Annotated in this window: 115 protein-coding genes and 4 tRNA genes (1 of these 119 running past the window's edge); 58 read left to right on the top strand and 61 right to left on the bottom strand. The window is 63.0% G+C overall.

What is annotated here, in order from left to right; translation table 11 throughout:
- Together HY556_04410 and HY556_04405 are read left to right on the top strand one after the other, a co-directional pair.
- A protein-coding gene (locus tag HY556_04410) for an MASE1 domain-containing protein (protein MBI4393028.1) crosses the window boundary here: on the top strand, window positions 1-1217 show its 3' portion. It extends 1291 nt beyond the left edge of the window; 1217 of the gene's 2508 nt are visible here — the last part of the coding sequence; its start codon lies off the left edge, out of view; it ends in the stop codon at window positions 1215-1217.
- 63 nt (window positions 1218-1280) lie between these two features.
- Window positions 1281-2444 carry an acyl-CoA dehydrogenase family protein gene (locus HY556_04405; protein ID MBI4393027.1) on the top strand — a complete coding sequence of 388 codons (1164 nt, stop codon included), beginning with the start codon at window positions 1281-1283 and terminating at the stop codon, window positions 2442-2444.
- 20 nt (window positions 2445-2464) lie between these two features.
- On the opposite strand, the gene HY556_04400 is transcribed toward HY556_04405, so the two are convergent.
- Window positions 2465-3925 carry a hypothetical protein gene (locus HY556_04400; protein MBI4393026.1) on the bottom strand — a complete coding sequence of 487 codons (1461 nt, stop codon included), beginning with the start codon at window positions 3923-3925 and terminating at the stop codon, window positions 2465-2467.
- A 294-nt stretch (window positions 3926-4219) separates the two neighbouring features.
- Between HY556_04400 and HY556_04395 the strand changes: the two genes are divergently transcribed.
- The 4 genes from HY556_04395 to HY556_04380 all read left to right on the top strand — a co-directional run bounded on the left by HY556_04395 (window position 4220) and on the right by HY556_04380 (window position 6722).
- Window positions 4220-4450: a hypothetical protein gene (locus tag HY556_04395; protein ID MBI4393025.1), complete on the top strand. Its 231-nt coding sequence runs from the start codon at window positions 4220-4222 to the stop codon at window positions 4448-4450.
- A gap of 322 nt (window positions 4451-4772) precedes the next feature.
- Window positions 4773-5315 carry an AAA family ATPase gene (locus tag HY556_04390; GenBank protein MBI4393024.1) on the top strand — a complete coding sequence of 181 codons (543 nt, stop codon included), beginning with the start codon at window positions 4773-4775 and terminating at the stop codon, window positions 5313-5315.
- A gap of 73 nt (window positions 5316-5388) precedes the next feature.
- Window positions 5389-5961 (top strand): hypothetical protein, encoded by a 573-nt coding sequence (locus HY556_04385; GenBank protein MBI4393023.1) that lies wholly within the window; start codon window positions 5389-5391, stop codon window positions 5959-5961.
- Window positions 5958-6722 carry a sugar phosphate isomerase/epimerase gene (locus HY556_04380; protein ID MBI4393022.1) on the top strand — a complete coding sequence of 255 codons (765 nt, stop codon included), beginning with the start codon at window positions 5958-5960 and terminating at the stop codon, window positions 6720-6722. The genes HY556_04385 and HY556_04380 overlap by 4 nt, the downstream gene beginning before the upstream one ends.
- Before the next feature lie 49 nt (window positions 6723-6771).
- On the opposite strand, the gene HY556_04375 is transcribed toward HY556_04380, so the two are convergent.
- The 4 genes from HY556_04375 to HY556_04360 form a co-directional block, all read right to left on the bottom strand.
- Window positions 6772-7089 (bottom strand): hypothetical protein, encoded by a 318-nt coding sequence (locus HY556_04375; protein MBI4393021.1) that lies wholly within the window; start codon window positions 7087-7089, stop codon window positions 6772-6774.
- A 45-nt stretch (window positions 7090-7134) separates the two neighbouring features.
- A complete protein-coding gene (locus HY556_04370; GenBank protein MBI4393020.1) occupies window positions 7135-9744 on the bottom strand; it encodes a S8 family serine peptidase in 2610 nt (869 codons plus the stop codon).
- A 99-nt stretch (window positions 9745-9843) separates the two neighbouring features.
- The gene (rnz, locus tag HY556_04365) at window positions 9844-10755 is read right to left on the bottom strand and encodes a ribonuclease Z (protein MBI4393019.1); all 912 of its coding nucleotides are present in this window, start codon (window positions 10753-10755) and stop codon (window positions 9844-9846) included.
- A gap of 168 nt (window positions 10756-10923) precedes the next feature.
- Window positions 10924-11916 (bottom strand): methyltransferase domain-containing protein, encoded by a 993-nt coding sequence (locus HY556_04360; GenBank protein ID MBI4393018.1) that lies wholly within the window; start codon window positions 11914-11916, stop codon window positions 10924-10926.
- Between the two features lie 210 nt (window positions 11917-12126).
- Here HY556_04360 and HY556_04355 point away from each other — a divergent pair, with 210 nt between their 5' ends.
- Together HY556_04355 and HY556_04350 are read left to right on the top strand one after the other, a co-directional pair.
- The gene (locus HY556_04355) at window positions 12127-12525 is read left to right on the top strand and encodes a hypothetical protein (GenBank protein MBI4393017.1); all 399 of its coding nucleotides are present in this window, start codon (window positions 12127-12129) and stop codon (window positions 12523-12525) included.
- A 128-nt stretch (window positions 12526-12653) separates the two neighbouring features.
- Window positions 12654-13817 carry a glycosyltransferase family 4 protein gene (locus tag HY556_04350; GenBank protein MBI4393016.1) on the top strand — a complete coding sequence of 388 codons (1164 nt, stop codon included), beginning with the start codon at window positions 12654-12656 and terminating at the stop codon, window positions 13815-13817.
- A 179-nt stretch (window positions 13818-13996) separates the two neighbouring features.
- Here the strand turns inward: HY556_04350 and HY556_04345 are convergent, their stop codons facing one another.
- From HY556_04345 to HY556_04310, 8 genes are all read right to left on the bottom strand, one after another.
- Entirely contained in the window at window positions 13997-14143 is a 147-nt protein-coding gene (locus HY556_04345) for a DUF5320 domain-containing protein (protein ID MBI4393015.1), read from the bottom strand.
- 111 nt (window positions 14144-14254) lie between these two features.
- Window positions 14255-14818, bottom strand: coding sequence for a MarR family transcriptional regulator (locus HY556_04340; GenBank protein MBI4393014.1), 564 nt, complete (start codon window positions 14816-14818; stop codon window positions 14255-14257).
- A gap of 169 nt (window positions 14819-14987) precedes the next feature.
- On the bottom strand, window positions 14988-15716 hold the full coding sequence (locus tag HY556_04335; protein ID MBI4393013.1) for a hypothetical protein: 729 nt from the start codon (window positions 15714-15716) through the stop codon (window positions 14988-14990).
- 169 nt (window positions 15717-15885) lie between these two features.
- On the bottom strand, window positions 15886-17739 hold the full coding sequence (locus tag HY556_04330) for a hypothetical protein (protein ID MBI4393012.1): 1854 nt from the start codon (window positions 17737-17739) through the stop codon (window positions 15886-15888).
- 124 nt (window positions 17740-17863) lie between these two features.
- A complete protein-coding gene (locus tag HY556_04325) occupies window positions 17864-18535 on the bottom strand; it encodes a fumarylacetoacetate hydrolase family protein (protein MBI4393011.1) in 672 nt (223 codons plus the stop codon).
- 399 nt (window positions 18536-18934) lie between these two features.
- The gene (priS, locus tag HY556_04320) at window positions 18935-20218 is read right to left on the bottom strand and encodes a DNA primase catalytic subunit PriS (GenBank protein ID MBI4393010.1); all 1284 of its coding nucleotides are present in this window, start codon (window positions 20216-20218) and stop codon (window positions 18935-18937) included.
- 363 nt (window positions 20219-20581) lie between these two features.
- Complete coding sequence (locus HY556_04315; GenBank protein ID MBI4393009.1) at window positions 20582-21043, bottom strand: arsenate reductase ArsC; 462 nt, start codon at window positions 21041-21043, stop codon at window positions 20582-20584.
- A gap of 4 nt (window positions 21044-21047) precedes the next feature.
- Window positions 21048-22076 (bottom strand): AbrB/MazE/SpoVT family DNA-binding domain-containing protein, encoded by a 1029-nt coding sequence (locus HY556_04310; protein MBI4393008.1) that lies wholly within the window; start codon window positions 22074-22076, stop codon window positions 21048-21050.
- 99 nt (window positions 22077-22175) lie between these two features.
- Between HY556_04310 and HY556_04305 the strand changes: the two genes are divergently transcribed.
- Genes HY556_04305 through HY556_04295 form a run of 3 tightly spaced genes read left to right on the top strand, consistent with a single transcriptional unit; the run spans window position 22176 to window position 25007 of the window.
- Window positions 22176-22805 (top strand): DUF47 domain-containing protein, encoded by a 630-nt coding sequence (locus HY556_04305; GenBank protein ID MBI4393007.1) that lies wholly within the window; start codon window positions 22176-22178, stop codon window positions 22803-22805.
- A 6-nt stretch (window positions 22806-22811) separates the two neighbouring features.
- A complete protein-coding gene (locus HY556_04300; protein ID MBI4393006.1) occupies window positions 22812-23993 on the top strand; it encodes an inorganic phosphate transporter in 1182 nt (393 codons plus the stop codon).
- A gap of 36 nt (window positions 23994-24029) precedes the next feature.
- Window positions 24030-25007, top strand: a complete 978-nt coding sequence (locus HY556_04295) for a DNA cytosine methyltransferase (protein ID MBI4393005.1) — start codon at window positions 24030-24032, stop codon at window positions 25005-25007.
- Between the two features lie 3 nt (window positions 25008-25010).
- Here the strand turns inward: HY556_04295 and HY556_04290 are convergent, their stop codons facing one another.
- From HY556_04290 to HY556_04265, 6 genes are all read right to left on the bottom strand, one after another.
- On the bottom strand, window positions 25011-26117 hold the full coding sequence (locus HY556_04290) for a DNA primase large subunit PriL (GenBank protein ID MBI4393004.1): 1107 nt from the start codon (window positions 26115-26117) through the stop codon (window positions 25011-25013).
- A 97-nt stretch (window positions 26118-26214) separates the two neighbouring features.
- The gene (gene pcn / locus HY556_04285) at window positions 26215-26952 is read right to left on the bottom strand and encodes a proliferating cell nuclear antigen (pcna) (protein MBI4393003.1); all 738 of its coding nucleotides are present in this window, start codon (window positions 26950-26952) and stop codon (window positions 26215-26217) included.
- Between the two features lie 850 nt (window positions 26953-27802).
- Entirely contained in the window at window positions 27803-28102 is a 300-nt protein-coding gene (locus tag HY556_04280; GenBank protein ID MBI4393002.1) for a transcription factor S, read from the bottom strand.
- A 33-nt stretch (window positions 28103-28135) separates the two neighbouring features.
- Window positions 28136-28594 carry an NUDIX hydrolase gene (locus HY556_04275; protein MBI4393001.1) on the bottom strand — a complete coding sequence of 153 codons (459 nt, stop codon included), beginning with the start codon at window positions 28592-28594 and terminating at the stop codon, window positions 28136-28138.
- A complete protein-coding gene (locus HY556_04270) occupies window positions 28591-29169 on the bottom strand; it encodes a DUF531 family protein (GenBank protein MBI4393000.1) in 579 nt (192 codons plus the stop codon). Before HY556_04270 ends, HY556_04275 begins: the two co-directional genes overlap by 4 nt.
- Window positions 29169-29780, bottom strand: coding sequence for a helix-turn-helix transcriptional regulator (locus HY556_04265; protein ID MBI4392999.1), 612 nt, complete (start codon window positions 29778-29780; stop codon window positions 29169-29171). The genes HY556_04270 and HY556_04265 overlap by 1 nt, the downstream gene beginning before the upstream one ends.
- Before the next feature lie 232 nt (window positions 29781-30012).
- Here HY556_04265 and HY556_04260 point away from each other — a divergent pair, with 232 nt between their 5' ends.
- Complete coding sequence (locus tag HY556_04260) at window positions 30013-31083, top strand: bifunctional phosphoglucose/phosphomannose isomerase (protein ID MBI4392998.1); 1071 nt, start codon at window positions 30013-30015, stop codon at window positions 31081-31083.
- Here HY556_04260 and HY556_04255 read toward each other — a convergent pair.
- From HY556_04255 to HY556_04245, 3 genes are all read right to left on the bottom strand, one after another.
- On the bottom strand, window positions 31080-31652 hold the full coding sequence (locus HY556_04255) for a DUF99 family protein (GenBank protein MBI4392997.1): 573 nt from the start codon (window positions 31650-31652) through the stop codon (window positions 31080-31082). The two genes, HY556_04260 and HY556_04255, sit on opposite strands and share 4 nt — an antisense overlap.
- 283 nt (window positions 31653-31935) lie before the next feature.
- Entirely contained in the window at window positions 31936-32091 is a 156-nt protein-coding gene (locus HY556_04250) for a hypothetical protein (protein MBI4392996.1), read from the bottom strand.
- On the bottom strand, window positions 32088-32411 hold the full coding sequence (locus HY556_04245; GenBank protein MBI4392995.1) for a cupin domain-containing protein: 324 nt from the start codon (window positions 32409-32411) through the stop codon (window positions 32088-32090). The genes HY556_04250 and HY556_04245 overlap by 4 nt, the downstream gene beginning before the upstream one ends.
- Before the next feature lie 105 nt (window positions 32412-32516).
- Here HY556_04245 and HY556_04240 point away from each other — a divergent pair, with 105 nt between their 5' ends.
- The 3 genes from HY556_04240 (at window position 32517) to HY556_04230 (ending at window position 40251) form a co-directional block, all read left to right on the top strand.
- Window positions 32517-33902, top strand: a complete 1386-nt coding sequence (locus HY556_04240; GenBank protein MBI4392994.1) for a hypothetical protein — start codon at window positions 32517-32519, stop codon at window positions 33900-33902.
- Window positions 33903-34211: 309 nt separating this feature from the next.
- A complete protein-coding gene (locus tag HY556_04235; protein MBI4392993.1) occupies window positions 34212-40004 on the top strand; it encodes a DUF1697 domain-containing protein in 5793 nt (1930 codons plus the stop codon).
- 139 nt (window positions 40005-40143) lie between these two features.
- Window positions 40144-40251, top strand: a tRNA-Trp gene (locus HY556_04230).
- Window positions 40252-40291: 40 nt separating this feature from the next.
- Here HY556_04230 and HY556_04225 read toward each other — a convergent pair.
- Complete coding sequence (locus tag HY556_04225; protein MBI4392992.1) at window positions 40292-40699, bottom strand: hypothetical protein; 408 nt, start codon at window positions 40697-40699, stop codon at window positions 40292-40294.
- On the opposite strand from HY556_04225, the gene HY556_04220 reads away from it, so the two are divergent.
- Complete coding sequence (locus tag HY556_04220; GenBank protein ID MBI4392991.1) at window positions 40689-41009, top strand: hypothetical protein; 321 nt, start codon at window positions 40689-40691, stop codon at window positions 41007-41009. The two genes, HY556_04225 and HY556_04220, sit on opposite strands and share 11 nt — an antisense overlap.
- Window position 41010: 1 nt before the next feature.
- Window positions 41011-41370, top strand: coding sequence for a hypothetical protein (locus tag HY556_04215; protein MBI4392990.1), 360 nt, complete (start codon window positions 41011-41013; stop codon window positions 41368-41370).
- 22 nt (window positions 41371-41392) lie between these two features.
- On the opposite strand, the gene HY556_04210 is transcribed toward HY556_04215, so the two are convergent.
- The 3 genes from HY556_04210 to HY556_04200 form a co-directional block, all read right to left on the bottom strand.
- Entirely contained in the window at window positions 41393-41629 is a 237-nt protein-coding gene (locus HY556_04210; protein MBI4392989.1) for a hypothetical protein, read from the bottom strand.
- Window positions 41630-42035: 406 nt separating this feature from the next.
- Complete coding sequence (locus HY556_04205) at window positions 42036-43424, bottom strand: tyrosine--tRNA ligase (protein MBI4392988.1); 1389 nt, start codon at window positions 43422-43424, stop codon at window positions 42036-42038.
- A 36-nt stretch (window positions 43425-43460) separates the two neighbouring features.
- Entirely contained in the window at window positions 43461-43679 is a 219-nt protein-coding gene (locus HY556_04200; GenBank protein MBI4392987.1) for a YdeI/OmpD-associated family protein, read from the bottom strand.
- 215 nt (window positions 43680-43894) lie between these two features.
- On the opposite strand from HY556_04200, the gene HY556_04195 reads away from it, so the two are divergent.
- The 6 genes from HY556_04195 (at window position 43895) to HY556_04170 (ending at window position 48714) form a co-directional block, all read left to right on the top strand.
- Entirely contained in the window at window positions 43895-45148 is a 1254-nt protein-coding gene (locus HY556_04195) for a S8 family serine peptidase (GenBank protein MBI4392986.1), read from the top strand.
- Between the two features lie 70 nt (window positions 45149-45218).
- On the top strand, window positions 45219-46181 hold the full coding sequence (locus tag HY556_04190) for a DMT family transporter (GenBank protein ID MBI4392985.1): 963 nt from the start codon (window positions 45219-45221) through the stop codon (window positions 46179-46181).
- Window positions 46182-46225: 44 nt separating this feature from the next.
- A complete protein-coding gene (locus HY556_04185) occupies window positions 46226-46912 on the top strand; it encodes an NUDIX hydrolase (GenBank protein MBI4392984.1) in 687 nt (228 codons plus the stop codon).
- On the top strand, window positions 46909-47487 hold the full coding sequence (locus HY556_04180; GenBank protein MBI4392983.1) for an HAD family hydrolase: 579 nt from the start codon (window positions 46909-46911) through the stop codon (window positions 47485-47487). The genes HY556_04185 and HY556_04180 overlap by 4 nt, the downstream gene beginning before the upstream one ends.
- Window positions 47488-47835: 348 nt before the next feature.
- A tRNA-Pro gene (locus tag HY556_04175) sits at window positions 47836-47908 on the top strand.
- Between the two features lie 218 nt (window positions 47909-48126).
- Entirely contained in the window at window positions 48127-48714 is a 588-nt protein-coding gene (locus tag HY556_04170) for an NADP oxidoreductase (GenBank protein MBI4392982.1), read from the top strand.
- Window positions 48715-48889: 175 nt separating this feature from the next.
- Here the strand turns inward: HY556_04170 and HY556_04165 are convergent, their stop codons facing one another.
- A complete protein-coding gene (locus HY556_04165) occupies window positions 48890-49165 on the bottom strand; it encodes a hypothetical protein (protein MBI4392981.1) in 276 nt (91 codons plus the stop codon).
- 454 nt (window positions 49166-49619) lie between these two features.
- Between HY556_04165 and HY556_04160 the strand changes: the two genes are divergently transcribed.
- Window positions 49620-49692, top strand: a tRNA-Asp gene (locus HY556_04160).
- 220 nt (window positions 49693-49912) lie between these two features.
- On the opposite strand, the gene HY556_04155 is transcribed toward HY556_04160, so the two are convergent.
- The 3 genes from HY556_04155 to HY556_04145 form a co-directional block, all read right to left on the bottom strand.
- Entirely contained in the window at window positions 49913-50887 is a 975-nt protein-coding gene (locus HY556_04155) for an SDR family NAD(P)-dependent oxidoreductase (GenBank protein ID MBI4392980.1), read from the bottom strand.
- A gap of 108 nt (window positions 50888-50995) precedes the next feature.
- Window positions 50996-51652: a fibrillarin-like rRNA/tRNA 2'-O-methyltransferase gene (locus tag HY556_04150; protein MBI4392979.1), complete on the bottom strand. Its 657-nt coding sequence runs from the start codon at window positions 51650-51652 to the stop codon at window positions 50996-50998.
- A gap of 46 nt (window positions 51653-51698) precedes the next feature.
- On the bottom strand, window positions 51699-52790 hold the full coding sequence (locus HY556_04145; GenBank protein MBI4392978.1) for a hypothetical protein: 1092 nt from the start codon (window positions 52788-52790) through the stop codon (window positions 51699-51701).
- Window positions 52791-53005: 215 nt separating this feature from the next.
- Between HY556_04145 and HY556_04140 the strand changes: the two genes are divergently transcribed.
- The 3 genes from HY556_04140 (at window position 53006) to HY556_04130 (ending at window position 56329) form a co-directional block, all read left to right on the top strand.
- The gene (locus HY556_04140; GenBank protein ID MBI4392977.1) at window positions 53006-54508 is read left to right on the top strand and encodes an amino acid permease; all 1503 of its coding nucleotides are present in this window, start codon (window positions 53006-53008) and stop codon (window positions 54506-54508) included.
- A 193-nt stretch (window positions 54509-54701) separates the two neighbouring features.
- On the top strand, window positions 54702-55874 hold the full coding sequence (locus HY556_04135; protein ID MBI4392976.1) for a methionine adenosyltransferase: 1173 nt from the start codon (window positions 54702-54704) through the stop codon (window positions 55872-55874).
- 14 nt (window positions 55875-55888) lie between these two features.
- Window positions 55889-56329: a hypothetical protein gene (locus HY556_04130; protein MBI4392975.1), complete on the top strand. Its 441-nt coding sequence runs from the start codon at window positions 55889-55891 to the stop codon at window positions 56327-56329.
- Between the two features lie 72 nt (window positions 56330-56401).
- Here HY556_04130 and HY556_04125 read toward each other — a convergent pair.
- Together HY556_04125 and HY556_04120 are read right to left on the bottom strand one after the other, a co-directional pair.
- Window positions 56402-56486 (bottom strand) — tRNA-Phe (locus HY556_04125).
- A 131-nt stretch (window positions 56487-56617) separates the two neighbouring features.
- A complete protein-coding gene (locus HY556_04120) occupies window positions 56618-58267 on the bottom strand; it encodes a DUF3179 domain-containing protein (GenBank protein ID MBI4392974.1) in 1650 nt (549 codons plus the stop codon).
- Between the two features lie 105 nt (window positions 58268-58372).
- On the opposite strand from HY556_04120, the gene HY556_04115 reads away from it, so the two are divergent.
- From HY556_04115 to HY556_04100, 4 genes are all read left to right on the top strand, one after another.
- Window positions 58373-58564, top strand: coding sequence for a methytransferase partner Trm112 (locus tag HY556_04115; protein MBI4392973.1), 192 nt, complete (start codon window positions 58373-58375; stop codon window positions 58562-58564).
- A gap of 9 nt (window positions 58565-58573) precedes the next feature.
- A complete protein-coding gene (gene crcB, locus HY556_04110) occupies window positions 58574-58960 on the top strand; it encodes a fluoride efflux transporter CrcB (protein MBI4392972.1) in 387 nt (128 codons plus the stop codon).
- A 1-nt stretch (window position 58961) separates the two neighbouring features.
- Entirely contained in the window at window positions 58962-59291 is a 330-nt protein-coding gene (locus HY556_04105) for a DUF190 domain-containing protein (GenBank protein ID MBI4392971.1), read from the top strand.
- A 166-nt stretch (window positions 59292-59457) separates the two neighbouring features.
- The gene (locus tag HY556_04100) at window positions 59458-60051 is read left to right on the top strand and encodes a hypothetical protein (GenBank protein ID MBI4392970.1); all 594 of its coding nucleotides are present in this window, start codon (window positions 59458-59460) and stop codon (window positions 60049-60051) included.
- Window positions 60052-60108: 57 nt separating this feature from the next.
- Here the strand turns inward: HY556_04100 and HY556_04095 are convergent, their stop codons facing one another.
- Window positions 60109-61191 (bottom strand): hypothetical protein, encoded by a 1083-nt coding sequence (locus HY556_04095; protein MBI4392969.1) that lies wholly within the window; start codon window positions 61189-61191, stop codon window positions 60109-60111.
- Between the two features lie 104 nt (window positions 61192-61295).
- Between HY556_04095 and HY556_04090 the strand changes: the two genes are divergently transcribed.
- From HY556_04090 to HY556_04075, 4 genes are all read left to right on the top strand, one after another.
- Window positions 61296-62633, top strand: coding sequence for an adenosylhomocysteinase (locus HY556_04090; protein ID MBI4392968.1), 1338 nt, complete (start codon window positions 61296-61298; stop codon window positions 62631-62633).
- A 202-nt stretch (window positions 62634-62835) separates the two neighbouring features.
- Entirely contained in the window at window positions 62836-63906 is a 1071-nt protein-coding gene (locus HY556_04085) for an ABC transporter permease (GenBank protein ID MBI4392967.1), read from the top strand.
- Window position 63907: 1 nt separating this feature from the next.
- Window positions 63908-64648 (top strand): ABC transporter ATP-binding protein, encoded by a 741-nt coding sequence (locus HY556_04080; protein MBI4392966.1) that lies wholly within the window; start codon window positions 63908-63910, stop codon window positions 64646-64648.
- Window positions 64649-64746: 98 nt separating this feature from the next.
- Window positions 64747-65064, top strand: coding sequence for a hypothetical protein (locus tag HY556_04075; protein ID MBI4392965.1), 318 nt, complete (start codon window positions 64747-64749; stop codon window positions 65062-65064).
- On the opposite strand, the gene nirK is transcribed toward HY556_04075, so the two are convergent.
- From nirK to HY556_04015, 12 genes are all read right to left on the bottom strand, one after another.
- A complete protein-coding gene (gene nirK, locus HY556_04070) occupies window positions 65061-66476 on the bottom strand; it encodes a nitrite reductase, copper-containing (GenBank protein ID MBI4392964.1) in 1416 nt (471 codons plus the stop codon). The two genes, HY556_04075 and nirK, sit on opposite strands and share 4 nt — an antisense overlap.
- Before the next feature lie 103 nt (window positions 66477-66579).
- Window positions 66580-67002: a hypothetical protein gene (locus HY556_04065; GenBank protein MBI4392963.1), complete on the bottom strand. Its 423-nt coding sequence runs from the start codon at window positions 67000-67002 to the stop codon at window positions 66580-66582.
- A gap of 214 nt (window positions 67003-67216) precedes the next feature.
- Window positions 67217-67996 carry a PAC2 family protein gene (locus HY556_04060; protein MBI4392962.1) on the bottom strand — a complete coding sequence of 260 codons (780 nt, stop codon included), beginning with the start codon at window positions 67994-67996 and terminating at the stop codon, window positions 67217-67219.
- Window positions 67993-68160, bottom strand: coding sequence for a YHS domain-containing protein (locus HY556_04055; protein MBI4392961.1), 168 nt, complete (start codon window positions 68158-68160; stop codon window positions 67993-67995). The genes HY556_04060 and HY556_04055 overlap by 4 nt, the downstream gene beginning before the upstream one ends.
- Window positions 68157-68690, bottom strand: coding sequence for a hypothetical protein (locus HY556_04050; GenBank protein ID MBI4392960.1), 534 nt, complete (start codon window positions 68688-68690; stop codon window positions 68157-68159). Before HY556_04050 ends, HY556_04055 begins: the two co-directional genes overlap by 4 nt.
- The gene (locus HY556_04045; GenBank protein MBI4392959.1) at window positions 68687-69637 is read right to left on the bottom strand and encodes a universal stress protein; all 951 of its coding nucleotides are present in this window, start codon (window positions 69635-69637) and stop codon (window positions 68687-68689) included. The genes HY556_04050 and HY556_04045 overlap by 4 nt, the downstream gene beginning before the upstream one ends.
- Window positions 69618-70139 (bottom strand): hypothetical protein, encoded by a 522-nt coding sequence (locus HY556_04040; GenBank protein MBI4392958.1) that lies wholly within the window; start codon window positions 70137-70139, stop codon window positions 69618-69620. The genes HY556_04045 and HY556_04040 overlap by 20 nt, the downstream gene beginning before the upstream one ends.
- Window positions 70136-70438 carry a hypothetical protein gene (locus HY556_04035; protein MBI4392957.1) on the bottom strand — a complete coding sequence of 101 codons (303 nt, stop codon included), beginning with the start codon at window positions 70436-70438 and terminating at the stop codon, window positions 70136-70138. Before HY556_04035 ends, HY556_04040 begins: the two co-directional genes overlap by 4 nt.
- Entirely contained in the window at window positions 70435-70887 is a 453-nt protein-coding gene (locus HY556_04030) for a hypothetical protein (protein MBI4392956.1), read from the bottom strand. The genes HY556_04035 and HY556_04030 overlap by 4 nt, the downstream gene beginning before the upstream one ends.
- The gene (locus HY556_04025) at window positions 70884-71096 is read right to left on the bottom strand and encodes a hypothetical protein (protein MBI4392955.1); all 213 of its coding nucleotides are present in this window, start codon (window positions 71094-71096) and stop codon (window positions 70884-70886) included. Before HY556_04025 ends, HY556_04030 begins: the two co-directional genes overlap by 4 nt.
- A 182-nt stretch (window positions 71097-71278) precedes the next feature.
- Window positions 71279-72238, bottom strand: a complete 960-nt coding sequence (locus HY556_04020; GenBank protein ID MBI4392954.1) for a multicopper oxidase domain-containing protein — start codon at window positions 72236-72238, stop codon at window positions 71279-71281.
- Between the two features lie 309 nt (window positions 72239-72547).
- The gene (locus tag HY556_04015; GenBank protein ID MBI4392953.1) at window positions 72548-73045 is read right to left on the bottom strand and encodes a hypothetical protein; all 498 of its coding nucleotides are present in this window, start codon (window positions 73043-73045) and stop codon (window positions 72548-72550) included.
- A gap of 293 nt (window positions 73046-73338) precedes the next feature.
- On the opposite strand from HY556_04015, the gene HY556_04010 reads away from it, so the two are divergent.
- The 15 genes from HY556_04010 to HY556_03940 all read left to right on the top strand — a co-directional run bounded on the left by HY556_04010 (window position 73339) and on the right by HY556_03940 (window position 86964).
- Window positions 73339-73992: a helix-turn-helix domain-containing protein gene (locus HY556_04010; GenBank protein MBI4392952.1), complete on the top strand. Its 654-nt coding sequence runs from the start codon at window positions 73339-73341 to the stop codon at window positions 73990-73992.
- 107 nt (window positions 73993-74099) lie between these two features.
- Window positions 74100-74447 (top strand): hypothetical protein, encoded by a 348-nt coding sequence (locus HY556_04005; GenBank protein ID MBI4392951.1) that lies wholly within the window; start codon window positions 74100-74102, stop codon window positions 74445-74447.
- Between the two features lie 191 nt (window positions 74448-74638).
- Window positions 74639-75241 (top strand): 2-oxoacid:acceptor oxidoreductase family protein, encoded by a 603-nt coding sequence (locus HY556_04000; GenBank protein ID MBI4392950.1) that lies wholly within the window; start codon window positions 74639-74641, stop codon window positions 75239-75241.
- Window positions 75238-75516, top strand: a complete 279-nt coding sequence (locus tag HY556_03995; GenBank protein MBI4392949.1) for a 4Fe-4S binding protein — start codon at window positions 75238-75240, stop codon at window positions 75514-75516. Before HY556_04000 ends, HY556_03995 begins: the two co-directional genes overlap by 4 nt.
- A complete protein-coding gene (porA, locus tag HY556_03990; GenBank protein ID MBI4392948.1) occupies window positions 75516-76685 on the top strand; it encodes a pyruvate ferredoxin oxidoreductase in 1170 nt (389 codons plus the stop codon). The genes HY556_03995 and porA overlap by 1 nt, the downstream gene beginning before the upstream one ends.
- Before the next feature lie 8 nt (window positions 76686-76693).
- On the top strand, window positions 76694-77608 hold the full coding sequence (locus HY556_03985; protein MBI4392947.1) for a pyruvate synthase subunit beta: 915 nt from the start codon (window positions 76694-76696) through the stop codon (window positions 77606-77608).
- Between the two features lie 539 nt (window positions 77609-78147).
- Window positions 78148-79215: an FTR1 family protein gene (locus tag HY556_03980; GenBank protein ID MBI4392946.1), complete on the top strand. Its 1068-nt coding sequence runs from the start codon at window positions 78148-78150 to the stop codon at window positions 79213-79215.
- A 45-nt stretch (window positions 79216-79260) separates the two neighbouring features.
- Window positions 79261-80352 carry an enoyl-CoA hydratase/isomerase family protein gene (locus tag HY556_03975; GenBank protein ID MBI4392945.1) on the top strand — a complete coding sequence of 364 codons (1092 nt, stop codon included), beginning with the start codon at window positions 79261-79263 and terminating at the stop codon, window positions 80350-80352.
- Window positions 80349-81620 carry a 2-hydroxyacyl-CoA dehydratase gene (locus HY556_03970; protein ID MBI4392944.1) on the top strand — a complete coding sequence of 424 codons (1272 nt, stop codon included), beginning with the start codon at window positions 80349-80351 and terminating at the stop codon, window positions 81618-81620. The genes HY556_03975 and HY556_03970 overlap by 4 nt, the downstream gene beginning before the upstream one ends.
- A 55-nt stretch (window positions 81621-81675) precedes the next feature.
- The gene (locus HY556_03965; GenBank protein ID MBI4392943.1) at window positions 81676-82410 is read left to right on the top strand and encodes a 2-hydroxyglutaryl-CoA dehydratase; all 735 of its coding nucleotides are present in this window, start codon (window positions 81676-81678) and stop codon (window positions 82408-82410) included.
- Entirely contained in the window at window positions 82407-83267 is an 861-nt protein-coding gene (locus tag HY556_03960; GenBank protein ID MBI4392942.1) for a hypothetical protein, read from the top strand. Before HY556_03965 ends, HY556_03960 begins: the two co-directional genes overlap by 4 nt.
- A complete protein-coding gene (locus tag HY556_03955; GenBank protein ID MBI4392941.1) occupies window positions 83264-84583 on the top strand; it encodes a 2-hydroxyacyl-CoA dehydratase in 1320 nt (439 codons plus the stop codon). The genes HY556_03960 and HY556_03955 overlap by 4 nt, the downstream gene beginning before the upstream one ends.
- 12 nt (window positions 84584-84595) lie before the next feature.
- Window positions 84596-85363: an enoyl-CoA hydratase/isomerase family protein gene (locus tag HY556_03950; GenBank protein ID MBI4392940.1), complete on the top strand. Its 768-nt coding sequence runs from the start codon at window positions 84596-84598 to the stop codon at window positions 85361-85363.
- Window positions 85364-85366: 3 nt separating this feature from the next.
- Window positions 85367-86392 carry a zinc-binding dehydrogenase gene (locus HY556_03945; protein MBI4392939.1) on the top strand — a complete coding sequence of 342 codons (1026 nt, stop codon included), beginning with the start codon at window positions 85367-85369 and terminating at the stop codon, window positions 86390-86392.
- Window positions 86389-86964: a hemerythrin domain-containing protein gene (locus tag HY556_03940; GenBank protein ID MBI4392938.1), complete on the top strand. Its 576-nt coding sequence runs from the start codon at window positions 86389-86391 to the stop codon at window positions 86962-86964. The genes HY556_03945 and HY556_03940 overlap by 4 nt, the downstream gene beginning before the upstream one ends.
- Window positions 86965-87127: 163 nt before the next feature.
- On the opposite strand, the gene HY556_03935 is transcribed toward HY556_03940, so the two are convergent.
- The 5 genes from HY556_03935 to HY556_03915 form a co-directional block, all read right to left on the bottom strand.
- Complete coding sequence (locus HY556_03935) at window positions 87128-88249, bottom strand: hypothetical protein (GenBank protein ID MBI4392937.1); 1122 nt, start codon at window positions 88247-88249, stop codon at window positions 87128-87130.
- A 144-nt stretch (window positions 88250-88393) separates the two neighbouring features.
- Entirely contained in the window at window positions 88394-89572 is a 1179-nt protein-coding gene (locus HY556_03930; GenBank protein ID MBI4392936.1) for a hypothetical protein, read from the bottom strand.
- A 184-nt stretch (window positions 89573-89756) separates the two neighbouring features.
- A complete protein-coding gene (locus HY556_03925) occupies window positions 89757-90374 on the bottom strand; it encodes a hypothetical protein (GenBank protein ID MBI4392935.1) in 618 nt (205 codons plus the stop codon).
- Window positions 90371-91015: a hypothetical protein gene (locus tag HY556_03920; GenBank protein MBI4392934.1), complete on the bottom strand. Its 645-nt coding sequence runs from the start codon at window positions 91013-91015 to the stop codon at window positions 90371-90373. Before HY556_03920 ends, HY556_03925 begins: the two co-directional genes overlap by 4 nt.
- Window positions 91012-92967, bottom strand: a complete 1956-nt coding sequence (locus HY556_03915) for a hypothetical protein (GenBank protein MBI4392933.1) — start codon at window positions 92965-92967, stop codon at window positions 91012-91014. Before HY556_03915 ends, HY556_03920 begins: the two co-directional genes overlap by 4 nt.
- 180 nt (window positions 92968-93147) lie before the next feature.
- Here HY556_03915 and HY556_03910 point away from each other — a divergent pair, with 180 nt between their 5' ends.
- Genes HY556_03910 through HY556_03895 form a run of 4 tightly spaced genes read left to right on the top strand, consistent with a single transcriptional unit; the run spans window position 93148 to window position 98432 of the window.
- Window positions 93148-94167, top strand: coding sequence for a hypothetical protein (locus HY556_03910; protein ID MBI4392932.1), 1020 nt, complete (start codon window positions 93148-93150; stop codon window positions 94165-94167).
- Entirely contained in the window at window positions 94164-96779 is a 2616-nt protein-coding gene (gene ccsA, locus HY556_03905) for a cytochrome c biogenesis protein CcsA (protein ID MBI4392931.1), read from the top strand. Before HY556_03910 ends, ccsA (HY556_03905) begins: the two co-directional genes overlap by 4 nt.
- Window positions 96776-97438 carry a hypothetical protein gene (locus tag HY556_03900; GenBank protein MBI4392930.1) on the top strand — a complete coding sequence of 221 codons (663 nt, stop codon included), beginning with the start codon at window positions 96776-96778 and terminating at the stop codon, window positions 97436-97438. Before ccsA (HY556_03905) ends, HY556_03900 begins: the two co-directional genes overlap by 4 nt.
- Before the next feature lie 25 nt (window positions 97439-97463).
- Entirely contained in the window at window positions 97464-98432 is a 969-nt protein-coding gene (locus tag HY556_03895) for a hypothetical protein (protein MBI4392929.1), read from the top strand.
- Between the two features lie 46 nt (window positions 98433-98478).
- Here HY556_03895 and HY556_03890 read toward each other — a convergent pair whose 3' ends face one another.
- The 10 genes from HY556_03890 to HY556_03845 all read right to left on the bottom strand — a co-directional run bounded on the left by HY556_03890 (window position 98479) and on the right by HY556_03845 (window position 108490).
- Window positions 98479-98625, bottom strand: a complete 147-nt coding sequence (locus HY556_03890; protein MBI4392928.1) for a CcmD family protein — start codon at window positions 98623-98625, stop codon at window positions 98479-98481.
- Complete coding sequence (gene ccsA, locus HY556_03885; GenBank protein MBI4392927.1) at window positions 98622-99392, bottom strand: cytochrome c biogenesis protein CcsA; 771 nt, start codon at window positions 99390-99392, stop codon at window positions 98622-98624. Before ccsA (HY556_03885) ends, HY556_03890 begins: the two co-directional genes overlap by 4 nt.
- Entirely contained in the window at window positions 99393-100046 is a 654-nt protein-coding gene (locus tag HY556_03880) for a heme exporter protein CcmB (GenBank protein MBI4392926.1), read from the bottom strand.
- Entirely contained in the window at window positions 100043-100801 is a 759-nt protein-coding gene (locus HY556_03875) for an ABC transporter ATP-binding protein (protein MBI4392925.1), read from the bottom strand. The genes HY556_03880 and HY556_03875 overlap by 4 nt, the downstream gene beginning before the upstream one ends.
- 400 nt (window positions 100802-101201) lie before the next feature.
- Window positions 101202-102758: a hypothetical protein gene (locus HY556_03870; protein ID MBI4392924.1), complete on the bottom strand. Its 1557-nt coding sequence runs from the start codon at window positions 102756-102758 to the stop codon at window positions 101202-101204.
- Window positions 102759-102831: 73 nt separating this feature from the next.
- Complete coding sequence (locus tag HY556_03865; protein ID MBI4392923.1) at window positions 102832-104295, bottom strand: hypothetical protein; 1464 nt, start codon at window positions 104293-104295, stop codon at window positions 102832-102834.
- Window positions 104292-105356: a hypothetical protein gene (locus HY556_03860; protein ID MBI4392922.1), complete on the bottom strand. Its 1065-nt coding sequence runs from the start codon at window positions 105354-105356 to the stop codon at window positions 104292-104294. Before HY556_03860 ends, HY556_03865 begins: the two co-directional genes overlap by 4 nt.
- Window positions 105353-106735, bottom strand: coding sequence for a polysulfide reductase NrfD (gene nrfD, locus HY556_03855; GenBank protein ID MBI4392921.1), 1383 nt, complete (start codon window positions 106733-106735; stop codon window positions 105353-105355). Before nrfD ends, HY556_03860 begins: the two co-directional genes overlap by 4 nt.
- A complete protein-coding gene (locus tag HY556_03850) occupies window positions 106732-107559 on the bottom strand; it encodes a 4Fe-4S dicluster domain-containing protein (GenBank protein MBI4392920.1) in 828 nt (275 codons plus the stop codon). The genes nrfD and HY556_03850 overlap by 4 nt, the downstream gene beginning before the upstream one ends.
- Window positions 107560-107563: 4 nt before the next feature.
- Window positions 107564-108490, bottom strand: coding sequence for an ArsR family transcriptional regulator (locus tag HY556_03845; protein ID MBI4392919.1), 927 nt, complete (start codon window positions 108488-108490; stop codon window positions 107564-107566).
- A 610-nt stretch (window positions 108491-109100) separates the two neighbouring features.
- Here HY556_03845 and HY556_03840 point away from each other — a divergent pair.
- On the top strand, window positions 109101-110546 hold the full coding sequence (locus HY556_03840; protein ID MBI4392918.1) for a DUF2867 domain-containing protein: 1446 nt from the start codon (window positions 109101-109103) through the stop codon (window positions 110544-110546).
- A gap of 192 nt (window positions 110547-110738) precedes the next feature.
- On the opposite strand, the gene HY556_03835 is transcribed toward HY556_03840, so the two are convergent.
- On the bottom strand, window positions 110739-111782 hold the full coding sequence (locus HY556_03835; protein MBI4392917.1) for a hypothetical protein: 1044 nt from the start codon (window positions 111780-111782) through the stop codon (window positions 110739-110741).
- A 171-nt stretch (window positions 111783-111953) separates the two neighbouring features.
- Between HY556_03835 and HY556_03830 the strand changes: the two genes are divergently transcribed.
- The 3 genes from HY556_03830 to HY556_03820 are packed head-to-tail and all read left to right on the top strand — an operon-like array spanning window position 111954 to window position 115137.
- On the top strand, window positions 111954-113744 hold the full coding sequence (locus HY556_03830) for a multicopper oxidase domain-containing protein (protein MBI4392916.1): 1791 nt from the start codon (window positions 111954-111956) through the stop codon (window positions 113742-113744).
- Window positions 113741-114739, top strand: coding sequence for a fibronectin type III domain-containing protein (locus tag HY556_03825; GenBank protein ID MBI4392915.1), 999 nt, complete (start codon window positions 113741-113743; stop codon window positions 114737-114739). Before HY556_03830 ends, HY556_03825 begins: the two co-directional genes overlap by 4 nt.
- Window positions 114736-115137 (top strand): cupredoxin domain-containing protein, encoded by a 402-nt coding sequence (locus HY556_03820; GenBank protein ID MBI4392914.1) that lies wholly within the window; start codon window positions 114736-114738, stop codon window positions 115135-115137. The genes HY556_03825 and HY556_03820 overlap by 4 nt, the downstream gene beginning before the upstream one ends.
- Window positions 115138-115343 lie beyond the last annotated feature (206 nt).

Genomic DNA, 115343 nt, shown 5'->3' with positions numbered 1-115343 from the left:
GCACCACGCTTTCCGGGAGCGAGATCCGTTGGATCCGTTCGCGTGGAACGGTGGAGGTCGACGGCGCCGGAAAGACCGTTCGCATGTTCGGCACCGCCCAGGACATCACCGCGACGAGGCTTGCCGAAGAGCGGTTCAAAGTCGTCCTCGAATCCGCCCCCGACGGCATGCTCCTTGTCGGGACAGAAGGGAACATCGCCTACGCGAGTCCCGAGGTCGAGAAGATATTCGGATTCACGAACGAAGAGGTGGTGGGAAGACCGGTCGAGATCCTTCTTCCGAAACGGTTCCGCGAGGCCTACGAGGGCCATCTGGATTCCTTCAACCAGGTCCCGCAGTCGCGGCCCATGGACCGCGGGCTCGAACTAAGGGCGCAGCGAAAAGACGGGAGCGAAGTCCCCGTCGAGGTAAGGCTGAACCCGATAGAGACGGAGGGGGGGATGCAGGTGATAGCAGCCGTGCGCGACGTCACCGAGCGGGAGAATGCCGATGCGGCGCGCGCGGACGCCCGAAGACTCGATGAGATGAACAGGTACAAGTCGCAGTTCATCAACATGGCAGCGCACGAACTCGCCACCCCGCTGACACCGATCAAGGTGCAGTTGCACCTGTTGCAGAACGGCGACCGCGGAGAGCTCACGCCGGAACAGAAAAGGGCCGTGGACATGGTCGTGCGGAACAACGACCGGCTTGCGACCCTCGTCGGCGAGATGCTCGACGTCGCACGACTCGAAGGGGGACGGATGAAACTCGAACCCAAACCACTCGATCTCGGAGGTGCCGTCACTGAGGCGGTGGATTCGTTCGGGCCCCTCGCCGTGGCATCGGGCGTCAAGTTGGAGACGCACGTCGCGGCGGGCCTCACGGTGACAGCGGACCCGCTGCGGCTTACACAGGTGCTCGGAAACCTTCTAAGCAACGCGATAAAGTTCACGCCGGCCGGCGGCGAGGTCGTGGTCGATGCCGAAGCGCACGGGCAAGAAGTGGTCGTCCACGTCTCGGATACGGGTGTCGGGCTCACGCAGGGGCAGATGAGGCAACTCTTCCAGCCCTTCAGCCAGGTCCATGAGGGCGCTGGAAGACCAAAGGGGGGGACCGGCCTCGGCCTCTACATCTCCAAGGGCCTTGTGGGCCTCCACGGCGGCCGCCTCTGGGTCGAAAGCGAAGGGCCAGGGCATGGGACGAGTTTCACCTTCTCGCTACCCACGAAGGCTTGACCCCCTGCCCAAGGGCAAAACCTTCATCCGTCGCGGCCCTATCTTTCCCGGATAGAGGATATCATGCTCATCAAGGCGACCCCGGAACACGAGTTGATGCGCAAGACCGCCCGCGAATTCATAGAAAAGGAGGTCAAGCCTTTTGTGAACCAATGGGAGGAGGCCGGCGAGATCCCGCATGAGGTGTTTCGCAAGATGGGAAAACTCGGGATACTAGGAGCACCCATCCCCCCAGAGTACGGGGGCGCCGGGCTCGATTCACTCGGTTATGCGATGCTCACCGAGGAGGTCGCACGCGGCTGCTCGTCTCTGCGAACGACGGTTTCAGTGAACACGAGCCTCGCCGGGATGACGTTATTGCACTTCGCAAGCGAGGCGCAGAAGCAGAAGTGGCTCACACCGATTGCGACGGGCGAGCGGCGCGGCGCTTGGGCATTGTCCGAGCCGGAAGCCGGTTCGGACGCCGCGAACCAACAGACCACCGCCGTGAGAAAGGGGGACAAGTGGATCGTGAACGGTCGAAAGATCTGGATATCCGACGGCGACATCGCCGATTATGTCGTGTTCTTCGCGCGCACGAGCCCCGTCGAGAAGGACGATCGGCACAAGGGGATCTCGGTCTTCATGGTCGAGAAAGGGACGCCGGGATTCCAGCCTGGCACGGTCTGGACCACGAACAAGCTCGGGCTTAGGGCAAGTCACACGGCCGAGCTGGTGTTCGAGGATTGCGAGATCCCGGCGGACCACATGATCGGGAAGGAAGGAGACGGTTGGAAAGTGGCGATGACCATCCTGAACTTCGGGCGCCTCTCGGTGGCGGCCGGCGCCGTGGGCATCATGTCCGCGGCACTTGACGCGTCGATCGAATACGTCAAGAACCGGAAGACCTTCGGCCGCGCCATAGGTCGCTTCCAACTCGTCCAGGAACTAATCGCCGAGATGACCGTCGACCTCGAGGCGTCGCGCCATCTCGTCTATCACGCGGCCGCGATGAAGGACGCAGGGCTGGACAACCGGCAGGCCGTTTCGATCGCGAAGCTCTTCACCGCAGAGGCCGCGATGCGGGTGACCGAGAACGCAGTACAGCTCCACGGCGGCGTCGGCTACACGCAGGACATGCCCGTGGAACGATACTTCCGGGACGCCAAGATATGCGGCATCTACGAGGGGACGAACGAGATCCAGAAGTTGATCATCGCCGAGCACGCGCTATCCTTGGAAAAGTAGCCTCATCGCCGTCTGCTTTTCTATTGGGCGTGCACCGGTTCGATGAGGCCGACGTGCATGTCGCCCTTGACGGTCAGAGCGATGAGGGCCCTCTCGCCGCCCCATGAGAGACCGAGGAAGTCCCCCACGGCGCGGTGGCCGCTCACGAACATGTCATGCGGTGAATCCTGATCCTTCCAAGCCATCAGTTGGATCGCGGATGACTTGGTGACACCCGGTCCGATGACGAGATGCTGGATCCCGTAATCGACCGTCCGCGTGCTGGTCAGCGGTACTTCCGTCCCGGTCCTTGTGGTCCACACCAACAGGTGCGTGGAACCGGATCCGTCCGCCTCCGCCCACATCACCCGGATCCATCCCGGCCACTCGCCGTCGATGAGCGTCCGCAGGCTCACCGGGTTCGTCCACGAGCGGCCCCCGTCCCGGCTTTCGACGAGCAGTGTCTCCAGGTTGCAGTCGGGTGCCGCCCAGAAACAGGTATCGAACGTCATCAGGAGACGTGTGTCCGACGAGCGCGTGAGGATGGGGAGTTGGCCGCCCATCCTCAACTCCGAGAGCAGCACCGGCGGACCGGCCGAGGGTTCGAACCGGTAGACGCGTAACGTCGCGGAGCCCGTCGGCTCTTCGTGCCTGCATGGGACGAGGAGAGCGCCCGACTCGACGGTGCCGCGGCCCCCGCGGGCGCAGTCGGGCCAGACGTTCTTGTCGAGCTTCGTCCAGGTGTCTCCGTTGTCGCGGCTCCACACGATCGCGGTGCGTCGCTCGTGGACCGCTTTGGAGGTGTCCACCTGCCACGTGGCGTAGAGGGTGCCCGTTTCGGGGTCGCGGATGAGCCAGTTCCTATCCTCGAAGCCGGAGGTGCCGTCGAGGACTTGGGGTTTCGACCACGACCTTCCGAGGTCGTCGGAGTGTTGGTAGATGGTCTTGTAGTCCAACGGGCCGCCAAGGACCATGCCGCTTACCTCGTCCTCGACGGTCCCGGGATTCCATAGAGCCGTGACGTGCAGTCTGGCGTCGGGCCCGAACAGTATCGCCGGATCCTGCCCCTCGGGGGCAAACGTCGAATCGATACCGGTCCCTTGGCCCGTCGGTAGCGGGAGCTGTGTGACGCGCCAGGACTTTCCACCGTCTTCGGTGATGTACAGTGCTTGAGTAACGTACCTGGCGTCGGTCGTCTCGAGCCTCGCCGCGGGGTCGCCGACAGATGGGTACTCGGTCGCCTGGACAGCCATCACATTGGGGTTTGTGGGGTGTACTGCGGCGTATGGTTCGAGTACACGCGCCCCCGGTCGGGCCACCGTCGTGAGGCATGGAGTCGCGGAGGCCTGGCCGGAAGGGCAGGAGTACAGGAAGTCGGTCGCTGGGGATGCCAACGTCGATGCCGTCTCCATCTCAAGTCCGATGCCGGATTCTTGGGCTGGAGGAGCGACACAGCCGCCGAGTAGGCTGCCGACGAGTGTGAGGAGCAGGAGCCGTTTCACGCCGATCGTTACGCGTGGGGCCCGATAAGGGTTGTGGACTCCATGTTGAATCTTCATCTCGGCGCCGAGAGGAGAGAGAAACAGTTCAGTCGGTCAGTCACGCGCTCCGAGCGACCCGCCGCTTGGCTTGAAGGCTGTGTCGGGGTAAGGTTTCCATGTCCACCATCGCCCCTTGGAAGACTGTCGGAGCGCGCTCTTGTCGTATTTCAATGAGTGGCGCCGGTACCTAGCGGCCCAAGTGACCGGCCGACTGTTATATTTACTCATTGAACCTGAGACGATGCCGGTGGCATCATGTCGGAACCGAAGTGGTTGGGGTTGGTTGCGAGCGTCGTGCTCGGTTTCTCGGCGGTGAACACTCTGCTCGCTACGGTCAGGGCGGGCACGATCGACGATTGGACGACGATCTGGACGATCCTCGTCGGTTCGATGGGCTTGGCCTTGTCGTTCGTGGTCGGTTGGGTGTCGGCCTCGGGGCTTGACCTTCGCGCGTGGTGGGCGGGCGACGGGGAAGAATCGGCTTAGGGCCGGGCGACGGCAGCAGCGACTCTTTGACAGACCAAAGGTGATCTTTCGTTTCCCGACTCAGTCTGACGCGTTTGGTCGGGACTGCATCCGTCCCGACCGAAGGGGTTCCTCTTTCGTGCCCGCAGCAGCGTTCCCTCTATCCCCGTCCGGTTCTTTGTCTTCGTTTCTTCTCACGAGCGTGAGGGATCCCTCATGGAGAGACGAAGAGCGAGACCTTCGAGGCCCTAACTCCGTTCCCATCCGTTCCGGTGTCTTAGCGTACATGTCTAGGTAAGGCCACAAGGGCAACGTTTTTCCCCGGAAGCGCCTAGCGCATCGCGTGCGCGTCATCGGCATCACCGGTCTTCCAGGCGCCGGGAAATCCATCGCGGCCGAGGTTGCGAAGGAAGCCGGCGTCCCTGTCGAGCGCATGGGGGATGCCGTATGGGAAGAAGTGCGAAGGCGCGGCCTCCCCGTGACCGACGAGAACGTGTCAAGCGTCTCCGACGCGATGAGGAAAGAGCGTCACGCGGCCATATGGGCCGAGAGGACGAGCGAACGCCTGGCCGCGTCCCCGGCCCCTGTCGTCGTGATCGACGGGATCCGGTCGATGGCAGAGGTGGAATACTTCCGGGCCACCCTGGGAACGGACTTCACGCTCGTGGCGATAACGGCGCCCGACGACCAACGCATGAAACGCGTCCTCGCCCGCAGGAGGGCGGACGAGGCGCAGGACAGGGACCGTTTCGAGGCACGCGACCGACGCGAGCTCCAGTGGGGCCTCGCGGACGTCGTCGCCGGCGCGGAGGTGACGTTGGAGAACGCCGGCGACATCTCTTCGATCAAGCGAAGGTTCAAGGCGATACTCGAAGGACGGCGTTGACTCGGTCGCCGCGCCAAGGGGGCGGGTCCGCCACGGCCTCGTGTTTTAATAACCGGTCAAACCTTGCGACAGCGTGGTCAGTGTCCGCATCCTCGTCGAGATCCGCGCGACGGAAGAGCCGGCGCGCGTCATCAAGGCGGTAACAAACGTCTTCCCGAAAGTCAAAGAAGCCTCGACGCAAGGGGGAACGCACGTCTTCGAGACCACGGACCTCGCGAAGTTCGCCGAGCTCTTGAAAACGCTACGGATCCGCGACCCCGCGCGTTCCGTGATGCTACGCGGGAGGGAAGGAGACGGGCGCGTGACGAGGTTCGCATTGAACAAGCAGGCCGCATTCATGGGCCGCGTCAACTTCGTGGACGCCCCCGGGCCGCTTGGCGACATCGTGGTGGAGATCGAGGCAAGAAGCGCGGAGGAACTGGAACTCCTGATAATGGACATGGCGCCCGACACGGCGGCGACGAGTTTCGTGGGCGACGAGGAGGACGAGCGACTTCGGGCAGAGCACAAGGCCTTCCTCGAAGGTATCGTCGCGAAGGACAGCGAGGACCATGCTTCCACCGGCGAGGCGCGCCGCCTCCCGAACCGAAGCGGCGGCACGCACGAAGAAAAGGAACGCAAAAGGATGCGGAGGCGCGGCGAATGAGGATCTCGATGAGCAGCCCGATATTCTGCAACGTGCCGTTGGGAGATTTCGTCCCGAAGGTCGCCTCGGCCTTCGATCAATGGGAGGTGGTCGCGGACGGCCTCCACTACATCCCCGCGCATCTTGACGAGTTCAGGCAAGCCGTAAGGTCGACGGACCTCGACGTGACGGTCCACGCCCCCCTCTCCGACATAAACATCGCCTCCCTCATCGACGATACCCGCGCGTTCTCCGTGGGCCGCATACTGGAAGTCGTGAAATCGATGCGCGCGGCCGACCTCGACTCCATCGTAATCCACCCGGGCCATGCAAGCCCCATCGGGGTCGGGGACTGGGACGCTGTGCGGGCGAGGAACAAGGATTCGTTGAAGATGATCGCCGCCGCGTGCAGGGAACATGGTGTCAAGGCGCATCTCGAGAACATGCCGAACTTCGATTGGCCGACTTGCAAGACGCCGGAAGAGGTCCTGCCGCTTGCTTCCGAGGTCGGGATGGGCTTCTGCCTCGACACGGGCCATTCGAACACGAACGGCAACACGGACGCGTTTCTGGAGCACAAGTCGTCGATAACGCACCTCCACTTCCACGACAATGGCGGCAAGAAGGACGAGCACCTGCCGGTCGGCGAGGGGACGCTCGACGCGAAGGCGGTCGCGCACCAACTGGGCGCCTACACCGGTTACACGGTATTGGAGAACCGGGGGATAGGTCAATCAGAAAAGAGCCGTGACGCGGTGGCGAGGTTGGGTTGGAAACAGTGAATCCACGCGCGTGCCTCGTGGGCGATGCCGCCACCTGCATCCCTGGGCCTTAGGGACCGGGCTTCTCGCCCCGCCTTTCCGTGCGGGCCTTGCGCATCTGTTCCTTCGTGTTGAGCCGGGCTTCAGGGGCGACTTTTTCCTTTGGCCGCTTGGCAAGCCATAGGAGCAGGCCGAAGACATTCAGGAAAATCCCGGCGAGCACCCATTTGGCCGCGCTACGGCCCCTGAGGTTGGCATCGATCGCTATCCAGAAGCCGATCGCCAACGACGAGAAAAAGAACAGGAGACCTGGGCCAATGTACTCAAGAAGCGGCGGCGGGCCGGGGTCGGTCGGCGAGAGCGCCGGAAGGATGCCTGTCAGGTCCACGGCCGTCGCTATGGCGCCTTCGCCGCTTGAGCCTTGCTAGCGGCCTCAATCCGCCGTGAGCGCTACGATCTCCGACGCATGCGCCGCCGAGTCGAAGTATATGCGCCAAACCGTGTTGACGTTCTGCCACGCCTCGACCTTGACCCTCAGTTCTGCACCGGCAGGCACCGCGAAACCTCCGGAAAGGCTCAACTCCACCGTTCGCAGCGTCGCATCCGTCGGGAGGACGAAGGCGCCTTGCGTGATCTTGAAGCCGATCTGGGTGTCGACTCCGTCCGCTGTCGAATACCAGCTCACGTTGAAGAGCGCGTTCGTCAATCGGACGCCAGGGTTCTCTCCGGACGTGGACAGGTAGATCCTTCCATGCAACGAGGCGAGGGTCTGCCCGCCGAATCCACTGCTGATGAACGCCACGGATTCGCCGAACGCGTGCGTCTCCACGGTGTCCTCGCCCGCGGTCGGCATCGTCGGGTCCATCGCGTTGCCCGCGTGCAGGAAGAGGTCGTGGCGCTCCAAGACCTTGACGTCGATCGCCTCCGATCCGAAGAGGCTTCCGTCGTCCGTCACCGTGAGCGTCACGGAGTATGTGCCCGGCGCGGTGAAGGCGTGGCTTGCGACGGGCCCGGCGGCCGTGCCGCCGTCACCGAAGTCCCACGCGTACGAAACGATGCTCCTTCCTGGATCGGCAGTCGAGAGGCTCCCGTCGAAACCCACCGACGTCCCTGCAATGGCCGGGCCCGTCGGACCCATGAGGACAGGGGTCGGGGGATCGATCCCATTGTTGATGATGACGTTCACCGAGTCGGCAAAGGAGTAGACCGAACCATCGAAAGCGCGGGCAGCGATGGCGTGGACCCCGTCCGAGTAAGACGTGGTATCCAGCGTGAACGACCACGAACCGGTGCCGGTCGCCGCCGACCATGGCCCCGAATCCACGGAGACCTCCACGAGCGTCACGGGGTCGCCGTAGGTCGTCGCGGTCCCGGCGACGCTCGCTGCCGTCCCTGCAAGGATCGAGCCGCTGGAGGGCGACGTCACGTCGGCTATTGGGCGAGGTGGGTTGAGGACCCACGGTGACACGGAGCTGTCCACGTCAGCGAGGCGTATCGCGGTCGAGCGCCCATGGCCATCGGCCATCCTCAACGCCGCGGCCACCGCGGCGGATGCGTCGGAGAGCCCCTTCCCCATCGCGTACCCATGGGTCGCGTACGACGTCACGATGGAGACACCGGTCGCGTTCAGGTACGTCACGGGCTTCGATGTGTCGCGCAGTATCTCCTTCACGTCGGCCGCGGTGAGTGCAGGGTTTGCTTCGAGCATGAGCGCCACGACGCCCGCCACGAAGGGAGTGGCCATCGAAGTGCCCGTGAAGGTCGTGTAGGGGTCGACGACGGGTGTCGGTGGGCTTTCGTCCGAGGAATAGGCGAGTGGGGCAAGGATCGCGGCTGTGGAACGCACGCGCGTCCCCGTGGCCATGAGATCGGGCCACGTCCTTTCGAGGTCGATCTTGCCTCTTGAGGAACCGTTGTTTGCGAAACCCCACGCCTCGTTGTAGTTCGCGACCGAAAGCGTCACTTCCGGGATGTTCGCCCAGAGGTTCGTCCTGATGAGGCTGCCATCGCCGCCGTCGTTGCCGGCCGCGAAAAGGATGATGGTCCCCTTGTCCTGCGCTAGCTTCTGTATCGCCTTCGTCAGCGCGGAGTCGGGGTTCCAGTCGCCAGCACCTCCCCACGAGTTGCTGACAATGCGGATGTTCTCGGCGTCGGCGTTCGCGTAGACCCAATCGAATCCCGCGAGGCCGAGGTGTATCACGATCGTCTCGCCGCAACCAAGGCCCACGATGTTCGCGCCAGGGGCCGCTCCCTTGTAGACTCCTCCGCTCGCGGCACCGGAACCACCGGCGATCCCTGCCACATGCGTGCCGTGGGAACCCGTGTTGTCGCTGTTCGGGGTGGGAACCGCCAGGGCATTCGCCTTGACGATCTCATGGGTGTCCTCCACGGCGCCGTCGAGGATCATGCCGTTGGGGTCATTGGGGTTGAAGACGTCGCCGCTCACAGAGTCGCGGCCCAAGAGCTTCAGGTTGATCGAGGTCTTGCCCGGAAGCCCGGCGGCGGTCGCCAGCGGCGCATAGAGCAGGTCCTGATGCGTCGCGTCGACGCCGGTGTCTATTATAGCGATGTTCACGCCAGACCCTGTGAACCCGCCTTCGTGGGCTTCCCGCACGCCCCCGAGGTAGGTGTTGAAAGCGGCGTCCCAGACTTGTTTGGCGCGGCCTGTCGTCGTCGCTGTGTCGAGGTAGTATTCGAGTTCGGTGTCGTACTCGATGTATTCGACGCGCGGGCTTTGACGGAGCGTCTCGATCGCCCCGACATCGCCAACGCCATACACCGCCGGGATCATCTCGTACTGGATGAGGCCCGTGAACCCAAGATCCTGAAGGAGAAGGGCGTCCGAGGGGCGCACCGAGTCCTTGAACTGGATGACGATCGGAAGGCGGTCGGCCTGCGATGAGCTCGATAGCTTTTCGGCAAGTTCGGGCGAGACGCCCGCCGGCGCCTGTGGCTCCAAGAGCGTCGCAAGGACGCCCGTGGCGCTGGCTGTCAACAATGCAGACGCGATGACGATGGCCTGGGTCCGGCTGTTCAACTCCATGCCCCCGTCCGCTTCATCCGTCTCGGGCTATTTCAAACTTGAGTGGACGTCCGGTGAGTGGTCCCCTCCGAATGTACATGAATCTGCAATCGAGGCGTTTCAGCCGTCCCGGAACTCCACATTGACCTTGTAGAAATCGTGCGCCGCCTCGGTCCCGGGGAATACCTTCCGCGCGTCCTCTACTAGCGGCCTCACGTCCTTGTAGCGCGCACTGAAATGCGTCAGGATGAGCTTACGCACTTGGGCCTTCTTCGCGATGAATGCTGCCTGCGCTGAGGTCGAGTGCCCGTACTCGTTGGCCTCCTTGTAGTCGGAATGGAAGGTGGAATCGTGGATCAAGACGTCTGCGCCATGGGCGAGTTCCACCATGGATTCGGACGGGAGGGCGTCGCCCGAGTACGCGACTTTCCTTCCCGGCCTCGAGGGTCCAAGCACCTGTTCCGGCTTGATGATCTTTCCAGCCGGCGTCTCGACCTGTTCGCCCGCTTGGAGTTTGCTGAAAGACGGCCCCTCGGGGACGCCGAGTTCCAACGCCCGCTCCTTGTTGAAGCGACCGGGGCGCGGTCTTTCGACGAGCGCGTATCCGAGGTTGTGGACGTTGTGCTTGACTGCGCGCGCGGCGACCGAGTAGGACCCGAAGTCCACGACGTCCTTGTCCTCAAGCTCCTCGATCACGATGTTGTAATCGGGTTTGAAATAGCCGAGTGAAAGCAGGTTCATGACGTTGTCGCGGATGCCGTCGGGGCCGTAGATGTGAAGCGGCGCCTGGCGTTCGTTGAGGTACATCGTCTGGATGAGGCCGATGAGACCGAGGAAATGGTCGCCGTGAAGATGCGTGATGAAGATCTTCGAGACGTCCATGTAAGAGAGGCCGGAGCGCTGGAACTGGCGCTGGGTGCCCTCGCCGCAGTCGAAGAGGATGACCTCGCCGCCCCGGTGTAGCGCTATCGAGGCGACGTTACGATCCGCCGATGGCCAGCTGGCGCTTGTCCCTAGGAACACGATGTCCATCTGCTCGTGGATGCCCGGCCGTGGTTGGGCTGCCGGTCCTTTGGGCCGTGGCATATGTTGCGCGTCATGCCGACCCTCATTCTTAGGCTTTCGCTGGGGCTCGCCGAGAATGTATGCATAAGTACGTACTTCCGTCGTTGGCCGGACCCTTCCCGCCGTGGGCCGAAATCAGGCCTTTTCGAAAACGTGGACGTGCCGGGTGAGGGACCGGTGCACAAAGATCGCATGCCGCTCGCGTAACGTGAAGAGACCGGCCGCGAGGTCTGCGTGTCTTGGGTCCGGGAACGCGATCACCAAGCGACCACCGTCGCGTAGAAGGCCGCGCGCGGTCTCGAGGGCCCGCTTGTAGAGGCTGCGGACCTCTTCCCCGGTCGTCGTCGCCGCTCGCCCATAAGGCGGGTCCGTCACGACGCAATCGACGTCCGACACGTGCTTTCCGATGTCGCCGACATCGCCGACGTGGAATTCGTACGCCGAAGGGCCGACATAGTGATGGAGCACGGCCTTCGTGCCTTCCACTTTCGAGCCGTCGATGTCGCCGCCGATGACGTGGAGACCGCAAAGCGCGGCCTCGAGGAGAATGCCGCCCGTCCCGCAGAAGGGGTCCAGGAGACGCTCCCCGGCGCGCGGCGCCGCGAGGTTCACGAACGCGCGGGCAAGGCGGGGATGAAGACTTATCGGAGAGAAGAACGGGCGGTGCTGGACTTTCCGTGCGTCGAACGGCGCCCGGTCGATCTCTTCGAGCTTTATTCCTACATGTATCCGCCCCGATAACACGACGCGCACCTCGGTCTTTGGCGTCCGAAGATTGACTCCAGCGCGCTTGATGGAAGCGCCGAGCCTCTTTTCCAACGCGGCGGAATCGTAGCGCGCCCACCTCTCGCCCTTCGCCCTCACGCGCACGGCCCACGTCTCGCCGAGAAGCGGCTCGACTTGGCGAAAGCGGGCGATGAGAGATTCCGGGTCGCCGTCCTCCGAGAACGCGTAAGCGTCGATGGCGTGGCTCATCCCGAGGCGTGACGCTAAGGTCTCGGCGGAAGCGTCGGAATCCAGGACCACGACCCCGTCATCGGAGAACGTCTCCGCCCCGTGCGACGCGGCGAGCGCTTCCGAGCGGGGGATCGTCGGGTGTTCCATCGACAGTTCGATGAGGAACCTCACGAGGCGCCAACCGGCCCGGCCGTAAAAGGCTTGGCGCCCGCCTTGGGGCCGCCGACGCGTCGCCGACCGGTGACCCTTTTCCCTCCTGTGGCGAGGTGGAAGGGCGGGCCGCGCCACCTATGTCGACTTGCCCTTAAAGTTTTCGAGTGCAGCGGCGCGCATAACAGCAAAACCATTAAAGGTAGCCGCCCACAATGGGTAACGGGACGCATGGATTTGTCCGGCCACACACTTGATTGGAACCCTGATTTTGAGGGCGAACCGCGGATCAAGCGGGAGGTCCAGAAAGCGCTTCGCGACAAGACGGTGATGAAGATCATCCGTCAGTTCGCCGAGCAGTCGACCTACGAGGCGGAGGAGAAAGGCCTCGAGACGGAACACATAGTGTGGCTTGAGACCCCCGGCTCTAAGTACATGTACTTCGTGCGCGTCTGGTTCGAGGCGGGCGAGGAGAAGCTCTTCGTCATCGTCGAAGAGAACGAACTCGGCGACGTCTGCTTCATGGGCATCGAGGGCCACACCTGCGCTACGTACGCCGACGAGGGCGTTGCGAGGGTGGAGTTCGACCCGCGCTTCAAGGACCCGGGTAAGCTCGGCGTGAGCAGGTAGCGCCTTCACGGTGACGGCGGGCTTGGGACGCGTGCGTGATCCCGAATACGATTATACGTGAGCGCGCGGCTTCGAGACCGTGGGACCGGACAATTGATTCGGGCCTATCCATCTTACGGGGCGTCACTTTGAAGATCGCGCAAGCCTGCATCCGTTTCAACGCGCCCGGGGGCGCCGAGGCCCACGTGAAGGCCATCAGCCTCGGCCTCGCGCGCCGCGGGCACGCGGTCACAGTCTTCTCAACGGATCTTGAGACGGAGATCCCATGGAAGAAATTCTCCGCCCGGCCCTTGGAACCTGCGGGCCTTGATGTCCGCCGTTTCGAGGTGTTACGCGACACTATGCCTTTCCGTCGTTATCCCGTCATCCCGGGCCTCGTCGACGCGCTCGTGACGGCCGATGCAGACCTCTACCACGCCCATTCCCATCGGTACTATCAAGTGTGGGCAGCAGCGCGCGCGGCGGAGCGCACCGGCAGGCCGTTGGTCGTGACGCCGCATTTCCACCCTCCGGAGGCGAGCCTTCCCGGTTGGAGCAAGTCACTGATGTGGCTCTCCGACAAGCGCCAGGCGGAAAGCATCTACAAGCACGCGGCTAAAGTCATCACGGTCACGGAATCGGAGAAGGACTTCATCTCGCACTTCGTCCCGCGCGAGAAATGCGTCACCATCCCCAACGGTATCGACGCAAAATGGTGGGGGGAGGACGCGGACGGTCGGCTCTTCCGTGACAGGTTCCACGTCGAGGGCGAGTACGTGCTTTACAGCGGACGCCTCGCGGACAACAAAGGACTAGAGGTCCTCTTACGCGCCTTCTCCCGCATCAAGGCCACTGATCTCACGCTCGTCCTTGCGGGCGGGGATTGGGGCGTGAAGGCTGCGCTCGAAGCCGAGGTCAAGCGACTTGGACTCGGGGCCCGTGTGAGGTTCGTCGGCTTCATCGAGGACGCCGCGACCTACAGAAGCGCCATGGCGGGCGCGCGGATGTTCGTCCTGCCAAGCCAGTACGAGGCGTTCGGGATAGTGCTCCTCGAAGCGATGGCGCGTGGAAAGCCGGTCGTCGCCACACGAGTAGGCGGGGTTCCCGATGTGGTCTCGGATGGAGTGGACGGTTTTCTCGTGCCGTTCGGCGACCACGAGGCGATGGCAGCACGGATAGACCGATTGGTCTTGGATCCAAACCTTTCGGCACAAATGGGAGACGCCGGGAAGAAGAAGGCCCTCGCCGACTATTCGTGGGATACAATCGTGGAAAGGATCGAAAGCGTCTACCGCGAAGTGATGCGCCGGTAGAGGCGTCCGCCGCTCACCGAGAGACCCGGCCACATCTTCCTAGGGCGAGAACGGTCCGCCTGGTCCGCCGCCTGGCGGTTCCAATGGATGATTCGGTTGGGGCGGCTCGCGTGGACTGGCAACGCTCGTCCACTTGATCCCCCGCCCCTGTGGAGCCGGGGGATGTCCTGGCCCCTCCATCATTCCGCTTTCAGTTCCTCGATCCGTTCCTTCACCGCCTTGAGTTCGTTCTCCAGGTTGTCCGCGTATTCTCGGAGCCATTCGCTCTTCTCTTCCTTCGTGTAGTATCTTCGTCCGGAGAAACCGGAGCCGCTTCCATAGCACATCTTTTTCTTTCCTGCGGCAAGAGAGCCGCAAGAACACGATGGCCGCACGACATGATATTGAGAAAGAGGGGATGTGACCGGGTCACCGCGCGGCCGCGTCACGCGAAGTATTCAGGCGGCGAAGACCTTGGAAGTCGTGTACGCGAGTCCAGCGTCTTCGGGCCCGTCGGGGACAAGGCCGTAGACCTCGGCGAGCGCTTCAAGGACCGATTTCGCGGCCGAGAAGCTTCGCCTCTCTTCGCCGGGCCTGACTTCGACCTCGAGGAGGACGACGTCGCCCGTAAGCCGGAGCCGCACCATCGAGTTCCCCGGCTCGGCAAGCCACGTCAGGACACTCTCGCCGGGGCCGCTCGATTGGCCGTACCATCGTAGTCCCCTGAACCATCGCCGGCCGAGTTGCGCTGCGAGCGCCTCCGGGTCGGCGTGAGGCGGAAGGAGCGCTTGCATGAGCGTGAGGATCTCGCGCTGCGGGCCTTGCACGGTGCGGCCGGTGAGCTTCGTTGACCCGGATTCGGTGAGCCGATACCCGGAATCGTCGCGCTCCACAAGCCCTGCGGCCTCGAGGCGGCGCAGCGTCCGGCTCAACGCTTCGGGGTGGAGTTCGAGGCGGCGCCTCAGTCCTTGGAACGCGATCTTGGCGTCGCTCTCCCTCGCAAGTTCGCTAAGGACTGCCACGGCCCGGTCTTCCAATGGTTCTTCGTGGTGCAGTTGCGCGTCAAGTTTCGCTGAATCGCTCGCCATCTCGCGTACATGATGGCCCGTGCTACATTATGAAGCCCCTCGTTACGGGCTGGAAACCCAGGCCGCGTGACCGGATGGTCATGCACCGGCTCACACAGATGGATCAAGCCGTCGCAGCGCCGGACACGAACTGCACAAGGCCCCGCATCGACAAGGCGCGCGCGGCGTCTCGGGGAAGCGACACGACGTCCTCCTTTGCGAGCTTGTAGGTCCGCATGTCCGACGCGGTGAACCGCGGGACGTCGGCGAGGACGCGGACGACGATCCGGTTGTCGATGCCCGGTGACGAGTTCGCACGGGCGTCTTGGACGGGCTGTGGCTGGGCGCTTACCGCCGGCGGTTTGGGAGACGCGGCGGGTGCGGCCTCCGGCACGGGACGCGGCGGCACTGCTACGGGTTGGACCGGCGCAGTTTCCTTCACCGGTGCCGCGGGTCGGGCGATAGGCTCGCCCTTGATTACCGACCGCTTCGCGTCGCGCAGGATCTGCACTTGCAGGTCAAAGAATTCCTTCTCGCGGGACAACATGTTCGAGACGTCCGGCGACGTCCCGCGTGCGGCGGACAACGCCGCCGAAACGATCTTACGTTCTCGCCTTTCGTAGATGTCTTCGAAGAGGGCGCGCGTCGAATTGATGTCGTCGAGGAGAAGGGCCGACTTGGAGGAGCCGGGGTTTGCCGCCTGTTCCGACTGGAACTCCTCCTGAAGACGCCGCATGTAGCGTTCCACGTCCTGGTAGAACGAGGGCTCGAGCTTCGTGAGCTTGCCGCTTGTGGACTCGAGCTTACAACGGTTCCCGACGAAGTCGCGGTTCACCTCCGAAGGCGGCGCCATTCGCGCGCCTGATGGCGGTGAGCGTTCATTACCTTTGTCTTACCTGCGGCCGGTCGCTAATGACAAAGGCGATATCCGCGCAAGGGAGATCCGGCGACCATGTTAGGCCCGCCATGAAGGGTCCGACAAATCTCGTCCGTCGTAGAGACTTACCCGGCGATCGCCTTTGTCATTGAGCCGGGGCCGGCGAGTCCGCGGCGTATTGCAGCAGGTATTGGCCTTGCCCCGAGAGACGTTCCACGTAGACGTAGTAGTTCCCGGGCGGGAGGATCGGCATCTCGATGGTCTCGGAGTCTCCTCCGCTTGATTGAAGGCTCGCGAACGGGCCGCCGCCGAGGAACCACCACTCGACGTACACGCGGGCGTCAAGGCCGTCGAATGTGGTGAGCGTCAGCGTCCGTGTCCGCGCGTCTCCGTTCGGCACGGTGAAGTTGTAGGTGTCCTTCGAGTCGACGCTGCCGCTTGGGAGGTTGAATCCCAGGTCGCCAACGCAGCTGTCGGGGATCGTCTTCAGGCCCGGGCCGGCCTTTGAACTCGGGGCGTCGTACCCGATCGTCGAGAATCCACAATCGTGGTGCCAAACGACGGGGACAGGGGTCAACAAGACCTCGAAGAGCCCTTCGTCGTTCGTGCTCCGGATCTTCAGTTCCGGATCGAGCACAGGCGTGTTGTAGACGTGCGTGCGCGTCACCGAGGAACCATTGGAGATCGTGCCTATCGCCGGATACCGTTCCTCGACGCCGTCTCCCCAATAGATCTCGAAGAACGATTGCAGGCCGTTCGGGTCGCTCGCGGTGAGAGAAAGGGTCACGGTCTCGCCCTGGTGCGGCGAGGCCGGGGAAAGCGCGGACACGACCTGCGGCGGCGCTGCGGCGCCGATCCCGTGTACATCCAGGTCATAGGAACCCGAGCCCACGAGCCGATCCACGTCGAGGCGCCAACTCCCCTCTTGCGGGCCGGGAACGAAAAGGCTCGCGTCGACGCCCTCTGAGACACCTCCATCGGGTGCCGTCAGTTTGACGCGCGCGTCGGAGTATGCGAAGCTCACGAACGGCGAGAACCCGGCGTAGAGGCGCTCGGTCCCCGCTGCCACGTCGAACGTGTACGCGTCCCCGTGATCGGCGATGGGCGCCCAAAGGGTCGCGTGGCAGGAGAACGGCATCGGCCGCGCTTCCACCGTCACGTCCCGCATGAGGCCGCAGTCGTTCTCACCGACCGTCAGGTTGTGGGAGACTTTGTCCTGTGCGCCTATGGCGTCCTTGGCGTAGATGTCGACGCGCGCACTCGACGTGAAGTTGCGGCTGAAGGTGTGGGCCGCGTAGCCCCAGACGGGTTTTGTGACCCAATCGATGGACGTTCCGCGGTCCGTGAAGCTCGCCCCGACCTTCTGGCCGTTCGAGTCGCTGTCGGTCGCGTACATCGGGAACGGCGTGGGTTCGCCGTAGATGGCGAAGGACGGGAGGGTCCCGATGAAGTAGGGGTACGGCCGGGTGTTCGCCGTGACGTCGACGCGGATGTCGTAATCGTATACCTGCTCGATGTCGTAGCAGTAGCCGGACCAATCGTCGCATTGGGTGCAGGCGTCGTTGTAGTAGTAGGAGTTCCCCGTGTACCCGACTTCCACCGTGTAGGTGACGGTGTTCCCGTAGCCCGACGCCGGCACCACGAAAGACCACCCGTCTGGACCGTAGCCGGGGACGCGGTAGTAGTAATAGCCGCCGCCCGAGATCCAGATGCCGTTGGCCCCGTTGTAGCTCACGGTGAGCTTCACGCCGTCGTCCGGGGTGGCGGTGAACCTGTAATAGTCGTACTTGTCGTCGCAATTGTTGTGGGCCGCGAAGCAAGTGCGCCCGGGCGTCAACGTCTGTGGCTGCCACTCTTTCGAATCGGTCCCGTCGCAGTCCGCCTGCGGCGCGGCGCCGGCAGGCAAGAACCCGGCGGTGAGCACGGCAACGATGAAGATCGCCAGTGAGGTTTGACCCAGCTTCGCCACGAGGAGCCCGCCTTTCGCCCGCTCGACCATCGGGGCCTGGCCCCTTAAGGATTGTCTGCAACCGGGAGGTTAACTCCCAGGCCACCGAGTGGACGCGTGCACATCACCGAAGACGGGACATCCCCCTCCGACGTTGTGCCGTCTCCCCGTTCGCTTACTTTCTCTCCGGGCGCGTCTTCACCTTGCAAGTGAGGCTCGCAAGGCCGACGAGTTCCGCGACCACCGTGTCGCCTGGCTTTAGCGGGCCCACGCCGCCCGGTGTTCCCGTCGAGACGATGTCGCCCCGCTCAAGCGTCATGACGCTGCTTATCTTCGAGATCAACTCGGGGACCGCGCGAGTCATGTCGGCCGCGTGTGCGTGCTGGCGCACCTGTCCGTTGACGCGTAAGCGCAGTTCAAGGGTCGAAAGGTCGGGGACGTTTTCCCTTGGGACGCAGTCGCTCACGGGGAAGAACGTGTCGTAACCCTTGGAGATCGTCCAAGGCCTCCCGTCGAGTTTGGCCTTACGCTGCAAGTCCCGCGCGGTGACATCTACGGCGACGCAGTACCCAAGCACGTGTCCCAAGCTTGCGTCCACATGGACGTCCCTCGAACGGCGGCCGATGACCACCGCGAGTTCGACCTCGTGGTGCACTTCGCCGATGCCTTTCGCGATCTTGATCACGCCGCCGTCGTGGAGGATCGACGTGGACGGTTTCAGGAAATAGGTGAGTTCCTGCCCTGGCGAGGACCCCATCTCGCGGGCATGGTCGGCGTAGTTCTGGCCCACGGCCACGATCTTCCCCACGCGGACGCGCGCCCCGTCGGTGGTCTTGACGCTTGCCACGAGCCGCCAAACCCGGTTCTCCCCTTATCCGTTGCTAGAAAGAGCTGGCGTGGGCGCCTTTGGGCGTCCGTGGCACCGGAACCAGATCGCGGGCGGCCGGCGTTTGGAAGCGCTTGCCTCCATGGGCCGTCTCGGCGCCGGCGCAAACGTCCGCTATTTGAACAGGATTTCGTGAAAAAGTATATAGAGAGACGAGCGCCCCACAACTTGCCCGAAGGCCTCGGCCGATCGTATCCGGCAACGAAGCCCCCACGGGCGATGAAGTATCCCAGGACCATCCGGGTCCGACTCTCGTTGGAGGCGAAAAGAGGGGAGGCGGGCCGGTTGGGTTGAACCCGACCGGTCACCCATTCTTCGCACGGGCTCGCTTCGGCCAACGCCGCTAGGGGGCGCACCCCACTAGGCCGGTTTCTTTGCAAGCGGGCCGTTCTCAAGGCTGATGAGAGCCTTCCGTCGGAGCATGAGGAACGCTGCGGCGTAAAGGGGAAGAGACGTTTCGCCCGGTTTCACGTCCCACTTCTTTCCTTGCAACGGGAAACTCATCTCGCCGCTCACTTTCACGTGCACCTCGTCGTCCGGTAGATGCGCCGCGTCGCGAAGGGGCTCGAACCTGCGAAGCTCGTCGATCGTGAGCGGCGTCACCGTCAACCCGGATTTTCCATGGAGCGATCCTGGAAGCCTGATGAGCCTCTTGATGTCGGACGTCACGGGCTCGTCCGTCTCGCCGGCTGCAAAGACGGCCGCACGATCCTTGATGAACGCGACGAAATCTTTGGTCGCCAACGCCTCGAACTGGTCGTACACACCGCTCCGGAGCCTTTCCATCTTGGTGGTGCCCGCCCTGTCCGCGATGTCGTTTCGGAGCCGGTCGTAGATCTCGCCGGCCTTCTTCTTCCCGATGCCTTCTACTGCTGTGAGGAGCTTCACGGCATCCTCCCGTTCCATGCCTCGCAGGCGTTCAAGGAAGGCCGCGACGTTACGCGCGAGCCGCCCTCGCCATGCCGGTTCGTCGACCGACGGCATGCGAAGGGTCTTCTTCGTCCCTCCAAAATCGTCCTTTGCGTAGGCAGTTTTCCGTATGACGCCTTCGACATCCACGCCATTTCCCGTCACGTAGTCCACGATCTCGCGCCTCTCGCCGCTTTTCAATTGCCACACCTTCGGGTCGGCGACGTGGATGTGGTAGCCGCGTCCGCCCGAGAACACGATGTGGATCGATCCGGGGTCGAATCCGAAGTCGGGGAGGAAATCCTCGACGAGCTTCAAGGTCTCGACCTTCACCTGTGCGAGCATCTTCTCGTAAGTCATCTCCTTGGCGCCTTCCAGGTGGTCGGCGTCAAGGTCGAAGATGAGGTCGGCGCCGAGCCAGCCCTTCTCGTTCATCGTCGGCGCGTCGGGCTTCTCATAGTAAGCGGTCGAGTAATAGGCGTGCGAAGGGGCGCTTTCGACGAGGAAGCGCCTGAGTTCGTCTTGCGACTTGAAGCCGATGTGGCGCACGACGAAATCCTTCGCAAGGAACATGAACCCGAACTCGCGCCGGCCGAAGCGGGACGGCATGTGGATCTCTGCCGTCTCGTAGTACTCCGAGAACACGCGGTTGATGAAGTCCACGGTGGCCTCGACCTGCTCTTTCGGCGGGCCCGCCTTGGGAGGTGCCTCGGAGGGGCTTTGATCGGCGGCCACGGCATCGTATGGGGCGGACGGGAAAAGGGTTTGCGCGGCCTCCGTGCGACCAAATCGCCAAAAAATCGGCATTGACGGCGGGTGCAGGAGCCGTGTCCTCAAAACCGAGGAACCGGGTCTTGCCGGTGAGTCGCCAACAATGAAGGCCGCGCTTGCCCCCGTTCTCGCCGCTCTCGTCGCGTCCGCCGGGTGCTCGACCCCGGTCCACGTGATCTCAGACGGCGATGGCGGCATCCAGCGAACGGTCCTTCTTGGCCCAAACTGTCCCGTGGAACGCGAACCACCCGATCCGGAGCAAGAGGCCGCGCTAAGAGAGGCGCAGGTCACGACCCGGCATCACCCGGTTTCTTCGCGAGGGGGTTCTCAAAGGATGTTTTCGACCTTTAGAAGATGGACCAAGCGTTTTTCGATCTCATCGCGCACCCTTCGGTAAGTCTCCAAAGGTCCACCGATAGGGTCTTCAAGGCCCCAATCCACTATCCGCTTTCCTGCGAAAGCGGGACAGGCGTCCTCGCCGCCGGAGGCCGCTGGGGCGGCCGAGGACGAAGTGGACGAGCCGAACGAGTCCGCGCCGCACCCCATGGTGACGATGATGTTCGCGCGCCTAGCGAAGGGCTCATCAATCGCCTTGGGTCGGGCTCCCACCAGGGCGACTCCACGCTCCCGGAGGACCTCGACCGAATGCGGCGCGACGCTTTGGGCGGGGGCACTTCCGCCGCTCTTACAATCCACATTGTCCCCCGCAAGGGAGCGACAGAGGGCCTCGGCCATCTGGCTCCGGCAACGGTTCCCGACGCAAGCGAAGAGTATCCTCGGCCGCTCCAACGGTCTAGCCTTCCGCGACGATGCCCGGTGTCGTCCTTCCCTCAATGAGGTTTATCGCAAACTCCGAGATGTCGGTGGCATAGAATCCGGTGCGCGCGATGGATTCGACCACGGTCGCGAAGGTGACGGCGCGCGTTCCCCGCATCGCCTGGATGCTGTGCATCAGGGAATCGTGGGCCTTGGAAAGTTTGTCGCGCATGTCGATGGCCCCGTTCGCACCGGCAAGGTCTTCGGAGAAAAGGGCGGCCAACGACCGGTCGAAGATGGCGAGGGCCGTGGCGCTTTCGCTCAAGATGCGGTTTCGGATGTCGATGGGGGCTTTGTCCCGTGGCAGCGTCTTGATCGTGAGCGAGATTCGTTCCGCGTGGTCGCCGATCCGTTCCACCATCCTTGCCGCGAGAAGGAACGCAAGCGCCTTTTCGGGCGTTACTCCCAGTTTCTCCGCGAGGCGTGGGTCTGCCGCCATCATATTGTATTGTTTCATCATGAGCCAACAGAGCCGGTCGATCTCGGAGTCGCGTCTCGTCACGTCCTCTGCCAACTCTTCATCAGACTCGAGGAGCGCTTTGATCGCGTCCTCGTGCATGGAGCGCACGATGAGCGACATCCTGCGAAGGCACTTCTCCGGGCTCAGCTCGGTCGGGTCGGATAGATCCTGGAGCACGACCTTATTGGTGGTCTCCTCCACGATCTCGGGTCCGATGGCCGTCTTCGCAAAGTCGCGCGTCACCCGTTTCAGGCCGGGATCCATCTTCCCTTTGAAGCGCACCTCGATCGTCCCGTGGCCAGCGACGTATGCGCCGATGAGCCTTCTCAACAGGTGCGCTCCCGGCTCGCCGGCCGATTCGATCACCTTCGGCGTTCGTGCGGTCCGTGTCTGCGAGTCCGCGCGTAGGACCAGCGACCCGTCCGGTTGCCTTGAGATCACTATGCGATCGCCCTTGCCGAGTCCGCTGCCTGTGACCCAATCCTTCGGCAATGACAAGGCGTAAGTCGCGCCTCCAGTGAATTGCAACGCTCTCGATTCCACCATGTGGGCGCCACCCATCATGAACTATATAGTTCTCTGGTCACTCTATAACTAAAGACAGAAACAATATAGGACATCTCGGCCATCCAGCGGCGGTGTGAGATGGGGATAAAGGAATTCTTGGTGCCGCAGGACAGGGCGTTTTTCGATCTCCTGTCGGCCGAGGCGGACAACGCCGTCGTCGGCGCTGATGCGTTGGTGGCGCTTCTCCACGATTACAAGGACGTCGGCGAAGCGAGACGAAGCCTCAAGGATATCGAACACAAGGGCGATCAGATCGTCCACGACATCTACGAGGAACTGAACCGGACGTTCATCACGCCTATCGACCGGGAGGACATCACACGCATCGCGTCGTCCGTCGACGATGTGCTTGACTTCACGTACGCGACGGCGAACCACCTCTATCTCTTCGAGATCAAGGAATCGAACCCGAGGCTCGTGAAGCTCGCCGAGATCCTGGCCGCGCAAAGCCGTCACCTGGCGACCGCCGTCAAAGAGATCAGGAACATCAAAAACCGCGGGACCATCAGGAAGGCGCTCATTGAGATCAATCGGCTGGAAAACGACGCCGATGAGGTGACCAATGAGGCCATCGCCGACCTTTTCCGCCACGACGACGTGAAACACATAATCAAGATGCGTACGATCTACGAGTACCTCGAGCAGGCCACGGACAAGTGCGAGGACGCGGCCGACGTGATAAGCGACCTTCTCGTGAAGAACGCGTGAACCGCCATGGAACCATTGATAATCGGCGTGATAATCGCCGCGCTCGTCTTCGATTTCGTGAACGGTTTCCACGATTCTGCGAACGCGATCGCGACCGTTGTGGGGACGAGGGTCCTGTCTCCCGTGCAGGCCGTGTCCATGGCCGCGTTTTTCAACCTCATCGGTCCGTTCGTCCTCGGCGTCGCGGTCGCGACGACGGTGGGAAAAGGGATCGTCGATACGAACGCCGTGACGGTGACTCTTGTCCTTGCCGCCCTCATAGGGGCGATAGTCTGGGATCTCATCACGTGGTGGTGGGGACTGCCCACGTCGAGTAGTCACGCTCTCGTCGGAGGCCTCATCGGTGCTGCCGTCGCCGCAGCTGGATGGGGCCCGGTGTTCCTCCCGGTCGCGTCCGAGTTCACAGGACTCGTGCCGTTAGTCCTTGCCGGGGCGATTGGCACGGTCGGTGGCTACGTGGGTCTCGCCCTCTACACAAAAGACGTTTTGAGACTCCGGACGGGGCTCCTTGCAGCCGCGTTCGGAGGCCTCTTGGGCGTCCCTATCGCGTTGCTTTGGGGCGGGGTGAAGATGGGAGGGGTGACCAAGACCGTGGTCTTCATGGTGGTCTCACCTGTCCTGGGGCTCGCGGCCGGCTTCGTGCTCTGTATACTCGTGATCCGCCTCGCGTCTCCTATACATTCGGAGAAGGCGAATTCGCTCTTCAAGCGCCTCCAATTGATTTCATCGGCCTTCTTCGCTCTCAATCACGGGGCGAACGACGCGCAGAAGGTCATGGGCATCATCGCCGTGTTGCTCTTCGCGAGCGGTGACATCGACCACTTCTACGTGCCCGATTGGGTGATCCTTTCGTGCGCCGGCGCCATCGCGCTCGGGACGCTCTTCGGCGGCTGGCGCATCGTGAAGACGATGGCGACGAGGATCACGCACCTTAGGCCCTATCAGGGGTTTGCGGCGGAGACCGGAGGCGGTGTGGTCCTCACGTTGATGGCCGCGCAGGGGATTCCCGTGTCGACGACGCACGCGATAAGTGCCAGCATCATGGGCGTTGGCGCCACGCACCGGCTGTCCGCCGTCCGATGGGGCGTCGGGAGGCGCATCGTCGGCGCGTGGATACTCACGATTCCCGCGGCGGCGTTCATCAGCTTCGTTTCGTACGTCATCGTCAACGCCGCTGGCATCGCATAAGGGGCGCCGCCCTTGCAATACTTGAAGAACGGGACGATGCATGACGCCGCCGTGCCGGCGCGCGGGAAGAAGTTCACGGTCGTAGACCTCTTCGCCGGAGCCGGCGGCTTCTCGCGTGGCTTCCACGACGCGGGATTCAAGACCATCGCCGCCGTCGAGGGCTTTCGCCCCGTCGCCGCCGCGTACTCCGAGAATTTCCCCGACGTCCAGGTGATCGTCGACGACATCAAGCGCGTGGATTTCACGAAGGTCCCGAAACCGGACGTGGTCATCGGGAGTCCACCGTGCGAACCGTTCACGGCGGCCAACAGGGACCGGTATAAGGACCCGCTCGACAGGTTGTACAAGGACAAGATCGGCGGCCTCGTCTACTACTTCGCGCAGGCCTTGAAGGTACTGGAACCCAAGGCGTTCGTCATGGAGAACGTGCCCCAGATGATCGACGGCGAGCTTCGCTATGAGATAGGACGGATGCTACGCGGCTCCGGCTTTCCCGACGTGAACTTCAACATCGTGCGCTGCGAGGAGCATGGGCTCCCAAGCCACAGGACGCGACTGTTCGCTTCCAACGTGAAGCTCGAACTGCCGCTTCAGGAGCCCCCGACCGTCCTTGAGGCGATCAAGGACCTTGAAAGCCTTGAGGTCGACGTCGCGAACCATCAGGAGCTTCCGCCGACGCGCCGCGAACGCGGTCGTATAGAGGAGTTGGACGAAGGTCACTCCATATACCATTACAAATCGGCGACGGGAAAGGTCTATGGTCACAAGACGCGGATCCGACCAGATGATATCGCGCCGACGGTGATGGGAAGCAGCCGGTTCATCCACCCGTTGCAAAACCGGTATCTGACGGTGCGAGAGCATGCCCGCTTGATGACGTTCCCGGACGACCACGTCTTCTCGGGGGGAAGGAACACGCAATACGACGAAGTAGGCGAAGCGGTGCCGCCCTTGACGGCAAGGCTCATAGCGGAAAAGGTCCGCGCCTTCCTGGAATCGACCGATGCAGAATGAGGATTATTCCTTCGATTGGGTGACCGCGGGGGCTTCTGCCGTGGCCGCGAGGGGTTTTTCGTCGGGTTGGACGGCAACCTGTTTACGGGTAACATCCCTAGCCGCCCACCTGTAGTATCCCATCGGGCTCGTCACCGTCGGGTGGTTGCATCTTGCATCCATCTCCTCCAACGGGCAGATGCCCCACGTCTGCATCGTAGCGCAAGTCGGCGGTGAATATTCGGTGCCGCTGGATTTTCCAGTGATGTGCTCCACCTGGTAGCGCGTCTTGTCCTCCTTGAAGTCGGGGGCCGTCGAGAAGAGGCGCATGATCTCCTCCGTGTCCATGCCGGCCGTATGGAGAAAACTCGTGATCGCGAAGCGGGCCATGTGCGGGGCGTTCTCGCCCGCTTGGAGTTGCCCGAGTATCCGCTTCATGCACGGTGGCAGCGCCGAAAGTTCCACGCGTTTGAGGCCGCTTCCCTCGAACTTCAGGCGACGGCCTTCGAGGATCGATTTCAATTCCGCCACGGGCGCATGAAACGCCCTGACGATGTCGTCGGAAGGCTCGATCGGGAGTTCGGACTCGATCTTCAGCCGCAACGCCTCCTCGCAGAGCCTGGCAAGCTTTTCCGGCTCGATCGAAACGAATCCACCGGATAACCGTTGGTTCACGAGCTTCCACGTCGGGTCCTTGAAACGCGACGCGTACTGGACGTAGGTCGTGAAGTGGACATCCAACTGACCGTTCCCCGACACCTCGATCCCGAGCTCCTCGGCCACCCGTTTGGCGGCGGTCGCATCGTCCTTGTGAAGGCGCGTGCTCAAGGCCTTCGACTCTGCAAGGGCCAGACGCCGGGCACCATACTTGTCGCCAGTACAGGAAACGATCATCCGCGCGACGACGTAGGAAAGGATCTCGATCAATGCCTCGGAAGGGGTCGCGGGGTCCGCGCCCGGGATATCGCCCGCCACGACGGCGCTACGCGCGCGTTCCGCCCCACGAGTGCGCGCCCGCTCGTACGCAAGGTCGAACAGGAGATCGTCGACCGACGGGCCACCGTCCTTCACCCTCTGGGAAGCGCCCCGCATGAAGGGGTAGCGAGCGAACAAGGAAAGGTCGGGGTCCACGAAGCTTCCCTATGTTGGATGGGATAGAAGAGGGTTTAGGGGAGGGGATCACGCAATCGTCCTATGGCCCCCGCCCGAAAATCACGGTCTCGTGCGCTCATTCGGATTCGATACGCGGCGCCAGCAAGTACGTCACATGCCCGTTCCCGCCGGCAATGTCGAACTCCATGCGGACCGGATAATCCGAGCCGAGGTTCATGTCGATCCCCGCCGAGCCCTTCGCGGCCTTGATCATGTTCGCGAGGTAATCCAGCGAGAAGAGAGACTTGACCTTGTCCTTGCACCTTAGGTGAGAGAGGCTGTCCTTTTCGAGTCTCATGTTGACGACGTCTGTGTCGCCTTGGGCCTGGAGCTCGAAGTGGTCGGGTGTAATGATGAACGCGATATGGTCGGAGACCGCTTCCGACGCCTTGATGCCGCGTTCCAGTTCGGACGCCGCGATCATGACGCTTGCCGGGAGGTCGAGCTTTGGGACCTTGGGGTCCGTCATGCCGTTGGTGTCGACGAGGCTCATGCTGCGGGTGAGGTTGCCGATCTTGATGACGAGGCGGTTCGAGGCGTCCTCGTGGCTCAAGGTTATCTCGTCCTCCGCACCGGCGAGCTTCAAGACGTCGCGGAGTTTCTCCATGTCGACGCCGATGTCCATCTCGTCGGCTTTGTAGTCCTCGAAGGCGGCCTTCTTGAGCGTGAGTTCGACCATCGCGACGTGGGCCGGATCCACGGCCTTAAGGGAGAGGCCTTCCGGCGTGATGTGGAACTTGACTTCGTCGACGAGGCTGGAGATGGATTCGATGATGTTGCGGAGGACTTCCGCTTTGCACTTGGCTTGGAACATGAATGGGCCGCACCATAATCGAGCACCGCTTATAAGGACTTAATGCCGGGGAAGTGGAACGCCTCGCGCCGTCTCAGATGAATCGGGGACGCGGGATGAAAACCCGTCACAGTGAATGGATTAAGAACGAAGACAAGGAGAGAGGAATAGAAACCGCGGGAGAAAGCGGGCCACGCCAGCCGGAGGACTTGCTTCGCTCGTCCTCCTATGCCGTGGCCCGGAAAGGTCGAAAAAAGAATCGCGGGAGAAAGCGGGCCACGCCAGCCGGAGGACTTGCTTCGCTCGTCCTCCTATGCCGTGGCCCGGAAAGGTCGAAAAAAGAATCGCGGGAGAAAGCGGGCCACGCCACCTCGCGGGAACCGCCGTCTTTCGAGGACGGCTCGAAGCCATCCCCAGCGGGGTTTGGTCCCGCCTCGGGTCGGTTCTCCTTATGGCGATTGCGGCTTGATGTCGAGGCCGCAAGATTGGCCCGCTCGTTTCCGGCGCCGATCACCCGCGTCTTGTTCGACTGGTTCGTTCCCGATTTCCTACGGCTTCGCGGGGGCGTCTTCCAGTCCTTCGGTTCGGACCGGACGCTTCGTCGGCGCTGGTCTCTCGTGTCCGGCACATTCGGCCGGTCTGGTGCGTATCGCAGGCAACTACTGCTACGGCGCCCTTCGCGCGGGCGCTTCCAGATCCACGACCACCACTTATCACCAAGCCGCGGACACTATCACTGTCTTCGGGCGGGACTCGTCGAGCCACGCCCGCGCCTGCAAGCGGATTTGACCGCCAATAGAAGGTGGTCGCTCCCCCGCGATAAGGGATTGCAGAAAGGGTTATGGGAGGTTCCGTGACCGGCTGCGCTTCGTCAGTACCTTCTCCACCGATGTCGGCATTTGACGCATTCGAGGAACATCGTCTCCGCCTCATCTGACTTACGCGTCTGCCGCAACATCCAAGTGGCTTCGTAGTTGCCGCAGTTCGGGCATTCCACGTCCTTCGTGATGGGAAGGATGTCCGGCATCTTCTCGATGACCGTGATCTCCTTGTCGTGCGCTTTCTCGCTGACTATGAGGGACCCGCCCGCAGGGTAGAATTTCTCGCACTTCCCGCAATAGGGTTTGCCGTCCTTGCGAGAGAGGATGCTTTTGTGAGTGGGACAGAACATGGGATGCTTGCCAGAGCGCCGGGCCACTTCAACTTATCGGGGCTTTGACTTCCCTTCCCTGAGTCCGCTCTTTAGATCCGCCACCATCTCTCCATGATCGAACGCGAGCGGTGGGAGGGCGTCGAGGGGGAACACTCTGGCTTCCCGGGCATCATCCCCGCCTTGGAGCGTCCCGCCCACCACGTCGATCTCGTAAGCAAGCGCCACGGTCCGCCTCGCTTCGTCGCGCGACGGTTTCGAATAGACGCCGAGGAGCCGCCTCACGCTCCCGCGTAGGCCCGTCTCCTCGGCAAGTTCACGGACCACGGCGGCTTCGCACGTCTCGTGCCGGTCCACGAAGCCGCCGGGAAGGGCCCAATGGCCTTCAAACGGCGGCCGGTCGCGTAGCACCAGCACCAACCCGTCGCCCACGATGGCCAGCGCATCGACCGTGACTTTTCTCCCCCAGACCTCGTCCTCCTCGTTTTCCGCAGGCGTCGTGTGATGATTCATCGCTTCGCCCCTTCCACCCTCGCCATCACCGAGCCCACGACGACGCCGAGCGCCGTGCACGTCTCCAAAGAGTAACCCCCGCCCGTCGCGTCCAAGTGTCCACTGAATCGCGTTTTCTCCTTCTCCGGCATCCCGTGGGGCCCGAGTCCGAAGACGAGGCAAACGCTTTTTCTGGAGGCGAGAGTCGCGGCGATCTGGGCGGGGGTTCGTGCTTTTCCCGCGTGCGGCTTCGAAGTCGTGAGCACGATTTCGCCGAGTTGCGGCGGATATCCTGGGTCCGGAAACGGATAATGCGCGAACCGTCCCTTCTCCGCCAGTTCTATGAAGTAAGCGCCGCCTTCGCCGATGCTCGTCGACTCTGCCACGAACTTCGCCACATCGATGGGGGTCCGTAGATCCGGCGCACCGGGGCGTTCGCGCTTGCGGCCCTCGTCGAAGGGGAAGCCGAACGCGGCGAGGTTTGCGTCAAAAGCTAGCGCCAAGGGGGCAGCGCGTGCAAGCGCCCTACGGTGCGCCTCATGGAACCTGCGCGGGTCGTAGCTGTTGAAGAGGCCGATTGTGAGCCGCCCGGTCATCACCGGTCACCGATGGCACTATTACGTCTGGCCGGCGTCGGGCCGGGTCCCGGGTCGCCCGCCGCGTCGCCTTCGATCGCCGCGTCGTCCGTCTTGCTCGGACGTGCACGTTCGCTCGCGAGGTTTGCGGCCTCGGGGAACTGCATGTAGACGTAGAAGACGACGGGCACGGTGAGCGCGGCGAGATGCCTTCCCTTGTCCGTCAATCTATATTCGACGCGAACCGGTCTTTCATCGTGGAGTTCGCGCGTGACTATCCCCAAGCGCTCTAGTTGGAACAGTTTCAGGGACAGCGTGCGAGACGAGATGCCTTTGAGGCCGTTCTTGAAGTCCTTGAACCGTACGCTTTCCGACAGCGCAAGCAAGTAGACCATCTCGAGCGTCCATTTCTGGAATATCGGTTGCGCCGCCGTGGTTATCCCGGCCAGCGCATCTCCAAGGTTCTCACGGGCGAGATTGCTGAAGACGCGGCCAACGTGGATGGAGAAGCGGCCGCTGCTTTTCAAGACGGGCTCGAACTCCTTCTCCAACTCTTCAACGGCGCCGCGAGCGGCGGGGTGTGTGCGGAAATCGATCTTCGGCATGAGGTCACGCTCTCTTGTCTCTGCCACATGAGCTTCCAACGCGACAAATAGTTTACTTTGTGAAGGTCGTATTTTCGACGAAACCTCCAAAACGGGCAAGGCAGGCAACGCTTGAAGCTTTCCCTTGCACGATTTTCACGCCGGGGCAGATGCCGCCATGTGGAGGGGACTCTCGCAAGGCCGCGATGGAACGCGGAGCCGACCTCCCCAAAGCCCCTAAATAGCGAGATGGTCTAGCGACCTCGTTCTTGGATGCAGCATGCAAGATGACCAAGCGCCGATGACCTCCATTGACAGGTCGGGGATGCTCAAAGTCCTCTCCGATTTCCCGCACCAGTTGGAGAAGGCGCGCGAGATTGGGCGTTCGTACCAGCCGACCTTCAAAGGCAAGTTCGATTGGATACTCTTCACGGGGATGGGCGGGTCCGCCATCGGCGGCCACATGGCGTCGTCCCTGCTCAAGTCCGTTTCCGACGTCCCGGTGACCGTCAATCGCAATTACACGGTCCCCACGTGGATCGGGAGCAGGTCGCTCGTCATCGCGATCTCCTACTCGGGCGAGACGGAGGAGACCATAGCAGCCGCGAAAGAGGCCTTGAAGCGTGGGTCGAGAGTCGTCGCCGTCTGTTCGGGCGGGACCCTGGCCCAGGTCGTGAAGAGGGGCAAGGGCGACGCGATAATCGTCCCCGATGGGCTCCAACCGCGTGCAGCGCTCGGGCTTCTCACCATCCCGCCGCTCTACGCGCTCGAGAAATTCGGTCTCATGAAAGCCGATGACCGCGTTCGCGACGCCATCAAGGTCGTCTCCGACGTGAGCACGAGGATCAGGCCTGATGTCCCGAAAGAAAGGAACGAATCGAAGAAACTCGCCGCCGAGATACAAGGCACGACACCGGTCATCTACGGCGTAGGACCATACACGTCGGTCGCGCGGCGGATCGCCAACCAGATGAGCGAGAACGCGAAGGTGATGGCGTTTGCCGGAGCGCTTCCCGAGATGGACCACAACGATCTCGTCGGTTGGTCCGGCGAGGACAAGGCCCGCCATTTCTCAGCCACGTTCATCACGGACGGCACCGAGGGCTCCCAGATGAAGGCGCGCCTCGAAATGACGCGACGGCTCATCGGTAAGCGAGCCAAGGTGCTGGAGATCAAGCCCGAGGGAAGGCGCCTCCTGTCCAAGATACTCTCCGCGACACACGTCGGCGACTTCGCGAGCGTCTACGTCGCGCTCCAACGCGGCATCGATCCGACACCGGTCGATGTGATCGGCGAGTTGAAGAGCGGTCTCGCGGAAGCCGCGCGCAAGAAGGACGCGGGCGCCAACTAGGCGCGGCCCCTCGATTCCCCTTCCACCATCGCGGTCGCGATGAGATGCGCTACTCGAAGCGGCTCCGGAACGACGCCTTGGAATGTGAACAGCTTCAAGAGTTCCTCGGTCTCCGCGCGTTCGATTCCCACCCTCCGGACATGGATTGGCGAATGGGCCGTCGAAAAGGGCTCGAGCCCCTCGGTCCCCAGTTTTTCAAGCCGTTCCTTCCAATCCGGAAACCGGGTCTTCAGCGCCTTCTCCATCGCCGCGATGTCCGGCTCGTCGCGCGTGACCGTCACGACGGGAACATCTATTGCATCGTGGAGCGCCTCCACGTCGACGACGTTGAAGCCTCCGAGCGCCGCTCCGTCGAGGAAGACGGCCTTCGGTTGCTCCTTGTAGCGGGACTTGCCTATCATGTCGATGAGGCGCTCCGTGGAATCCGTGCCATCGACCGTGACGCTGGACTTGAGGACGGCATCGATGTAGCCGCCGCCGCGCATCACGACGCCTACTATCGGCACCGAGGGGTCCGAGAAGCTGAACGGGGCATCGTCGATCCCGAGGACGCGGGAATCCGGCTTCACGACGGCCCGATGCGTTCCATTCGTAATGAAGGAGGCGTCTTACGGTCGGGCCCTTTCCTTCCTTCCTCGATCTCTTGGGGGACGCTCCAAAACGGGATCTGCTTGTGTCCATCGACGCCCGCGGATCGCGCCTCGTCTGTCGAGCCCTTGAGCGCCAAGATCGAAGCCGTGTCCGAGGAGATCACTCGCGCACTTCATCGAAGTCGCCCCTCTTTGGCCAGGGTGGTCGAAACGTGAAACGGACCGCCATTCGCTCGCGTGGGGCGATCAAGCCGGGCGTGTCCTAGTTCCCGCCTGCTTCCCGCCGGACGTTCCCCATCCAATCGTACCACGCCTCCTTGCAGCCGCCCCGCCGGCCCACATGCTCGTAGAATGCGATGAAAAAATCGGAGAGCGGTTCGTTGCAGAAGAGGCACTCGAAGCGTTGGGGCTTTCTCACTTCATCTTCACCCGTTGGGGCTCGTCAAAGATCAAGACGGCCCGTGCACCCTTCCTCCACGTGAAGGAATGGACCACGTTTGCCGGGATGTGATGTTCCATTCCCGTCCGGCGCGTCTCCTTCTTGCCGTTGATTGTTGTCTCTATCTCGCCGGAAACGATTATCCCCCATTCCTCGGAGTGCGTGTGGGGCGGAACAGTGACGTCCGCCAGCGCCTCGATGAATATGACCTGGCTTTTCTCGCCCTGATGGACATTGCAGCGTAGCCCCGGGAGAAGCGCCCCCTCGGGGAGGTTCGTGACACAGGCTGGAAAGGCCATGCGCGTCGATTCTGCACCCTGGATATAAGCGTTCCATCTGGATTCCGCGCATGGACACTAGTTCTACCACTACGCTTAAATGGCCTCAACCCGGCTCTACCTGTGATGTCCAGGCGGAAGGGGGCCCTCGCGTTTCTTGCGTTGGCGATCCTACTCACCTCCATTGTCCCGCTCGCACGTGCCCAGGACGTGCCCGACCCGAACGAGGTCCGCACGTACGAGCCTTGGCCCGTCATCACGAAGAGCCTCCAGGACATCGCGGCAGCGCACCCTGACATCGTCAAGATGCACTCGATCGGCCTCTCAAGCAAAGGAATGGACCTTTGGCTCATGGAATTCGCCGATTTCACCAACCCCAAAATGCGACCCCTCGAAGAAAGGGAGGTCGTGTGGGTCGACGGCGGGATCCACGCCGGCGAATACTCAGGTGAGATAATCGGCAAGCGTTTCGTCGAGTGGCTAGCCGAAGGCTACCCGTCCGATGCGGACGCGAAGTGGATAATAGAGAACCGCCACACCTTCATCATGCCGCTTGCCAACCCCGATGGCTCCATGGGAACGCAGCGGCTCAACGGGAACCTCGTCAACCTCAACCGCAACTTCCCCGTGGGATGGGCGGGCATCGATGAGGATCCGCTCTTCAACAACCCGGGCCCTTCGGCCATGTCGGAGTCAGAGACGAAGGCCATGGTCGCAAAGTGGCTAGAGTTGCAACCCGACTACTACGGTTCGATCCACTGCTGTGGCAACCTGCTCCTCTACCCGTACGGCATCGAAGGCCGCGACCCGCCGGACAAGGAGATCTACGAGAGGATCTGCAACGAGGTCTATACCGAGTGGGAGCGAAAACGCTGCGGGCCGATCTGGAGCACGATATACCCGGCATCGGGTTCGACCGTCGACACGGCATACGACTGGACCGGGGCCGTTTCGTGGGGCTTCGAACTGCAGGACAGCTACGGTTACGCGACCGAAGACCCGGCGCATATTGATCGCGTCCTCTGGCAAGGCATCGTCCACGCGATGAAGAACGTCCACCTTTACGCGGGCTACCCGGAGTTGTCGCTCCTTTCCATCTCCACCGACCAAGTGATCTTCCGCGTCGAGAACAAGGGATGGGGAAACGCCACGAACGTGACGGTGACCATCCCCGATTCGACCGGCGTCAACCAGACCGCCTACATCCCGTTCATATCGCCCGGGGACGCATCCTCCGCGCGCGTCCAGGGCAATTTCGCCCCCGGAAGCTACGACCTGGAACTACGGTGGATGAAACGCGTGCAGATGGAACGGCACCGCACGGTGACCATCCCATTCACCGTCGAGACCGTCGGCGACGTCGTCACGGCCAAACTAGGCGAAGACGTCGAAGCGCCCATCGTCAAGCAAGACCTCTTGGGACCGGCGAGGACGCCCGGGCCGTCCGTAGAAACGGTGCTCTTCGCGACGATTGCCCTCGCCCTCGTCCTACGCCGTCCGCGCGCCCGCTGACGACCCGTGCCGCCGCGGCGACGTTCCCCCGAACGCATGCGCGTCGATTCCTGAGGGAAAACGTTGCAGGCCGTTGCCGTGTCATACGTCCTGCCACCACGATTCCGCCGTGACGCCCATGAGCCAGGGTCGGCCCTCGGAAGAAGTGACGCGCAGGTTCATGTAGTGGGACCAACCATGGCCGAGCCGCATGATACCGATGCCGGGTCCCGCGCGGAAAGCTTCCCAATGAACGGTAGCCGCACGACGGATCGGCGTATCGCACTCGTCGCGGGTATCCTTCTTCTCGGTGTGACTGGCCCCGGGGGCATGCTGGCCACTGCAGCGATCGGAGATTGCGTCACGAACACGAACCAATCGGGTACGGGTAGCCTCAAGCAGGCCATGCTCGATGCGAACGCCAATCCCGACTCGTCGTTCATCTGCTTCAACATACCCGGTAGCGGCGTCCACTGGATCGTAAGCCCAAGCGGCGGGTTGCCGGTGATAACGGCACCCGTTACGATCGACGGCACGACGCAGCCGGGTTGGGCGGTCGGGGCACCGGTCATCCAGATACAAGGCACCTCGGGCGCGGGCATCAGCATCCTAAAGATCGACCATGACGGAGCGGGGTCCACAATCAAAGGGCTCATCATCCACGACCAGCCGAACCCCGGAAACGCTGGTATCCGCATCGTGCGCGGTAACGGACACGTGATCCAAGGCAACTTCATCGGCACCGATTCAACGGGAATGAACGCCGTCCCGATCGACTATGGCGTCAGGATCAACGGTTCTTCGAACGTTACCATCGGGGGCGCGGGCACCGGGGAGGGCAATTTGATCAGTGGGAACAGTTACGGTATCAGCGTCGAGGTCGCATCTGCGCCCGTAATCAAAGGGAACATCATCGGCCTTTCCGCCACGGGCGACAGCCGCCTCTCCAATGGCCAGTCCCACGGCATCGTCATCGAAGACACGCCGGACGCCATCATCGGTGGGAGCATCGCCGGCGAGGGAAACGTCATCGGCGACAACGGATTCGCGATCGAGATCACGGGCTCAGGATCCACTGGATCGCGGACCCAAGGGAACAGGATCGGCGTAGCGATGCACTCGGGCGCGAACATGGGCAACACGGAAGCCATCGTCTTCGTGAACGTGCCTGACGCAACCGTGGGCGGGACTCTGCCCGGCGAAGGGAACGTCATCGCGTTCACGAAGGGCACGCATGACGGCGTAGCGGTCACGGGGACCTCCACCCGCATAACCATCCGGGGCAACAGCATCCACAACAACTCTGGCCTCGGCATCGACCTCGCCGACAATGGTGTCACGCAAAACGATGCTACCGACCCCGACACGGGCCCGAACGGTCTCCAGAATTTCCCGAGCATTTCCGCCGTGACGGGCGGGAACACCATCGTGGGCAACCTCAGCACCATGGCGCCGATGCCCTACCGTTTGGACTTCTTTTCCAATCCTGCGTGCGACACGAGCGGTTACGGCGAAGGCGAGACATACTTGGGTTCCATGGATCTTTTCGTGGGCGACCCGAGCGGGATAGCGCCATTCAATTACACTAATAGCGGCCCGATCCCCCAGGGAAGGTTCCTTACCGCCACGGCCACGGCCCCCGGCGGAAGCACGTCCGAATTCGGTCCGTGCTACCAGTTCGGGGCAACGGCCCCGACGGTGTCCGTGAGCGCGACCGATGGGAACGCCTCCGAGTCCGGACCAGACCCAGGCAAGCTCACGATCACACGTAACGGGACGACTGCGACGGCCCTGACCATAAATTTCACGCTCGGCGGTTCGGCCTCGAATCCGGCCGACTACATCCTTTCGGGCAACGCGACCTTGACGACCGCCATCATCCCCATTGGCGCGAGTTCTGTGAACGTCACGGTCACTCCTGTGGATGATTCGGCGTTCGAGCCAGCCGAAACTGTGGTCTTGACACTCGGGACGGGCTCGTACACGATCGGCTCGCCCGATAATGACACCGTCACAATAGCGGACAACGACGGGCCTGTCGTCACTGTCACGGCGTCGGATGCCAGCGCTTCCGAGACCGGTCCCGGTACGGGGACGTTCATGGTGGCGCGCACCGGGGCGACCACAAGCGCCCTCACCGTCGGTTTCGCGATCACGGGCACCGCCACTAATGTCGTCGATTACGCTCTCAGTGGCAATGCGAGTTCCTCAACGGTCACGATCCCCGCGGGGGCGCTCGCGGCCAACGTGACCGTGACGCCGGTGGACGACGCCTCGATCGAAGCCGCCGAGACGTCGATCATGACGCTGCAAGGCTCCCCCTTCGGCGCCTACACGCTGGGCTCGCCAAGTGCGGCTACCGTCACCATCGCGGACAACGACGTGTCTGGCGTGACGTTGAGCCTTGCCGGGAGCCCCATGGCAGAGGCCGCCGGGATGGCCACACTCACTGCAAGCCTGCCGGGGGCCACGACCCACACGGTCACCGTAAACCTCGGATTCACAGGGGTCGCGATCTTTTCGACCGATTATTCGCGTAGCAGCGCATCCATCACCATCAATCCCGGTCAAAGTTCTGGGACCGCGACGCTGACCGCCATCCAAGACTCGCTCATCGAGGGCGACGAGACTATCATCGTCGATATCGTCAGCGTCTCCGGCGATGTAGAGGCCGGGACCCAACAGGTCACGGCCACCATCATAGACGACGATGGAGACGGCGATGGGGCGTTGCCGAACGTAACGTTGAGTCTCGTCGGAAGCCCGATGGCGGAAGCCGCAGGCGTGGCCACCGTCTGGGCGACCTTATCGGCGGCGACGACGCAGACCGTCACTGTCGACCTGACGTTCTCCGGGACGGCCCTCCTCACGAGTGATTACACTCGAAGCGCGACCTCGATCGTTATCAGCATCGGGACGACGACAGGCACCGTCTCGCTCGGAGCGGTCCAAGATACGGTAGTCGATCCCGGCGAGACCATCGTCGTGGACATAAGCAACGTCACCAACGCGGTCGAAGTCGGCACACAACAAGTGACCGCCACGATCACGGACGATGATGGCATCACCCCGACCGTGACTTTGAGCCTGACGGACAGCCCGATGCCGGAAACAGGCGGAATAGCCTACGTGACGGCCACACTGTCGAAAACGACCAACCAGACCGTCACGGTTTTCCTGGCGTTCACAGGGACGGCGAATCTTACGGGTGACTACACCCCAAGCGATACGACAATCGTAATCGGTCCCACGGGGCTCACGAGCACCATCATGATCTGGGCGGCCTCGGATTCCGTGGACGAGGCGGATGAGACCGTCATCGTCGACATCAGCAGCGTCACGAACGCCATCGAAGCGGGGACACAGCAGGTCACTGCCGTCATCACGGATGACGACGAGCCTTCCACCGGCGTAGGTGGCGGCGACTCGTTGCCAACTGTAACCCTGGATCTTACGGGTAGCCCCATTTCGGAAAACGCCGGGGTCGCCTACTTGGCCCTCACCCTCTCCGCGCCTACGAACCAGACCGTCACGGTCTACCTCGCCTTCACGGGGACGGCGTTCGCCACCACGGATTACACGCCTAGCGGAACCTCGGTCGTGATCTTCGCGGGCGCCACGTCGGGCGCCATCACCCTCACCGCGATCCAGGATTCCAACGTCGAGGGGACGGAGACGATAGTGGTGGACATCAGTAGCGTCACGAACGCCCTCGAATCCGGCACACAGCAAGGCACTGCCGTGATCACCGACGACGACGTAAGCGTGGGGCCCAGTGTGACTCTCAGTCTCAGTGGAAGCCCCATGAAAGAAGACGGCGGCTCGGCCATCGTCACAGCGACGCTCTCAAACCTCGCCTCAAAATCGGTAACCGTAAACCTCACCTTCACGGGAACCGCGTCGTTCTCCGGCGATTACGGACGAAGCGGCGCCGTCATCGTCATCCCGGCAGGCTCAAAGACGGGGACGATCACGCTAACAGGGCACCTTGATTCGGTGTTCGAGCCCGACGAGACGGTCGTCATAGACATCAAGAGCGTCACGAACGCCGTGGAGGCCGGCGTCCAAAAAGTCGCCGCCACCATAGTCGACGAAGACGCGGCCGGGCCTTTCTCAGGGACCGGGGGCACCGGGAACGCAACCGTGAACGTGACAACAACGGATGGCTTTGCGCTCGAGGACGACGGCTCGCCGGGCACGTTCAGGATAGTGCGGACGGGCGGCGGGACGACGGGCGTCCTCTCGGTCGCATTCGTGGTGGGAGGCACGGCCGCCCAAGGCGGCGATTACCTCTTCGAAGGCACGAGCGGTGCTGCGACCGCCTCGATCCCGGACGGCTTCGGTTTCGTCGACGTGAATGTCAAGCCTGTGGATGACGCTGTGACGGATCCCGGCGAGACCGTGATCTTGACGCTCGCGCCCGGCCCTTACATCATCGGTTCGCCAAGTGCAGCGGCCGTCACGATACTCGAAGGCAACGACACAAACCACGATCCCGTTTTCAAGTCACGCCTCACCAAGATAACGATCTACGAGGGACAGCCCTTGATACTCGGCGTGGCCGCGATCGACCCCGACATGGACAACGTCACCGTCGCCGCGGACCTTCAAGCACTACCTCCCGGGAATTCGGCGAACTTCAAGCCCTTCGACAACGTCCTCCAATGGACGCCGACGTACGACGATGCGAGGCCGCAAGCCTACGCCGTCTCCTTCAAGGCCGAGGACGGCCGTGGCGGCTCATCAGTACTGGTCGTCGACATCACGGTCCTTGAGGTCACAACACCCGAGGGTCCGGTCGGTGTTCCGGGCGCACTTTGTGATTCCCAGAATCGGCCTGCGGTGGACGTCAACATCACGTCTTACGCCACCGCCGCAGGATCGGTCCGACTTATCCTTGTCTGTGGCCGGCCGGAGACGGGCACGAACATCCTGCGAGACGTGGTCATCGATGCATCCGTGCCCGACGATGCTGCGCTTACCCTCGACATGGGATTGCTTGTCGACCAGGCCGCCTCGTCACACACCGTGAAGGTGGTCGAGAAGGTCGGACTCCTTCGGGATTCGGACAACGCGTCGAACGCGTTCGAGGTGAATATCTCCGCGAAGACGACGATCGGTAGTTCCAATCCTCAATGGGACGGAAAGATGATCCTGCCCATGCTTCTGCCGAACTCCGCGGTCGTGGCCCCCGATGGCGGCACCACACTACTCGCGATTGAGGTCGGAGAGCCGGGGGCGACGTTGACTTTCGACCACCCGGTCCGCATACTGCTTCCGGCTGAAGCCGGACGACGGGTCGGCTTCAGGACGGCGGGGGGAAGCCCCACTGAGATCTTTCTCGTCTGCGATTCCGCGACGGCCCCCACCAACATCCCCGCAGGCAAGGAATGCAAGATCGACGTGGGAAACGGCCTCGTCGTGTGGAGCGATCACCTGACGACGTTCTTCACCTTCGCGACCTCCTCTTCGGGCGGCGGCGGAACCACCGTTCCCCCAAGCCCATGGTCTCTTCAGGAGGGCGGGTTCCTGCTCCTTCTCATCCCGGCCGTCGGTTTCTTGATCCTCGCCCTCGTCTGGCGACGCGAAGGCCGGTACGTCGTGTTCCTTCGCGGTCCATACGTGGAAGAGACCAGCAGGTTCTCGCCCACCGACCTACGTCGCTGGCTGGAGGACGCCGGGTTCACGCATGTGACCACCGCGCGATCGAGCGGCGACATCCTCCTATCCTCGAGGCTACGCTCGTCCGAGGCCGTCGCGACCCGCGTCGGCGAACGTCTTGCCGAAAAGATGCCGGAGAACGCCGTCGTGACGGCACGAAGCGCTGCTGAAATGAAAGGCGTCGCTTCGCGCGCACCTTTCGAAGACGAACCGGCGGAAACCGCGGCGATGACGTCCGAATCCATGTATCGCGAAGGGTTCGCCGTCGTCTTCGAGCCGAAGAACGAAACGTTCGCGGTAGCAGAGAACGTCGCGCCACATAGCCCGGAGCAGGGCGACGTCTCCGATCAGTCCGAGGTTTCGCCCGCGGTCCGCCCGTGGGTGGTCGTCAAGGCGCTTGTGGACGAGATGGAGAGGCGGCCGGCGAAGGCGAAGGATGGGACGCCCGGCGGTCGGGCATAGCTAGCCTTACATCGGAAAATTCGGTGTCCTTTGCAGGCAGCCTGAACCATTCGGCGACCCCCCCAATTATTCAGAACGAAGAGTCGGCACGCGAATGAAGAAGGCCCGGGTCGTCACAGGACGCGAAGCGGCCGGGGCCGCGGGTGGCGAGCAAAGCGAGCCACCGGGCGCCTAGTGGTTGGGCGCCCGCCTCCAGAGCGGGCACCCATGTCCAGTGGGGTCGGGAGTTCAAATCTCCCCCCGGGCGCTTAATTGTATCGGAGGGTGGCTAGGGGTCCGCGCCGAAACTAACGGGTCACCTTGAAACTCTCCACCTGCGCCTTCAACTCCCGCGCCGCCGAAGGCGAGACCGGTGTCTCGCCGAGGCGAAGGGGACGAGCATCGCGAATCCACGCCGTCTCGTTCTTCTCGAAGTGCCGGCGCACGGGGTCGAGGAGGAGGTTGATGTGCTTGGCCGCGCCGGCCTTCGCGTCGGCGGGATGTAGCTTCCCTTCGACGAAAGCGGCTTCGAGCTCTGTGTAAGACTTGAACTCGAGGTCCCCACCGAACTTGGCCGGTCTCTCGATCTTCACGCTCGGGAAGCGCTCGAAGATGATGTGGCGGTGGTATTCGAGGATCGGGTTCTCGGCGGCCTGCTTTTCGGAGCAGAAGGTCTTCTTGATCTTGGCTGCGACCTGTTCGGGCGTGCCGGTCATGAAGATGGCGGGGTCGAGGCTGGACCTACTCTCCGTCGTCCCACTTGACCGGCATCGAAAACATCAAATACCATGGACAAACAATAGGTTCTATAGTGTCTCCATGGCGCTTTCGAGTGTCCAACTCTCCGAAGAGACGCGCCTCAAGCTAAAGCGCTACAAGATCGACGGCATGACCTACGAGGACGTCATCACGCGCATGATGCAGCTAATCGAACCCGATGAATTCCAGGCCCTTTACAAGGAATGGCAGGCGCGGGTCGCGAAAGAAATCCGAAAGAGCAAGAAGTGGGGCGACTTCCCGGCCTAGCGTGTCGTGGAGGATCTCCGCCCACGTAGGGTTCCAACGCGAGTTCTCGAACCTCGTCGTTGACGACGCGGATCGGGTGCGGGACGCCCTCGCGCGTATCACGGCTCAACTCGACCGCATCGCTTCCGTGGATCCCAGGAGGGTCTTCGCGTCGGGAACACTCACCCCGGTCCCGGACCTCGTCCCCCTTGCGGGCACGGGGATCCCAGGCTCGTACCGGCTACGGGTGGGAAAATACCGGTTGAGTCTGGCCCTGCTGCCAAGCGAAAAACTTGTTCTCGTTACGGCGATCGCTCGGCGAACGGACGCGACGTACCCAAAACTTCCGGACCTTCACCGGAGGCGGTTCAATGACCGGTGAATAGGCGGATACAGAAAACGGTCTACCTCGTCACGTTGAAACTCTCCACCTGCGCCTTCAACTCCCTCACCTTCTCGTTCTTCTCGAAGTGCTCCCGCACGGGGTCGAGGAGGAGGTTGATGTGCTTCGCGGCGCCTGCTTTTGGGTCGGCGTGGTGTAACTTCCCATATACAAAGGTGCGCTCCAAATCGGCGGAAGCCCGCGAACGCAAGCTCGCGGCCCCCCTCACCCGGATTTTCGCAAGGGCCTGTTTTTCCATGAGACGCCTCCGTTGTTGTTCAACGGCGGAAGTTCGCCGAACTTGTCTTGGTAGCGGATAAGCTCCTTGTCTTGGAGCGACCTCGCTGCCGCCTTGCCGGCCTTGCCTGAACCAGTTGTGGTATACCTGATTCGCAACCGTGCAATTGGGAATTGGCGGCTAAGATGGAGCTGGTGAAACCTCTCTCCCCCTCTGTGCGATTCTTTCTTGCCGGATACAGCATAGATGAAACCCATGAGACGACTCCGTAGGTAGTTCGACTCGCCCACCAGTAGAAGGCCGCGCGAATCTTTGCCGCGTAACCGCGCTATGGGATTTTGCGCGTAAACACGGTAAACCCCCGCCGCATCCCTAGGAACCGTCTCAATGCCGGCTTCGTTCACGCCGATCCAAGCTTCGATCCGTTTCATCTCGTCACCCTAAAACTCTCCACCTGCGCCTTCAACTCCCGCGCCTTCTCGTTCTTCTCGAAATGCTCGCGCACGGGATCGAGGAGTAGATTGATGTGCTTGGTTGCGCCGGCCTTCGCGTCGGCGGGGTGTAACTTCCCTTCGACGAAGGCGCGCTCGAAATCCAGCCAGCCTTCCCGCGTTCCAGGAAATTCGAGGTCCCCACCGAACTTCGCCGGTCGCTCGATCTTCACGCTCGGGAACCGCTCGAAGATGATGTGGCCGTAGTATTCGAGGATCGGGTTCTCGGTCGCTTGCTTATCGGGGCAGAAGGCTCTCTTGATCTTCGACGCGACCTGCTCCGGCGTGTCGGTCATGAAGATTGCGGAGTCCGGGTTGGATTTGCTCATTTTCATTTCGGTGCCGACAAAGTTCCAATAGTTGTCCTCTTCCCTGTCGGCAAGTCGGACCGCTTCCTTGGCCGCTTCGACATATTCCTGAATTGCCTGGAGTTTCTGAGGCGCAGTCGCCGGATCTCTCGCTAAAGAATCTCTGAAAAATTCAGCGTTCTCTACGACGCGATCCGTCTCTTTGATGATAACCTGCCAGTCGCTCGCCAGACTGATTTTCTCGACGGCGCGGCGTATGGTTGTAAGCCCTCCGGTCGGCAGCTGCGGGCCGAAGAATTCCTCACAGTGTCTGAGAGGTGATGTGATTGTTTTGGACGCATCGAGCCAGTCGAAGAGTTCAATCGGAGGCTTTTGCAACCCCATCAACATATGATGGCTCACCACCACCGGCTTCCAAAACCCCAGCTTCGGCCCGACCTCTCTCGCGAGCATGTTGACTTTCCTCTGGTCCATTCCAAGTTGGGTGAGGTCGGCCTTCAGGTGGAAGATGTCCGCCGCCTGCATGCACGGGTATAGGATCTGCGCCGCGCTCAACTTGTCCTTCTCGCTTCGGCCCATTATCTGCGTCGTCCGCAGGATTCGGTCAAGACTTGAGTCTCGCGCGATGTTCATGACTGTTTTCCAGTACTCTTCGTCCTTCACGAGTTCGCTCGCCCAGACGAACTCCACCTTGGAGAGGTCCATCCCGCAGGCTCTCCAGATCTCGATCAAGTACTCGCCAGTCGTCTTGATCTTCTCAAGATCGCCGCCCATCTTGTTGTTGGCCCACGCGTGCCAGTCGGCGACGAACATCTTGAACTTGCAGCCCGCGCGGGTCATCTTGTTGACGTTTATCGCCCTCATGACGCCTTGCGCGATGTGGGCGGTGCCGGAGGGTTCGAACCCGTCGTAGGCGATGGGGTGGGCTTTTTCAGCCAAAAGTGCGCGGAGTTCCCCCTCGGTGACGATCTCCTCCCCGACTTCCTTTACGAGCGCGACGCGCGCTTCGAGTTCCACGGCCGGAAAGAGCGCCGACGCCTTAAAAAAGGGACGCTATTTCCGCGCCTTCGCGGCTTCCTTCCTCAATGTCTCGACGGTCTTCACGGTCCGGCGCGCACGGGTCTCGTCCTGCTTTGCCTCGGTCACGTATTCGACATAGGCGCGCCGGTGCGACGGCGGAAGGCCGTCGAAGTAGGTCTTTGCCACGGAATCCTTAGCGAGAGCCACCTTCAGGATCGTCGGGACGGTTACTGCGCGTGCCTTTGATGTCATGGGCGTGAAAACGCCGGGCGGTCAAAGAGTCTTTCCCCGAGGCCGGTGGAAGGGGCGCACTTCGTCGGTCGCAGGTGCCATCCTGCCGCCGCAGTCTCCCCTCTTGCACAAGTATTCACCAAGGTTTCACGATAACCGATTTAAGCGCATTGGACGTCACTTGTTCGCTAAGCGGTATTAATAGCCGCTTTGAAAGATGGAGGCTGGTGGCAGTAATGAAGCGTAGCCTATCGACCGCATTCATCGCCGTCGTCGTAGCGACCGGCATCATCGCCGCGTCCGCCGCCGCGGCGTTGGTCCCGCCAGCTCCGACGCGGGACCTGGTCATGGGTTACGGCGAGACGGGACTCTCGCAGACCATCAATGTGATTTTGGAACACGGCGGCAGGGTAGGGAAGATTTCAACTGCCACCAAGACCCTCTCTGCCGCGGTTCCAATCACTCTCATGGACTCGGAGATCGCGCGCCTCACCGGGGCACGTTTCGTCGCCCGAGAAACCTCGTACGCCCTCCAGGGTGCGCCCCTGACAAACGACCCGTTCATGGTCAGGCAATGGGGCCTTCAATCCATCCATGCGACGCAAGCATGGGACGTGAACTCCGACGCAAGCACCATCGTCGTCGCGATAATCGACAGCGGCGTCGAGACGACGCACCCTGACATCGCCGGCAACCTCTGGACCGGCCAAAGCGGCGAACACGGCCGTAACATCGTAGGGAACAATTCGGACGTTACGGACAATTGCGGTCATGGAACGCGGGTCGCCGGGGTCTTAGGCGCTGTTTCGAACAATTTGGAAGGAATAGCGGGTGCGGCGAAGACCAGCCTCATGATAGTGAAGACCGCCGACAGCGCGACAGGGTGTTCCAGTAACAGCACGACGCTACGCGATGGAATAGTCTGGGCGGTCGACAACGGCGCCAGGATAATCTCAATGAGCCTCGGGGCGTACGTGGGATCGGACGCAATCGTGGACCAGGCGCTCGACTACGCGGCGAACAACAGCGTCCTCATGATCGCCGCCGCGGGCAATGACGACCGTGAAGTCCTTTACCCAGCGAACTCGCCGCTCGTGATGGCGGTCTCAGGGCTGCAGCGGGCCGTCCCGGAACCGCTCCCGCATGTGGCCGACCCGGGGCTGCCGGCCGATATCCTCGAAGAACGCTGGTCGTCGAGCAACTTCGGGTCCGAGGTCGACATCGCAGCACCAGCCGACGCGATCTACACGACGCTCACCACCGCCGATTCGTCGATGGGCGTTTTCTACGGTTACGCGTCGGGGACCTCGTACGCAGCACCATTCGTCGCCGGGGCCGCGGCCCTTCGCCTTGCCATGGAACCCGGCATGACCGCGACGGCGCTCAAGGAGGCCCTTGAATCAAGCGCCACCGACATGGGGCCTGCCGGCTGGGACGAAGAATTCGGCCATGGAAAGCTCGACGCAGCAGCGCTCCTCGCCTCCGCCTAGGAAACTCGTGCCCGTCCGCCCGGACGGCCGCCGGCGACCATTCTTATCTAAATGAGGGCATTCCGACCCTGTGAGCGGGTCACCAGGTCGCGTGGATCCTCCGCCGGTCGGCATGGACGGCGCCAGGGGGCTCGTGAAGAGCGGAGTCCTAGCGGCCCTTGTCGGCGCGGTACTTTGGGGCGTTTTCACACCTGCCGCGAAGACCGTGACGCAAACGGTCCACCCTTTGGTCTTCGTCGGCGTGATCTACCTCATCGCGGGCGCCACTTTCCTTCCTGCGCTACGGGCGAAGACGCGGGCGCCGCCGATGCGTCTCATCCTACCGATCGCCATCCTCGGCGGTTTCCTCGCGCCCTTTGCAGTGTTCTACGGCATCGGCCACACGTCCGCGTCGACGGCGGCGCTACTCATCAACGTGGAGTACATGCTGACGATCCTCATCGCGGTGAGGCTGCGGGGCGAAAGGTTGCACGCATCCGATTACGTGCCGGCGGCTTTGATCCTCGTCGGCACAGTGTGGCTCTCGCAGGCGTCGGCCGCGGCAGGCGGAGCGGACACGTTCGTAGGGGTAGCCGCGATCCTCGTCGCATGCCTCGCGTGGTCGATCGACAACAACCTCAGCGCCGAGGCCGCACAGGTGTCGGACCCGCGCAAACTCGTCGCGATGAAAGCCCTGATCGGGGGGACGCTCGCCATGATCGGGGTCACCGTCCTGGGCGTTCCCGTGGACGTCCCTTCGAGCGCCGTGCCGCTCCTCCTTGCGGTCGGTGTCGGGACCTTGGGGCTGTCCCTCTTCCTCTTCTTCTACGCGGTAGGCCGCATCGGCGCCGCCCTCACGGGCCTCGTCATGACGACACAGGCGTTTTGGGGTGTCGCCGCCTCGATGATATTCCTCGGAGAGACACTGAACGCCGCCCAGGTTGGCGCGGGTACACTCCTCATGGGTGGCGCTTTGTGGCTCGGGTGGAACGCATTTTCGCGAGAGCGGGCGGTCAAGACGCTTGATCCGGGCTCCATGACGGCGGGAAAGTAGGGGCGGCGCCATCCCATTTATAGTGACCTCGCTTTTCAACGCCCGTGGCGCGGCCCAGGAAACGACACGAGACCCTCATCTACGCCGAGATCGACGGCCGCGTCTATCTCGAAAGACGACGGGGCCTGTTGAGGTTCCCGGCGGCACAAAAAAGCCTGCCCTTCGATTTCGTCGTGCTCCACGAGACGGATTACGGCGACGTTTCCGTGCGACGGGTGAAGCCTTCGAATCTGCGACACCCCGACGGTTGGGAATACAAGGACGGCCTCATGTGGCGCGACGACGTGGACGCAAACGTGAGACGCGCGCTGAGTTCGTCCTTGTCACGCACCGTCGCCCATGCCGTGGTGCTGCACAGGGGGAAAGTACTGCTCGTAAGGTCCTCGATGGGTGGAACCGAAGGGCTCTGGGGCCTTCCAGGCGGTTACATGGAGACGGGCGAGGACCCCGAGACCTGCGTGTTACGCGAACTCTACGAAGAGACGAGGATACGCGCCACCGTCACGCGCCTCATCGGCGCGTACGTTAGCAAGTTCGCGGCTCCATATCACTTCCTGAGCGTGGTCTACCAACTTACGCCCAAAAGCACCGGCATCAAGCTCGACGAGACCGAACTTTCCGATGGCGGTTGGTTCAGTCCGGAGAAAGCCGCTGGGATGGTCAACGCCCCTTACGCCAAACGGGCGCTCGAGCGCGTTATCGGTGAAAGTCGCAAGAGGACAAGGGCTTGACGAAAGCCGTTTTCCTGGATCGCGACGGCGTCATCAACCACGACAAGTTCGTGGTCCGCTCTTTCAAGGAAATGAGAATATTCGACGGCGCGCTTGAGGGCCTGGCGAGGCTGGCGAAGTCCGAGTACAAGATAATACTAGTCACCAACAAGGGCTCTATCGGCGTCGGGCTTCTCTCGGAAGCAGCCTTGGCCCTTATGCACAACGCGCTACTCGACACCATCCGCCGCGCTGGCGGTCGGATCGATGCGATATACCATTGCCCGCACGTTCCGCTTCCGGTGTTCGGGTGCGACTGCCGTAAACCGAAGCCCGGGATGATCCTCCGTGCCGCGAAGGAGCATGGGATCGACCTCGGCCGCTCGTGGATGGTCGGGGACAACCTGACGGACGTAGCCGCCGGACGTGCGGCCGGGTGCAGGACCATCCTGCTCACGACCACTCACGGCGATCGGATCCGGCTTCGCGGGGAAAGACTAGGCGTAGACCACGTCGCGAAGGACCTGGCCGAGGCCGTGGACGCCATCATAGGCAAGGACTTCTTCAAGTCGGAAGCCAAGCATGTGCCGGATTAGGTCAGGTGACCAAGAAACCAGAGTGGTGGCTTCAAGTACCTTCGATTGATGTGAAACCCATCCACGGGTCCGTGGGGTAGCCCGGTATCCTTGGTTTCTTGGAAGCCCTCGGCTTCCACTCATCCTCGTGTGTCCCTCCGGGCCCACGCTCGGAGCCTTTGGGAGCCTTCAAGAATACGTGTCGCTTGTTCTCTTTGCGGCGATTCGGGTCTGTGGGGTAGCCTGGTATCCTTGGCGCTTGCGGACTCGCCATAGGCTCGTCCGCCGCGTCGTCGGCTGTCGCTGCGCTCCAGCCGCCGAGCCTTTGGGAGCTTTCAAGTATCTTGGATTGTTGTGAAACCCATCCACGGGTCTGTGGGGTAGCCTGGTATCCTTGGGGCTTTGGGAGCCTTAGACCTCGGTTCAAATCCGAGCAGACCCATTGGTCGGACCTCGGTTCATCGGGCGCTTCGTGGAAGCGACCGATGGCTGGCGAGCCGTGCCAGTCATCCAAGAATCCGAGTAGATCCATCATTGGCATCCTTGGGGCCGACCGTCGCAGGCCAAGCCAGCGAAGGTGGCGCCACGCGATGATAAGTGTCCCCAGCGTAACCCGGCAATATTTATCGCGACGCTGCTTCTCCCGTTGAGGAATCCGCCATGTCCTCCAAGGAAAAGATCGGCATCATCGGGGACGGAAACGTTGGAAGCGCCCTCTCGTCCGGACTGCGACGGGTCGGCCGCGACGTCCGCGCCGTGGGAAACGAAGCGGGGAACGTGCAGGAGACCGCCGCGTGGGCCGACATCGTGGTCCTCGCCGTGCCGTTCTCTGCGCGACGCCAGGTCGTCGAGACGACAGGGAACGCGATCCACGGCAAGACGCTGGTCGACGCGACCAACGCCATCTCGCCGACGATGGGTTACGCAATGGAGGTCTCCAAGAGTGGCGCGCAGGAGTTACAACGCATGGCGCGGGAATCGAAAGTAGTGAAGGCGTTCAACACGGTCTTCGCGCAGAACATGGCGACTGGCGAGATCAAGGGCGAGAAGCTCGTTCTTCCCGTGGCCGGCGACGACACAGGCGCGAAGGCCCACGTCATCGCGATGGGACGCGATATCGGGTTTGACGCCATTGATGCAGGACCCTTGGCGAACGCGGGCCTCCTTGAGGCCTTTGGCGTTCTGAACATCCAACTTGGCTATGGGATGAAGATGGGCCCGGGAATCGGGTTCACATTGGCCAGGTGATCGATTCCCTGGCTAGTGCCGTGTGAGCACATCCGGCCCCACGTTCTCGAATATCGCGAATTGGTTCGCGCTCGGGCCTGAAAACGTGTAGCAGAGTCAGTCGGGGATCTCAAACGGGCCGGAGTCCGCTTCCAACCGCGCTTCTTGAGTTCCTCGACCGTCGCCTTCAGGTCCTTCACGATGAACGCCGGCATGACGCTGGGGGCCTTTTGGTGGTGTCTGCGATGAGGATCATCGGGCCTTCCCAGACTTTGAACGCGGCGACGTTCGCCCCGACTTCGCCGGCTCCGCTCGGCTCCGTCCGCTCGCCGTCGGTCGCATCGAGACGGTCGGACTCATGGTAGTTCCAGACGAGCTCCGCCTTCAGCACATCCCGATAGTATGCGAGATCCTCGTGGAACCTCGCCGACGTCACGTAGAGGTACTTCAGGACGTCGAAAGGCGGAGACATTCTGACGATCCGGCGGGGGGATGCCCGGACATAGATGCGTTGTGCGGGAGAAGGAAGAGGGAGCGGGGGAGCGCCGTTTGGCGCCCCCCACGGAGGCGGTAAAGATAGCAAACCCCACGGGCCAAGGCAGGATGGCATCGCGGGGCTTCTGATTCCATCTTGGTGCGCCTTCTTCATTTACCATTCGCGCGGGCCCCGGGAGCATTTCGGTAGGTCCGCCGGTTGCCTCAAAGGGCAAAAGGGCCGTCCCGCGCGGGCGTTACCTTTGGTTCAGCCGCAATGAAGGGAAGGCCTCTGTCGGACGTGGCGCAAATCGTTATATAGAGACGCTGTAATTGCCACATCCCCACGAGGGTCGGGAGATGACCCGGCGTTTCAAGCGCGCCTTTTCGCGTGCTCGAGACGTCCGCGCTCGCGAGACATTCGCGGTGACTCCCGGAACAGGTCAACAATTGCCCCGGTAGTGTAGTGGTCTAACATAGAGCCCTGTCGAGGCTCTGCCTCGGGTTCAAATCCCGACCGGGGCGCTCGGGTCCCAACGTGTCTCTTCCGAGCGACACGGTCGGGTTTGAGAGACGGACGAGGGCTGCAGCCCGAAGTCCGGCGAATCAAATCCCGACCGGGGCGCTGCGTTTTTCCTACGTTCTTGTCCAACGCCATGGGAGGGCGTTGAGAGAAGAACGAACGAAGTGAGTCCATCGAATCAAATCGTGCCGAGGCCTCGGACGGTTTCGTGACCCGTAGTTGTCACTTCTTCGTCATCATCTGTTCTTGAGTGGCTTTTCGGATGGCGTCGGCGCTCCCGTGCTTCGGCGCCCATCCCAGCTTCTTGATCTTGTCCACAGAGAGGAGCATGTCCTTCACGTCGCCGACCCACCCGCGGCCGCCGTCGATCCCGCCCGTGAAAGCGTATTTGACGCCCCGCAGGCCCATTTCGCTAGTGACGATGTCGGCGATCTTCACGACATCGATGCGGTCCTCGCTGCCGATGTTATACGCGTCGAAGCCACCACGATGCGTTTCGAACGCAACGAGCATTGCTTCCGTGCAGTCGCTGATGTGGACGTAGGACTTGTTCTGCTTGCCGTTGCCGAGTATCTCGAGCGTGGTTGGGTCGTTGCGGAGTTTCTCCACGAAATCGTACGTCACGCCGTGCGTCGAGCGCGCACCGACGACGTTCGCAAAACGGTAAGTCACGGCGTTAAAGCCGAAGGAATGACAGTAGGACGAGATGATGGCCTCGGAGGCGAGTTTTGAGGCCCCGTAGATGGAGATGGGGTTGCATGGGCCGTATTCTTCGGGCGTGGGTATGACGCTCGCATCGCCATATACCGTGCTCGTCGACGTGAAGGCGAGGTGACGGCATGCGGTGTTCCGCATCGCTTCGAGGACTGCGATTGTGGCTTCGATGTTCGCCCGCGTGTGCACCGTCGGTTGTTGGGACCCGACGCGGACCTCCGGGTTTGCCGCGAGATGGAAGACCCCGTCCACGTCGGCGAGCGCCTTCCCGAGTCTTGCCTTGTCGAAGACGTCGCCTTCCAAGAATGAATAACCGCGGTCCTTTGCCGCGCTCGAGAGGTTCTCCTTGCGCCCAGAGGACAGGTCATCGTAGACGACGACGCGGGCGCCGCGCGCCAGGAGCGCCTCGACTAGATGGCTTCCGATGAAGCCGGCCCCGCCAGTGACGAGGACCTTTGCGCCCTGATAGTTGAAGTGGGCGATCACGTGCGCAAGATGGGGGCGGCGGTAATTAAGTTGGTGGATTCGAGGCACGCGAAACCCCGGCCATCCTCGCGCCCCGGGTCGGATAGCTCATCTTGACGCCGCCTTTCAGGGCTTGAACTCGACGGCCACCGATGCGTGGTCGTCCTCGAACGGGGCGAGGTTCACCGCCTCGATGAGTTTCGCCCCACCCTGTTGCAAGGAATCCTCAGTCTCTTTGAAGATCTCCTTTGGCTCGCGTGCGACGTCGACGCTACGCGCCTTCACCATGAGGACGCCAAAGCGCGGCCTGAAGTGTTGTGCGTTCTTTAGGAATATCCCCACTTGGTTTCTTTGACTGATGTCCTGGTACAGGATATCCACTTCGCCCACGAGGCGAGCATAGGCCTCGGGCCGCATGGCGTCCGCAAGGATGGGTATGAGGTTTCGTCTACGCTGGCTCATCATCAGGAGATCGCGAAACGAGCGCGTCGAGAACTCCAAGGCGTAGACTATCCCCTTGGCCGCGATGTCGGAGAAATGGCTCGGAGTCGTGCCGTACGAAGCTCCCAGGTAGAGGATGCGTGAGTTCTCACGGATAGGGAAGAACGAAGCGCCCTTCAGGATCATCGCCGCGGGTTTGCTCCGCTGTGGGTTCCACTCGCGAAACTCCGCGCCGTCGCGCCGCACGAGGCGCTCCCCGTAGACGGCGACGCCTGGAACGAGGTTTCGCGTCGCGAGGCGTCGGTCCTCGAACTCGAACACGCCATCGAAGCGCTCGCGCATCAGGCGGCCCCTTGGGTTTCGCCTGTCTCGTAGAACACCATCGGTCTCATCGCCCCGGTCTTTGGCGGCCCGTCCGCATCTCACGTGCCCCTGGGCGCGGGCTTGGCGGGCCGGAATAGCGATCCCGAAGGAGCAACGCTTTCCGTTCGAAGGTGAAGACTAGTTCCTTCGAGATGTCCTGCCTTGTGTGCGCGTCGGCACGGGCCGCGAGCGCGAGCTTCGCCGAGAGCGCCCGAGCGATGCGGCCGCGCGCATACTTGCTGCTCTTGTAGATCAAGGGGTGCTGGTAGATCGCCCCGTGCTTCGGCGGCGGCGCGCCCTCCTTCAAATGGCGAAAGAGCGCTTTTTCGGCGCCGAGTGTCTGTATCGTCCCCGAGGGCAAACGGGCAAGCTTGTCGAGGCCGCCCGCCTGTTTGAGAAGCCTCGCGGCGATCGACGGTCCGACGAGAGCGCTCACGTTCGGGGCGATCGCGGGCACGTTGTCGTTCAGGTACTTCTCGATCTCCGCTCGCGTGGAATAGAGGGAGGAAAGGAGCTTCGCATACGTGCGCAGGACCGACTCTTCCCGTTCGCCCAGGTCTGCCCCCATGCTCTCGGGGACCGCGTAGCGCGTCTCTTTTGCGCCGATCTTCTCGCGGTTGCCAAGCGTCGAAATCAAAGTAGCGAGTTCTTCGTGGCGCTCCACGCGTTCGACGAGTTCCGGCGCGTGGAGGCCGTACCATTCGCGTAGCCGTTCTGCCGCCAGGTTCGCGATGTTCGCGAGCTCGTCTAAGGTCGTCACCGCCTGGACGATGTGCTTGTCGCGTCCTGCTAGGGCGCGTCGGGTCTTTCGCCGGGCGAGGATGATGCTCGCCTCGCGGAAGATCTCAGCGTCGAACCCGAAGCGCGCCGCTTCGGCGCGGTGCGATGGCCCTGATTTCGAGAGCGTGGTGCCGGGTAGAGAAAGCAGGCGTGCCTCGATGACCTGCAGGTCGCCGAGTCCTTCGCCGAGTTCGCGTTCCTCCTTGAGCACGTGGCCGTCCTCCATCTCAAGGAGCCGTGACGCGATCTCTTCCGGAGACTTGGGGAAGGAGATGGATCTTACCGTCCGCCCTTTGTCGGTGAGGAAGACAGCGAACCACTCGGTCGTGAGGTGCACGCTTCGACGAGTGACGGTGCGTCCTTAAAAGTTTGTCCCGTAGCGACCGCGTCAGGCATCCGCGCTCCGCGTGCGGGGCCCCGGAGTCGCTGACCGTCCACACCGACGTTTCGCGAAGCGGCGTTGGCCCGGCTTTCGTATACGTATAAGTACATACTTCGTTTCCGTCTCCAAAAAGGCTTTCATACGGGTACGCGGTAACCGCAAGGGAACCCATGGCACAGGGCGACGCTTTCCGTGACGCAAAGAGCCGGTACTTCGCGCGTAAGAGCGTCGACGCGTTGGCGAAGGACGCCCGCGATTCGAAGCTCAAGAAGTCGCTTTCTGGCACGGACCTGATGTTCCTAGGCGTCGGAGCGATCATCGGCGCCGGGATATTCACGCTACCTGGCGTCGCTTCCGCCCGGGCCGGACCCGCCGTGTCCCTTTCCTTCGTCGTCTCCGGCATCACGTGCGCGCTAGTCGCTCTGTGCTACGCCGAGATCGCCGCCATGGTCCCGACGTCGGGAAGCGCTTACACTTACATCTACGCCTCCATGGGCGAGCTTCTTGGATGGATGGTGGGGTGGGCGCTCGTTTTCGAGTACGCGATAGGCAACGTCGCCGTCGCCAATGCGTGGAGCGGGTACTTCCAGTCGATACTTGGCGCATTCGGCGTCGTCCTCCCGGCGGCACTCGCGAATGCGCCGCCCGTCGGGGTCTTCAACATCCCGGCCTTCGTCATCACGCTCTTGGTCACCGTGATCCTCGTCATCGGCATCCAAGAGTCGGCGAGGGCCACGACCGCGCTCGTCATCATCAAGATCATGGTCGTCCTCTTCTTCCTCCTCTCCGGCTTCGCCTTCATCAACCCCGTGAACTTCCAGAATTTCGTCCCCTTCGGCGTCCCCGGCGTCTTCGCGGGCGCTGCGATCGTGTTCTTCGCCTACATCGGATTCGATGCTGTGTCGACGGCGGCGGAGGAGACGAAGAACCCCGGGAAGGACCTGCCGTTGGGGATAATCGGCTCGCTCGCCATCTGCACCGTCCTCTACATCCTCGTCGCGATTGTCCTCACCGGGATAGTGCCGTACACCGAATTCGTCGGCGTCAACGACCCACTCGCCACCGCATTGAACCGGATGGTCACGGCGGACGGCACCATCTTCAGCATCGGCGGCTTCGCGCTGACACCGGGAAGCGCCGCCTTCATCGTCTCCGTTGGGGCGATCGTGGGCCTCACGAGCGTCCTACTCGTTTTCCAACTTGGCCTGCCGAGGATATTCTTCAGCATGTCTCGCGACGGCCTCATGCCGAAATCCTTCACGAAGATCCATTCGAAGTTCAAAACACCCTACATCATCACGATAATCACGGGAATCATCATCGCGTCCGCCTCGGCGCTCACGCCTCTCGCGGCGGCCGCGGAACTTGCGAACATGGGAACCCTCTTTGCGTTCGCGCTTGTTTGTATCGCCGTCGTCATGCTTCGCAAAAGCGACCCCAATACGCCGCGCGCGTTTCGCACTCCGGGCGTCCCGTGGCTGCCGGCGGCCGGCGTCATCATGTGCGTCGTCCTGATGGCGAGCCTCTCACCGATAACCGTCATCCGCTTCGTCGCGTGGATGGGGCTTGGCGTCGCCGTCTACGGTTTCTACGGAGCCTCCCACAGTCACATCAGGGACGAGCAACCGATGACGGCGGAGATCCCTGTTTCCGGCAGCGCGTCCGGGAAATGAACGGTGGTGATCTGGGCTTGCCGCCGGACGTCCCGACGGCACTGGCGTCCGTCGCACCTACCTAACGTCCACCTGATCCACGGAAACGATCTATTACCGATTCGCATATCCCATCCGGCAACATATTAATAGGAAAACCCGCCCTTCCCGCCCAAAGAGGGCACAACTGCTCTTTTTCCATGAAGGGAATGCGATGACGCGACGCCACCTTTTCACATCCGAAAGCGTGACCGAAGGCCACCCGGACAAACTCGCCGACCAGATCTCGGACGGTGTCCTAGACGCAATAATCGCCCAAGACCCCGACGCTCGCGTCGCGTGCGAGTCGCTCCTCACCACCGGCCTCGTCCTTGTGGCCGGCGAGATAACGACCGATTGCTACGTCGACATCCCGAAGCTCGCTCGGAACATCCTTTCCGAAGTCGGATACACGAAGTCCGCGTACGGCATCGACGCCGAGACCTGTTCGGTCCTAACTTCGATCACGGAGCAAGCCGGTGATATCGCCCAGGGCGTCTCGCAGGCCGGCGGCGAACTCGGGGCCGGCGACCAAGGGATGATGTTCGGTTACGCGACGGACGAGACCCCTGAACTCATGCCTGTCACGATCCAGCTCGCCCATAGGCTCGCGCGGAAACTCTCCGAAGTCCGCAAGAACGGGACGGTCAAGCACCTTCGCCCCGACGGGAAGACCCAGGTGACGATCGAATTCGTGGACGGCGTCCCCAAAAGGGCGGATGGAATCGTCGTTGCGGCGCAACACGACCCAGAAGTCACAAAGGAGACCTTGGAAAGCGAGATCAAGGCAAAAGTCATTCGACCGGTCGTAGAGGAGTACACCAAGAAGGGTTACCTCCCCCAGTCTTTCCTTGATTCGAACACCAATTACTACATCAACCAGACGGGCTCATTCGTGAGAGGCGGTCCCCACGCCGACACAGGCCTCACCGGCCGAAAGATCATCGTTGACACCTACGGCGGGGCAGCGCCCCACGGCGGCGGTGCCTTCTCCGGGAAGGACCCGACGAAAGTGGACCGGAGCGCGGCGTACGGCGCTCGCTGGGCGGCGAAGAACGTCGTCGCGGCCGGCCTTGCGAAGAAGTGCCAAATCCAACTCGCATACTGCATCGGCTACCACCAACCCGTGAGCATCAACGTCGAGACGTTCGGGACGGGAAAAGTCGACGATGCCACGATTGAGAAGATCGTGAGGCGTACCTTCGACTTCTCGCCCGCAGGACTCATACGCGAACTGAAACTTCGGCGACCCATCTACAAGCAGGTCGCAGCGTACGGCCACTTCGGGCGCGCTGATCTCGACTTGCCTTGGGAGTCGACCGCGAAGGCGGCGGAACTGAAGAAGTAGGGCGAACCCGCCACTTGAGAAAGGAGACCACATTGAAATCGTCTTGGTCGGACGAAAGCGGCCGAATCAGGCAGATTTCAAATGAACAACTTCTGTCGGAAGAGCTCCCCGATGAGTCGCGGACCTGGGAAGAGGTTGCGCCCTTTGCCTTGACGTTCAACGGTTACACCTACGCCGGCGGGGGTCCCGAACTCCACCGCTTGACGACGCGTGTTTTCTCAGACTTTCGTAAGTCTCTGCGGTTGGACGAGTCGCTCACCCTTTCCGAGGTGAGGGCTTGTCTTTTTGAATGTCAACGCACAGCCCATTGGACCCAGCCGATAGCCGGGACGATTGTAGGCACTGGGGAAAAATTCGTTTTGGGCGAGTCCTTCCCACGCGAAGACGAGGCCCCATACGTGACGGCGCTTGTGAAACGCATCCGGGAACTGGTCAAGGCCCGGCGCTTGGATTGATGAGCGGCAGGGGCTCCAGGAAACCGCGGAAAAGCCGCGTGCAGGCTGTCGCTGTGGTCACATATGGATGTGCGGCCGGGGCAGGATTTGAACCTGCGAGACTGTGTAGTCACCGGCTCTTCAGGCCGGCGCTTTCACCGGACTCAGCCACCCGGGCGGGAGACGTGGCTCGGTCTCCAGCCCTCCGGTGCGTGTCGGAAACGTTTATCCTTTTTCCCGTTCTAATGAATCCGACTGTGTAGTCACCGGTTTTCGGACCGGCGCTTGGGGCCCGTTTCGGCGGGCCCCTCATTCTTCCTCCCGGCCTGACTCGTCCGCTTCGTCCAGGTCGACGATACTCTCGTACACCGGATACCTCCCATGGAACGCGTCTTCCAGCTCCTCGATGAACGCCGCGTTCTTCCCGTCGAACGGCGCCGCGTAGAGTTCCAACGTGTCTCGTCCGGCAAGATGCAAGGTCGTGTCCGGCTCCGAGACTTCGAATCTAATCGCGCGCGCGTCGCCGCCGAACCTCACACCGTCGAGTTCGACGAACCTCTTGCCTAAGATGGATAACACGTCGGAGATCTGCCTCTTGGCCTCGTCCTTCGTACAGCGAAGAGAGCGAGCGCGCGAATTCGGGACGTCGATGCCTTCGCGGAAGTAGACGATGGCGCTAATGGACAATCCGGTGGCCGCGAGACTTCCCAAGACGACGTTGCTTGTCACGAGAAGCGGCGCCGTTTCGCTCGCCGTTAGCCCAGCGCCAAGAAGGAAAAGGCCGCCCCACAAGATGGAAAGTCGCGTCGTCCTCCATCCGTCTTCCATAAGCCAAGAGGGGCGCGACCCTGTGACAAAGTCGACCACAACGCCTCCTCTCGGCTTGCGTGGCGTCGCGGTGGAATGGCGCACGAGCCGTGCGGCCGCATAAACGCCCCCCACGACCGCCGCGGTGACGACGAGTGGCTGGCCAGCGAGAAGCGTGGACCTGCTCTCCGGAAACGTGCCGTTCCCGGGTCCGCCCCAGATCGTCGAGTCGGGATGGAAATCGCGCCAGGCGAAATAGTAGAGCGTGGTCGAGGCGAGGCGCTGTAAGGATGTGTCGCCGTCCAACGAAACGCCGGTCATCATGTTGAAACGACGACCATCTTCGTCGGACATGACGAAGCCGAAATCCCACGTGAACGATCCGTTCCCGGCCTCGAAGGAGGACGCTGCACCGTTGTACCACGTCACGACAATCGCCTCCCCGCCGACGCGGTCATTTGTCACGGGCGAATCGCGCACGCGAAACAAGGGGTACGCAACGCTTGCCCCCGACCGGGCGACTCCATGGATTGTCTCCTTCGGGAGGAGAAGCGCGTCCCTGTTCACGGGCGGGTAGAGTGTCTCGTTGCTCATGTCATAACCCGCGTAGATGCGGACGGCGTCGCCTGTGTCGGATGATGGTGCGGCGAGAAGGCTTGCGTTCGGGTAGATCGCTTGGAACGTTTCGTACGACGCACTTGTCGAAGGGATGGCCCTCAACGTGGTGCCGGTGAGCGGTCCACGGATCGCTTTCCCCTCAAGCTGGCTCCAAAGGCTCGACGTCTCGACGTCGTACATGACGAGGTCGTTCTTGTACAACCGGCCGCTCACTTTGAAGGTGAGAACGCGCCCCTCGACTTCGCGGTCGAAAACGACGCCTGCAGCGCAAAGCGGCGAGTAGGTGACCGCGATGAGGCGACCACCGAGCGTGTCGTCCACGACCTCGTGACGTTCAAGGATAGAGACCGGGTAGGCGCGCGCCGAGCCGTTGATCGAGACGCCGACCACGGGCGCGGTGCGTTCCACGGGGCCGTCGCGGTATGAGGGTGCGGTGATCGCGACGATCGCGTCCCGTGCGACGACGTTCTTCAGTTCAGCCGGGTCCGACTCGCGGACGATGTAGGACATGCTGAAGGCTAGGAGGGCGGCCATTCCCACAACGGCGGCGCGTCGCACGAGTCCCGAAGGGAGGCCGGCGCCAAGAAATAGTATCCCGCCGAACGAAACCTAAATACGATGAGGTCGATGCCGTGTCCGATGAAGCCCGACCTCATGGACATCCTCTGCTGCCCCATCCACAAGACCGACCTCACGCTCACGGTCAGGAAGAAGGATGAGAAGGAGATCCTCGAAGGAGACCTCTTCTGTCCCAAGTGCAGCTTCCACTACCCGATCGAGGACGGCATTCCGAACCTCTTGCCGCCCGAGATGCACGAGAAGAAGGCGTAGGGCGCGCCCTTGGACGCAAGGCTTGCTGTCTTGGTAGGGGCCGGTAGCGCCATCGGGGGCGTGGCCCGTTATTTTCTTTCAGGTGCCGTGACGACCGGCGACTTCCCGGCCGGCACACTGGTCGTTAACATACTAGGTTCGTTCCTCATCGGCGCTTTGATCTTCGGCAGTGGGGCTGGCGGCTGGCTCACCCAAGAACATCGCGTGTTCCTCGCGATCGGCGTCCTAGGCGGCTTCACGACAATGAGTTCCTTCAGTTACGAGACCATTTCTTTCCTTCAGGAGGGCGCCCTTCGAGACGCCGCCGTCAACGTTTTCCTGATGGTCGGGTCGTGCCTCGCCGCGACGTGGCTCGGCCGAGCGGTGGGGCTCGCGGTCTGGTCCGGAGGTGCATGAATTGGAGATGGTCGAAGGCGCTTTGATGTTGAGGATCTACATGGGCGAATCCGAACGCATCGATGGGAAACCCGCGTACAAGGAGATCGTCCATCGACTGCGCTCCGAGGGGATCTGGGGCGCAACGGTCGTCCGGGGAACATATGGTTTTGGAAAACGAAGCGTGCTTCACGCCGCCTCCCCGCTTAGACTGTCCGAGGACCTGCCGATGGTCATCGAGGCCGTGGACAGCAAGGCGAAGATCGACGCCGTACTGCCAAAGATCGCTCCGCTCGTGAAAGGCGGCCTCCTAGTGAAGGTGCCTGTCGAGGCCTACGTGCGCGTGGAATGATGCATGGGGGCTTGAGTAGAGGCCGGCCTGGAGACGCGCCTCCTAACCGCCGCTAAGGCGCCAGTTTGCGTATCCGGTCTTCCGGGTGGATTTGTATCGTCGGTTGAATATGAACCGGTGAGAAGCTTCATGGCCCCACCCACCAATGCGGGCGCGGGGAGAGCGTATGAGTGTAAAGACCAACGGTGCCGATGTTTGTTTTGCGCTCGTCGTCACCTTGATCATGGTCGCGCTCCCGGCGATAGCCCATGGGACGCACACCTTCGCCGAACGGCAGAACGCCACCGGCGAGATCACGCAATTCATCGGGAACACGGGCGGTTTCGCTCGTCCATGCGAGGTCGCCCCGCTTCAACCGGGCGTTCGCCTCGCCGGCGGCTGCTTCGACAAGCCCGACCCGGCGGCCATCGCCGCCGCGTGGGAGGCCAACACGCCGCGCGTCGTCGACATATTGAACGAGAACATCCCACGCATCAGCATCAGCATCAAGGACGAATCACGAGAACCATTCGGAGCGCATTATTGGGTCACGGACGCGTCAGGCTCGATCCTCTATGAAGGCGACGTGTGCACAAGCATCGGACCCCTCCAGGTCCCGTCCGCCACGACGAGGGTCGAGGTCGCGATCCTCCCGTTGACCGAGAGCATGGAGGCTTGCAAGATCTTCGGGAACAGTCCTGCCGTCGCAGGGACACGCGGCACCATCACTATGATCTGGTGGGTCCGGTACACGCTTGAATTGGAAGACGCGACCGTCTGACGCGAGTGGTGCTTCCCAAATCAGCGGAGGGGGCGCCCGATCAGACCTTGGGCACGGCTAGACGACGCAGGGACTCCCGTCTGCCGGGCAGATAGACACCTGCGCAGGGCTCATCGACCAAACGTCCACCCCGACGTTCCACGAAGGGTCACGGTGCTTGTACTCCACGTGGGTCGTGCCCGGGTGGGTGCCGACGTGGACGTGGTCCATCTGCGAACCGTCATTCGCGTTCCTGTCGAACCAGAGACCCTTGCCCCAATTGTGGTAGCCCGTCGCCACGGTCGTGCACTGCGCTTCATTGCAATCGCCGACCCGGTGGGACGCAAGGTCCGCGCCGCCGCCGACGTTTCCGACGAGTGCGTACCACGTCACGGTCGCATGGTTGTTCTGCCAATTCGAATCGAGGGGGCCGCCCACGTCGATCTGTAGCGCCACGTCGCCTACCTGGCCAGTCGCGTCCCACGGGATGCTAACGGTCGTTTGGCCGCCTGGGGCGATGAATGGAATGCCTGCGTTCCCCACGTCGCGTCCGCCAGAGAATTCGTGTTCGGCCCGGACGTTCACGCCACTTTGGAAGGCGCCCCCGGGACCGTTGTTCCCGACGTCGATCTCGATCGTCCTTTGGGTGGAGACGGGTGCGTCCACAGCGTCGGTCATGATCGGCCGGTTCACCACACGCACCGCGGCGATGGAGAGGTCGAAAAGATCGACCGCTTCGGTCGTCAACGCGTAGGGCCCGCCCGAACAGCAGGCGGACACGCCGATCCGATACGCGGTCCCCGAGGTGTAGGCGTAGAGTTCGCTCCAAGTGCTGGGCCCATTGTTGCAGCATGCGTTCGTCACAAACGATTGGTCGTCCGAGCGGATCTCAAGTTGGAGGCCCCCCGTAGGTGACGAGAGTGACACGTGGATTCCCTTCCCGGCCGGGACTGTCACGCGGTACCAATCCTGGAAATCAGAATCCTCGGGCGCGAGAATACCGTTCCCGCTTGGGCCCACATCAACGGCCGACCCAGGGTCGTTCGGGGCATCGTTTCCTGTCCCGAAATCATCCTGCGGCGCCGCAGCAACATTCCCCGGGACCAAGGCGATCGACGCGACAAACACTGCCAGTAACCTTACCAAGCCACTCTCCCTCATGGAAACGGCAACCACCAAGGGCCGCAAGAATCTTTCGTGCTCCAAGGAAAGGGTCGGGCGCGCCAGGTCATGGCGCGTTGGTTCCGTCTGCGTTTCCCACCTGCATGAAGGAAGCGCCCACCGGTAGCCCCTTCCTTCCCACTAACACTTATATACAAATCCGCACGTCGCACGCATTGATTTCCGTGGCCAAATCACGAATCAAGGACATCGCGATGAAGGACGAGGGAAAGCGCCGCATCGACTGGGCCGAGGCGCACATGCCGGTCCTCTCGTCGATCAAGCGCCGGTTTGCCCGCGAGAAGCCCTTGAAGGGCATCCGCCTCGGCGCCTGCCTCCACGTCACGAAGGAGACGGCGGTGCTCGCTCGGACGCTCATGGCGGGCGGCGCGGAGGTCGCGATGTGCGGCAGCAACCCTCTCTCCACGCAAGACGATGTCGCCGCGGCGCTCTCCGCGGAAGGCGTCTCCGTCTTCGCTTGGCATGGCGTCAACGACAAGGACTACTATTCCTGCGTCGACGACGTGCTCGCGACGAAACCCCACTACACGATGGACGACGGCGGCGACCTCGTCACTCGTCTCCACACGGCGAAGAAGAACCTTCTCTCGGCCGTGCGCGCCGGCACCGAGGAGACGACCACCGGTGTCACGCGCTTCAAGGCGATGGCGGAGGACAAGGCGCTCCAGTACCCGATAGTCGCCATCAACGACGCGAAGACGAAGCACTTCTTCGACAACAGGTACGGGACGGGCCAATCGACGATCGATGGCATCCTGCGTGCGACTTCGCTTCTTCTTGCGGGAAAGACATTCGTCATCGCCGGCTACGGCTGGTGCGGCCGGGGTCTAGCGCAGCGCGCGCGCGGAATGGGCGCCCACGTCGTCATAACAGAAGTGGACCACGTGAAGGCCCTTGAAGCCGCGATGGACGGTTTCCAAGTGATGTCAATGGCGAAGGCCGCCTCAGTTGGCGACTTCTTCGTGACCGTGACCGGTGGAAAGTCCGCCGTCGGGAAGAAGGCGATCGACAACCTCAAAGACGGCGCGATACTCGCCAACAGCGGCCACTTCGACATCGAAGTCGACCTCGAATACCTGCGCAAGAAGGCCAAGACCGTCACCGAGGCGAGGGCGAACGTGGAGGAGTACGACCTCAAGGACGGCCGCAAGATCTACGTCTTGGGCCAGGGAAGGCTCATCAACCTCGCAGCCGCCGAAGGCCACCCGCCGGAGGTCATGGACATGAGCTTCGCAAACCAGGCGCTCACCGTGGAATGGCTCGTCACGGAGGAGCCGAAGCTCGAGAACACGGTCTATCCGGTCCCGGCGACGATCGATGCTAACGTGGCGGCGTTGAAGCTCGCCTCCATGGGGATCGAGATCGACTCCTTGAGCGAGGACCAGAAGAAGTACCTCGCCGGGTGGAAGGAAGGGACCTGACGCGCCTCCTTCGACCCCTCTAGGCCAGGCTGGTCCGGGGTAACGGACTCGAAACAGCCCTCGTCAGGCGGGCCCTTCAACCGGGCGTTTTCTCGCGTGAGAATCGGCGGCCAGTGGATATCCCGGGGCGACCCAGTATTAATATCGGGCGTGCCCAATGGTCTCGCTCGCGCTTCGGAACCTGATGGTTGAGCGTGGCCGAGTGGCGGCCAGCGTGGTCGGCGTGGCCATCTCGGTGACGCTTGTGCTTCTTCTCGTCGGGATGTACCACGGCTTCGAACGGGCAAGTACAGCATACATCGACCAGGCGGGAGCGGATGTATGGGTCGCCCAACGCGGTTCCATAGACATGTTCCACTCCGTGTCATTGCTTCCGGATTCCGTTCCGGGCGAGATCGAGAAGGTCGGCGGCGTGGGCTCTGCGTCGCCGCTCGTCGCCCGGACATTCCACGCGCATATCGCGGGAGTCGAACGCGACCTGTACGTGATCGGGTTTGACGTCTCGACCGGCGTGGGGGGACCACGGGCGGTCGTCCAGGGCAGCGCCGCGGTATCCGACAACGACATCATAATAGCGACCACCCTCGCGCAAGAGAGCGGCATTTCACTCGGTTCGATCATCCGCCTCGCCGACCGCGACTTCACGGTCGTCGGCATAACGGAGATCCGGGCCGCATCGGTGTGGTCTTACGCATTCATCGATTTCGCCACCGCGAGGGACGCTTTCAAGATGGCAGGGTCGGCGAACTACGTCCTGGTAAGAACAAATGGTGAAGCGGCGCCGGACGACGTCGCGCGCGAGATAGAGAAGACCGCGCCGGGCACGACGGCAATCGCCTCGGACGATTTCGCGGCGGCCAACGGGCGGACCGTGAGGGAGTTGTTCGTGCCCATCCTCCTCGTGGTCGGAGTCGTCGGTTTCCTCATCGGGCTCGCAGTGATCTTCGTTTCTACTTGGAGCGGCGTCATGGAACACCTCCCCGAGTACGCGGTCTTGAAGGCGCTCGGTGCGTCGCCGCGCATGCTTGGATCCACCGTCGTGACGCAATCGGCCGCAACCGCTCTCATGGGATTCGTCGTTGGCGTCCCCGTCTACCTCATGGCGGCGGCCGCCCTTGAGGGGGCCGTGCCACGGATAGGCATCGCTACAGATTGGTCGGAGGTGGCGGGCGCGTTCGTGGCCTTAGTCGCGACAGCGGCGCTCGCAGCCTACCTCCCGATCAAGCGCATCGAGAAGCTTGACCCGGCGCGCGTCTTCAGAGGTGGGTGGTGAAGTGGACCACAATGTGGTGTTGCGCCTAGAGGGCGTCTGGAAGACCTTCGGCACGCACGCTGAACGCCTTCTCGCTGTCAAGGGGGCCTCCCTCGAGATCCATCGCGGCGAGGTGGCCATGATACTGGGTCCATCTGGCTCCGGCAAGACCACACTGCTCTCGATAATGGGCCTTCTGCTCTACGCCGATGCCGGTGAAGTGTACCTCACGGGGCGGGAGGTGGCAGAACTTCCGGAGACGAAGCGGTCCGCCATAAGACGAAGACGCATCGGGTTCGTGTTCCAGGACTTCAAGCTCCTCCCCTCCATGACGGCGGTCGAGAACGTTGAGATTGCGGCCCAGATCCGTGGACTCGATGGCTCCGATGCAAGGCAGCGGGCGAAGGCGATCTTGACTGAAGTCGGGCTCGGAGCACGCCTTCACTTCCTCCCGAACGCCATGAGCCCAGCGGAAAAACAGCGCGTCGCGATCGCACGGGCACTCGTGAACGACCCGCCGGTCATCCTCGCCGACGAGCCGACCGGCGACCTCGACGCGGACTCCGGTGCCGAAACCATGGCTCTCCTCCGACACTTCGCGAGGATGCGTGGTTGCGCCGTCGTCATCGCAACTCACGACCAGCGGATCCGTGAGTACGCGGACGTGATCTACAACATGGAGGACGGACGTCTTAGCGGCCCCATGCCAGGCCAACGCGCCCCCACCCCGCCGGGAAGAGGCGTCGGCCGGGCGCTCGCGTGACTGGAAACCCTCTCCTCTACCGTCGCCTCCCCGCCGTGACGCCCGTAGATGAACGTTAGGAGTCATGTTAATGATGACCGTCGCTCTAACCAAGATCTATGCCTCGTACGACCGAGTCGCGCGGCCGGATCGGGATTTCCCGACCACCGAGCTGTTCCAATTGTGAACATTTCGACGAGGGGGCGATCTGGTGCGGCATCGGCCAGGACGCGGAAGCCGCGCATTTCCTGATGGACGAGGCGCGCGCCGAAATCGCGCGCGCGGAACGCCGCCTCGACGTCATCGCGTCCCATCTGCCGGATCGCCGGTTGGCGATGGCCCGCGATGACCTCCACTCACTCGCGCATCGCCTTCGCGACATGCACGACGACATCAGGCGGGCCTGGGAAGGCAGCGGAGCAGGGAAAGCGCCCTAGTGCCCCGAGCCGGCGCCCGTCGACGTCCCGGAGAAGACTTCCCGGTCCTCATCTCCCGTCACCACGAGGTGGCCCGCAGCACCCCGGTCGATCGCATGCGTCAGCCAATGGTCGACGAGTAGGTAAGTGCCCGGGACCTCGACTTTGAACTCCACGATCGTCGCTCCACCGGCCGGGACCAGGGTCGTTTGCACGTTCGCGACCGGGGGTGTGCCGCCTTCCGGATAGATCCGATCGAATATCTCGCCGATCACGTGGAAGCTTGATGGGACGAAGCCCCCCACTCCGAAATAGATACGGACCGTTTCGTTCACATTCGCTTTGAGGGCGCCCGACCCGGTGAGGGCCCCCACCATCCCGTTCATCAGGAAGTATTCCGGCTCTTCGTCAAGGAGCTTTGACAGTGAAAAACCCTGGAAGCCCTTGGCGCCAAGCGCGCCATCGGTGTAGAACTCGCCCTGGACGACGTAGAATTCTCTATCCACGGGTGGAAGGCCCCCGTCAGGCTCGACTAGGATCAACCCGTACATCCCGTTCGCCACGTGGCTCGGAATATGCGCCGAGGCGCAGTGGTAGACGTAGAGTCCCGGGTTCAAGGCTTTGAAAGTGAATGAGGCCGATGCGCCCGGACTCAATTGGGTGACCGCCGCGCCTCCTCCCGGCCCGGTCACCGCGTGGAGATCGATGCTGTGTGGCATCGTGCTATCCGCCGAATTCTTGAGTGTGAGCTCGACGGTGTCGTTGACGCCGATCCTGAGCATCGGACCCGGGACGGTCCCGTTGAAGGTCCAGAACGTGTAACCCACGCCGTCCGCGAGTTTGCCGTCGACCTCTCGCGTCTCCAAAGCAAGATGCACCACCCCGTCCGCGCCGGCACGGGCGCGCGCCGGCGCGATCGGCGACGGTACGACCGTGGTGGCAGGAACGGCCTTGCCTGACGAGCTGGAAGACCCCGTGCTTGCCGAGGCCGAATGCGAAACGATGATGCTACCGACCATTCCCCGCCACACGCCGGTGGAGTTCTTGCCGGCGTGCGGGATGCAGAAATACTGGAAAGTACCCGTCTTCGTGAAAGTGAAGGACCACGACTGGCCGGTGGTGAGCCATTTTCCGACGTCGTCGCCGCTGCCATCGCTGCCCCAGAGCGCCCGGTCGGTCGGCGTCACGGTGTGTTGCACTGCATCGTGGTTCGTAAAAACGACCATGGTCCCTGGGGCCACAGTCAGGTTCTCGGGGGTGAACTTGAGATCTATCATCTCGACATGGGCGGTCCCGCCGCCCCCGGACTTACCGGAGTCCCCGTCGGTCGGCTGCTGACCGATACAGCCGCTCACTGACACGGCAAGCAATACTACTGAGATGCTCCAAACGGATCCGTTGAAACGCAATCTGGTGTTCATTCTGTAGTCCACCGACCAATAGGGCCAGCGTCATGGCATATAAACAGTTACCGACTGACCAAGTTGATAATCAAGACTGAGAATCGGCATGGCTCATGCGCTCCGCCGATCACCATCAATGAGATCGGCCGGCGCGAGGGTCCCCACTCGAGGCGGCCACCGCAAGCGCTCCGCCAGCAATGCTTGCGACGCCGCCGAGCATGAAACCGCCCATTCCGAGGAAGCTCAAAGCGCCCATGGCGATGATTAGGACGCCCCAGAACGAAGCGGCCTCTGGTTGCCTCGTGGTCTGCATTCCTGCATAGACCACGGCCATGCCAGTGGCAAGACTCCAGCCCATCACCCATAGCGCCATCCGCTCGGCAGCGGCTGCCCCACCGTAGTATCCCATCATGCCCATCATTCCGCCGACCCCGAATCCGGCCATGGGGGCGACGTAGGACATCGTCGCCATGGCGAATCCTCCGGCGAGGATGAGGGCGCCGCCGACCACCGACAGCGCGAAACTCCAGCGGATCATGTTGGCTCTCTCTGTCATCAACGATTCACTCCATAAGGAGTCGGGCGTCGAGTGACGATAAGGACCACCGCGAATATCGAAGCTGAGAATACGAGTCTGAACGCGCCGGGCCCTGCCAGGCGCATCACTCGCCTGCACGGCCCTTACGGTGAGGAAGCGGGAATCCGATCCAAACGACACGGGACAGGGTGATGGGCTCTCAAGACCTTCCACGGCGTCCTCCATGCCGCGCTCACCCGTACATCGGCGATTCGCTTTCCTTTTGGGACAGATCCTGGAGGATGCCCGTTGCTTGGGCGCGGATGGCGCCGACGGCCGCTTCGACCCGGCGGATATCACCGGTCAACCTCGCCATGTCAAGGTGCAAGCCAGGGACGAAATGCGGCAAGGCGTTTGCAAGCGACACGACGCCGCGCGCGTCGTCAAGGGGTTCGCGCACCTCCGAATAAAGGGCCACGACATCGACGCCCTGGAACCGTGCCTCGAGAAGAAGGACCGCGCCGATGCCTCCGACGACGCCCGTGTCGAACTCAGCAAGGTCGGCATCAAGGGCCGCCGAACGGGTCTCCTTCGACGTGGCGACGAACAGGACGCGGGGTGGGCCCATGTTAGGGGTCGACTGCGCGGTCATCCCGTCCACCACGACGATCCTTTGGATCTTCTTCGAGGCCGCCCAGTCAAGGATGCCGCGCCCGATGGACCGCCAGAGGAGGAACGGTGGCTCAAAATCGGATCGGAGCACCGCGACGCGCGCGCGGGGGTCGGCGTGGATCCTCATGGGGCAACGCGGCTTTCCGCCCCGCAACGAGGCGATCGGAGGGAACGCGTCGGAGTCGACGCCGGCGACCTGGTCCATGGCGTGCTGTTCGAGAAGAAAATCCGTGAGGAGAACCCCTGCGTCCCCAACGTGCGGGATGCTTACGATGAGCGTGCCGCCGTCAAGCCGCGTGGTTTTGTAATCCCGGACGCGGACGATCGCCCGGGGAGTCCGCCCGTGAACGTCTGTCGTCATGCTGTCGCCTCGAGGTAGGCCGCGGGGCGAGCGCCAAAGCGCGTGCGGCAGGATTCTGAACAGAAATAATAGGTCTTGGCCTCAATGTGGCTCGCCAGCGTGGACTCGGAGGCCGGCAAGAGCATGCCGCAGACGGGGTCGCGGGCAACGGGGACGCCGTTCATGCCGCGCCTCTTTCCCTTTTTTCTCGCCTATGCCGCTCGCCGTGGCCGCCGCTTTTTGCCCAATCGTGCGGGTCCGTCATGATCCTTAGCTCCTCGGATAGCGTCTCGCCTGAAAGGACGCGGCCGGCTCTTTGATCCGCCATCGCGATGGCCTCATCTGCGATCCTCCGATGCCTTTCCTCTTCCCGTGCCAGGTCATGGAACAGGCGGGCGACGCGAACGTCGCGGACGTTGTCGGCCTGTCGGATGTAGAAATCGCGGGCCGCCGTCTCCACATCGCGGATGTCGAGGAGCGCGGCCCTCATCACGTCGACGCGGTCGGCCGGGTCTATCCGCGCGTTGAGACGTTCCATCTCCTTGACGATCCTCTCCCTATGACGATCATCGGGGGCGCTCAGGGCAGAAAGCTTGGACCTGATCATTTCGTCGTCGACGAACCGTGCCGCCAGTTCGATGATGAACTGTTCGAACGCGGTCTCATAGAGTTCTGCCAGTTTCAGTAGCCGGATATCATTGAGGTCGGATCTCAACGGGATGCCTCCTTGACGATGAGGATTGACGTGTTGGACTCGTGGGAGACGCGATCGCTCACGCTTCCTGCGACGAGGGTCTTCAACGGCGACAGGCCCCGGGAGCCAAGGATCACAAGATCCGATTCTTCGAGTCTTGCGCGTTCGATGATGCGTTCGGCCGCGTGCCCGGATTCGATGTCGAATGTCATCTTCCTCTCGTTCCAGACCGGGTCCAGGCCCTCGAAGGCCGCTTCGAAGGCCTTTCGTCCGGTTTCGGGCGGCCCGTAAAGGAGCATGTCGGCCACGTGAAGAACCGTCATTGAAGCGTCAAACGCGCGTCGAAGCCGCATCCCAAGGGCCGCGGCCCTCTTGCTTGCCCGCGAGCCGTCGGTCGCCACGAGGATGCGTTCGGGCGGCGGATAGCCCTTCGCGATGAGGACGCTTGCCCGCACATGGTTCTTCACCCCGTCAGCGACGCTTCCAAGAAGGAGGCGGCCCACAGCGCCTCGTCCGTGGGATCCGACGACGACGAGGTCGACACGTTCATTCTTGGCGAGCCGGACGATTTCTGCGACCGGGTGCCCTGACGAAAAGAGTGGAGTGCCCGTGACCCCGTGTCTTGAAAGGACTCCAAGCGCGTTATCCACAGTGCCTTGCCCTCGCTTTGACAGTTCTTGGAGCAGCGACGCCGACTCGCCAAGACCGTAACCGAAATCGATGGGGGCCGAGGGCACGGCCGACGGGAGCACGTGCGCGACAAGGACCTTCGAACCGAACGCGCCGGCAAGAGCTGGGGTCCAGGCTATCGCCTTCTGCGACCCCTCGAATTCGTCGATCGCCAACAGAATCTTCCGGAGCGCGAGTGGCGCCGCCTTTCGCCCGGCGGGAGCCTGGTCGCGCATGCGTGTCAATCCTTCGATCGCCGCTCCCACTTCGGCCGATTCATCACGATCGACGCGCGGCATCGGCGCTCCTCCGTCGGATCACTAGATCGCAGCTTGGGTCGCCTTTCGCGACGGTGTGCGTGAAGGTGGCGTCAAGGATCTCAGGCCCTGCCGCGCCTTTGATCAGGATCTCTTGCGTCAGCTTGCACATGTCGCAGATCCTGGGATCAAGACGCGCCTCGGGCTCGAGCGGACAGATCGTGCTTCGGACCTTTACGACGGTTCCGCTGTCCGTGAGGACGGTGTCCCTCTTCCAGGCCGGGAGAGCTCCCTCAAGCACGTGGCGTTTGAAGGAGTCGAAATCCCACTGGGTGACACCATACACGGCGGCGAGCATGCCGAGGATCTCCTCCCCGATGGCCGTCGCGCCCAACGCCGCGCCCAAATGCCGTGGTTCTCCGGCGACGAACGGTGGGAGAAAGCGGCCATCGAGGTATTCCTGGAGTATCTGTGCCGCGACGCGGTTGCGACGCATGGTCTCCGCCGCGCCCGTCTCCGTCTCGCCCGTCTCCACATCGGTCAACGTGGCACTTCCTGGACCCGTGCGTCGTCGTGATCCTTCGTCGAAGGCAGGCTTGCGCCCGGGCGCTCGTCACTGCGACGCCTGCTCATCTGCTCGACCTTGTCGACGAAGAAGGCGACGAGGAGGAGAACCACGAGGAGCGGGATCGCGAACCAGAACCACATGAGTCCCATGACGGTGCCCCAACCGCCCGCCGAGAAGGTCCCCAACGCAATCGCCGTCGCGAGGAGGATGAAACCTGCCGTAATCGCGACCACCGTGCCCGTGATGCCGTTCGTCCGCGTCTTCTTGACGCTCATACGTCCACCAACGTCGCGTCGGCGCAGGAATCCGCGATGCAAACGGCGTACTTTCCGGGGGGTGGCGGCACGGCGGTTCCCCACATGTGGTCGATGGCGAAGCCCAACCGGCCATCCATGCCCATCCGTGGATGCAGGGGGATGCTGATCGAACTTTGCGGCTCTATCGGTCGCGCGAATCCGCTGTCGCCCCACATCATGGGCCATGCGATCTCGCCGATGGCGCCTGGTCCGGAGATCCGTACCTCGGACCCGCCTGGTCCGACTTGGGCAGGAGCGTTCCCCCGGTTATGGACGTTCAGTATGAGGTGAGGAATCGGGTCGTCTCCCCAAGGTTGCCACGCGGCCGTGACGCGAAGATCAGCCGCACGCGTCGGCTCGACCGTGACGCACCCCGCAAATGGGACGAACGCCAGAGAGACGAGGATCACGATGGTCCGCCCTCTCAAGGTCCCACCCCGGTCTTGCCTTGGCCCGGATGGATGATCACCAGGAGCAGGTACACGGCTACGCCGACGCCCGCATAGACCCATGCGAACTGCCCGAAGAGCCCCGAACCCACGGGAGCGGCCAGGGAACCTGTCAAGGCAGCGAAGAGAAGAAGCATCGTGAGGCCGGCGAACGTCCAAGCCAGTATCGTGCGCGCGTCTTTGTCCATGACACCACGACTATGTCGTGCGATTCCTTCGCGGAACCCGGTCCCGCACTCACATGTACAAGCTCGCCGTCAACCTCACCTTATAAAGGAACGCTGTTTCACGGACGTGATTCTCATGGAAGAGAATCGGCTTCATACCGATTCGCCTCGCTCCCGGCGGGTCCTCGACATCCGCCGAAGCCTCAACCCACCACGAAGACGCCGATCATCCCCATGTCGGCGTGGCTCACGACGTGGCAGTGGAATAGCCACACTCCCGGTTCCGTGGGCGTCACGAGGAACCGTCCCGCGCCGCCGGGCACGAGCTGTAGCACGTTGGCCGTCACGATCTTTTGGGGGTCGTCGTCGCGGACCATGTTCATGCCGTGGAGGTGGAAGCTGTGGATCTGGTCCCCGATGTTCACCACGTTGAACCTGACGGTCTCGCCTATCTTGCCGTTGAAGGCGGGGACGGTCTTGCCGAATTGTGCGACCACTCCGTCGATCCCCTTCTCTGCGAAGATCTTCTCCAACGTGTGCTCCCCGCCGGGAATCCCCTTCCCATTCATGATGAAGAAGGGCCTGTTGTCCCCGTCCACCTTGCTGCCGATCTCCGCCATGAACACGACTTCGTCACGTACCTGCGGCTCATCGGGAGACTTCACGATTATCGCGCCGTACAGGCCCTGCGCTATGTGTTGGCTGATCATCATGTCGCCGTCGGCGCTGTGGCAGTGGTAGTAGTAGAGCCCTGGCAGCGTGGGTCGGTATTCGTAAGTGTATTCGCCGCCCGGAGGGATCATCGCGCCGGCGCCCACGCCCGTGATCGTATTGATCTGGCTCCCGTCCATCTCGAGGGGGTAGGGAGAGACGTGGGTGTGGAAGCTATGGGTAAGAGTGTGCTTGTTGTGGACCGTCACTCGGAGCGTTTCACCGACCATCACCTCTAGCATGGGACCGGGGACGCTGCCGTTGAACGTCCAAGCGTGCCAGACCGTGCCTTCGCCGACCTCGATGTCGGTGGCGACCATGTCGAGGGAGTAGGAACGGATCTTGGCGGCCCCTTGGGCGGACGCGCCGCCGAAGGGCGGGGCGAAGTCGGTGTCCGTGATCGCGTAAGTGATCGCGCCGCCGGCGATGGCGGAAATGAGGACCAGAATCATTGTCGATGCGGAAATCTGCCTAGAGGATTGGATGATCGGGCCCTTGGGGTCTGACGTGGTATCACCGTCCGAAACTCCCTCGGCCATGACTTATCAACGTTGACGCTTCTCAGTTGTGATTACCGGGCATGAGAATCTCCAAGGAGTGGCCGGAATCGCCAAGTCAGGCAAAGGGTCTCCCGGTCCCGGACCCCTCGCGTCGCGACCTCGTAAGGCAAATGCTCGAAGGTGGGTATTTACGTCTCGACGAGCGGCAAGACCCACGCGTCGACCGCCTCGGCGCCGCCGGGGTACCTTGCGGCGTGCCGTCTACACGTTCCCCGTCGTTCTCCTGATTACGAGCTCGCAGGACTCCCCATCACGATGGATCTTCGTAAACCGTACATCCACAATCTGGCGTCTTGCCATGTCCTTTACGATGGACTCGTGCACGATCTGACACATCGCGCAGACACGGGGATCGGCCTCCACCTCGAGAAGGAGCGGGCACCGGGCGCTCTGGATGGTCAGGGTGTCGGGCTCTTCCTTCACGGTCGATTCTCCTTTCCAGGCAGGCAGGGCGCCCTCCGCGATATGTTCCTTGAACTTTTCGTAATCCCACTTGTTGACGCCGTAGACCTTTGAGAGGATCCAAAGGAGATCCGGGGTCACGCGGTTTGCCCCCGCCATCGCGGCGAGCCCCCGAGGCTCTTCGGGCATGTAGGCGGGCAGGAAACTCCCGGAAAGGTAGTGTCCAAGCATCCTGGCGGCGAGAGCGTTCATCTCTTGCTCGCCGATCTCGGCGGTCTCAATGGCGCGTTTCGTCATGATCCAACCGCGAAGCCGACCACGGTCGTCGAAGGGGTGATGTCCGCATCTCCGCCCCCGGCCATCGGTGACTCCTATGACCCGACTTTCACGCAACGTATATATGGGTCCGACGGTTCCGTCGCCTGATTCTCACTCACGAGAAGAGCGAGCTCAGCGCATCTCCAGACAGCGTGCGGCCACGTGCCGTCACTTCTTGTCCGGGGATCCGGGCCCGGTCGGTGCGCGCACCGGCTGCTTCTCGCATCCGACAATCACGTCTATCGCTTATACGGGGGCGCGTAGTATACTTCATGGCAGACCCTCACATGTCAGGCGAAAACTCGTTCGTCATGGTTCTTGAGATGGAGACTCCCCGGGGCGCATGGTGCCGCGACGTTCACGCGTCCCACCCCGACACGAAGGTCAGGATCGCGTCCTGCTTCCCGCGCGGTGACGGCTCTTTCATGGAGGTCGTGAGCCTGACCGGACCCGGGTGGGAGGCGGCGCTTCATCGGGTCCTTGGTGACGCTACCCTGGAGCCAGAGATAGTCGAGCGTTCCCAAGAGGGTGCCGTCGTCAGGTTGATCGTCCGGGAGTGCGCGTTCCCGAAGGCCGTCCGCGAGAGCGGCGCCCTGCCCCGGTTCCCATTCGAGGTGAAGGATGGACGCGACAGGTGGCTCCTTATCTCCACGAGGGAACGGGCACAGACTTTCTTGGGCGCGCTCCGGCAGTTGGGAAACGGGGTGAAGGTCCTCTACGCCGGACGCCGGCGGGACAACGGTGGCCTGACGTCGCGCCAGCGTGAGATCCTGGGCTCTGCGGTCAACGCCGGTTATTACGAGTTCCCCCGTAAGGTCAGTCTCTCCGACATGGCCGACAGGCTCGGCGTCTCCAAGTCGAGCCTCTCCGAGACGCTGATGTTGATCGAGAAGAAGGTCGTCGCGAAGTACTTGGAGGGGACGTGACCGATATGGCCCCGTCCGTCCTCCAAGGACGCAGGCCGTCCGCGTAGTCCAAAGGCCCCTTACCAGTCCGGCCCAAAGGAGATGCCCACGCAAAGGGATTTATCTCCATGGAGCCCACCGTCGAGATCACCGCCGGCGCCATGGAACTCATCCATAAGGTATCCGCTGATCGTGGACAGACCGCTTCGCCCCGGCTCCGGCTTGTCGTTGTGGGATCGGGCTGCATGGGCGGGCGGGGTCACCACTATGCACTGAGCCTTGCGCGCGAGGCGATTCCCGGTGAGCATGTTCTCCACTCGGGCGGCATCGAGGTCCGCATAGACAAGGAGAGCATCGTGAAACTCGGACGCGTCCGCCTCGACCGCGTCGATACAACGGGCAACCCGTTCTTACGCGTCGTGAACTCCAAGGCCACCGGGAAATGCCCGTGTGGGGTCCATGACCTGTTCGAGTGATCTCCCGAAGTGCATCGCCATGCTCGATAAGCGCCGAACCACACCATGTGCCTGCCCATCGGAGCGCGATGGAGACGCGAGGGGATCGCCCCGCGAGTGGGGGCGGGTCACGCAGCCCGTCGCCCACAGATCGTTACGCGCCCCCCTTCCACGCTACGGACCGTTCCAGGGATCCGGCCGGGTGCAATGAGATGGCGGCATCCACGGTCGCCGCGCTTCCCGGCGGTCGCGGGCTTTTCGAGGTCAGGTTCCACGGCCGCGGCGGGCAAGGCACCGTCGTCGCCTCCATCCTTCTCGCACAAGCAGCCTTCCTTGAGGGCCGCGGTGTGCAGGCCTTCCCGTTCTTCGGCGTCGAACGTCGCGGCGCTCCCGTCCTGGCGCACACGCGTATCGGCGAGGGCGCCGTCAGGCTCGCGTGCGCGGTGGACCGGCCCGACGCTGTTGTGGTCATGGACCCATCGCTTGTCGGCGGCCTCGGTCGCAGGCTCCTCGACGGGGTCCGGGACGGCGGAGTCATCCTCTTGAACTCCCGCCGGCCGCCCCCGGCCGCCATGATCTCTTCTGACGCCCTGCGCGTCCACGCCGTCGACGCGTCGTCGATCGCCGTCGGTCATGGCTTGGGCTCCCCGTCCAACCCGATAGTGAACACGGCCATCCTCGGGGCGCTCGCCAAGGCGACCGGGATCGTAAGCATCGAATCCCTCGAACGTTCGATCAGGTACAAGGCCCCTGCGAGGATCGAGGAGAACGTGGCCGCGGCCCACGAAGCCTACGAATCGTTGGTGGTCGCTTGACCACGGAGCTCGCAGGACGCCGGTTATGGGGACCAGAGGCATGGGTCTCCACCCGTGCGGGCCCCGGCGCGAGATCCTGGCGGGCACGCCGTCCGGCACTCGACCTCGCGAAATGCACAGGCTGCTTGATTTGTTGGAAGTTCTGCCCCGAGCCGGCGATCCTGCGGTCCGGTGAGAAGGTCGCGATCGATCTTGCCTCGTGCAAGGGTTGCGGCGTCTGCGCAGTCGAATGTCCCGTGCATGCGATCGCGATGGTCGACGAGGAGGGCCCCTGATGGTGCGGGAGCTACTCTCGGGAAACCAGGCGGTCGCCGAGGCTGTCAGGCTCGCAAGGGCCCAAGTCATCGCCGCCTACCCCATCACCCCCCAGACGACCATCATAGAACGGCTCGCGGAACTCGTCGGATCCGGGGAGCTCGAGGCCGACTACATCACCGTGGAGAGCGAGCATTCGGCCATGGCGGCCTGTGTGGCCGCATCCCTTGCGGGCGCTAGGACTTTCACGGCGACTTCAAGCCAGGGGCTTCTCCTCATGCACGAACTCCTCCATTGGACATCGGGTCAACGCACGCCCGTCGTCATGGCCAACGTCAATCGCGCGGTCGCCCCGCCGTGGAACATCTGGGCGGACCACAGCGATTCCATGGCCCAGAGAGACACGGGATGGATACAGATGTACGCCGAGACCAACCAGGAGGCGCTCGACGCGACCCTCTTCGCCTACCGAGTGGCCGAGGACCGGTCGGTCATGCTTCCCGCGATGGTCATGGAAGACGCGTTCCTCCTGTCGCACACCTACATGCCCGTGGAGGTCCCGGAAGCCTCGGACGTGGATGCGTACTTGCCCGCGTACGATCCGCCGCGCCGACTCGAACCCGGAGAGATGCAACTGTTCGGGTCGTTTTCGCCACCGGATCTCGCGTACATGGAGTTCCGCCGCGACATCGCGAGGGCGATGGAGGACGCGCACGCGAAGATGGCGGAGGCGGCAAAGCGGTTCGAGCGCGTGTTCGGGCGCAGGTTCCCCGGCCCCCTTGAGGAATACAGGACAGACGGCGCCGACGTCGTCCTCATCGCATCTGGGTCGATCGCCGCCACCGCCCGAGATGCGGTGGACGAGTTGAGGCGGTCTGGCCTCAAGGCGGGGCTTGTCAGGCTGTTCGTGTTCCGGCCGTTCCCCACCGACGAGATACGCCGGATCGCAGAGCGCTTCCCATTGATCGGGGTCGTGGACCGCGCCTACTCGTCAGGCTCGGGCGGACCCTTGGCCACCGAGTCCAAAGCGGCCATCATGGGCATGCGAGACCCGCCCCGCGTCGAATCCTTCATCGCCGGGCTTGGAGGGCGCGACGTACGCCCCGAGGATCTCGTGGCGATCGTGCGCCGTATGGTGAAGGGAGGCGGCGATCACGAGCAGTGGGTCGGATTGAAGGGGGTGACTTGACGGACAAGATGACGCTGCCCCCGACAGAACTCGTCGAGCCCGGGCACGTCGCCTGCCAGGGTTGCGGTGCAGCGCTGTCGATGAGACTGCTTTTGAAAGGCCTGGGTCCGAACGCGATGCTCGTCGTGCCCGCGTGCTGCTGGGCCGTGATACCGGGGTCCATGCCGGGGACGTGCCTCGGAGTCCCCACGGTGTTCTCGCCCTTCGAGGCGACCGCCGCCATGGCTTCGGGGGTGAAGGCAGCACTCAGGAGGCGCGGGCGTGAGGACGTGCACGTTGTCGGTTTCGCGGGCGACGGAGGGACTGCGGACATCGGTATCCAGGCGCTCTCTGGCGCCGCCGAACGGGGCGAGGACATCATATACGTCTGCTACGACAACGAGGCGTACATGAACACCGGCATCCAACGGTCGGGCGCCACGCCGCCGGGTGCGTGGACGAACACGACGGTCGGGCAGCTCCAGAAGACCACGATGAAAAAAGACATGCCGGCGATCATGGCCGCGCACGGGATACCGTACGTGGCGACGCTCAACCCGAGTTTCCCAGAGGACTTCGTCGCCAAGGCCCAGAAGGCGGCCCGCATCAGGGGCATGCGTTACCTCCACATCCTTGCTGATTGTCCCACGGGCTGGAAGCACGACCCGTCGCTCATGGTGAAGGTCGGCCGGCTCGCGACGCAGTCGAACGTCTGGCCCCTCTACGAAGTGGAGGACGGTAGGTGGCGCCTCACCAGGGTACCGCAAAAGCCGGTCCCTGTGCCCGAATACCTTAGGGAACAGGGCCGGTTCTCGGACCTTTCGCCCGAGGCGGTCGCGAGCATCCAGGCGGCGGTCGACATGAAGTGGGAGGAATTGAAGCGCCGCGCGGCGGCCGTTCGGGAGGTTCCCCGGTCCGATGCGATCGCGGAGGTCCGAAGATGACAACTTGGAATCCGATCATGTGCTACAAGGGCGACAGGGTATGCGACGGCTCGTGCGGACTGCTCGTCGGGGGAGTTATCTGCGCAGAACTACTCTCACGACGGGACGACGGCCCCAGGCCATAGACGCGGCCGTGGACCTGTTTTCCTTGGTCGACAGTGGCACCGGAGGAAGACGAGAACCGGCGGCTGCCACCCGGGTGCCACCCGAGTAGGACCTTTGCATCATGAACCACCACTCCGGGCATCCTGGCCCCGCGCGCGCTGACGGGTTCGTGCGCTCTCGCGGTAGCTCCGGGGGCACGCAAGACCTCGATGCAGCGGCCCTGCCGGTCGGATTGTCGGGCGAATCTCGACTTCCCGGTGCGGCGGCGATCCTAAAAGCGGTGGACCCTACACGTCCGGCGAAAGCGACAAATACCAGATTTAGGTGCACCGAAATCTTCATCCCCGTGGCGTCTGTTTTCGCTATCGGGAAATTTCGGCTCGCCTAAATTAGATGTGGCGTAAGGGCGTGCGGACGATCCCGGGTGAAATCCGATGGAATTCGTGGCTGAAGCGGCTCTCATCGCGTTGAGGGAAGGACTCGAGGCGCTGCTCATCATAGGAATATTGTTGGGCCTTGTTCGTAAGATGGGAAGATCCGACGCGACGAGACACGTGTGGACGGGCTTCGTGGCGGGGTGTGCCGCGGCTCTGGTCCTCGGCGTTCTCGCGCAGACGGCGCTTCTAGGCTTCTACGCAACCGGAGGAGCCGAGATCTTCGAGCTGCTGGCGGCCTTCGTCGCCGTGGTGATACTGACCTACATGGTGTTCTGGATGTGGGACCATACGCGGGAGCTCATGTCCACGATGCGCGCCAAGGTCGAAGCGGCCCTCACGGCCGGCGCCCTCGCGACGATCGCGATGCTCGCCTTCTGGTCGGTCCTTCGCGAGGGCGTAGAGGTCGTGCTCTTCTACTCCGTGTTGTGGTCGCGCTACCCAGCGTCCGACCTGTTGCTCTCGGGCGCCGTCGGCTTTCTCGCAAGCGCGGCCATCGTCGCCTCCATCCTATCCAGAACGCGGAAGGTCAATCTCCGGGCGTTCTTCGGCATCACGGGTGGACTCCTCGTACTCGTTGCCGGAGGGCTACTCGTGCATTCCCTCGCCGCGCTCACGGTCCTCGGCGTCATTCCAGCCGCGCCGGCGATCTGGGACACTTCGGGTCTCGTGGCCGACGAGAGCGCCATAGGTCACGTCCTCCACGCGCTCACCGGATACACGGAGGCGCCGACCCTACTACAAATGGTCGTCTACTCCGGTTATGTCCTCGGTTTCGGCGGCGCATACCTCTGGGGTCTCGGGCTCTTCCACACACCATCGACCTCAGGGCGCGTCGTATCGAAGCCGCGCATCGCCGCATTCCTCGTCGCGGTATCGGTCGTGGTCGCGGCCGTGAGCGCGGGGGCGGCGAATCCTACGGATCGGCTGGCCGAACACTCGCCCTCTGAGGAGGAAAAGGAAGGGGCGATCGGGAACCATTCCCACGCCCCGGCCGTGGACCAATCCCACGCCCTCTCGGCGTTGGCCGCGGCCCCCATGCCGCCTTCGCCGGGTATGCATCCCTGACGGGTCAGGTGAAACATCGATTGTCAGCGCGCCCCGTACGCCCTTGTGAACGATTCGAAAACATCTCACAGGATCCGTCTCCGGGACGACCACCCCGATCCTCTGACCCCGCCCATCTCGAAGGAACTGGAATCGGAATCCGTCCTTTATGAAACGAACGCGGGAGTCGCCCGCGTGACCCTCAACAGGCCCTCCGCCTACAATTCCTACACGACCTCCACGCTCCACGATCTCGCCCGTGCCGTCGAGGCGGCCTCGATCGATGATTCCGTCGGGGTCATCGTGCTCACGGGGCAAGGCACGCGCGCGTTCTGCACAGGGGGCGACGTGAAGGAATACGCCGACCGCTACGTCCGCCGGCCGCGCGACTACTGGAAGTACATGGCGCTCTTCAGGCGAGCCGTCGAATCGCTGTTACGCTGCGGTAAACCGACGATCGCGCGACTGAACGGGATGGCCGTCGGCGGGGGAAACGAACTCCATCTCGCCTGCGACCTTTCCGTAGCCGCCGAACACGCCTACCTCGGCCAGGTGGGCGTCGGTGTCGGCTCCGTCGCCTGCGGCGGTGCCACGCAGTGGCTCCCCCTGGCGGTCGGCGACCGTCGCGCCCGCTCGATGCTCCTCTTGAACGAGAAGGTCCCCGCCCGAAGGGCCGAGCAATGGGGTCTGGTCTCCCGTGTCGTTCCCTCAGTCCGGTTCGCAGGCGCGCTCGTCGAGGACCCCGCGCCAGAAGCGGTCGCCAAGGCGCAACGCGGAGAGGATGGCTATTCGATGGATCTTGCGCCGCTCGACGCCGCCGTCGCCGAGATGTCGGACCGGTTGCTCCAGATGTTTCCCGAATGCCTTCGGTACACCAAGGAGCAGACCAATTTCTGGAAGGAGCTCGCCTGGAGTTCCACGGTCGGCCACGGCCGTGAATGGCTGACCCTGCACTTTGCGACCCATGAGCCGTACGAAGGCATGACGGCTTTCTCGGACAAGCGGCCGCCGGGCGTCGCAGAGATCAGGCGGAGGATGGCGGCCGGCGACTCCACCGAATTCACCCATGGTCCACCGGTCAAGAAGTGCGGTTCCTGTGGCGCCTCGGGTCTTCCCGAGGATTTCACCTTCTGCGGAAACTGCGGAGAACAAGTATGACAAGGGGCGCAGATTCCGGCGCCTTTCTCGGCTCCGCGCGCGAGCTTCAGAAGCAGATGGTCGACCGCTACTACTCGAGCCTCCAGCCGGGCAACGAGAGGAAGCCCGTCGCCTACATGCTCGTCGGGGGGAACCTCGCGGAGATCGTCCGCGCCTTTGGTTACGAGGTCGTTTTCCCGGAGATAGTGGCGCTTACCTGTGCCATAAAGCACACGTCGCTCGACTATATCCTCAAAGCGGAGGCGATGGGCTATGGTCTCGACGTCTGCGGATACGTGAAGAACGATCTCGGCCTCCAGGAATCAGGGGGAGAGACGGTATTCGGGAAGATCCCCCCACCCGACCTCCTCGTTTGCAGTTTCTCGGGTTGCTACGTCTACGTGAAGTGGTGGGAGGCACTCGCCGAGAAATACGGGGTCCCGCTCGTCACCTTCGATGTCCCATACATGCGTGGCCCGACGCCGCTCAAGGAAGACATGGCGTACATGGTCGCACAGCTGGAGGAGTTCATCTCGAAACTAGAGAAGATCACCGGACGCTCTTTGGACCGGCAGGAACTCCGCCGGATACTCGCGCGCTCGCGCGCCGCCGAGGAGGGCTGGGTCCGGTTCCTGCAGCGCGGCCGCGAGCGCCCATCGCCGATCGAGGCATACTTCGAGGCGGTCTTCTACATGTTCCCGATCAACGTGCTCCGCGGGACGCAGGAGGCGGTCGACTTCTACGAGGCGGTCAACCGCGACGTCGACCGGCGCATCGCGGAACGGCAGTATCCGGTCCCGACGGAGAAAGTGCGTCTCGTGGTCGAAGGCGTCCCGCCCTATCCCCACTACCGGACGTTCTGGGACTTCTTCAAGTCGTGGGGGGCCGTCAGCGTCGCCGCTACTTACCCGAAGGTCGGGGGGCTTTTCGATCGGGGGTTCCTGCACGATCCCGCCCGACCCCTCGAATCCATCGCCGAATACAGCCTCGGTGCCTATGTCAACCAGTCGTGGCCGTTGAGACGGGCGATAATCGCGGACTACGTGAAGGAGTACGAGGCGGACGCCGTCCTCATCCACGGGATAAAGTCGTGCCGCTCGTTCACGGCGGGGCAGGGGGACCTCAGGGATTACGTCTCGCGCGAGCTTGGCGTCCCGACCCTCTACATAGAGTCGGACCATCAGGATCCACGGTACTTCGCGCCGGCCCAAGTGAAGAACAGGATGGACGCCTTCTTCGAATCGCTCGAGCATCGACGCGCCGTTTCCCACGCGGCGGGGGTGGTCTGACTTGGCGACGGTGGCAGGCGTGGACCTCGGGTCCACCACCGCGAAGAGCGTAGTGATGGTGGGAGGGAAGGTGCGTGGGAAGTCGCTCGCTCCGGTCGGGGTCAACATAGTGCAGGATGCTGAGCGATCCCTGGAACTCGCGCTCCAGGATGCCGGCATACCTCGCGAGCGCGTGGAGATCGTCGCGGGCACGGGGTACGGGCGCTTCAAGGTCCACTTCGGCCAGTTCGTCGTCACGGAGATATCGTGTCATGCGAAGGGGGCGCACCATCTCTTCCCCAAGACGCGGCTCGTCTTGGACATCGGCGGCCAGGACACGAAGGCGATCCGGATCAACGAACGGGGAGAGGTGGTCGACTTCTCCATGAACGACAAGTGCGCCGCGGGAACCGGTCGTTTCCTCGACGTCTGCGCAAACGCACTCGGTTATGACGTGGCGGACATAGGCGCTCTCTCGCTCACCGCCAAGGCGCCGATGAGGATAACGAGCACGTGCACCGTCTTCGCCGAATCGGAGGTCACGTCGTACCTTTCCCGCGGCAAGAGGCCCGAGGACATCATCGCGGGCGTCCACGCTTCAATAGCGAACCGCAGCATCTCGCTGCTCCAGCGTGCCGGCATCGAGCCTGAGGTCACTTTCACGGGTGGCGTTTCGAGGAACGAGGGGATGGTGCGGGAGCTTGGGAACCGTTTGAAGTTGCCCATAAACGTGAGCCCCACGTCGCAGTACGTCGGGGCCGTCGGCGCCGCGCTTTTCGCGACCGAAAGAGTGGAGGCGGGACCCCGTTGATAACTCTCGGCCTTGATATCGGGGCAGGGACCACCAAGGCCGCCCTGGTGGAGGAGGGTCGCAAGGTCTTGGCCACGAGCATCGTCCCGACAAAGGGGGACTTGGGGCTTGCAGGACGCTCGGCCCGCGACCTGGTGATGCAGGATGCGAACGTGTTGCCGGGCGAGTTGGACTACGTATGCACGACGGGCTTCGGCCGTTACGCCTTCCAGGAGCGGGACCTCCAAGTGAGCGACATCACCTCATCGGCGCGGGGAGCCTTCTTCCTCGCAGCGGGGACGCGACACGTCGTTGACATAGGGACGCAATCGTCGCGCGCAATAGCCGTGAACGACAGGGGCCGCGTCGTCCGGTTCAAGATGAACGAGAAGTGCGCGGCGGGTGCCGGTCGCTTCGTGGACCGATGCTCCAAGTACCTCCAGATCCCCCTTGCCGAAATGGGACCGAAGGCTCTCGTGTCCGAGAACCCCCGCACGATATCGAGCGTGTGCGCCGTCCTCGCAGAGACGGAGATAATAAACTACGTGGCCGAGGAGGCTCCACTCGCAGACATCCTCATGGGCGTGTTCCTGTCATTGAGCCAGCGTGCGCACGCGCTCATGCGTAATGTCGGGATAGAGCCTGAGGTCGTGCTCGTCGGCGGCATGGTGCACAATCCAGGACTCGTTTCGGCGCTCAGAAAAGTCACTTCGCTCGACGTCAGGTCGACCGCGTCGGGCCACCACGCGGCCGCCATCGGCTGCGCGGTGCTCGGTCACGCCCGGCTTCTCAAGACCGGAGGGCCACGCAAGATCCGTGGCTCTCGTGCCCCGCTTCCCGGTTCCGTGCCTGCATCCACTACTGGGGTGACGTCGTGACGCGCGCGAAATCGGGCAAGAAGAGGCCGAAGGGGGTGACCGGATCGAGGGGCGATCCGACCGACGCGACGCAAAGTGTCGCCAAGAGCGGGGAGGCCGCCCGTCCCCAGATCCCCGACGCCGAGGAGCGCGCACTACGTTATTCGAGCGACTTCCATGAATTCACCGGGGCGAGGTCGATCGAAGGGCTCGTCGCGATTTCGCGCGAGGCTCTAGCCGATACCAACTTTCCGACGGTGGAGGCGTGGACCCGTTCCAACGGCAAGGCCGTCGGCTGTTTCCCCGTGTACACCCCGCAGGAGATCATCCATTCGATGGGGATGCTTCCCGTTTCCATCCGTGGAGGTGGCGAAGCCCTCGAGATATCACACGCGGACGCGGCGCTAGGTTCCTTCCTATGCTCGATAAGCAAGTCGACCTTGGAGCTCGCACAGACGGGAAGGATGCGCGATTTCTCGGCTTTCGTCTTCCCGTACATTTGCGACGTGAGCCGCAATCTTGAGGGGATCTTTTCGAGGCAGCTGCCAGACACACAGACCCACATGCTGCATCTACCGCAGAACTTCGAGTCGCCGGCGACGACGGACTTCCTCGTCGCAGAGTACCGTCGCCTCATCCAAAGACTCGCCGCGGCGGGAGGACGGCCCTTCGATGAGACGAGGCTTTCACAATCCATAGAGGTCTTCAACGAGCATCGCGAACTCGTCACCGAACTCGCCCTTCTCAAACGAAAGGAGCCTTGGAGGCTCACCCTTGCAGAGCACTACCTCATCCAGAGGCTCGGCGACGTGCTGCCTCGCGAGGTCCACATCCAGATCCTGAAGAATGCGTTGGGTTGGATCAGGTCGAGGGAGTGTCGCAGGCGAGACGCGGTACCGACCCTTGTAGTCGGGCCATTTTGCGAGCAACCCCCGCTCGACCTCCTGGAACTCGTCGAGGAGGTGGGCTTCTACGTCGTCGGGGACGAGTTCCACATGCAGCCCCGTTGGCATGCGCGCGTCGAGCCGAAGGGCGACCCGCTCCGCAACCTCGCGGCCGCCTACGTCGACACGCCGCTCGACATCAGCGTCCGCAGGACGCCCACAACGAAGGAACAAGCGATCCTGTCACGCCTCGAGGCAACGGGAGCGGAGTCGGTCATTTTCCTGTCAGCGAAGTTCTGCGAGCCCGCGTTGGAGGACGTCGTGCTATACAGACGGGGGCTCGACAGGAAAGGAATACCGTCGTTGCAACTAGAATTCGAGGAGCGTTCCTCGGGTTATGAGCAGTCGCGGCTTGCGCTCGAGACTTTCACGGAATCCATAATGTTCGACTGAAGGCGAAGACATATGACGCATCCAAAATGGCGTGTGTGGGCGGAGGCGAACGGCAAGGCGACGGTCGTGAGCTGGGGGCGGCCACCGTTGAACGTCTTCACGAGCGACATGTTGAGGGAGCTTGCGAACACCCTCCGATCAGACGAGGTCACGCGGGCGAACGTCGTGGTCCTTGGTGGCACGGGTACATGTTGGAGCGCCGGATTGGATGTTGGAGAACACTTGAAGCCCGCGGCCGAATCCATGCTCAAGGCTTTCAGGGAGACACTGGAAGCGCTCTGGAGCGTCCCCGTCCCGACTATTGGGCGGGTGCACGGGGCCTGCCTCGGTGGCGGATTGGAACTGCTTTCCCTCTGCGACCTCGCACTCGCCTCGCAGTCCGCCAGTTTCGGGCAACCAGAGATCAAGTTAGGCGTCTTCCCTCCGCTCGCTGCGGCCCACTTTCCGTGCTGGATAGGCGATCGGCAGACCGCGGAACTCCTTTATCTCGGCGAAACGATCGGAGCGGAACATGCGCAACAAGTGGGGCTTGTCAACCGTGTCGTACCGGACGATGCGCTCGACAAGGAAGTGGAGGGGCTGGCGGCGACGCTTGCCGGCCGCCGCCGTCAGGCACTAGTCTATCTCAAGAAAGCGCTGAGGCGCTCTCTTTCAGCCCCATGGACCCGGCTCAAGCGGGCCGAGAGGATCTATCTGGAAGACCTCATGTCCGGTGAGGACGCCGAGGAGGGTCTCAAAGCATTCCTTGAGAAACGCCGGCCGGTCTGGAAGGAGATCTGAAGCGTGGCCGACATGCGCGCGGCACTCTTTCTCGGGCCGGGAAAACCCCTGGAAGTGACCGAGATCCCGGTTCCGGTGCCCGGGCCGGGCGACGTGTTGGTCCGCGTCGCCGGATGCGGGTTCTGCCACACGGATCTACACTACATGGACCACGGAGTGCCGACGGTCAAGAAACCGCCGATGGTGCTCGGACACGAGATATCCGGCGAAGTCGCGGAATCGGGCGCGGGGGCATGGAAACGGGGTGACCGCGTCCTCGTCCCTGCCGTCCTGCCCTGCGGTCGTTGCGGCCTGTGCAGGAGCGGGAGGGAGAACATCTGCCCGGAGATGCGCATGCCGGGAAACCACATTGACGGGGGCTTCGCCGAGTTCATCGTTGTCCCTGCCAAGGACCTCGTCCGACTGCCGGTCGAGCTCGATCTCGTGGATTCGTGCATCATCGCCGATGCTCTCTCGACGCCCTTCCACGCGGTGGTCTCGCGCGCGAAGGTGGCGCCGGGCGAATGGGTCGCGATCGTCGGATGCGGGGGCGTCGGGATGAACGCCGTGCAATTCGCGGCCGCCGCTGGAGCACATGTGGTGGCGATCGACGTCAAGCCGCATAAGCTCGAACTCGCCCGCGAGCTCGGTGCCGCGGAGACGGTGAACCCCGTCGAGGTGAAGGACGTCGGCAAAGAGGTGAAGAGACTCACGGGTGGCGGGGCCGACGCGGCGGTGGAGGCGGTCGGGAGCCCAATGACGATAGACAGCGCGTTCTCGACGCTGCGGCGCGGCGGGCGACTTGTGCTCGTCGGCTACAGCGACAAGCCGGCGGAGTTGCCTGCGGCGAGGATGATGTTCTTCGAGTACACGGTGCTCGGTTCCCTTGGGTGCCCTCCGTCGGACTACCCGCGCATCGTGGAGATGGTCCGCCGAAACCGGATCCGTCTTAAGCCTGTCATCGACTCGCGAATTCCCCTAGAGGAGGTAAACCGCGCCGCGGACGACCTCCGCAAAGGAGACACGATGCGATCGGTGGTGGTACCATGAATCCGAAGATCGACTCGACGACGGCGGGAGGCCAGCGAAAGAAAAAAGGCGGGCGGGACAGGGGCGAAGCCCGATCCGGCCTCGTGGTCACGGATGCGCTGCGCGGCGAACACGGCGTGCTCCGCGCCCTGCTCGATTACGCCGAGCGCGCGATCCCGGTCGCAGATGACATGGAGCAGATAAGGGTGATCGCGAACGTGCTCGACGCACTGCTTGTGAGCCACGCCGACCTCGAGGACGCGCTCCTCCTCATCCCGATGCGAAGCAAGATCGGCGGTGACCGGTCGATCGGGGTCTTCATGCAGGATCACCGTGAGATACAGAGCGGGATCGCCAAGGCCGCGACCGGGGCGGATCTCATAGCCGCAAAAGCCTCGCTCAACTCGGTTTTGGGACTCGCCAGGGACCACTTCGAGCGGGAAGAACGCATGCTCTTTCCTTCGGCCGATGAGACCGTGGAGAAAGAGGAGTCGTCGCGTCTTGCTGGAGAGTGGGCGCAAAGAAGGGGCGTGTATCTTCCGGGCTCCAGTGGGGACAAGGACGGAATGCCGCGCCATTCAATGGCGGTGTAGCCCTCGGAAAGCGGCAAGAGCCGCGTCCCGCGAGTGGTAGCATCCGCCGGCCTGCGCCGTCCCGATCCCGCCGCCAAGCAGAGATGCGACGTCGATGGCTCGCGGACGAAAGTAAGGTGACAAGGCGCCTTGGCTCCCGACATAAGTACGCCGCACTCAGTCGTCACGCCCGCGGTGAAGCGCCGCCGATCACGCGCAAGCGTCCGGAGGGGAGGATCTCGTGGCCGTGCGCGCGGAGGTCGTCTAGTATCTCGCGGGCATCCGATTCGCGGCGTCCAAGGCGCTCGGGCGGGTGCACGCCTGATTCAGTGAAGCGGCGCGTGGCGATGAGCCAGCTTGCCGCGGCGGCAGTGGCCCCCGTGGTGCGTGCCATCGCGGACACGCCGTTCTCGGACAATGCGTGGAGCCGGTAACGCGACTGGCGAGCGCCCCGCGTCCCCCACACCTCCATGACCAGCCGGTCGGGGTGCATGTATCCCGGGTAGGTCGTCTCCAGCGCCATAGCGAGGCCCTCCACGGAGGGCCCCTGGGCGAGTAGGCCTAGCGACTTTAGCTGGCGCATCGTCTCTAGGTGTCCCGGGACGCGAAGCGTGTACTCCGTCATCTCCCGCGCGTCCGCGAAAGACCCGAGGAGTGTGCGGAGTCCGTCGCTCGGGAATGCTTCGAGCGGCCCCGTCTCTTCGTCCTCGAGGGAAATCGCGGGCGCGGCGAGCGGATCGACCGCATCGGTGACGCCGTTTTTCCGGATGCGTGCGGGCCGCACGTACTCCTCCAGGAGATCGCGTACGTGGAAGTAGACGGCGTGATGGAAGACCGGGGGCGGCGTGAGCGGGATCCCGCCGACGAAGATGCGGAGATCGTCGAGACCGCCGAGCTCCCGATCGACGTGTGCCGCGAGTATGTGCGAGAGGCCGGGCGCCACGCCGCAGTCCACGACCACTGGTACACCCGCCTGCCTCGCCGCCTCGTCCAGGTCGAACGGCAGTTCGCGCATGAACGCTATGTCCACCGTGGGGACGCCCGCAGCGACGAGGTTGACGAGCGCTCTCCGACCCAACTCGCCAGGAAGCGCGGCAACCGCCGCCGAAACGCCTCTACTTGCGCGCGCTACATCGCTTGCGTCAAGCGCGTCGAGTCGTGTCGTCCGGCAATTCGGCGGGAAAGGCACTGGCGGAGCGGGAGCGCGGATGTCGCCGATCACGACTTCTGACACTTGGGGGCGTGCGGCGAGGTTTCGCGCAATATACTGGCCCTGAGCACCGCCGCCGACGATGAGGAACTTCATGCGCGGCGCGACGGAAGGGACACGACTTAAGGGTGCTGGTGAACGACCGCCCGTCCAATGGTACGCAGCCTTGACATCGCATGCTAGTCTCCGTCGTCTCCATTCAAGGGACGCGACACTTGGTCGTTGGTGGCCCCGTTTCCGCTACTGGTAGTCGCCGCCGGGGCCCCGTATCGCTTCGAGCGACGCGTGGATATCACCTTGGAAGACGTGGGGGGCGCCGTGGGTTCCAGTGCCGCCCGGCGTCGTCGCGTGCGTATTGGACACGACCCTGGTCCAGAAGTCCCAATTCGACACCTTCGCGTAGACCCCGTCCACCATGTCGTGCGTCACGGGGATGTCGTAGACGATCATGCCCGGCACGCTCCGCGTCGAGTTGGCGGTCTTGTAGACCCATTCTGGGACCGTCGAGTCCCTGTAATAGAACATGATGGCGCCAGGATCGAGAAGGGCCTCGGGGCTCGTCGTGTTGTAGTGGACCGTCGCCGTGAGTCGCGACGTGTAGGGCGGCACGGTCGCACCGGGGTGGAGGACCATCTGTCGCCACGAGTCCTGACCCTTGTTGAGCAAGGAGATCGCGGTCCCCGACCACTGCACATGCGAAAGCGTCAACGTCGTCTTGCCCAGCCAGAGGTCGGCGTGAGCAGGTTCTACCGGCAGCTTCGGAGCGCGGTGAGCGACGATCTTGGTCGCCACGTCCCCCTCGGCAAGCGCCACGGAGGCGACATTGGAGGTGGCACATAGGAAGAACCCCCACTTGGTCTGGGTCGTGTGGCCGGCGTCCGCCATCTCGATCGAAACCGGCAGCGTGAAGGTCGCCCCGTTTCTCATCGGGCCCGCGTCCACGAATTCGTGGCTGTCGGCGCTCCTGAACTTGAACCAGACTCCAGTGATGGTCGGCGTCTCCCAGGCGAACGTGAAGTCGAGGGAGGCCGTTCCAGGTAGCACGATCTGTCCTGTCGGAAGCGAGAACTTCCTGCTTCCGCCTTGGGAGGTGGAGTCGAGGCGCTCGTCGCACCCGTGCGTGTGCTGGTCGCGAGGCGGTTCGTCGAACTCGTGGTTGTGGGCGACGAGGAGGGGGACCTTCTCGTCGAGTAGCGTCGCGTGGAAGGCACCCTCCCAATAATCGTGGACGTGGGGAAGGTCGGCTTTCCGGGGGGCGGAGCTGTTGGCGACGAGGGCCGCGTCCTCCAAGGCCCGGGTCAATGGCGTTGACGAGTCCGGCGCCGGGGCCGATCCGTCGAGGCAGCCCCCGAGCGCCACGATTAAGAGCGCCGCGCCTAAAGAGAGCGAGGAGAGCCTGAGGCATCGTCGCGGCTGCAATGACACTCACTGGAGTGGCGAGAGACCCACATAACCTTTCCACCTGACAGGTGAGGGTCCGCAGTGCCCCAGAGCGTCGGTCCAAATCACATGCCTCTTCACCTTGTCATCACCGGCTCTTGCGACGAGGGCCAGCCATGCTTCGCCTCGCCTCTTGCCGTTCGCAGTGGCGCTTCAGCCCGCGCTAGGAGCGCCGATGGGGCAGCGTGGTCTTGACCAAAACGAGGACGGCGAGCAAGCCGAGGCCGATCGGCGCGCTAGACGCGTTTCTTACCTCAGGCGGAAGATCGTAGATGTAGTAGCGGGCCTCGGTGCCATTGAGTGGTTGTGGCGTGTACGGCCAGTTCGCGAGGGGCGAGTTCTCGTATGAGCCGTTCGCGAATCCTACGATTATCCTGTAGCCCACATGTGTGACGCCGGCAAAGAACTCTTCGCTCCACGAGATGGCGCCTTGGTAGGCACCATCTGAAGTCCTTTCCATGATCGACGGTCTAGCGCACGCGTAGTTCTCCACTCTGCAGTATGCGAGGATGGCGGAGGACTCGTTGGCACCCTCGCGAAACACGACTCGTACCAGGATTTCCGCTCCCCTCGATGGAAGAGCAGGCGCGTGGATGACGGAGACGACGTTTGGAGAGTGGGGTGCGACGGTGCCGCCGATGTCGACGCCTGCCTCTCCGGTGGAGGCCCCCTGGGAAGTTACTGTTCGCGAAGGATACTCCGAGGCGGGCTCCACGGTCGCATCGGCCGGGATCAAGATCGTCATGAGAAGCAATGAAGTCAATGCGGCGCCGACATTCATTGCTCCTCCTGAAAGTAGCGTGGGCTCCTGCGGACGATACGACCACGTTGCAAGATGGTCGGGTAGGGCGACGGGCCGTGGCGCCGCAGCACTAGCACCATCAGCGAGTAGAACGCCAAGAAGAACATGTAGAGACCATTGACGCGGTGTAGGGATAGTCCTGCCTTGGACACGATATCCACCGGAACGTAGGTGAGGATCAGTGTCACGACGGCGACGGCAATGGCGAGGCCTATCTCGTGCGTCGGGTACATGAGCGCGTCGCGGAAGTGGAGTCGGTAGAGCCGTTTCTCCGTGAAGTGCTCGAAGAACCAGCGCCAGAAGGCGGTCGTGGCGGTCTCACCGTCAGGCGGAGGTCCGAGGGGCCCGCCATCTCTTGCCCTCCATAACGTCACCGCCAGGAAGACAAAGAGAACGATACCGGCCCCCCAATGGGCCAATTGCAGTGTCGCCCCTGAGGTCGTCTTCGTGTCCGAAAAGAAACGGACCAGCTCGTTCGGGAGAAGCCCCTCGGCCAGGTGCGGGAGAAGCCATCCCAAAAGTGATAAAGCGCCCGTTAGCACGGAGATCGTGAGCGCCACGATCACGATGGTGGTCAACCACGGTGGGGGCCATGAACCGTTCTTCGCCGACGTATTCATCCCTCCGGCGCCGCGCCCCAGTAGTAAGTCTCAGGTCTGTGGCCACTCAAGTGGCAGTTGTAACATCCGCCTGCTTCCGCATCAGGGTATGGTCCGGCGCTGTGACAGTAATCGCACGCCTCCTTCACGACTCCGCGCGTGTCCGCGGCCTTCTGTTCTGCCTGTATGAATGGTATGTGGGTCGAGTGCAGATCGCTTGCGCCACCGCCCGGGGACTTGAAGCGGTGGCAGTTGGTGCATTGCGTGATGTTGCCATGGGTCTCTGACGGCGTGACATTCTTCGGTAGGTCGGCGCCGCTTGCCGCCCATGACTCCGCGATCTCGAGGGTCACGGCCGGATTGTGGCAGAAACTTGTGCACCCGAACTTCTCGAATATCGCCTTGTGGTCGCGTCCGTTCCCGTTCATGTCCTTCGAGTAGTTGAGGAGTAGAGCCGGGTCGATCGAGCCGCGGTAAGTGGTGCTTCCCTGGATCGTGGGGTTCGCGTTGGGAAAGCCCGCCTGCGTGATGTTGCCGAGCCACTTGTGGCAACCCGAGTCGCATGTCTTGTTCTCCGGGAACAGAGGATATGGCTCCTTGTGGAGCCGGTGACAATCGCTGCACTTGAGGTTGCCATCGTGGCTCCCGCGACCTGACTGGGTCCAGTTGGCGAAGTTCTTGTCATTCTGGCGTTGCCACGAGATCTCGCTCTGGCTGGTGGGAGCGAACGCCATCACGGGCGCGCCCTTGTCGTTTCCAGCCTTGTGGCAGGATTGGCACTTGAGTTCGCCGTGGGCGCCGAGCGTTCTCTCGGCCTTCGCATCGGGCGCCCCTTCGCCATGGCATCCTGTGCAATCAGTGGCGTTGAGGACTTTCTTCTCAAGATGTGCGTTGCCGGCCGCCACCTTTTTTCCGGCGTGACAGACGGTACAGTCCTTGGCAAGTTCCGCGAAGGCGACCTTCGTGAGGTTGTGCGCGGTGCCGTGGCAGCTCGCGCATTGCGCTTCGTCCGCGAAGTTCGCATGCTTCAGGCTCACGAGCGAAGCCTTGTTCGACGCGTTTTGGTCGTGACAGCCCGAATCGGTGCAGGAGAGCGTGGCCCCTGGGTCCCTGGTCGCGTTGCCGTGTGTCTTGTGGCAATTGCGGCAATCGTCCGCGGCCAGGTCCGAATGCTTCGACGGGAATTTCACGAAGTCCACGGGCTCGCTCCTGTGGCAGAGCGAGCAATCGTCCTTCTCGAGGATGATGTCCGGATAGAAGTAGCCGCTCGAATTCGTCTTGTGCGGATCGTGGCAGAGCGCGCACTTCGTCTCGAAGTTGTCGTGCTTCTCAGGTAGCTTCGCCGTCGATGCTTCCGCGTGGCATTTCAGGCAGTTCGCGTCGGGGACTTTCTTGACCGCGTCGGCCCCGCCGAGATTGCCGGGGTCGTAGCCGCCGGCGACCGCGTATTTCCATACGTGACGGGCCGAAGTGAGCATGAGGTCGACTTGGCCTTCTAATCCGGGACCGGTGTGGCAATCGAGGCATTCAGCCGTCCCGTTCTTGAGATGGCCGGCCATGACCTTATTCTGGCCGGGATCCGCATAGGAGAGGTACGTGGGTTCCATGACGTGGCACGTGCGTACGCAGAATTCCGGCGTCTCGTGATACTCCCAGCCGGCGTAGCCGACATACGCGACCGCCTGGGTGGAGAACACGAGCAGTATCGACGCCGCGAGTGGAAGACGCGGTGCCTTCCTGAGGAACATGAAGGAGACGGCGAATCCCGTCGAGAGGACGGCGGCGCCGATGATGTACGAGACGGCGCCCGCGATCCTGATTTCGCGGACCGGTTGACCTTCGGGGGTGTTGGTCTCGAAAAACGTCTCAGGCGATACAGCCACCACGAACGCAGTGAATGCCGATGCGGACACGAGTGACACTATCGCCGCGACGAGGAAACGCCTGGTCGTGCTCGAGCCCAAATCCAGCACGCCCCAAGATGGGCGGAAGCACATCTTAAACAGGTCGTACGATTGCACATGCACGATAACATAGCCTGATTTTTTCTCCTGACAGGTTCGGTCGTGCGGGCGTCCGGCCGGAAGGTTCCACGCTCTCACGATTGAAAATGGCGCGCGGTCTTCATAGGGGGGCAGGCAAGTCGTACAAACATGAGAACTAGCGACGGCTGGATGGCGCTCGTCCCAGTCGTTGTTCTCCTTCTCCAGCCTCCGGCGTCCGCCCTTGCCTCGGACGGGGTCGTCCTCGTCCCGATCGCCATCCACCCCTATCCGGATGCCGCCGACCCCCTCGGGTTTCCCTATTTCGAGGCCGACGGCCGCGGAATCGACTATTTCGAGTATTACTACGGGCGTTACGATGAGGATCGGAACGGGTTCGATTTCCCATCGACCATCTTTGACGGAGTGAAGTTCATCGAGGGTGCGCCGGGAGGCGACTATGAGCCGACACTCGCCGCCTACCGGGACGCATTCCATGCAAGGGCGGAGGTGGACTCGCCCATCACGCTGACCGTCGAATCGGAGACAATCGAAAACGGTGTGCGCGTGCATGTCGTCGCGCAGAGCGCGGAGCGTCTGTCGGAACGAAGGCTCGCCCTGGCCTGGGCCATCATCGAAGACGACGTCTATTACCGCCCACCGCCCGCGTTGTCGAACGGCGTCTTTGTCCATCGGTTCACCGCGCGCGAAGTCGCGCCACGGCCACCGGCATATCTTGACTTCTCGAACTCCACGAGCGCGGACGCCACGTTCGATGTTCTACTCGCCGAGGAATGGGCGGCTTCGCGGTCGTATGCGGCCGTCTGGGTCCAGAACGAGGCCGACGTCGGATCCCGTTTCGCCTTCCAGGAGGTCGTTCAGGCGACCTTGCACAAGCTCGATTCTACGGAAGCAACTGTGCAGGAGCGCCGCGGAGTGCTCATGGTGATGTTCACCGCCACATGGTGCGCGGCGTGCCTCTTCGGCGACAGCGCGATGAACAAACTCGCGGCCGACGAGGGTCTTGCGTCGACCGCGTACAAGGAATCGCCCTTCAAGTACTTGCGTGACCCAGACGTGCCAGGAGCGGCGCTTGGGGCTTCGCTGGGGCTCTTCGTGTTTCTGGTTGCCGCCCCCACGCTCCCGTTGAAAGCCGCGCTCTCGAGGTTTTGGAGGGGCCGACTCCGATGAGCGATGGGGGGTGGCTCGAATGGAGCGCGTTGCTTCTTGCCCTCATCGCATTGGCCGCGGCCATGGCGAAGGTCGGGAACGTAGCGCCGCCATTCGCTCGGTTGCGTGCACATGCGCTTGCCCTCTCGGTTGCCCTCACGCTTGCGGCGATAGGCCTTCTCGCCTACTACTTTCTCGTCGGTCGGCTCGACGTCGAATACGTCTTTCTCTACACGCGCACGGACTATCCGATCTATCTCAAGATCGTCGGCGTCTGGGGCGCCCAAAAAGGCACGATCCTCCTTTGGACGGCCCTCATGGGCCTTTGCATCGCATGGTTCGAATTCTCGCCTCTGCTACGAGGCGGATTCCATCGCGCGGATTCGCGTCTTCGGGACTGGACCATGCTCTTCGCGCTGGCGATCTATGTGGCGTTTCTCACGCTGGTCGTGCGGCAGGACACTTTCAGCCCCACGGCGGATTTCTTCCTGGCGTCCCGACCGATCGGGAACGGCCTCAATCCGGTCCTTCAATCGCCGTACAGCCTCGTACACCCGCCCGCGGAGTTCATAGGTTACGCCCTGACGACCATCCCCGCGGCGGCAGCGCTCGCGCATCTTGCGAGCGGGAAGCCTGGCTGGTCGCGCCTTGTCCGGGGTTGGACACGTGTCGCGTGGGGCGCATACACGCTTGCCTTGGGCATGGGCGCCATCTGGGCGTACTATACGTTGAGTTTCGGCGGCTTCTGGGCGTGGGATCCGGTCGAGGTGGCTAACCTCATCCCCTGGCTCGTGTTGACCGCTTTCCTGCATGCGCGCGTCGAGAACGAGCGCACCGGCAAGTACGGCGCCCTAGCTCCGTTACTCGCCTTCGGGACGCTGTGGTTTTCGCTCTTCGCCACCTTCGCGACGAGAAGTGGACTGTGGGTGTCGGTCCATGCCTTCACCGACCCCACGGGCACGTTCGCGAAGGATCCGGCGTTGCGGCTCGTGAACATAGTATCCGCAGACCCCCAGACGGCGGCGATCATGGGGATAATGGGAACACTCTTCTTCGGCTTCCTCGGCCTATCCGCGTCCAGGTTCTCGGCCGCTGCACCACTTCTCGGACGTGCCCTCTCTGCGGTGTGCTTCGCGGCGGCGGGAGCGTTCGCAGTAGCCCCCGCCACGGCACTCGGCGCAATCTTCGAGCTCTTGAGCCCGGTTTCGCCAGGGGGTGTGGGTCCTGCGGTCTCGGTCGCGCTGGCACTCCTTGTGGCCCTTGCCTTCGCGCCTTCGATCATGGCAAGCGCGTCGGACGATGGATCGAAGAGGCGCGGCAGGTTGTTCTCGATGTCAGCTCTCGCATACACCGCGATCCTCCTCATCGGCGCGTCGCTTCTCATCACGCTGACCATGGATCTGTCGGGCGCCAACGGCATGAACAGGGAGGTCTTCGACGCGTGGGCACCGGTGGTCGTGCTCCCGAGCATCCTCGCCATCGTAGCGTTCCTAGGCCATCGAACTCTTGCTGACAGGCCGCTCGCGTCGCTCGTCATCATAAGTGGGGCGCTTGGAATGGCCGCGGCCGTGCTCTTTCCCCAACACTGGCCGCTTGGTCTCACCATGCCCGCCCTCCTAGTGGGCCTGGTTGTGGGCGTCCATGGGCTCTTAGGAACGACGGGGCCGCGGTCTGATGGCTCGGGCCGCAGGGCCGGGGCACTTGTCTCGATCGTTCTCGGGCTTGGCTTATTCGTCTTCTTTGCGAATCCACCCGACACCGTGCTCGTGGCAGGATGGGCCCTGGAAAGCGATGCGCTCCTTCAGACCTTGGGCCTTGCTCTCGCCGTCGGGCTTCTTATCGTCATGCCGCACGTCCTGGCGAAGCCAACCGAGACGTCTCGCCTTCCCCTCGCCGGGCGCGTGGCCAGGACGCTTCGCCCTGCGAGCCTGCAGCTTGCGCACATAGCCGTCGTGCTCGTCCTCATCGGATACGCGTGGAGCGTCTACGCCGCAAGTGAGACCCGCTCGCCGGTCACCCTCGCACGAGGGGAATCGGTCGAACTGGGGCCCTACGTGCTCACGTACGATAGCACATCTGGCGAATACGATCCCGCGCATGGATTCCAGACCAGCGTGACGGCGAAACTGATCGTGGCGAAAGAGGGGGCCCGCATCGGTCGTGCAGAAGTCCACATGTTCTGGATCGATCAAGTGACCCACTACGATCCCGCCACGAGGGTGTCGCGGCTTGGGATCGACGACCTGTACATTGCGAGTCTCGCCATGTGCCGGGATCCGACGGCCCGATGCATCGACAACGACGCATGGATCGGTGCGCACGAAAGCGGCATCACGCCGCTTGCCGCGAACGAGTCCATCACCGCCATGGCGTTCACTCCGAAGGTGATTCCGTTCATGGGGTTCGTCTGGGCCGGATTCGGTCTCGGCCTCCTCTCCATGGCACTGCTGGTCCTCGCGGGGGGCGGCGGGAGCGTCGGTGCACGGGCGGCCTTGCCCGGCGTCGCGGTGCGGGCGAGGGCTGAGGCGCGGGAGAGACGGTTGGAGGAGGCTCTCATCGCAAGGTCACACCCGTGGGAGGACCCCGCAAGTACTCGTGCAAGAAGTCCAGACGACGAGGTGAGAGGTCAGTGAGAGGCTCGACCCAACTGCTCGTAGGACTCTCCGTCGTCGTAGCGGGGGTCGGCGCGGTGGTCCTCGGTCTCGCAAACGAGGAGGCGACCGTAAGGTACGTCGCGGATATCGTGCAATCCCCGGATTCGCACTATCGGGGTACGTACACCTTACTTGGCACTGGCGAACCACCGCGCATCCCGGACGCGAGCGCCTCCGGCCTCTCCACGAATCCAGCTTTCCGGAACGCGGTAAACCTCACGCGGGTTTGGTACGACCAAGGCAAACCGCGCCAATCCACGCTCACGACGTGGGCCGAAGAGATGCCGGACGGCTCGACCCGCTGGACTTTCGAGAACGCCACGTCCGCGCCGGGGAACACGTCCTGGTCGCAACCGCCATCGAGGTCTTCTTGGACCGTGAGTGGTACGCACTCGTACTTCCTTATCCGTGCCTTCAGGACCGGGGAGTCAGAACCTGCCACAATCTGGGGCCTTTACATGGGGAACCTCCCGGAACCCATGCAGCCGAAGCCCGGCCAGTTCAAAGGCCACCTCCTATCCGTGGCGCCCGACGGGACGCCGATCCCAGAGGGCGCTCTGGTCTACCTTGTCGAACAGTACACGGCCGGTTGCAGCAGCAGGTTCGTCCCCTCCGAAGAAACACAAGGAGGCGTTTGAAACGGGATCAAGACGCCGCTTCCTCTTGATCATTGTCATCGCGGTCTCCGCCTCAGCCACCGTGACGGCAGAAGGGGGTACGCAGTTCAAGCAGGTCTACCAAGTGCGTGCAAGTCTTGGCGACATCCCGACGACGGTCGAGAGCGAGGCGGGCGGTTATTGGAACGTCCAGGAATCCTTGGCGGTCGATCTCGCCGACTCAACGCACTACGAGCGGACTTTCTCTGTTCCCCCGGGCGAGGAATTCGTGACCCTCACTTGTCGGTGCGAGCCCGGAGAAGAGGCGAACGTCACGATCCATGAGGCCAATCACACCATCTCTTTTGATCGGAGCGGCGCCAACGCCACGCGTACCATCGTCTTCGAGCACCGCCGACAAGTGGCGGCCGGCGGCGTCTTCGGGTTCCTTCTCGGCGCCGTGCCCGAGGAGGGACGCAAGAACGCGTTGATACTCCTATTCCTACCCGAATCCTACGATCTCCAAGCCCCGGTTTCGCGCGATTTCGTGCTGCCGACCACGAGCGAGAATCCGGGCATGCTCATCCACGGTTACTCGGGCACAGAAACGTCGGCCCTGCCGGCGACTCTCTATTTCGTGGCGGCCCCGCGAGCGCTCGATCCTGCCCCAGTCGTCCGGCAGGACGCCGCCGCGTCGGACGCGACCTCCCCAGGGCCCTCGATTTCCAAGGATCCGCTTCTCCTTGGCGGCGCCATCGTCGGAGGCGTCATCGTCGGAGCTCTCGGTTGGCGCCTTTTCGGCCCTGTCCTTGCCGGTGGGAGACGGCAGGTCGTGTTCCGGGGACGAGGCGCCCCATCGACGCGGGAAGCCCTGGAAGTCCGACGCCTTGCGCTGGTCGCCGCCCTCCGCGAACTGGGCGAGGCTCACGACGCAGGGTTGGAAGCGGAAGCGATGGACCTCGCTGCCGAACTCAGGAAAGAGGCGCTCCACGTGATGGAGGAACTCGAAAGAATAGACCCGGTGCCGGAGGGCTGACGCCGGGCAGGCTGTTGTCGTCTCGCAGTCGCCCAGGCGAAAGCCTTCAGCTCTTCGGTTCTTTCGAGCGTGATGCCAGTCTTTCCATCCGTTGTTCGAGTCTCTTTGCGTTCCTCTCGAGCAGCAACATGTACGCCACTATCCCGAGGAATATCGCCGTAAAGCCCAGGAAGAACGTCGTCTCGTCGGTCATTCTCTCATCTCCGTCTCGATCCCTTCCAATCGCTCTTCGATCTTGCTGAGTCGAAGGCGATGGAGGAAGAGGAATGCGAAGAGGAACGTGAACGCGATGAAGCTCCAACCCAGGGTGATCCCGGCCGAGGTAGGCAGTGCCGCATCCGGGTTGGCGCCCGGTCCCACGACGTCCGGGTGAAGGCTCGTCTGCAAGAGCCTGCTCGTTAGGAAGGAGAGCGGTACGCCTGCGAAACCGATTATCCCGAAGGCGGCCGAGAGGCGAGCCCTCCTCGACGGGTCGTCGACGAGGCGCCTGAGGAGCAGGTATGCGGCGAACGCGAACCACATGACGAGAAGCACTAGCACCTTTGGCTCCCTCATCACGGTCACGAGCGGTTGTTCGCCTGTCCGCATCCATTCGATAGAACCCCAGATGGTGCCGGTCACGAGGGCGATCGTGTTCAGGAAGAAGCCCACCTCCGCTGCGGAGCGTGCGACCACATCAAGACCCGCCTCACGCCTTCTAAGGTACGCAACGCTCGCGACCAGAACGACGAAATAGCCGACGAAGGCGGCCCAGGCCGAGGCAGGATGGTAGAACAGGAGTTTTCTCGTGAGAGGGGCCGAGACGTCGCCGGCGGTGCGCCAATCGGGCGCCACGAACCACGCAAGGTAGCCAAGGACCAACCATGAAACGGCCGTCGCAGCGAGCGAGAATCTCCTTGTGGCTTCCGCGCTTGGGAGCGCGGCCATCCATGACCTTCCCTTCGATGTTTCTTGCGCCATTCAATCAGCCTCGAGAACGTGGGGCCACAGTATCCAGGCGAGGCCGCCCATTACGAGGTCGTACCCCGCGATGACCAGGAAGACAGAGGACAGGTCGGTGGCAGAGGCGCCGCGGATCGCCAAGAGGCTGCCGCCGATGCCAGCCTCGATAAGGGGCACGAGGACCGGGACCATCAGGACGGGAAGCAACAGTTCGCGGGATCTTGCTTGGGCCGCAACACCGCTCGCGAACGAACCCACCACCGTCAAGCCGATGACCGCGAGCAGTACGATCCCGACGAGCCCCACCGTCGCAGGGGATCCGAACGCGAGCACCGAAAAGGCGAGTGCGGCGGTCCCCACGAGTGCGACGAGCGCCAGATCGACCAGGGTGCGGGACAGCCCGTGCATGGCCGCCGGGACCGGGGCAGAACGGAGGAGTTCGAGCGTGCCCCTGTCCGCCTCGCTCGCGAATCCCTTGCCGACAAGTGCGCCCGTGACGAAGATCAAGGGAATCCACAATGCCGCGACCGCGGTGGCTTCGTCGGCGACGGGTGGGGCGGCCAGCATCTCGACTAAGAAGAAAAGGGCGACGAGGACGATCGCCGCCTCGGCCCCCTCGCGTCCCCGCGTCTCTCTCATCGCGTCCTTCCAGAGGAGCGCCCGAAGGCTCATGCGGTGACCGACCCCCGCCCTTTCTCGATGATCAATCTCGAATCGGCGATCGAACCGAGACGTTCGGCGCCGTGTGCTGCGATGATCGTGGCGACCCGGCCGCGTCGTTCGGAAAGAAGTGTGTGGAGCCATGTCAGCCCCTGGTCGTCGAGTGCCGCCTCAGGCTCATCCATGATCAAGAGGTCGGGAGACGGAAGCAAGGCCATGGATATGGCGAGCCTCTGTTGTTGTCCGCGGCTGAGGCTTCCGCATCGTTCATTAGCCATGCGCGCGAGTCGCGCCTCCTGCAATATCGATTCGCAACGCTCGTGCACACGATCGATGCCGTATAGCCGAGCCCACCAGGTCAGGTGTTCGAGGGGCGTGAGTTCACGATACATGGGGGCGCGTTGCGAGACGTACGAGACCCGGCGTCGTGTCGGCAGGTCATCGTCCAGCACCCGTTTTCCGAAGTGTTCGACAGAGCCTGAATCCGCGTGGGTGACGCCCGCCGCGATTCGTAGGAGGGTGGTCTTCCCGGCCCCATTGGCGCCAAGGACGAGGATGGTCTTGCCGTACCCCAGCTCCAGGCTTATCCTGTCAAGGACCTGGTGTGTGGCGAAGCGTTTGGACACGGCCCGCATGCACAGGGGTTCCACGCCCGACGCCCCGACGTCTTCGGCGATCCGGCCATCGCCCCCGTCGGCCGACGCGGCGGGTTCCTCTACTGGGAACCTGCGTCCTTCCTTCTGCGCGTTTCCAGGGAATCGGTTCATGCAGCTTGGCCCGGTCCGCTCCGCCGGGCGCCTCTTGCGGCTAATCCTATGCCAAGGGGCCTCAAGATTGTTTCGTCATGGCCGCCCACAGCCCCTGATCCTGACTCCTTCGTCGAGGACGCAGCGTGGGAGGATGATGTGACGCGCGGCACCGGACGGCCGGTATTCCGAACATCACCAGAGTCTCGGCGGTCGGTGCCGGCTCGCCCGGCCGTCGGCGTGCTATCCTAAGGACCGACGAGGAAAGGCACGACCGCCTCGCTCCGAGCCGCGGTAGGGAAGCGTATGCGGTTTCCCCCTGCCTCACGTAGTGTCGAGAGGCGGATGGGCCGGCGGCGAGACGCGCCGCCGCGGCCCATCGACCTTCTCCGATGTCAGTCTTCTTCCTGCGACGGGCGGCTCACTCGAAACGGGTGCGCCGCCACGCGAGCGAGGCGACCCCGATCGCTGCCAGGACCGCAAGAGCCTCTAACCCGGGGACATCCTGGGTCTTCGCGTCGCCGAGTCCGGAGAGGTCTTGCTGGACCATGTGTTCCACCGAAGACGCGCTTCCGGTTCCACCGACGATGTCGAAGTTGAAGTGCTGCGCCGGCTCCCACGGCCACGGTGACTCCCAAAGGTTGAGGTACGGCCAACCGTTGGAGCCCTCGTGTATGTCGATGAAGTGCTTGCCGGGCGAGCCAACGGCGTACATCTCGAAGGTCGCGTTGCCCTGGGTCTCGAACGCAGAGACCCAGCCGGAGAGCTTGTTGTCGTAAAGCACCGTCCAGACGGCCGTGTACTTCTCGTAGCCGAGGCCGTAGCCGCGGATGGTCACCTTCTCGCCCGCCTTGACCTTTGCGGGTCCGACGAACTCGAAGTGGGGCTGGACGCGTAGCGAGGTCTGTGCGACCGGCTCGCCTCGCACCACCGCTTTGATGTCGTGGTCTCCACCGAAGTCGTAGGGGACCTTCAGCGTGACGAAGAAGGTACCGGTCGGACCGACGAGTGCGTTTGCCAGGTCCTTGGTCACGGTCGTCGTCGCGTTCCAGCCCCTGTTCTTGTCCTTGGCTATCTGCGTCTTCGCGGTGACGGTGCTCCACGTGAGCTTCACCGTGTCGCCGGCCTTGAAGCCGCCTCCGGCGACGATCATCTCCTGGCCCGGCGGTATGAGGCCGGAGCTCAGCGCCAACGTCGGAGCTGCGCTTGCCTTCAGGCTGTTCACGAGAGCCTCGGCCGACAAGGGCGGCTGGGCGCCGGTGATCGCCCCTTCGAGGGGCAACATCTTGTCGGGAGTCGCCACGCCCTCGGTGAGCTGGAACTCGAAGTGGTACTGGGGGATCTCCGTCGGCTGGTCGCCCGCCGCTAGGTGGGCGATCTTCCACGGGGTCGGACCGGTGTCGGGGCCCCAGTAAAGCGCGGGCCATACGTCGATCGTGTGCAGCCCCACGCCTCCGGTCGCCGGTAGCCACAATGTCATGTTGCCTTGGCTGTTGAAACTGCACATGAAGCCGATGAACGCATTGTCGTAGGTGACGGCGACGATGTTGTCGTACTGCGTCCAGCCGCCGCCGGTCATGTGGAGCGTGAGCATCGTCCCGAGGGGTCCCGAGACCGGAGACAACTCAGCGGTTCGCGTTATCGTGAACTCCGTGGACGAGGCGACGGCGTCGCCCACACGTGCCTCGACCCTGTGCGGGGGACCGCCCAGGTCATAGGGGGCCTTGAGCTCGACACGGAATGCTCCCGTTGTGTCGGTCTTCACCGTCTTGAGCGGCCAGAACACCTCGGTGAAGCCGCTGCCACTCACGCGGTTTCCCTCCATCGTCTGCCAGACGAGGTCGACCGAAGAGTCGGCCGCGAAGCCGCCGCCCGACACGGTGAAAGGCGTACCGACCGGGCCCTCGTCGGGATTGACGGCGAGGGTCGGCGCCGCGCTGGCGCCCCCAAAGACGAATAGCGCCGTCAAGGCGCTCAACAAGCATGCAATTGCGATTCTGGTCGTATCGTATCTCATAGGATCTTTCTCCTTTGATAATGCTCGGGGCGGCTCACTGCCATTCGTCGCCGCCTTTCTCCCCGGGGCCTCCTTTCTTGCCTCCGGACAGCTTGCCGCGGCTCAGCACGTAGCCCACGCCAAGTCCGCCGGCGAGCGTCACGCCCATGAGCCCGTAAGCGACCGGACCATCGAGCGCCCCATCCTTCAGTTTCTCCACCTCGACGGTCTGGTTCACGTACTGGGTCTCCTTGACCGGTAGAGGCCGTTCGAGTGTCGTGATGCTCGTCGTCCCGCTTCCGCTGTTGCCGGTCGGGGCGCCGTCGCGGGCCGTGACGCGGACAAGGATGTCCCCCGTGAGCACCGAATCGGTGGGGACGGTCCATGCCCCCATCCAGTTGCCCGTGGCCTCGTTGAAGACCAGGTCCACTTTGGCGAGTTGGTCGGCGAAGGTTCCGGCGGTCGCGTTGAACGCCCCGGAGCCGATCGCCGCTTGCACCACTCCGCCGCGGTCGGTCCCGAGGGCGTAATCCTGACCGGGTCCGGGCTTGGCGGGCGTTCCCGCCAACGTCCGGTTCGTCTTCGTGTACTCGAAGTTGTGCGCAAAGTGGAGATCATAGACCGATCGCGCGACGATGCCAACCGACTCGCCGGGGTAGAAGGCGTTGGAGATCGCCCCGGAACTGGCGTTGGTCGTGGAGACCGTGGTCGGAAGGATGGACGCCAGGATCTTCAGCGCCCCATAAACGCCCGCCTTCGGCGACACACCCGTCCCGGAGTTACCCATCCCGTCAGACGCGGCCACGGTGAACGAGTACGTCCCCAGCGGCTTGTCCCATGGGATGAACCACGCGGCCCTCCAGAAACCCTGGGCGTTGTAGTTGATGACCTTCGTCTCCTCGAAGAGCGTGCCGGTGACATTCTTCGGAGCGGTCGGCACTAGCGTCCCGTTGAGGATCTCGCCCGTCGAGAGGTATCGGACGTACGCGCGGGCGATGACCTCGTCCCCGCGCTGGAACTCCTCCGCTATGGGACAGTTGTGGATGTCGGTCCACGGATTCGACGCGGCGGCGAATTCGGTGACGACGAGGAGCTTGTCGGTCGTCTGGAGCGGGATCGAGGCGGCGATGGCGCTCCCGTGCGTCGCTTCGATGAGGTAGGCGCCGACCTTTGTGATGGCCGCCTTGAAGTCGACCGTGGTGTTGCCGAGCGTCTTCGAGATCGAGCCGACCGCGGTGAAATTGAACCAGTCGCTCGCGACCACACTCCCGTCGGGGGCGTACACTGTCACTTTGTAGTTGTCGTTGCCGCCGCCGTAGAGGCTCGAGACGGTCATGGTCACAGTAGTGGTCCTATTGAGGTTCACGTAGGATGGCGATGCGGTGAAGGACGCGATATGCGCGTCCGTCGTCTGCGGCGCTGCACCTGCCGGCATCGGCACAAGCGATACGACCATCGCCAGGGTGATCACAAGACACGCACCAACTTTCGAAGACCGGGTCTCTTTCCTGTTCATCATTTCCGTTCCACCTTCTTCCTAGACCGTGACGATAGGATACTGAGCGGCCCGCCGGCTCCGTCGCCTCCCGATGCGCCGAGCGAGCGGACCTTGAAAACGGAAAGTCCCGCGTAGAGGAGCGTGAGCCAGACTGCGCCGATCACGAGCCCGACGGATCCGCGGACCGCATAGTATTGCATGAACACGAATGGGGTCTGCGGTGGGTAGAGCGTGTCGAAGACGCCATTCGGATCGGTCACGCTCGCTAGGGCGGTGGCGTTTTCAGAAAGGTTCTTCGACGAGCCGTCGTAGTGTGCAAAGAAGAGGCACTCGCAGGCCGACACGACCGTCCAGTTTATCGGCGTCCGCCCGTCGGCACCCGTCTTGTTCTTGCCGATCGCGAGTTGTCCATAGCTAGTGTTCTGATAGAACGTCACAATCGCATTGCGGATCGGGGCGCCGCTGAAGTTCGTGAGCGTCGCCGTGATCGTGATGTTGCGTCCGGCGACCAGCGTTCCGTTCTCCCCGGAGAACGCCAGGCTTAACCTGGAGGGTTTCGGTGGTTCTGGCGCCTTCTCCTTCGCAGAGAGGGTGAGAACGTTCCAGTGATCCTCTTCTCCTTCCGACTCGTCGCCGTTTGCGAGGTTCACGTACGTGACAAGACTCGTGTCACCAGAGTCCTCGGGGGGTGCGCGCCATTCGACCGTCCATTGACGGTGGTCAGGGCCGGAATGTGTTGCGACCTTGCCCGAGGCGCTCACCATCGGATCGCTCGAATAGAGACTGCCCTTGGTGACCTCCATCGAGAAGCCGCCTGCGGAACCGGAAACGCTCCCGGTCGCCGTGACAGCCAGCGTGTAGGTGGAGTCCGGGGTGTATATCGCGGGCCACCCATCGACCACGACCTTGATGCCCGGTGACGCTTCCTCCGAGTGACACGTGCAACCCTCGGGTGGGGAGACCCCGTCGAGGTTGCCTTCAACAGGCACGAGCAGAGCGAACCCTGTGAGGACCATTGCGAAGCACAAGAAGAGCACGACGCGGCCCCGTCGTCCGTAGAGTCCTTGCCATCTCGGGTTCAACTTCGACCCTCCGTGGCTACGACCACGCTCACCGATGCAACGGCTTCGGGACTCGGCGTCCTTGCCTCCGGCGCGGCGGGGGCGTCCTTCGCGTGCGCTTTGTCACCTTCGCTGACCTCCCAGATCGAGACCATGGGAACGAGTTTCGAGGCGACGAGGAAGATGAGGCCGAAGGCGGCGAACGATCCTCCGATGAGCGCCCACTCCACCCACGTAGGCGAGTAGGTCGCGACGGCGTCGCCCGGGATGAGCGGCACCTGCATGCTCGGCACGACGATGATGAAGCGCTTGATGAGGAGTGCCACGTTCACGACCAGGGCCGCCATGGTGATGCCCGCCACCGTGCGTGTCCTCGGGATGGCCAAGAGAGCCACGGCCAAGACAAGGCCCAGGGTCGAGATCCAGAAATACGGCGCGAGCGGTCCCGAAGTGAGCAGGCCGACAAGGATTTTCTCGTCGTCCGAAGGCTGGAATGTCATCGTCAGGTACTCGCTCAAAGTCATGTAGAGGTAGGCCAGCCCGAACACGAGCAGGATGTCGGCCATCCGGCGGAAATGGAAGTCGGTGATGACATCCTCCAAGTGCTGCGCCCAACGGACGACCGCCATCGCGATCACGACGATCCCTATCCCGGAGAACAAGGCACCAGCGACGAAGTACGGCCCGAAGATCGAACTGTGCCATCCCGCGCGCGTTGTCATCCCGAACATCCAGGAGAGCACCGTGTGCGCGCTCACGGCGATGGGGATGATGATGATCGTGATCGCCATGAGGGCGCGCTCGAGTTTACGCACCTGGGCCGGCGTCGCCTCCCATCGCATCTTGAAGACGCGATACAGCGTGCGGCGAATCCGCACGCGCTTGGGAAGCACTCGGTCAAGGATCGCGAGGTCCGGGATCAGGGCCAGATAGAAGAAGAGCATGCTAGCCGCGAGGTACGTGCCCACCGAGATGAAATCCCAGACGAGCGGTGATTCGATGCGTCCGTAGAAGACTACGTCGAGGATCTTCTCGGGATGCCCGAGGTCGAACATCGGCATGATCGCCGCTACGAGCAACGCGGCGACGGTGGATGTCTCAGCAAGGCGCGTGATCGGCCGGCGCCACTCGGCCCCCGTGAGCCGCAGGATCGCCGACACGCACGTCCCGCCATAGGAGATCCCTATGAAGTAGATGAAGACCGAGATGTAGATTCCCCACGAGACGCGATCGTTTAGCCCAGTGACTGCGAGGCCCTTGTCGAGTTGGACCGACCACGCGTAGTTGGCGAGCAGGAAGAGGCCCACGAGGATGATGAGCGCTATGTAGAAGCCCAACCCGGTGCGCAAAAGCGGAGTAAGGATGCGCTTGGTCTTGGGGTCAAGTCCCTGCTCGCTCATGCCCTGCGCCCCCTCTGCGGTAGGTAGAACACGCTCGGCCCCGTACCTAGGTGGTCACGCAGCCTGTACGCGGCATTGTCCGCAAGGGTCTCCCGTAACGGCAAGGTCTGGCCCTTGCTGTTCGTCACGGCGTTCTCGGCCGCGTCGCCGAAATAGATGGCACCCATCGGGCAGCCCTCGACGCATGCCGGGAGTTTCCCCTCCTTGCGACGGTGCACGCAGAACATGCACTTCTCAGCGACGCCGCGGCGATGGGGCAAGGGCATCTCCGGGCTATACGTGTGCGCAAGCTCCTCGGGGGTATGCTCCGGCTCCTTCCAAGTGAAGGTGCGTGCGCTGTACGGGCAGGCCGCGAGGCAGAACCGGCAGCCGATGCACTTGTCGTGGTTGATCAGCGTTAGTCCGTCGGAGTTCACGAACGTCGCACCGGTGGGGCAGACGTTGCGGCATGGTGGGTTCGCGCACATCATGCACGGACGAGGCAGATTGTATTCGCCGCTGATGCCGTCGTCGACCTTGTAGACCTTGATCCATTCCTGGTCCTCGGCCAGGAAATGCTCCTTCTGGCAGGCCTTCGTGCACTTCTTGCATCCATCGCACTTCGCAAGGTCTATGACCATCGCGTACTGGAGGCGCGCGTCTTCCTTCCCGTCGAGTCCCTGCGATGCACGGGCGGCTCCTTCTGCGAGGAGCTGGCCCGCGGTGAGCGAGATGACGCCCGTGGCGGCCGCGATCCCGACACCCTTGATGAACCGGCGGCGCTGGGGATCCGTCGGTTCACCTTCGTTCCCGTTCGATGCGTCGGTAGAGATCCTCTCGTCCATGTCCTCACTTCCTCTTCGCAGTCGCTCGTTTGGCTGCGTCTTCCTTTGACGCGTCGTTCCGCCACTGTCCCTTCCACTTCAACGCGTACTCGCAGTACGCATCGCCATGACCCATGCAGGTCCGCCTGACGGTCTCGACGTTGCCGAGGGCGGCGTCGACACCTTCGTGGAACCCGCGGTCTAGTCCGTTGCAGACCGCCTCCGGTTTCTCGGTGGCGAGCTCCAGGAACGGACAACCGAATGCGCGGTACTCGATCGCGTCGTCGGAGGCCGCGATGGTCTCGGTCGGGATCCCGAAGTCCTTGTAGAGTTTGTCGAGGACCACTTTCTGGAACGAGCCGGGGGTCCACTCGGAGACGCCTTCGCGCGCGGCCGCATCGCCGATCATCTGCTTTCCCATCGCGACCCCGCGACGCCGCAGGGTCTCGGTGGCTTTCCCGTCCCCGAGGTGCTCCACGAGGGAGTCCAAGGCGGCGCGGGCGAAGATCTCGAAGTGCCTCGGCGGGTAGCCATCCACGTGGGCGCGCCGGACAGTCCTGTAGAGGACGGGGGGCCGCCCGACGGTCCCTTTGCGGCGCGTCGAGACCGCTTCCACCAGAGCTTCGGCCATGAGCGTTTCGAGGTGGTGGCGGAGTGTGAGCCTATGGAGGCCGAACTCGCCGGAGAGTTCAAGCAGGGTCTTCGGTTCGCGCGAGAGTGATAGGAGCATGTCGAGGCGGATCTGACTGGCGAGTGCCGAGAAGGAGCCCGCCTCCTCGAGGGACGATGTCGTCGTTGGACTCGCAGGAAGGGTCGACGTGGTCGTGGATCGCGGGGGGACCTGTCGGAGATCGTCACGGATCTCTTCTACGGGAACGGGTCCAGCGTCTCGCGCGGAGTTTCTCCGCCGGTGATGCCGGTCCGGTCGCGACGGGTCTCGTCCAGTTTCCATCGGTAAAGCCTCATCCGAGTATTCTGTCGGAACAATTCTACAAAAATCCTAGAGAAACTCTACTGAATACAAATCCACACGATTCACGGACGTGATTCTCACGGTCAGGAATCAGGCCCAAAATCGACCCAAGCGGCTATCCACTTGAATCATCGCCCTGACATGGCTGGTCGTAACGATGGATGATTAACGGAAGGTAATGAGAGTAAATAGAACCCTTTCGTGATTTAGGCGGATCGACGCCTCCGTTCCACGTGTTTAGAGCCAATGTCTGCGCATTCCGTGACCCACGAGTGGTATCGCAGTCGGTAGGTGGCGCGTTCCAGGGGACCGCGCGACGCATTGTTGCGCTCGATAGAGGCGCACCTTGCGCAATGGTTTTCCTCTGGATGCCTCCTCTCTCCCCCAGGGCCATGGCGACAAACAGACTTCGATTCCGCGGCAAAGGCCGCGTACGACTCCTGCCCTCTGGACGCGGCGCTTCTTTCTGTCCCGTGGCCGAGGCGCCCGGACCCGCCCAGACGGACCCGATCGGCATCGAAGGATTCCGGTCGTGGCAGGACGCAGGATCGAGGCCGCTCGGCCGTGATCGTATTGGAGGCCGACTCCACTGAAACGGATCCTCGTGACGGGAGCGACCGGCTACATCGGCGGGCGCCTCGTGCCGCGCCTATTGGAGCGGGGCCACGCGGTCAGGGTACTGGTGCGCGACGCAAAGAGGATAAGGGGCCGACCGTGGGCCGACATGGTCGAGGTCTCGGTGGGGGACCTCACCGATCCTAAGTCAGTGGACGGCGTCTTCGAAGACATCGATTGCGCCTACTACCTCGTACACTCCATATACACCGGGCCCCGCTTCGCCGAACGGGACCGGTTGGCGGCCACCAACTTCGTGCGCGCGGCGAAGGGACTGGAACACGTCATCTACCTCGGAGGGCTCATGCCCGGAAGCGGCGAGGTCTCGGAGCATCTTCGAAGCCGCGCCGAGGTGGGAAGGCTGCTTCGCGAGAGGCTCCCGACGACGGAGTTCAGGGCCGGTCCCATAATCGGTTCGGGGTCGGCCTCTTTCGAGATGGTGCGTTACATCACCGAGAGGCTACCCGCGATGATCGTCCCACGTGTGTTCCTGAACGAGGTGCAGCCTGTGGCCGTCAGGGACGTCCTGAACTATCTAGGCCTCGCCGTCGAGGTGGGCCCCGCGGGTATAGTAGAGATCGGCGGCGGGGACAGGGTGACTTTCAAGGGGATGATAGAGACCTACGCGAGGGCGCGCCAGTTGAGGCGTTGGGTGTTCCCGGTGCCCATTCCGTTTCTGCCCCGCGCCGCCGCCTGGTGGGTGAGCCTCGTCGCACCCCTCAACTACGACCTCGCGCGGGCCCTTCTCACGGGGCTGAGCCGCCCGCTCCACGCCGACACGGCGAGGGCACGTGCGCTCTATCCAGAGGTGACCCCGATCACTTACGGGCATGCAGTGCGGCTCGCCGTCGAACGGATAGACGCGGGCCGGGTCGAGACGCATTGGAGCGGAGCCCTCGGAGGCGGTCCCACGTACACGATGATCGATTGGGAAGGAGTGGTCAAGGAGGTCCGGACGATCCACGTGGCCGCCGCACCCGGGTCGGTCTTCGACGAGTTCTGCGGTCTCGGCGGGGACCGCGGCTGGCTCGTCTGGGCATGGGCATGGTGGATGAGGGGTCTGCTCGACAAGCTTGCCGGCGGGCCGGGCCTTCGTCGGGGTCGCCGTCATCCGACCAAGCTGTTGCCAGGCGAGGCGCTTGACTTCTGGCGCGTGGAAGCGATCGAGAGCTCAAGGCTCCTCTGCCTTCGTGCAGAGATGAAACTCCCGGGCCGCGCGTGGCTTCAATGGGAAGCGGTCCCGGAGGCGGATGGGACGCGGCTCGTCCAGACCGCGGCGTTCAGCCCGATCGGACTATCGGGCGCCATCTATTGGTACGGTCTGTACCCGTTACACTCCCGCATCTTCAGCGACCTCGTGAGGGCGATCGGGAGGGCGGCCGAGGAATCGCGATCCCTGCCGGATTCGGCGGCCCAATAGTGCGCGACTGGGGTGCGAACGAGGCAGGCGCTCGACAATAGTGCCTTCGTCCCCATGGTCTTCGGATCATCTCCGCGGTCTTGGTCAACGGCGTTTTCATTGCACTTGGGGAACGAGGGGTTTTCCGGGCGGCGCGCGGCCCGGATGAAGCGAAAACCCATCTCGCGACCCTATCCGCCTTCGTCGGCTCCCCTAAGTGGGTGTCGCGTCCTTGCCGATCAATGACCGGTTGATCGCGGTCTCCGCGATCGATTTCGCGTACAAGGCGATGCGCTCGATGCTCTCAAGAAGCGTGAAGAATTTGATGCACCGCACGCAGGAATAGAGCTGGGGCTGGGAACGTGGGGAGGTGAAGACGTCGAACATGGAGTCACGCCCGGTGGCGGGAGCGAAGGTGAGAGCTTTCCTCACTACGTCGTTCGCCAGGGTCGCGTCGCAGTCGTTGAATGCCTTGTTGGCGTCGCCGACGATTACGCGCAGATCCGCGACGCTCGCCCTGATCACGTCATTCACGGGTGCGGCAGGCTCCTGCGAGAGAAAGTGGGAGTACGAGCATAGGCGCATCGCGTAGTCACCGATGCGTTCGAGATAGTGGGCGGCCAAGATCGCGTGTAGGCCGCCGGGGCCCGACTCGATGGCGGAAGGCGGGAACTCGCCCCGTTTCAGGCACACCGAGTATTGTTTCAGGAGGAGCAGTAGGATCCGATCAAGCTCGCTCTCGTACCGGTTCGTCTCTGAGAGGACGGTCTCCCCCCCGCCTTCCACGAGCCGCCCGATGTTGGTCAGCATCTGTAGAACGAGAAGTTGCATCCGCCGCAGGCCCTTCTCCATGTTGAAATCGCGGGTGCCAGAGAGATCCTGCAAGACGACGCGACCCGGTGTTTCCTCCACTATCTGGAGGCCGTGGAGCCGCGCGCAAGCTTCCCCTACGGCCGTCTGGACGGCCAACGGATTTGAACCGCCGTATGCGACGGTTGCCGTATCGAATCCCGATACGTAGAGTGCGATGAGCCTGCGCAGTATCTCGTCCGGGTCGTTCGATTTGATGGTGAGTGCGCGTTCGTGGCGCGGCCCTGCCCCGCTGGTCTGCGCTCGGATACGCAGTTCTCCGGTGGGGGGCGATTCGATGAGCACTTCGTCACCGGGATGTAGCCCCTTGGCCTCCACCCATTGCTTGGGAAGCGATACGCTATAGGAAGTGCCGCCGCCCACAAGTTGTAGTCTGCGTGTCTCCACGTTCAAGCCACCTGTTGAGACCTTCACAGCCACTTGGTTTAGGGTTGGATAAGGAGGGGAGTCGATTCTCAGGCCCGAAAACGAGACGGGGTCAGCCATAAGAACCTATCCTGCGCAGTGTGGCGAGTCTCAACCGGTTACGACGATGCGTCACTGGGCGTTCCTATCATCATGAGCTCGAAATGGCGCGTGGAATCCATCGTGGTCTTCATCATCGTGTTGACATTGCCCCTTACCGGAGCGGACATCTCGCCGTCGGTCCCCGTGGCCGGGGACGTCGCGGGCACGCAGACTCGGCGTACTGCGATGACTTTGGGCGCCGGTCAAGACTCTCCAGGCCTTGCCGAACAGGACGAAACGTCATCCGGTCGCGCAACGGACCCTTCTGCGGGTCATCATGATAGTGAAGTCGTGCCCGTCGCGGCCCCCCCTGCGGGGCGGGCGGCTCCGTTCGAGTTCGGATCCCATGACGTCGACCAGGCCGAAGAACCCATGACGGCAATTAGCGGCCAAAGTGCGAAGGTCTCCGTCCAGCTCGAGGTCGTGGAGAAACAAGTGACCGTCCTTGGAGTCCCCTTCACCGCGTGGACCTTCAACGGGGTGCTGCCGGGCCCGGTGATACGGATCTCGGAAGGCACGACCCTCGAGATCGTGCTGGTGAACGGCCACAGTCAACCCCATAGCATTCACACGCACCTGCGGGGAAACCTTATCGCGAGCGATGGATCGAGCGATACCGTACCATTTCCAGTGGTCCCTCATCAGCACAACATCTTGCCCGTCGATCAGAACCCGATAGGCCCTTCCCAGCCTCGCGAGGACAGCGACGTGGCCCGACCCGGAGAGAGCTACACCTACACTTTCCAGGCGGACACGCCGGGCACGTTCCTCTACCACTGCCACGTGTTCCTCGCCACCGAGCACATTAGTCGGGGCCTCTACGGCATCATCGAAGTGTATCCGGCGGGATGGACATGGACCGAACTTCCGAAGGACCCGCTCAACGGGAACACGAAGGCCCGCGTCACCGACGACCGCGGTCGCGCCTACTTTGAAGACGTCGTGATGATGAGCGAGATCACGCCCGGAGGAGGCCCCGGCGCTCCTGCCACGCCACCGCCTGAGGCGCCTTGGGCGCCCACCGGCGTCCCGACGTCGGGGATGACGCCGCCGGGCACGGGAAAGATACACATCGCGAACTTCCGGGCCTGGAACGACCCGTACGTCGTGGGGCCGGTCCGTCCCAACGAGAAAGTGCGGATCGTCCTGGCGAACATCGGGGACGAGTACCACGACTGGCACGTGCACAGCCACTGGTTCGATGTCCTAGACAAGATCAGCCGAGACAAGAAACCGCTTTACACGACCGACGCATTGGTCACCGGGCCCGGGGATTCCTTCGAGACCTTGCTCACGGCCGGCGCTCCAGGCTACTGGTTCATGCACGACCACAACGTGCCGGAGGCGCACACGGGGATGGTCCCGTGGCTTCATGTCGAAGGCGAACCCCTGCCGGACAACGCCCCGGAAGTCACGATCGACACGCCCATCGACGGCGCCGTCGCGGCGGGACGCATCCTGTTCAAGGGCGAAGCCGACGACTTCGATGGACGTGAGACCGTGCGCGCGGTCGAGGTGCGGATCGATGACGGGCCCTGGGAGCGCGTAAAGGGGCTCACGGGCTGGCGTTACGAGTGGGACTCGACGCTTGTGGCCGATGGGGTCCACGTCTTTTCCGCGCGGGCCTACGACGGGATAGCGTACTCCCAGGAGAAAGTCATGGGGCTCACGATCGTGAACTCGCTCCTCGGTCCCGAAGCGGTCGAGAACGCCATCGCCACCCAAGAGCGGGCTGACGAGTTGCACGCGGCGGCGAAGACGCCGGGCCTTGACCCATTGATAGTGGCGGCGACTGTGGCGCTGGCCGGTCTTCTCGTTTCCCGTCGGTCGCGGATCGGGTGAGTGCCATCGGGCGATCTCAACATCGCTTCACGCTGTTCATCTCGATGATGCTCCTTGCCGGCCTCGTCCTATGGGACGCTACCGGCGAGGCACGCAAAGCCGGCGTGAGCGGCCGAGCCGAGGGCGGTTGCACCTGCCACGGCGGAGGGACCGCCGATGCTTCGATCCAACCCAACGTGGAGGGGCTCCCGGCCCGCTACGAGCCTGAGAAGAGCTATTCCATGGCCATCGGCGTGAAGGGCGGGCCGCCGTACACCAAGGCGGGTTTCGACCTCAAAGCCTCGCAAGGACGTTTGTCGGCGGCGACCGGCGAAGCCAACGTACAGGTGACGAGCACGGCGACTTTCGGGGGCTCCCCCGGCGAGGCGACCCACAAGTCTCCCGGCTCCCGTTCCTGGAAGGTGGAGTGGACGGCGCCGGCCGCAGGCGCCGGCAAGGTCATTTTCCATCTCGCCGTCAACAGCGTCAACGGCAACGACCAGCCAGACCTCCTCGACAAGTGGAACCTTGTGACGCTTTCGAGCGACGAGGTCAATCTCGCGCCAAGACCCGTGAAGCTCGATGCGGCCACTGAAATCGCGCCCGGAACCACGCGCATCTCGTGGTCTGCGAACATCGAGCCCGACGTCGTCCGCGTGGAGGTGCACAAGGGGACCAAGGCGGCCTTCCCACTGATAAGCGCCACCCGGGCGGCGACAGTGGCCAACCCGGCCCAAACCACCGCTAACGTCTCAAAGCTTCTCCCTGAGACGACTTACTACTTCCGCGTTCGTCTGGTCGACAAGGGCGGCCTCACGTCGGACTCGAACGAGATTTCATTCACGACGTCCGCGCCCGTTGTCACACCTGCCCCGGCAAGTGGCGTCGGGCAATCCATCAATCCGATCCCTGCCCTGAATCTCGCCCCCATCGTGGCCGTGTTGGCCGCGGCGGCTTTGTGTCGCCGATGCCATCGTTCTCGAGGGGGCGCGAATCAGGTGGAAACAAGAACATGAACACGAGAAGCCTGAAAGGATTCCGGATCGCCGCGACGCTTGCGACTGTATTGGTGGCCGCGCTCGTCGCTGGTTGTGTGTCGAGCCCGGAGAAAGATAGCCAGGCGGTTTCGAAAACCGAAGCCGCGACGAAGGTGAAGATGTCTTCGGTCCTGTTCTCTCCGCGCGAGGTGACCGTCGCGGTCGGCTCGACCATTGAATGGGTGAACGAGGACGCCATGCCCCACGACGTGACCGGCAAGGACAAGGCGTGGCAAAGCGCGGGCGCGGCCGGGGGGATGGGACAGGGCGCGACGTTCTCTAAGACGTTCCATGGCGCCGGCGTCTACGAGTATTACTGCACGCTCCACAGCAGCGGACCCGGCAACGGCATGTGGGGAAAAGTCACCGTGAAGTAGTCACGCCCAAGGCGGCGGCCGACCAGGTCAGATCGGCGCCACCATCTTCGGCGCGGCCGAGACTAAGGGTTCGTTAACAAATAAACGCTCTAATTAGGCAGGATTGACTTCTGAGACATCGGTGGATGCACTCGCGATCAAGCGGAAGCTGTCTGCGCTCACGCGAGCGCTGGACGAGCGGAGCCGCCGCCTCGTGTTGGCGGCGG

It is taken from the genome of Euryarchaeota archaeon (assembly GCA_016207515.1).
In the GTDB taxonomy this organism is placed as follows: domain Archaea; phylum Thermoplasmatota; class SW-10-69-26; order JACQPN01; family JACQPN01; genus JACQPN01.
This window is presented reverse-complemented; position numbering and strand designations above follow the sequence as displayed.

Bases quoted from the DNA above. Each gene is read 5' to 3' on its own strand.
- HY556_04405 (MBI4393027.1), top strand. From the start codon at position 1,281: ATGCTCATCAAGGCGACCCCGGAACACGAGTTGATGCGCAAGACCGCC.
- HY556_04395 (MBI4393025.1), top strand. From the start codon at position 4,220: ATGTCGGAACCGAAGTGGTTGGGGTTGGTTGCGAGCGTCGTGCTCGGT.
- HY556_04380 (MBI4393022.1), top strand. From the start codon at position 5,958: ATGAGGATCTCGATGAGCAGCCCGATATTCTGCAACGTGCCGTTGGGA.
- HY556_04370 (MBI4393020.1), bottom strand. From the start codon at position 9,744: ATGGAGTTGAACAGCCGGACCCAGGCCATCGTCATCGCGTCTGCATTG.
- rnz (MBI4393019.1), bottom strand. From the start codon at position 10,755: ATGGACATCGTGTTCCTAGGGACAAGCGCCAGCTGGCCATCGGCGGAT.
- HY556_04355 (MBI4393017.1), top strand. From the start codon at position 12,127: ATGGATTTGTCCGGCCACACACTTGATTGGAACCCTGATTTTGAGGGC.
- HY556_04345 (MBI4393015.1), bottom strand. From the start codon at position 14,143: ATGTGCTATGGAAGCGGCTCCGGTTTCTCCGGACGAAGATACTACACG.
- HY556_04335 (MBI4393013.1), bottom strand. From the start codon at position 15,716: ATGGCGCCGCCTTCGGAGGTGAACCGCGACTTCGTCGGGAACCGTTGT.
- HY556_04330 (MBI4393012.1), bottom strand. From the start codon at position 17,739: ATGGTCGAGCGGGCGAAAGGCGGGCTCCTCGTGGCGAAGCTGGGTCAA.
- HY556_04310 (MBI4393008.1), bottom strand. From the start codon at position 22,076: ATGGTGGAATCGAGAGCGTTGCAATTCACTGGAGGCGCGACTTACGCC.
- HY556_04305 (MBI4393007.1), top strand. From the start codon at position 22,176: ATGGGGATAAAGGAATTCTTGGTGCCGCAGGACAGGGCGTTTTTCGAT.
- HY556_04300 (MBI4393006.1), top strand. From the start codon at position 22,812: ATGGAACCATTGATAATCGGCGTGATAATCGCCGCGCTCGTCTTCGAT.
- HY556_04295 (MBI4393005.1), top strand. From the start codon at position 24,030: ATGCATGACGCCGCCGTGCCGGCGCGCGGGAAGAAGTTCACGGTCGTA.
- pcn (MBI4393003.1), bottom strand. From the start codon at position 26,952: ATGTTCCAAGCCAAGTGCAAAGCGGAAGTCCTCCGCAACATCATCGAA.
- HY556_04280 (MBI4393002.1), bottom strand. From the start codon at position 28,102: ATGTTCTGTCCCACTCACAAAAGCATCCTCTCTCGCAAGGACGGCAAA.
- HY556_04275 (MBI4393001.1), bottom strand. From the start codon at position 28,594: ATGAATCATCACACGACGCCTGCGGAAAACGAGGAGGACGAGGTCTGG.
- HY556_04270 (MBI4393000.1), bottom strand. From the start codon at position 29,169: ATGACCGGGCGGCTCACAATCGGCCTCTTCAACAGCTACGACCCGCGC.
- HY556_04260 (MBI4392998.1), top strand. From the start codon at position 30,013: ATGCAAGATGACCAAGCGCCGATGACCTCCATTGACAGGTCGGGGATG.
- HY556_04245 (MBI4392995.1), bottom strand. From the start codon at position 32,411: ATGGCCTTTCCAGCCTGTGTCACGAACCTCCCCGAGGGGGCGCTTCTC.
- HY556_04240 (MBI4392994.1), top strand. From the start codon at position 32,517: ATGTCCAGGCGGAAGGGGGCCCTCGCGTTTCTTGCGTTGGCGATCCTA.
- HY556_04235 (MBI4392993.1), top strand. From the start codon at position 34,212: ATGCTGGCCACTGCAGCGATCGGAGATTGCGTCACGAACACGAACCAA.
- HY556_04225 (MBI4392992.1), bottom strand. From the start codon at position 40,699: ATGACCGGCACGCCCGAACAGGTCGCAGCCAAGATCAAGAAGACCTTC.
- HY556_04210 (MBI4392989.1), bottom strand. From the start codon at position 41,629: ATGGAAAAACAGGCCCTTGCGAAAATCCGGGTGAGGGGGGCCGCGAGC.
- HY556_04200 (MBI4392987.1), bottom strand. From the start codon at position 43,679: ATGACATCAAAGGCACGCGCAGTAACCGTCCCGACGATCCTGAAGGTG.
- HY556_04195 (MBI4392986.1), top strand. From the start codon at position 43,895: ATGAAGCGTAGCCTATCGACCGCATTCATCGCCGTCGTCGTAGCGACC.
- HY556_04170 (MBI4392982.1), top strand. From the start codon at position 48,127: ATGTCCTCCAAGGAAAAGATCGGCATCATCGGGGACGGAAACGTTGGA.
- HY556_04165 (MBI4392981.1), bottom strand. From the start codon at position 49,165: ATGTCTCCGCCTTTCGACGTCCTGAAGTACCTCTACGTGACGTCGGCG.
- HY556_04150 (MBI4392979.1), bottom strand. From the start codon at position 51,652: ATGCGCGAGCGCTTCGATGGCGTGTTCGAGTTCGAGGACCGACGCCTC.
- HY556_04140 (MBI4392977.1), top strand. From the start codon at position 53,006: ATGGCACAGGGCGACGCTTTCCGTGACGCAAAGAGCCGGTACTTCGCG.
- HY556_04135 (MBI4392976.1), top strand. From the start codon at position 54,702: ATGACGCGACGCCACCTTTTCACATCCGAAAGCGTGACCGAAGGCCAC.
- HY556_04120 (MBI4392974.1), bottom strand. From the start codon at position 58,267: ATGGCCGCCCTCCTAGCCTTCAGCATGTCCTACATCGTCCGCGAGTCG.
- HY556_04115 (MBI4392973.1), top strand. From the start codon at position 58,373: ATGAAGCCCGACCTCATGGACATCCTCTGCTGCCCCATCCACAAGACC.
- HY556_04100 (MBI4392970.1), top strand. From the start codon at position 59,458: ATGAGTGTAAAGACCAACGGTGCCGATGTTTGTTTTGCGCTCGTCGTC.
- HY556_04095 (MBI4392969.1), bottom strand. From the start codon at position 61,191: ATGAGGGAGAGTGGCTTGGTAAGGTTACTGGCAGTGTTTGTCGCGTCG.
- HY556_04090 (MBI4392968.1), top strand. From the start codon at position 61,296: ATGAAGGAAGCGCCCACCGGTAGCCCCTTCCTTCCCACTAACACTTAT.
- HY556_04075 (MBI4392965.1), top strand. From the start codon at position 64,747: ATGCCTCGTACGACCGAGTCGCGCGGCCGGATCGGGATTTCCCGACCA.
- HY556_04065 (MBI4392963.1), bottom strand. From the start codon at position 67,002: ATGACAGAGAGAGCCAACATGATCCGCTGGAGTTTCGCGCTGTCGGTG.
- HY556_04060 (MBI4392962.1), bottom strand. From the start codon at position 67,996: ATGACGACAGACGTTCACGGGCGGACTCCCCGGGCGATCGTCCGCGTC.
- HY556_04055 (MBI4392961.1), bottom strand. From the start codon at position 68,160: ATGAACGGCGTCCCCGTTGCCCGCGACCCCGTCTGCGGCATGCTCTTG.
- HY556_04045 (MBI4392959.1), bottom strand. From the start codon at position 69,637: ATGCCGCGCGTCGATCGTGATGAATCGGCCGAAGTGGGAGCGGCGATC.
- HY556_04035 (MBI4392957.1), bottom strand. From the start codon at position 70,438: ATGAGCGTCAAGAAGACGCGGACGAACGGCATCACGGGCACGGTGGTC.
- HY556_04025 (MBI4392955.1), bottom strand. From the start codon at position 71,096: ATGGACAAAGACGCGCGCACGATACTGGCTTGGACGTTCGCCGGCCTC.
- HY556_04020 (MBI4392954.1), bottom strand. From the start codon at position 72,238: ATGATTCTGGTCCTCATTTCCGCCATCGCCGGCGGCGCGATCACTTAC.
- HY556_04015 (MBI4392953.1), bottom strand. From the start codon at position 73,045: ATGACGAAACGCGCCATTGAGACCGCCGAGATCGGCGAGCAAGAGATG.
- HY556_04010 (MBI4392952.1), top strand. From the start codon at position 73,339: ATGGCAGACCCTCACATGTCAGGCGAAAACTCGTTCGTCATGGTTCTT.
- HY556_04005 (MBI4392951.1), top strand. From the start codon at position 74,100: ATGGAGCCCACCGTCGAGATCACCGCCGGCGCCATGGAACTCATCCAT.
- HY556_04000 (MBI4392950.1), top strand. From the start codon at position 74,639: ATGGCGGCATCCACGGTCGCCGCGCTTCCCGGCGGTCGCGGGCTTTTC.
- porA (MBI4392948.1), top strand. From the start codon at position 75,516: ATGGTGCGGGAGCTACTCTCGGGAAACCAGGCGGTCGCCGAGGCTGTC.
- HY556_03985 (MBI4392947.1), top strand. From the start codon at position 76,694: ATGACGCTGCCCCCGACAGAACTCGTCGAGCCCGGGCACGTCGCCTGC.
- HY556_03980 (MBI4392946.1), top strand. From the start codon at position 78,148: ATGGAATTCGTGGCTGAAGCGGCTCTCATCGCGTTGAGGGAAGGACTC.
- HY556_03970 (MBI4392944.1), top strand. From the start codon at position 80,349: ATGACAAGGGGCGCAGATTCCGGCGCCTTTCTCGGCTCCGCGCGCGAG.
- HY556_03965 (MBI4392943.1), top strand. From the start codon at position 81,676: ATGGTGGGAGGGAAGGTGCGTGGGAAGTCGCTCGCTCCGGTCGGGGTC.
- HY556_03950 (MBI4392940.1), top strand. From the start codon at position 84,596: ATGACGCATCCAAAATGGCGTGTGTGGGCGGAGGCGAACGGCAAGGCG.
- HY556_03940 (MBI4392938.1), top strand. From the start codon at position 86,389: ATGAATCCGAAGATCGACTCGACGACGGCGGGAGGCCAGCGAAAGAAA.
- HY556_03935 (MBI4392937.1), bottom strand. From the start codon at position 88,249: ATGAAGTTCCTCATCGTCGGCGGCGGTGCTCAGGGCCAGTATATTGCG.
- HY556_03925 (MBI4392935.1), bottom strand. From the start codon at position 90,374: ATGAATGTCGGCGCCGCATTGACTTCATTGCTTCTCATGACGATCTTG.
- HY556_03920 (MBI4392934.1), bottom strand. From the start codon at position 91,015: ATGAATACGTCGGCGAAGAACGGTTCATGGCCCCCACCGTGGTTGACC.
- HY556_03910 (MBI4392932.1), top strand. From the start codon at position 93,148: ATGAGAACTAGCGACGGCTGGATGGCGCTCGTCCCAGTCGTTGTTCTC.
- ccsA (MBI4392931.1), top strand. From the start codon at position 94,164: ATGAGCGATGGGGGGTGGCTCGAATGGAGCGCGTTGCTTCTTGCCCTC.
- HY556_03890 (MBI4392928.1), bottom strand. From the start codon at position 98,625: ATGACCGACGAGACGACGTTCTTCCTGGGCTTTACGGCGATATTCCTC.
- ccsA (MBI4392927.1), bottom strand. From the start codon at position 99,392: ATGGCGCAAGAAACATCGAAGGGAAGGTCATGGATGGCCGCGCTCCCA.
- HY556_03880 (MBI4392926.1), bottom strand. From the start codon at position 100,046: ATGAGCCTTCGGGCGCTCCTCTGGAAGGACGCGATGAGAGAGACGCGG.
- HY556_03875 (MBI4392925.1), bottom strand. From the start codon at position 100,801: ATGAACCGATTCCCTGGAAACGCGCAGAAGGAAGGACGCAGGTTCCCA.
- HY556_03865 (MBI4392923.1), bottom strand. From the start codon at position 104,295: ATGATGAACAGGAAAGAGACCCGGTCTTCGAAAGTTGGTGCGTGTCTT.
- nrfD (MBI4392921.1), bottom strand. From the start codon at position 106,735: ATGAGCGAGCAGGGACTTGACCCCAAGACCAAGCGCATCCTTACTCCG.
- HY556_03850 (MBI4392920.1), bottom strand. From the start codon at position 107,559: ATGGACGAGAGGATCTCTACCGACGCATCGAACGGGAACGAAGGTGAA.
- HY556_03845 (MBI4392919.1), bottom strand. From the start codon at position 108,490: ATGGAAACTGGACGAGACCCGTCGCGACCGGACCGGCATCACCGGCGG.
- HY556_03830 (MBI4392916.1), top strand. From the start codon at position 111,954: ATGAGCTCGAAATGGCGCGTGGAATCCATCGTGGTCTTCATCATCGTG.
- HY556_03820 (MBI4392914.1), top strand. From the start codon at position 114,736: ATGAACACGAGAAGCCTGAAAGGATTCCGGATCGCCGCGACGCTTGCG.